Raw genomic sequence first — 88,420 nt, 5'->3', positions numbered from 1 at the left:
GCAAGATCATGCAGGAACTCGAAGCGTTCTTCCGCGGCGCGGGCTGGAACGTCATCAAGGTCGTCTGGGGCCGGGAATGGGATGACCTGCTCACCCAGGACACCGACGGCTCCCTGGTGAAAATCATGAACGAAACCCCCGACGGGGACTACCAGACCTACAAGGCCGAATCCGGCGGGTTCGTCCGCGAACACTTCTTCGGCAAGGACCCCCGCACCAAGGACCTCGTCGCGGACCTCACCGATGACCAGATCTGGAACCTCAAACGCGGCGGCCACGACTACCGCAAGGTCTACGCCGCGTACAAGGCAGCCACCGAATTCAAGGGCAAACCCACCGTCATCCTCGCCAAAACCGTCAAGGGCTACGGACTCGGACCCCACTTCGAAGGCCGCAACGCCACCCACCAGATGAAAAAACTCACCCTGGACGACCTCAAGAAGTTCAGGGATCATCTGCGGATTCCGGTCACTGACGAGCAGCTTGAGAAGGACCCGTACCAGCCGCCGTATTTCCACCCGGGTACGGACGCGCCGGAAATCAAGTACATGATGGAACGCCGCGCCGCCCTCGGCGGGTCTGTTCCGGAGCGCCGGTCCAAGCATCAGGACATTGCCCTTCCGGACGCGAAGACGTATGAAGTGGCCAAGCGCGGTTCGGGCAAGCAGCAGGCGGCCACCACCATGGCCTTCGTGCGTTTGCTCAAGGACCTCATGCGGGACAAGAACTTCGGCAAGCACATCGCCCCGATCATTCCCGATGAGGCCCGCACGTTCGGCATGGACGCGTTCTTCCCCACGGCCAAGATCTACAACCCCAAGGGCCAGAACTACCTGTCGGTGGACCGGGACCTCGTCCTGGCCTACAAGGAATCCGCCCAGGGCCAGCTGATCCACCCCGGCATCAACGAAGCCGGTGCCGTCGCAGCCTTCACCGCCGCCGGCACCGCCTACGCCACCCACGGCGTGCCGCTGATCCCGGTCTACGTGTTCTACTCCATGTTCGGCTTCCAGCGCACCGGCGACGCCTTCTGGGCAGCCGCGGACCAAATGACCCGCGGCTTCATCATCGGCGCCACCGCAGGACGGACCACCCTCACCGGCGAAGGACTCCAGCACGCCGACGGCCACTCCCCCATCCTCGCCGCCACCAACCCGGCAGTGGTCACCTACGACCCCGCCTACGGCTACGAAATGGGCCACATCATCCGCGACGGCATCGAGCGGATGTACGGACCCGACTCGGCCGACCGGAACCTGATGTACTACATCACCGTCTACAACGAGCCGATCACCCAGCCCGCCGAACCCGACGAGCTTGATGTTGAAGGCGTCCTCAAGGGCATCTACCTTCTGGCTCCGGCCAAGATCGACGGTCCCCGGACCCAGGTCCTGGCATCCGGTGTCTCAGTGCCCTGGGCGCTGGAAGCCCAGCGGCTGCTGGCCGAGGACTGGGGTGTCTCCGCGGACGTCTGGTCCGTCACGTCCTGGAACGAACTGCGCCGCGACGGCATGGCCGCCGAGGAAGAAGCGTTCCTGAACCCGGGCCAGCCCGCACGGGTTCCGTTTGTCACCCAGCAGCTTGCTGGTGCCACCGGACCGATCGTGGCGGTTTCGGACTACATGAAGGCCGTCCCGGACCAGATCCGCCAGTTCCTCCCGAACGAGTTCGCCTCGCTCGGCGCGGACGGCTTCGGCTTCTCCGACACCCGCGCAGCCGCACGCCGCTTCTTCAAGAACGACATCCACTCCATCGTGGTCCGTTCCCTGGAGATGCTTGCGCGCCGCGGCGAAGTGGACGCCCAGGCTCCTGCCAAGGCAATCGAGAAGTACCGCCTGCACAACGTCAATGCCGGTTCCACCGGCAACGCCGGCGGCGATTCCTGATCCACCCCCGCTGACTGTCAACGGCAGTTGGTCTGACGACGGCGGCCCCCACCTTTTGGTGGGGGCCGCCGTCGTTGTTCCTGGCTGGCCGTTGCGGCCGACAGCGAGGACTGTGACCCACAACCCCGGCCGTTGTAGCCTTCGCACAAATGGAGCTTGCGGGGCAGGCACCGTATGCTCAAAGGATGCCAGAGCCAAGTTCCCCGCCCGTGAAGCGCAAGCCGTCCTCGCGGAGCATGACTCCGGAGAAATCCGAAACCCTGAAAAAGCTCCGGGCGAGCGTGGGCCAGCTGTCCACCACAACCCTTCGGCAGCTCGAAAAATCACTGCCGTGGTACAGCCGGCTCAGCTCAGACGAACGGTCCGCGCTGGGCATGGTGGCGCAAAACGGCATCGCTGCCTTCGTCACCTGGTACGAACGTCCCAGCTCGCCGTCGTGGATCCTGTCCGACGTCTTTGGCACTGCCCCGACGGAACTCACACGTTCCATCAGCCTCCAGAAAGCGCTCCAGCTCATCAGGATCGTGGTTGAAGTGGTGGAAGACCAGGTTCCTGTCATCGCGCCCGAGGCCGACCAGCCCTCGCTCCGCGAAGCTGTTTTGCGCTATTCGCGCGAGGTTGCCTTCGCCGCCGCCGACGTCTACGCCAGGGCGGCTGAGTCCCGCGGCTCCTGGGACACCCGGCTTGAAGCGCTGATCGTGGACGCCATCCTCCGCGGCGAAAACACGGACGCGCTGCGCTCACGCATTGCAGCCCTGGGCTGGAAGGCCCAGGAGCGGTTCACTGTGATGGTGGGCAATTCGCCGTCGGAACCCAGCGCCAGCTACGTCAGCGAACTGCGGCGACTCGCCGGCCGTTATGCCGAGGACGCCCTGGTAGGGATCCAGGGAGACCGGCTGATCCTGATCCTGGGCGGCGTGCACGACAGGGAAACGGCCTACCTCAAGCTCAGCGAAATGTTTGCCCCGGGGCCCGTGGTTTACGGGCCTGAGGCAAGTTCGCTCCTGGAGGCCAGCGGATCCGCGCAGTCAGCCTTTGCCGGCCTGACGGCTGCCCGGGCGTGGCCCTCGGCTCCGCGGCCCGTAGCCGCCGACGACCTGCTCCCTGAGCGGGTAATTTCCGGCGACGACGCGGCCCGCCGGTCACTCGTCAAGAACATCTACCGTCCCCTCGTGGCTGCTTCCAACGGGCTCGTGGAGACGCTCGGAACGTACCTGGAGCTGGGCCATTCGCTGGAGGCGACCGCCCGGGAGCTCTTTGTCCATGCGAACACCGTCAGGTACCGGTTGAAGCGCGTGTGTGACGTCACGGGCTGGGATCCGCTGCTCCCCCGGGAGGCGTTTGTGCTGCAGGCCGCGCTGGTGGTGGGCCGCCTCGCGGCGCCCCCGAAAGCACCGGCCGAGCGTCATCCGGCGCGGAATCAGACCTGAGGCGTTGTAGACTTCCTACAACCTGACCCCGTGAGCTTGGTGCAGAGAAACACCGCTGGATCACACAGTAATTTGGAAAGCTGGATACGTGCTTGCAATAGTCTGCCCTGGACAGGGCTCACAGACCCCGGGTTTTCTGGCCCCTTGGCTGGAACTGCCTTCGGTAGCAGGCCAGCTGGCCTCCCTGAGCGAAATCGCAGGCATCGACCTGACAGCCCATGGGACCACCTCGGACGAGGAAACCATCAAGGACACCGCCGTGGCGCAGCCGCTCATTGTGGCGGCCGGCCTCGTGGCTGCGAAGTCCCTCTTCGACGTCGAACTCAGCTCACTCCCGGTGATCCTCGCCGGCCACTCGGTCGGTGAAATCACCGCTTCCGCCCTGGCCGGAGTCCTCACCGAGCAGGAAGCCATGGCATTTGTCCGGGAGCGCGCCAACAGCATGGCCGCTGCCGCCGCAGTCACCCCCACCGGCATGAGCGCCGTAGTGGGCGGCGACCCGGCCGAGGTGCTGGCCGCGATCGAAGCGTCCGGCGCCACCCCGGCCAACGTCAACGGCGCAGGCCAGACTGTGGCCGCAGGGACTTTTGACCAGCTCAAGGCGCTGGCCGAGAACCCGCCTGCCAAGGCCCGCGTTATTCCGCTCAAGGTTGCCGGAGCGTTCCACACCTCCCATATGGCGCCCGCGGTCAGTGCCCTTGAAGTGCTCAAGCCGACGCTGAACCCGCAGAATCCGCAGGTGCCGCTGCTCTCCAACTTTGACGGCAAGGAAGTTACCGGCGGAACCGCCGGCGTCGAAAGCCTGATCGCCCAGGTCTCCCGTCCTGTCCGTTGGGACCTCTGCATGGATACCATGGTGCAGCGGGGCGTCACTGGCGTCATCGAACTGGCACCCGCCGGCACGCTTGCAGGGCTCGCAAAGCGCGGCATGCCCGGAGTCAAGACGGTTGCCGTCAAGACACCGGACGACCTCTCGGCCGCCCTGGCACTCTTCGCAGAATTGGAGGGCAACGCATGAGCGTTCCCACACTGAAACAGGCCCCGGTCCAGGAGAACACCCGCATCCTGGGAATCGGTGCTTACCGCCCGGAAATCATCGTCACCAACGACGACGTCTGCCAATGGATTGATTCCTCGGACGAATGGATCCGGCAGCGTACCGGCATCGTGACGCGCCACCGCGCCCCGGCAGACGTCAGCGTCATCGACATGGCAGAAGGGGCCGCACGGGAAGCTCTGGCGAAGGCTGGCATCGAGGCCTCCGAGCTCGGCGCGGTCATCGTCTCCACGGTCACCCACCCCTACGCCACGCCGTCTGCCGCTGCCAGCCTGGCTGACCGGCTGGGTGCAACGCCTGCCCCGGCCTTTGACATCTCGGCTGCCTGCGCCGGCTACTGCTACGGCATCGCCCAGGGTGACGCCCTGGTCCGGTCCGGCGCTGCCAAGTATGTCCTCGTCGTCGGGGCGGAAAAGCTCTCCGACGTCATCGACAACCACGAGCGCACCATCTCCTTCCTGCTGGGCGACGGCGCCGGCGCCGTCATTATCGGCCCGTCGGACACGCCGGGCATCGGCCCGTCGGTATGGGGTTCAGACGGCAGCAAGTGGGACGCCATTGGCATGACCCGGTCCATGCTCGACGTCCGCGCCCTGAGCCAGGCGGCCCGCCAGTCGGACGAGTCCGGTGACTTCGCACTGCTGGAAGAAGCCCAGGACCTGTGGCCGACGCTGCGCCAGGACGGCCAGACCGTCTTCCGCTGGGCAGTCTGGGAAATGGCGAAGGTGGCACAGCAGGCCCTGGAGGCCGCCGGTGTGCAGGCCGAAGACCTGGTGGCGTTCATCCCGCACCAGGCGAACATGCGGATCATCGACGAAATGGTGAAGAAGCTCAAGCTTCCCGAAACCGTCACCGTGGCCCGGGACATTGCCGACGCCGGCAACACCTCGGCCGCCTCCATCCCCCTGGCCACGCACAGGCTGCTCCAGGAGAATCCGGGCCTAAGCGGCGGTCTTGCGCTGCAGATCGGCTTCGGAGCCGGCCTGGTTTTCGGTGCCCAGGTAATCGTCCTTCCTTAGGAACACCCAATACGGACAGCATCCGCTGTCTGAACCATTTCCGGCAGCCCCTGCCGGCAATAACAAGAAAAGGAGCCATCAATGGCTAGCAACGAAGAGATCCTGGCCGGCTTGGCTGAAATCGTCAACGAAGAGACCGGCCTCGCCCCCGAGGCTGTGGAGCTGGACAAGTCCTTCACCGAGGACCTGGACATCGACTCCATCTCCATGATGACCATCGTGGTCAACGCTGAAGAGAAGTTCGGCGTGCGCATCCCGGACGAAGAGGTCAAGAACCTCAAGACCGTTGGCGACGCAGTCAGCTTCATCGCCGGCGCACAGGCCTAGCCAAAGCTCCAGCCGCTTAAGGCTTGGCTGGGCTGCCGGCCCGGATTCCCGGACCGGCAGCCCAGCCGCATTCACCCGGCAGCCACCTGCCCATACCCCCACACGCGGGACCCCGCCGGAGAACACCGGCGCCGGGCTGCCCACCGACAGAGAGTGATCCCATGACACGCAAAGTAGTCATTACCGGTCTGGGTGCCACCACGCCCATCGGCGGCGACGTACCCACTATGTGGAAGAACGCGCTTAAGGGGGTCTCCGGTGCCCGCACCCTGGAAGACGACTGGGTTGCCAAGTACGAACTTCCCGTCCATTTTGCTGCGCGCTGCAGCACGCCCGCCCTTGAGGTCCTGAGCCGCGTCGAAGCGAAGCGAATGGACCCCTCCACGCAGTTCGGCGTCATCGCCGCGCGGGAGGCCTGGGCCGACTCCGGCATTACCGAGATCGACCACGACCGCCTTGCAGTTGCCTTCGCAACCGGCATCGGCGGCGTCTGGACCCTGCTGGACGCGTGGGACACGTTGAAGGAAAAAGGGCCGCGCCGTGTTCTGCCGATGACGGTTCCCATGCTGATGCCCAATGGCGTCGCCGCGGCCGTCAGCCTCGACCTTGGCGCCCGTGCCGGCGCCCACACCCCGGTGTCCGCCTGCGCATCCGGCACCGAGGCCCTCCACCTTGGCCTGGACCTGATCCGCTCCGGTAAGGCCGACGTGGTCATGTGCGGCGGCGCCGAAGCTGCCATCCACCCGATGCCTCTCGCGGCGTTCGCCTCCATGCAGGCACTCTCCCGCCGGAATGACGACCCGCAGGGCGCTTCCCGCCCCTACGACCTGGGCCGCGACGGCTTTGTGATGGGCGAAGGCGCCGGCGCGCTGGTCCTCGAAGCCGAAGAGCACGCACTGGCCCGTGGCGCCCGGATCTATGGCGAACTCGCCGGCACATCGGTGACCGCCGACGCCTACCACATCACTGCACCTGACCCCGAAGGACTGGGCGCCACCCGCGCCCTGAAGGCAGCCATGTTCGACGGCCGCATCCAGGCCGAGGACGTGGTGCACGTCAACGCACACGCTACGTCGACGCCCGTTGGTGACAAGCCCGAGTACACGGCACTGCGTGCCGCCCTGGGGAACCACCTCGACAGCGTGGCCGTGTCAGCCACCAAGTCGCAGATGGGCCACCTCCTGGGGGCGTCCGGTGCCGTGGAGGCCGTCCTCACGGTGCTCGCCGTCTACGAACGCAAAGCCCCGGTGACCATCAACCTGGAAAACCAGGACCCGGAAATCCCGCTCGACGTCGTCACCTCCGCGCGTGACCTCCCGGCCGGCAACATTGTGGCGCTGAGCAACTCCTTCGGCTTCGGCGGCCACAACGCCGTGATCGCGGTACGCAGCGTCTAGCACCACCGTAGTGAAAAAGCAGGGGCCCCGCCAGTCGGCGGGGCCCCTGCTTTGCTATGGAGAGAACCGGTGCTGCCCGGCCGCGGACAGTCCATGATGGCGGCGGTCAGCCCACCTGGTGGAGCCAGCGCACCGGGGCGCCTTCGGCTGCGTGCCGGAAGGGCTCGAGTTCCTCGTCCCACGCCTCACCAAGGGCCAGGGACAGCTCGTGATAGACCGCGGAGGGATCACCTGCACCGGATTCGTAGGCATACCGGATCCTGTCTTCTGACACCATGATGTTGCCGTGCACGTCGGTGGTTGCATGGAAGATCCCCAGTTCGGGGGTATGTGACCAGCGACCGCCGTCGACGCCCTGGCTTGGTTCCTCGGTGACCTCATAGCGGAGATGGGCCCAACCGCGCAGCGAAGAGGCCAACGACGCTCCGGTCCCGGGCGTGCCGGTCCAGGAGAGCTCCGCCCGGAACATTCCGGGCGCGGCAGGCTGAGGGGTCCACTCAAGATCCGTCCGCTTGTCCACGACGGATCCAATGGCCCACTCCACGTGCGGGCACAGTGCGGTAGGGGCCGAGTGTACGAACAACACACCGCGGGTCATTGCAACAGACATTCCATCCTCCATAGCTGTAGGTACGTCTTCCCCAACGACCTCTGCCCGGATGAAATGCGCTGTGCCGTGTTCCTGACGGCTGCGGTTATCCCTGCCTGAATATGTAACTGTGTCCGGACTTGCTGGTACGCGCGAAGCAGTGAGCTTCAAGCGAAACTTGAAAGTTGCCGGACTTGACTCTTATTGTGCCGCACGCCGCCTAATTACGCCACTGCAATTCCCTGATCCCGTCCCCCAGGTCTCTTGTTGTTCGAAAGTTACAGGGGCCGCCGGCGCGAGGGGGCTCAAGCCCTTGGATGTGCCTGCTGGTAGCTGTTCCGAAGCCTGTCCACGGAGACGTGGGTGTAGATCTGGGTCGTGGCCAGGCTGCTGTGCCCCAGGATCTCCTGGACCGCCCGAAGGTCCGCACCGCCGTCCAGCAGATGCGTAGCTGCCGAGTGCCGGAGCGCATGCGGCCCCGTGGCCGACGTGTCCCCCAGGGCTTCGAAGAGGTCCTTGACCACGGTGCGTACCTGCCGCTGGTCCACCCGGTTTCCCCGTGATCCCAGGAACAGTGCAGGACCGCTTCCTTCGTGGGCCAGCCGCGGCCGTCCCCTGCGGAGCCAGTCATCGACCGCAACGGCTGCGGGGACGCCGTAAGGCACGGTTCGTTCCTTGTTGCCTTTGCCGATAACGCGGAGTGTACGGCGGTCCGGGTTGAGGTCGTCGATGTCCATCCCGGCCAGTTCACCCACACGAAGGCCGGTGGCATAGAGGAGTTCCACCATGGCCCGGTTGCGAACTGCCAGCGGCGCACCGTCCGCGGCCGCTTCCTCAAGCGTGTCCAGCAGCCTTGTCAGCTGCTGGGCCTGCAGGACGCCCGGCAGGGACTTGTCCTTTTTCGGGGCCTTCAGCCGCAGCGAGGGATCCGTGCTGACGAGTTCTTCCCGGAGCGCCCAGGCGGTGAACGAACGAGCTGTTGCCGATCTCCGGGCGAGGGTTGACCGGGAGGCCCCTGCCTCGCTCTGGGCGCCCAGCCAGCGCCGCAGCGTGCCGAGTTCCAGGCCGGGCAGGTCAGTGACTCCTTCAGATGAGCAGTATGCCAGCAGGCTCCGGACGTCCGAGAGGTAGGCACGCACCGTGTGCTCCGACCTGGCCCGCTCACCTGCCAGATATTTGCCGAATGCTGCGGCAGCCCGGTCAAGGGCCGGGGGCAATTCTTGGTTCTCCACATCCCTACTCTCCCAGCATTTGTGCGCAGACAGGGCCCGGACACAGCGGCCTATCCGGCCCCTTTAGCCCGCTTCCACCCGCCCCGTTCCGAAACGGCCAGGCCAAGGAGCCCCAGCCTGCCCAGTCCCGCACGCACCGATTCCTGGCTAAGCCCGGCAACGGCACACAGTTTATCGACAGAACTTGTGGACCTGAGCGGGAGGGCGTCGAGCAGGATCAGGTCCTCGAGGGTCAGGCCGTCGTGCTCTGCTGCGCGCACTGTCCGGGCTTCGGGAAGGGCTTCTCCGCTCGGTGAAGCCAGCTCAGCGATCTCGCCAGCATCTGTCACGCAGACTGCGCCGCCGTCCCGGAGCAGTCGGTGGCAGCCCGCCGAATTGGCACTGTGAACCGAACCGGGGACCGCGCCGACAGCCCGGCCCAGGGTTTCCGCGTGATGGGCTGTGTTCAGGGCACCTGACCGCCAGCGTGCTTCAACCACCACCGTCACGGCGGATAGCGCTGCAATGAGGCGGTTGCGCTGCAGGAACCTGTACCGGGTTGGGGCCGACCCGGGCGGGACCTCGGCCAGCACGGCTCCCTGGTTGCACACCGCCCGGAGCAGGTCTTCGTTTCCGGATGGATAAAACCGGTCCACACCACCGGCCATGACCGCGATGGTGGGCACTGCTCCGGATCCCCCGGCCAAGGCCGCACGATGGGCGTGCGCATCTATGCCGTAGGCGCCGCCGGATACGACCGTAAAGCCGCGCTGCGCCAGCGAGTAGGCAAGGTCGCCGGTGACGGATGCACCGTAGCTGGTGCTGTCCCTCGACCCCACCAGAGCCACACACCGGGAAACGTCCGGGAGCTGCTGCTCCAGGCCGCGCCACCACAGGCAGATCGGCTCCTGGATTCCGAGGTCGGCAAGTTGCGCGGGCCACAGGTCGTCCGAGGGGACAATCAGCCGGCCACCGAGGCGCGCCATGGTGGCGAGGTCGCGTTCGGGTGCGAGGTCCGGGATTCTCGGGGCCCAGCGTTTGAGCGCGGCCCCGATCCCTGCCCAGCTGGTGCCTGCTCCGTTGTCCGCCAGGAGCGCCGTGATCTCCTGCTCCAGTACCGGTCCGGCGTTCAGTTGGCCGGTTGCAATCCGCAGGGCGTCGCTCGCTCCTGCGGCTTTGACCAGCGCGAGACCTGCCGCGTCCTGCGGCTCCATCAGCCGCGACAATGAGGCGCGGGCTATCCGTTCGTTGTCCATGAGTGTGGTTCCTTATGCCGCGGCCGACGCGGCCTGCCGGAGGCCGAGGGCCTGTCCAATGTCGTTGGGGTCAGGCCTGTCCCGGTGTGCAAGGTCGGCGAGGGTCCAGGCGAGCCGCAATACCCTGTCGTAGCCCCTGGCAGTCAGGACTCCGCGCTCCAGGGAGTGGTCAAGGATGCGCGTCGAGGACGCCGGGAGCCGGAGGTCGCCACGCAGGATCCGGCCCGGAACCTGCGAATTGGTTTCAAGCCCCAAGGGGTGCAGCCGCTCCGACTGCCGGCGGCGGGCCGCACGCACTCGCTGCGCTACCGCGGCGGTGTCCTCTTCCAGACCTGCCTGGCCGAAGTCCGCCAGGGACACACGTTCCACCTGCAGCTGGATGTCCACGCGGTCCAGGAGGGGCCCGGACATCCTGGCGAGGTAACGGCGGCGCATCATGGGAGTGCAGGTACAGTCCAGGCCCTTGCCGGATGCCTTGCCGCAGGGGCACGGGTTCGCGGCAAGGACCAGCTGGAACCGGGCCGGATAGGCTGCCGTGCCGGCCGAGCGGTGGATCACCAGTTCGCCGCTCTCCAGCGGCTGGCGGAGGGCGTCCAGGACCCGGCGTTCGTATTCGGGGGCCTCGTCCAGGAACAGCACACCGCGGTGGGCCCGCGAGGCGGCTCCCGGGCGGGGCAGGCCTGAGCCGCCTCCGATGATTGCGGCCGCGGTGGCGGAATGATGCGGGTTTTCAAAGGGCGGCCTGCGCAGGAGCTGAACTGCCGTGGAGGGAAGGCCGCAGAGCGAATGGATTGCGGTGACTTCCATGGCCTCATTGTCCGCAAGGTCCGGCAGCAGGCCGGGCAGCCGTTCGGCCAGCATCGTCTTCCCGGCCCCCGGAGGTCCGGTGAGCAACAGATGGTGCGCGCCGGCGGCCGCCACTTCAAGGGCCCTCCGCGCGTCACCCTGGCCTGAGACGTCGGCCATGTCGGGTACGGTTTCGTGGCCTGTCTCTGCTGCGTCCGCGCCAGACTCGTCCTCGGGTTCGAAGTCCAGGGCCAGTTCCTGCGGATCGGCGCCAAAGTCCAGGGCGAGCCTGGCAAGTGTCCGGTAGCCCCTGACGTTGGCGCCGGGCACGAGTGCCGCCTCGGCCAGGTTTGCCTGTGCCACAACGAGGTCCGGGTATCCTGCCTGCACGGCAGCCATCACTGCCGGGAGGATGCCCCGCACCGGCCGCAGCCGGCCATCCAGCCCCAACTCGGCGATGAAGACCGTGCGCCCGGTGGGTTTGATGTCATTCGCGGCCCGCAGGACGGCCATGGTGACGGCGAGGTCGAAGCCGGAGCCGCGCTTGGGAAGCGAGGCAGGAATCAGGTTGGCAGTGATCTTCCTCCGGCTCAGCGGAATTCCGGAGTTCTTGGCTGCCGAACGTATGCGCTCCTTCGCTTCGTTGAGGGCAGCATCCGGCAAGCCCAGGAGGACGAATGCGGGAAGGGTCTGGCCGATATCCGCCTCGACCTCAACGATGTACCCGTTCAGCCCCACGAGGGCAACCGAGTAGGTCCGGCCCAAGGCCATCTACCCCACCCCCTTGAGGTGCTCCACCAAAGGGTCGCCGCCGCCGTCGTCCACTACCGCGATGACGTCGACGCGCCGCAGCGGCATCCGCAGTTCACGGTCCCGGCACCAGGCCGAACCCAGCCGGTGGAGCCGCGCCAGCTTGGCGGTGCCCACGGCCTCAAAGGGATGCCCGTAGTCGAGGGTGCGGCGGGTTTTCACCTCGGCAATCACAAGGGCGTCTCCGTCGAGGGCCACAATATCGATTTCGCCTTCGGTGCAGCGCCAGTTCCGCTCCACCACCAGCATGCCCAGCGATTCCAGGTACAAGGCGGCGAGCTCCTCGCCGCGCCTTCCCAGCAGGTCTTTGGATTTCATTTCTACCTCCGCAACCAGCCTGCAGGTGCAGGACAGCGGAGGACAGGGAACGATTGGCCTATGTGGGCAACCCGGCCGGATTACGGGGGGTGTTGGGGACTAGTGGCGCTCAGGGCCCTCAGTTACCGAGGTCAACATCCTTGGGCAGCGCCAGTTCCTCGTTGCGGGGAAGCTCCTCGACGTTGACGTCTTTGAACGTGAGCACGCGGACGCTTTTGACGAAGCGGGCGGAGCGATAGACGTCCCATACCCAGGCGTCCTGCAGGGTCAGGTCAAAGTAGACTTCACCGTCTGCGCTGCGTGCCTGGAGATCCACATGGTTAGCGAGGTAGAAACGCCGTTCGGTCTCGACAACGTAGCTGAACAAACCGACGACATCGCGGTATTCACGGTAGAGCTGGAGCTCCATGTCGGTTTCATAGTTTTCAAGATCCTCGGCACTCATGCTTCCATCTTGCACCATTGAGTGCGGCACTGGCGCCACGGCGGACGGCAGGAGTCAGAGTTCGCCGCCCAGCAGCCGCCAGCTCACGCGGTGGTACGGGGTCGGGCCGGCCGCCCGGAGCACGTCACGGTGCAGCGACGTGGCGTAACCCTTGTTGATGTCCCAGCCAAAATCAGGGAACTCGGCGTGCAGCTCGCGCATTTGCTGATCCCGTTCGACCTTGGCAATCACGCTGGCCGCCGCAACGCTCAGGCACTGCATGTCCGCCTTCACCCGGGTGTGGACGGGCGCGTCGCAGCCTGGGCCACTGGGCGCGTCATCAAACAGGGACAGCTGCCCCTCCGGCGAGAGCCAGTTGTGGCTGCCGTCGAGGAGGACGATGTCAGGGGTGATCCCGGCGGCCAGGACGTCAGTCCACGCCCGGGTGCCGGCCAGCCGCAGGGCGGCGATGATGCCCAGCGCGTCGATCTCCGCAGCCGAGGCATGCCCCACCGCCGAAGCGACGCTCCATTTGCGCACCAACGGTTCCAGCCGCTCCCGTTCGGCCGGGCTGAGCAGTTTGCTGTCGCGCACCCCCGTGAGCGGCTTTTGGGTCAACAGGTCCACGACGGCGATTCCCACGCTCACCGGGCCGGCCAGCGCACCGCGCCCCACTTCGTCGACGCCGGCAAGATACCGGGCGCCGAGCGCCTTGAACGTGCGTTCGTGGCGCAGGGTGGGGGCTTTGGAACGCGGGCCCGTAGCAGGCCGCGCGGCAGCCTTGGCTGGCGCGACGGGCGAGGCTGCGGACACCGTCATTTCCCGGCGGGCACGTTCTTGAAAACGTCCGGGTAGTTGTCGAGGACCGTGAGCCGGTTCAGCGGCCACGCGATCACCGCAGCCTTGCCCTCGATGTCGGCCAGGTTGACGAAGCCTCCGTTGGCCTCCATGTGGGCGCGGGAATCAGCGGAATGGTTGCGGTTGTCACCCATGACCCACACCTTTCCCTCCGGCACAACAACATCGAAGTTGCGGATCTGCGGGACTTCGGCGCCGTTGACGTAGCCTTCGTCGATCGGGGATCCGTTGATGGTCAGTTTACCGCCGGCATCGCAGCAGATCACGTGGTCCCCGGGCAGGCCAATGACGCGCTTGACGAGATGCTGCTCCGAATTGTCCGGCAGCAGGCCCACGAACGTCAGGCCGTCCTGGACCCATGTGAACGGTCCCTGGGTCTTTTCCGGCGCCGCCGACAGCCAGCCCTGGGTGTCACGGAAGACCACCACATCCCCGTGGGACAGGGCGAACGGTTCGGGCACGAGCAGGTTCACGAAGATGCGGTCGTTGACGTCCAGGGTGCTGACCATGGATTCGGACGGAATATAGAACGCCCGGAACAGGAACGTCTTGATCAGGAATGACAACACCACGGCGATGACCACCACGGTGGCGATTTCCTTCAGCCAGATGAGTACGGGACCGGGAGCGGAAGGCTCAGCGCGGGGAGCGGCTGAATGCTTTCCGGCGCCCGGACTGGCGGGAGCCCTGTCCTGGCCTGCAGCCGGAGCGGGTTCCGAAGCGGCGCCGGCCTCGTCCGTGTCGGCAGCAGCGTGGGCGGTCGGTGCATCCGGGCCGCCCTCATGGCCCGAATCAGGGATCCTGGCGTGGTTCTCGGGCATCTACTGTCCGTCCTCTGTTGTTGGTCCTGCCTGCTGCGGCCGTGATACTGCAGCAAATCTATCAAGCGGCCAGACAATCTGGACCGGCCGGCCGATCACCCTGTCCAGCGGCACCATGCCGCCGCCGGGAGCGCCGAGCAGGCTGCGGGAATCAGCGGACAGGGACCGGTGGTCCCCGAGCAGCCACAGCCGCCCGTCCGGCACTACTGCGGTAAACGCCTGCCGGCTGGCGGTGTCCCCCGGGAAGACGTACGGTTCGTCCAGCGGCGCCCCGTTTACTGTGATCTTTCCATCCTGGTCACAGCAGATCACAGTATCGCCGGGAAGGCCGATGACCCTCTTGACGTAGGTGGTGTCGCTCCCGGCCAGGCCAAGCCACTGGGCGGCGGCCGCCGCCGCATCGGCCAGCGGACCCTTGCCGCTGTTCAGCGGCGCGAAGGTGCCCCGCCCGTCAAAGACCACAACGTCACCCCGGCCGACGGGTTCTGCGTTGAAGTCCGTCCTTGACACGAGGATGCGGTCTCCGCCCTGCAGGAGCGGTTCCATGGACTCCGAGGGAATGTAGTAGACGTCCAGCCACAGTGAGCGGACGAGTCCGCTGATGGCTAGGGCGAGCAGGAGCGCCAGGAACGCAAAACGCCAGCCCATTCTTCTGGGCTGGCGTTTTGTCTGGTCCATGAATCCATATCCTGGGGCGCTGTTGCGAATGGCTCCGGCGCCGGCCTGGTACGGCTGTGGCCCTGCCTTGTAGGTCCGGGGACTTACTTCTTGGGCTGGAAGTCGCGCTTTTCCTTGATCTTCGCAGCCTTGCCGCGCAGGTCGCGCATGTAGTACAGCTTCGCGCGGCGTACGTCACCCTTGGAGACGACCTCGATCTTTTCAATGATCGGGGAGTGCACCGGGAAGGTACGCTCCACACCGACGCCGAAGGAGACCTTGCGAACGGTGAAGGTTTCGCGAAGACCGTCGCCGTGGCGGCCCAGGACGAAGCCCTGGAATACCTGGACACGGGAGTTCTTGCCTTCGATGATGTTCACGTGGACCTTGAGGGTGTCACCCGCGCGGAAGACAGGAACATCGGTGCGCAGCGAGGCTGCATCTACGGAATCGAGAATATGCATGATTGCACTCCTGGTGAACGCCACAGGTCATTCACTTTGGGTCACGGCGGGCAAGCCCGGAAGCACCGGGAATTACCGCCGAAAGTTAAGTGGATCCGGTTCCTTCACTGATTGAAGGTCCCGGGGTGTCCGGCTGTTGGTTGCGCTCCCCCTGTAGCAGGTGCGGACCCAGCAGACACAAGGACTAATTTTGCCACATCCGGCGGCTTACAGCCAATCCCGGCCGATGGCGTGCACCCGTCAGTTGGGCGCGTCGGGCCGGGGACGGAGACGGCCGCCGACGACGTCGTACCCCAGGTCCGCGAATGCCGTGCGGTCCGCGCGGGGCAGCTTCCCGGCGTCGAACGTATCCAGCAGGTCGGGACGGCGCTCGGCCGTCCTGCGGAACTGCTCATGGCGGCGCCATTGCGCGATCTTCCCATGGTTGCCGCTCAGGAGTACGGCCGGCACTTCGCGGTCCCGCCAGACGGAGGGTTTGGTGTAGACGGGGTATTCAAGCAGCCCGTCCGAGTGTGACTCCTCCACCAGGGAATCGGGGTTGCCGACAACACCGGGCAGCAGCCGGCCAATGGCCTCCACCATGGCCAGCACGGCCACTTCGCCGCCGTTCAGGACGTAGTCCCCCAGGCTCATGGGCCGCACGGTAAAGTGATCCTCCGCCCATTCGATAACCCGCTCGTCGATGCCCTCGTAGCGTCCGCAGGCGAAGACGAGCTGATCCTCCTCGGCCAGCTCGTACGCAAGGGCCTGGCTGAAGCGCTCCCCCGCAGGCGACGGGACGATCAGCACGGGCTTGGCCGCCTTGCCTTCGCTGGCCTCGGCCACGGACGCCAGGGCCTGTGCCCACGGTTCAGCCTTCATCACCATCCCGGCGCCACCGCCGTAGGGGGTGTCGTCCACGGAACGGTGCTTGTCCGTGGTGAACTCGCGCAGGTCATGGACCTGCAGGTCCAGCAGGCCATCCTGGCGGGCCTTGCCGATAAGGGACAGCTCCAGGGGCGCCAGGTATTCCGGGAAGATGCTGACGACGTCGATTCTCATCTACGCGTCGTCCCCCGGTCCGGCGGCACCGGCGTCGTCGGCGTTGACGTCAAACAGGCCGTCCGGCGGAGTCAACAGGACAAACCCTTCGGCGACGTTGACCTCGGGGACGATCTGTTCCACGAACGGAATCAGGATTTCCTTGCCGTCCGGGGCTTCGACCACCAGCAGGTCCTGGACGGGCATGGTGTGCAGGGCCGCGATCTTGCCTACCACCTGTGAGCCGACCCGGGCCTCGAGGCCCACCAGCTCGTGCTCGTACCAGCCTTCGTCGTCATCTTCGTCCAGCTCTTCGGTTTCGATGAACAGTTTGGCCCCGCGGAGGGTCTCCGCTTCGTTCCTGGTCTCGATCGCGTCGAAGGCGAGGAGCAGGATGTCCTTGTTCCAGCGGGCACTGACCACGGTCAGGGGACCAACCGAAGCGGGTTCCACCACGAACTCGGTGCCCGGAACGAACCGGTCCGCCGGCGCGTCAGTCAGCACCTGGACCGTCACTTCCCCGCGGATTCCATGCGGTTTGCCGATTCGTGCCACCTGAAGCTGCATCTGTTCCTCTGTTCATGGTTGTGCCGGATTAGGCGTGATGGTGAAAGCACTCCGGCCCCTCCACCGTTGGTGGAAGGGCCGGAGCAAAAGACTGATAGTGCCGAGCGCTTTAGCGGCGGCGGTCGGTGTCGACGACGTCGACCCTTACCGGTTCGCCGTCGGCCAGTGCCGCCACAACCGTGCGCAATGCGCGTGCCGTGCGGCCCTGACGGCCGATCACCCGTCCGAGATCGTCCTGATGAACGCGTACCTCGAGGGTGTCCCCACGGCGGTTGTTCTTCGAGGTGACCTTGACGTCTTCCGGGGAATCAACGATTCCGCGGACCAGGTGTTCGAGCGCTTCAGCCAGCAATCTACTCAGCCTCGGTGGTCTCTGCTTCGGCCTCGGCCGGGGCGTCGGACTGCTTGGACTTCTTGGTGATCGCTTCCGGGATGATCACGGAACCCTTCTCCGGAGCAACGAAGGCAACCTTCGGAGCTTTGGTCTTCAGGGTGCCTTCCTGGCCCGGGAGGCCCTTGAACTTCTGCCAGTCACCGGTGATCTTGAGGATCGCGGCAACCTGCTCGGACGGCTGTGCGCCCACGCCGAGCCAGTACTGGGCACGCTCGGAGTCAACCTCGATGTATGAGGGCTCTTCGGTGGGGTGGTACTTGCCGATTTCTTCGATTGCACGGCCATCACGCTTGGTGCGTGAGTCTGCAACGACGATGCGGTAATACGGTGCGCGCATCTTGCCAAAGCGCTTAAGGCGAATCTTTACGGCCACTTTTGTGGTCACTCCTGTTTCAGAAAAGGGGTGAACCCGACGTTCTGCACCCGTGGGGCGGGCCATACTTGAGGGTTCGAAGGACAGGATCCGGACGCGGAGAGAGGGGCCACGCAGATCGAGTACCTGTTTATTGTGCCAGATCAGGGCCCGGATTTCGACTTGGCGCGGATCCGCCGGCCCTGCGGCAGGGCAGCAGGAGCCTCAGGAGGACCAGACGTACAGCCCGGTGCGGTCGGCGTCGTCAACTGCACCCGCCAGCTCCGCGAGCTGCTGCACGTATTTCCTGGCCTCTGACGCACCAAACGGCATGTCGTCCTGGGCCGCCCATTGTTCGGCGACATCGTCCAGAACATTGCCTTCGCCTTCAGTTTCGTAGCTGAGCAGTTCCGCCAGCGCACGCACCATGGCAGGCGGAACCCCGAGCAGCGAATCGCTGGCCACGTCAACCATGGCCAGCTCGTAGTCTGCTCCCCCGGCGTGCACGGCAGCGCCGGCGAGATCCCCGAGCTGTTCAATCTCGAAGTCGCTGATCCCGGGGATCCGAAGACCGGCAGTGTCGGGGGAACCGCCGTCATCCAGGATCCCGGCACGCTTCAGCGCGGCGTCGTGGGTTGAAACAAAGATTTCGGTGAAGCCCATGGGAATCGCCCTCATTCCGTCGACGGTGCGGCCCTGGCGGGCAGCTTCACGGGCTGCCCCGGCCGTTCGGACTCAGCCTAGTACACCGCCTGGCGCACATCCGGCCGCCGCACCCGGCTAGCGGACGGCGACCCGGATGCGGTTGCGCCAGGGATCTTCGAAGCGCAATTCAGCTCCGGTGTGGTGGCTGGCCACCCCGGCGACTTTCAGCCGGTCGGCAAGTGCTCCGACGTCGTCTCCCGACGGCACTTCGATGAGCACCTCACCCAGGCCGAGGGTGTCCTTCCGGGGACCGGCGCCGCGGCTGTTCCAGACATTCATGGCCATGTGGTGGTGGTAGCGGCCGGCTGAGACAAATAGCGCCTGCCCGTGCCAGCCTGCGGTTTTTTCGAACCCCAGCGTTCCCACATAGAAGTCCTGGGCGGTATGGACGTCGCCGACCTGGAGGTGGACGTGCCCCACTCCCGCGGCTGTCCGCTGCTGGCCCTCGACCGACTCCTGGGTGAGGTGCTGCTCCAGGTAGCGCTGGGGAGGCAGGGCCAGGCTGTCCATGACCACCTCAGTCCCGTTCCACGACCAGTTTTTGCGCGGCCGGTCCCAGTAGAGTTCGATTCCGTTGCCCTCCGGATCGTTGAAGTAGAAGGCTTCACTGACCAGGTGGTCCGCGCTGCCGGTGAAGGAGCGCGGCTCGTATTGGGCCGCGGATGCGACGGTGGCCGCCAAGGCTGCCTGGTCCTCAAAGAGCAGGGCCGTGTGGAACAGGCCGGCTTCTCCCCTGCCGGGAAGGTTCAGCCCGGGACCGGCGGCGAGATGGACCAGGGGCTTTCCGAGGCGGCCCAGATAGAGGCCGCCGTCCTGTTCGGCCACCACGTCGAGGCCCAGCGCGCGCTGGTAGTAGTCGGTCATGAGCTTCACGTTGCCCACCTTCAGCATCACCGTGCCCATGGTGAGCTCGGCAGGTAGAAGGTCCTGGCTGGTGGATTCTGCGGTCATCGAAAACTCCCGGTCCGGTGGCCGCCGGGTTTCGGTGGCCTCTACTCTTCTAAATTACTTGAAGCTTCAATTTATTCCCAGTGGCGCCGGTGTGATCTTCAACCGTCAGCGGATCAGTTCTCCGCGCAACACAACGTTCGTGAGCGAGGCGACCGTGGCAGGCACCTGCCGCGGGTCTTCCCGGCAGACCACCACGTCCGCGCCGGCTGCCTCCGAAATCCCGTCAGCACCCAACCAGCGCCGCGCGCCCCAGCAGCCTGCGTCCAGCGCCGCCGCCGGCGGAAGGCCCGCCCGGTGCAGCGCCAGGATTTCGTCGGCGATCCGCCCGTGCCGGATCACGCTTCCCGCGTCCGTCCCGGCATAAATCTTCACGCCGGCCTCAAATGCTTCCAGTATGCGTTCGGCCCGGCGCTCCCATAATGCCCGCATGTGGGCGGCGTACCGCGGGAATTTGGCTTCGGCCTGGCGGGCGATGTCCGGGAAGGTGTCGATGTTGATCAGGGTCGGCACAATGGGCACGCCCTGCCCGGCGAGCCGCGGAAGGTGGCGGGGCAGCAGTCCGGTGGCGTGCTCGATGCAGTCGATGCCGGCGTCGAGCATCTGGTCCAGGGTGTCTTCGGCGAAGCAGTGGGCGGTCACGCGGGCGCCCTCGTCGTGCGCCGCCTGCACGGCGTCGCGGACGACGGCGTCGGGAAACGACGGCGCGAGGTCGCCGGCGTCGCGGTCGATCCAGTCCCCCACCAGTTTGACCCAGCCGTCGCCGGCCCGTGCCTGCTTGCGCACCGCCTCGACCAGGCCCCCAGGCTCAACTTCGACGGCGAAGTCCCGCAGGTAGCGCCGGGAGCGGGCAATGTGCCGCCCGGCACGGATGAGCCTGGGCATGTCATGCCGCTGCTGCAGCCAGCGGGTGTCACTCGCCGCGCCGGCGTCTCGGACCAGGAGGGTGCCGGCGTCGCGGTCGGTGCGGGCCTGTTCTTCGGCCACCTCATCCGGCACGGCGCCGCCGGGTCCCAGGCCGATGTGGCAGTGGGCATCAACGAACCCGGGGAGGACCCAGCCGTCGAGCACAACATCCGGTGCGGTGGCGGGCCGGTGGAACGTGAGGCGGCCGTCGACGGACCACAGCCCCTGCCGTTCCTGGAACGGTCCGGTGAGCACAGTTCCGCTGAATTCGATGATTCCGGCCATGGCACCAGCCTAATCCGCGGAAGACGGTGCGGTGGTCACGGCAAGGACGCCCCGCCCGGACCTGTGGTAGCTTCTTCTAGACCACACGGGAGCCCTTGCAGGGGCTGAGATCGGGCTGACGCAGCCTGCGACCGTTGAACCTGTCCGGGTAATGCCGGCGAAGGAAGTGAGTATTCATTGAGTACACAAGAAACACAGCTGATCCCTGCCCAAAATGAGGCCGGGGCATCTGAAACCCAGTCGCTGAAGTCGCACTCGCTGGCATTCATCAACGACGAAGCCACCGGAATCCGCGTGCCGGTGACCGAGATCGCGCTGGAGCCCTCGCCCAACGGCGAGGCCAACGGTCCTTTCCGGACCTACCGCACCGCCGGCCCGGGCAGCGATCCGGTGGTGGGCCTCAACCCGTTCCGCTCAGAGTGGATCGCGGCCCGCGGCGATACGGAGCCTTACAGCGGCCGGGAACGGAACCTGCTCGACGACGGCAAGTCGGCCGTGCGCCGCGGCGCTGCGTCCGCGGAGTGGAAAGGGGCTCAGCCGGTGCCCCGCCGCGCCGTCGAAGGCCGGACAGTCACCCAGATGCACTACGCGAAGGAGGGCCTCATCACTCCGGAGATGCAGTTCGTCGCCCTCCGCGAAAACTGTGACGTGGAGCTGGTCCGCAGCGAAGTGGCCGCGGGACGTGCGATCATCCCCAACAACATCAACCACCCTGAATCCGAGCCGATGATCATCGGCAAGGCCTTCCTGGTGAAGATCAACGCCAATATCGGCAACTCGGCTGTGACCAGCTCCATCGCCGAGGAAGTGGACAAACTCCAGTGGGCCACCCAGTGGGGCGCCGATACTGTCATGGACCTTTCCACGGGGGATGACATCCACACCACCCGTGAATGGATCATCCGCAACTCCCCCGTGCCCATCGGCACCGTGCCCATTTACCAGGCGCTGGAGAAGGTCAACGGCGAGGCCAACAAGCTGACGTGGGAGGTCTTCCGCGACACCGTGATTGAGCAGTGCGAGCAGGGCGTGGACTACATGACCATCCACGCCGGCGTGCTGCTGCGTTATGTGCCGCTGACGGCCAACCGCGTCACCGGCATCGTCTCGCGGGGCGGCTCCATCATGGCCGGCTGGTGCCTGGCCCACCACCAGGAGAACTTCCTGTACACGCACTTCGACGAGCTGTGTGAAATTTTCGCCAAGTACGACGTCGCGTTCTCGCTTGGCGACGGACTGCGGCCGGGTGCCACGGCAGACGCGAACGATGCCGCCCAGTTCGCCGAACTGGACACCCTCGCTGAACTGACCCAGCGGGCCTGGGAATTCGATGTGCAGGTGATGGTGGAAGGCCCGGGCCACGTGCCGTTCCACCTGGTCCGGGAGAACGTGGAACGCCAGCAGGAGCTGTGCAAGGGAGCCCCTTTCTACACGCTCGGGCCGCTGGTGACGGACATAGCACCTGGCTACGACCACATCACCTCGGCCATCGGCGCCACGGAAATCGCCCGCTATGGCACGGCGATGCTCTGCTACGTCACGCCCAAGGAACACCTCGGCCTGCCGAACAAGGACGATGTAAAGACCGGCGTGATCACCTACAAGATCGCCGCCCACGCCGCCGACCTCGCCAAAGGACACCCCGGCGCGCATGAACGCGACGACGCCCTCTCCAAGGCCCGGTTCGAGTTCCGTTGGCGGGACCAGTTCGCTCTGTCCCTGGACCCGGTGACCGCGGAAGCCTTCCACGACGAGACGCTGCCGGCCGAGCCGGCGAAAACGGCCCACTTCTGCTCCATGTGCGGCCCGAAGTTCTGCTCCATGCGGATCAGCCAGGACATCCGGGATGAGTACGGTTCAGCGGAATCACAGGCCGCGCTGGCGGAAATGGCGGCCGGGATGCGCGAAAAGAGCGAGGAGTTCCTCGCGGCAGGCGGAAAGGTCTACCTGCCTGACCTGGAGGTACCCCAAGCCGCCCGCCGCTAGCGGGCTTGAGGCTCCGTCCGGCTGGCATTTGGGGGCTGGCCGGACGGGGTGCACCTCAACAAAGTACGCGGGTCAGGACGCCCTGGGCTGCCGCCGCCGGCTGACATCGGCTATGAAGGAACGGACGTAGCGGTCGCCTTCGGGGGAATCCTGCGGGCGGTGACCTCCCGCAGCATGGCGGTGCAGGGCGCCTGTTTCCCTGAGGTACCCGGCGATCTCTTCGTAAAGGGGTTCCCAGCCGCCCGTCAGGACCAGGGTGGGGACTCCGGGAACGATCTGCAGCGGCGCTTCCCAGGAGGGAGCCTGAAGCCGGAGCCGCCGCGCGGCCCGTTTTTCCTCCTGCGTGGCCGGCTCCTCGAGGTCCGCCGCGTAGACGCGGCGGATGAACTCCCGCTGGAAATCCTCATCAGCCAGTTGGTGGCGGACATCAAAGAGCGGCTGCATGAGTTCCCGGTGCGCCGCCGTCGCCGGCAGTTCCGCCGTCAGGGACAGGCACGCCGGCTCCACCAGCGTCAGCGAATACACCAGGTCCGGACGTTCGACGGCTGCCATCATCGCCGAGATCGCCCCTTGGGAATGCGCCACAATGTGGCCGCCGGCGGCGCCCCGGCCGTCGTCGGCGAGGGACCTCAGGATGATCGCGGTGTCCTCGGCGAAGGACGATTCCATCGGTTCAGCCACAGGATCGAAGCCGTGACGCCGCAGGAACAGGGCGTCGTAGGCCAGGGCCATGCCGTGCTGCCGGGGCCAGGCAGCCGAGCCGAAGCTTCCGGCGCCGTGCACGAACACTACCCTCTGCTTGAACATGACCCAACCCTATTCCACGGCCCCCGCATCCAGCCGGACTGACCCAACTGACTCGCAGTTGACGCACCGAAACGCGCGTTTGGGAGCATTAACTGCGAGCCAGTTGGGGGACGTGGTTATTTGCCGAGGAACTTGTCGAAGCCCTTGGGCAGGTTGAGCTGCGAAGGATCGAAGTCGCCGGACTGCTGGCCAAAGGCCGCCCCCGTGGGGAGGGCCTTCGCCGCTCCGGCGCGCCGGGCCTCGGCGTCCCTGAGTTCCTGCGCTGCCTTGGCCGGGTTGCCGGACCGGGCCTTCTTCTTCGGGGCGTTCTTGGCGCCCTTGCGTGCGCCGCCGCCGGGGCCACCCATGCCGGGCATGCCCGGCATACCGGGCATGCCGCCGCCCTGGGCCATCTTCTTCATCATCTTCTGGGCCTGGGCGAAGCGTTCCAGCAGCCCGTTGACTTCGGAGACGTGCACGCCCGAGCCGCGGGCAATGCGTGCCCGGCGGGAGCCGTTGATGATCTTGGGGGCGACACGCTCGTGCGGCGTCATGGACCGGACGATTGCCTCGACGCGGTCGATCTCCCGCTCATCAAACTGCTCCAGCTGCTGGCGGATGTTCTGCGCTCCGGGCATCATCATCAGCATCTTCTTCATGGAGCCCATGTTGCGGATCTGCTGCATCTGCGCCAGGAAGTCATCCAGCGTGAAGTCTTCCTGGTCGGCGAATTTCTTCGCCATCCGGGCCGCTTCATCCTTGTCCCAGTTCTTTTCAGCCTGCTCGATCAGGGTGAGGACGTCACCCATGTCCAGGATGCGGGATGCCATCCGGTCCGGGTGGAACAGCTCAAAGTCGTCCACGCCTTCGCCCGTCGAGGCGAACATGACCGGCTTGCCGGTGACCGACGCGACGGAGAGGGCGGCACCGCCGCGGGCGTCGCCGTCGAGCTTGGAGAGCACGATGCCGGTGAAGTTGACACCTTCATCGAAGGCGACCGCCGTGTTCACGGCGTCCTGGCCGATCATGGAGTCGATGACAAACAGCACTTCGTTGGGAACGATGGCCCGGCGGATCTGCCGTGCCTGTTCCATCATGTCGGCGTCGACGCCCAGGCGTCCGGCGGTGTCAACGATCACCACATCGTGGAGCTTCTGGCGGGCTTCCTCGACACCGGCGCGGGCCACCGCCACGGGATCACCCGCGGGGTGCTCGAGCTCGTGCGTGGCGCCGGGGTGGGGTGCGAAGACCGGTACGCCGGCACGCTTGCCCACCACCTGGAGCTGGGTGACGGCGTTGGGCCGCTGAAGGTCGCAGGCGACCAGGATGGGGCTGTGGCCCTGCGCCTTAAGCCATTTGGCGAGCTTGCCGGCAAGGGTGGTCTTACCGGCACCCTGGAGGCCGGCGAGCATGATGACGGTGGGGCCGGTCTTGGCCAGGCGGATCCGGCGGGTCTCGCCGCCGAGGATCTCCACCAGTTCGTCGTTGACGATCTTGACGATCTGCTGGCTGGGATTCAGCGCGCCGGAGACCTCTTCGCCAAGGGCCCGCTCGCGGACGCGGGCAGTGAATTCGCGCACCACCGGAACGGCAACGTCGGCATCCAGCAGGGCGCGGCGGATCTCCCGGACTGTGGCATCGACATCGGCCTCGGTGAGGCGGCCCTTGCCACGGAGATTCTTGAAGGTTGCTGTCAACCGGTCAGAGAGTGAATTGAACACGCGCCGTGCACTTCTTTCAGTGGATGGACGGATGGCGGCCCTGCGGCACACCAGCGCCTCGGCTGTTGTTTCCAACTGCTTCGGCGACGGGACTCGACTATCTAGGGTACCAAGACGGACCTTCAAGATGGCATGCTGGCTTAGGTGACGAGCCTAACGACTGTAAAAACCCTGCTCATTCTTGGTGCTTCCGGCGATCTCACGGGCCGGCTGCTGCTTCCCGGGCTCGCCCGGCTTGTGGCGAAGGGACGGGCTGAGGGCCTCAAACTGGTGGGGGCCGGCTCCGATGCGTGGACTCCGGAACAGTGGCAGGCGCGGGTCCACGACGCCTTCGCCGCCGCCTCCGAGTCCGCCGACGCCGCCGGACGGAAGGCTTTGGCGGCCATGGCGGCCGGCACCTCCTACCATCAGCTGGACGTCACAGCGGACGGGCCGCTCGCCTCCTTGCTGGCTTCCCTGGACGCGCCGGCCGCCGTCTATTTCGCCCTTCCCCCGCAGGTCAGCCAACGGGCCTGTGAAACCCTTAAGCCCGGCCAGGTACCGGCCGGGACGCGCCTGGTCATGGAGAAGCCGTTCGGATCGGGCGAGGCATCCGCCCGCTCCCTCAACCGGACACTCACGGCTTTGGTCCCCGAAGACCACATCCACCGGGTGGACCATTTCCTCGGCAAGGCAACGGTGCTGAACATCCTGGGCCTGCGATTTGCCAACAACTTCCTGGAACCGGTCTGGAACCGTGAGCATGTGGAGAAGGTGGAGATCATCTTCGACGAGGACCTCGCACTGGAGGGGCGGGCGCGCTACTACGACAATGCGGGCGCCCTGCGGGACATGGTCCAGAGCCACCTCCTGCACATCATGGCGCTTCTGGCCATCGAACCGCCGGCCACGATCGGCGAACGCGACCTGCGCGACGCCGTCTCGACCCTGCTCCGCGCCAGCAGCATCAAGGCACCGTACGCGCAGTCCACCCGGCGGGCGCGATATTCCGCCGGGGAACTTTCAGGCAAGCAGGTTCCGGACTACGCCAAGGAGGACGGCGTCGACCCGTCCCGCGGAACCGAGACGCTCGCGGAAGTCACCGTGGCGATCGACAATTGGCGCTGGCGGGGCGTCCCGTTCATCCTGCGCTCCGGCAAGGCCCTGGGCGCGAAACGCAAGGAAGCGGTGGTGACGTTCCGCCCCGTCCCCCATCTGCCTGTCGGTTTCACGGGCGTGGACGCCCCCAACCGGCTGCGGATCGGCTTTGGACCGGACACTCTGGACCTCGACGTCGATGTGAACGGCCCCGGCGACATTTTCAGCCTCGACCGTGCAACCCTCCACGCGGGGCTGAATGCCTCCGAGCTGCTCCCCTACGGCGAAGTGCTGGAGGGCGTCCTGAACGGCGACCCGCTGCTGTCCGTCCGCGGGGACACTGCCGAGGACTGCTGGCGGATTGTGGAACCGGTCTTCAAGGCCTGGTCGCGGGGCACGGCGCCCCTGCAGGAGTACGACGCCGGGTCGTCAGGTCCTGCGGACTGGCCCGGATCGGAGCCGGAAAAGTAAGAGGGCAAACAACAAGAGCGGGCAGGTAACCTTTCCAGGTTCCTGCCCGCTCTTTGCGTCTGGCGCCCTGCCGGCGGCTAGATTGCTGCTACGCCGCGCTCCCCGGTGCGGACCCGGACTGCTTCGAAAACATCCATGGTCCAGACCTTGCCGTCACCTGCGCGCCCCGTGTTGGAACTTGCGATGATGACATCGAGGATGTCGTCGGCCTGCTCGTCGGTGGCCAGCACCTCAACCCTGATCTTCGGCAGGAGGTCCACGTTGTATTCGGCTCCCCGGTACACCTCCGTGTATCCGCGTTGCCGGCCGTAGCCGCTCGCCGCGCTGACCGTCAGACCCTGGACACCATAGGCTTCCAGGCCTTCCCGGATGGATTCGAGCTTCTCCGGCCTGACGATTGCTGTGATCAGTTTCATGCCCCCACGCTTTCCTTACCTGTTGCTGATTCTGTCTTCTTGGAGCCGGCGGTCGCGCCCTCTTCCGGAGCTCCCTTGCCGGTGATCAGTTCGTGAAGGGGCTGGAAGCTGCCGCCGTGGCCGCCGACGCCGAACTCGTAAGCAGTTTCGGCGTGCAGGCTCAGGTCAACACCCACCACTTCCTGCTCATCCGAGACTCGGAAGCCCATGGTCTTGTGGATGGCGAGGGCAATGATGGCGGTCAGGATGGCCGAGTAGGCGATGGCGATGCCGGCTGCTGCCAGCTGGGCCCAAAGCTGGGTGGCTCCGCCGCCGTAGAAGAGGCCGCCGCCCACGCCGTCGGTGGGGAGGGCGATGAAGCCCAGTGCGACGGTGCCGATGATGCCAGACACGAGGTGGACACCCACAACATCGAGGGAGTCATCGAAGCCCCAGCGGAACTTGAGGCCGACGGCAAGGGCGGACGCGACACCGGCGACCACGCCGAGGCCGAGCGCGCCGACCGGGCTGACGTTGGCGCAGGCCGGGGTGATGGCAACCAGGCCGGCAACCACACCGGAGGCGGCACCGAGGGAGGTGGGGTGGCCGTCGCGGATACGTTCGGTGATGAGCCAGCCGAGCATTGCCGCTGCCGGGGCTGCGAGCGTGTTGATCCAGATCAGGCCGCCCTGCTCAGCAGTGGTGGCGGCGCCGCCGTTGAAGCCGAACCAGCCGAACCACAGGATGGCTGCGCCGAGCATCACGAACGGGATGTTGTGCGGGCGGTGGTTCGGGTCCTTGCCGAAGCCGCGGCGGTTGCCGATGATGAGCACCAGTACAAGTGCTGCCACGCCGGCGTTGATGTGCACCACGGTGCCGCCGGCGAAGTCAATGGCCGGGCCGAGCGCCTGGCCCACTGCACCTTCGGGGCCGAAGAGTCCGCCGCCCCACACCATGTAGGCAAGCGGGCAGTACACAAGCGTGACCCAGACGGGGACGAACACGGTCCAGGCGCCGAACTTGGCGCGGTCAGCGATCGCGCCGCTGATCAGGGCAACCGTGATGATGGCGAAGGTCGCGGCGTAGCCGACCTTGATGAGGCCGTCAGGGGTGGTGATCCCCTCGAGCCCGAATGTTGCGAACGGGTTCCCGACAATCTGCAGGAATCCTTCGCCGGAGCTCATCGATGCACCCCAGAGAACCCAGACAACACCGACCATGCCGATGGAGATGAAGCTCATCATCATCATGTTCAGTGCGGCCTTGGCGCGCGTCATGCCGCCGTAGAAAAATGCCAGACCCGGTGTCATAAACAGCACGAGTGCTGCCGCCACCATGAGCCATACGTGACCTGCGGTAAGTTCCATGGTGCACGTCCTCTCTCAGATCGATACTGCGGATCTCTCCGCCTGCCAACGCCTTTTGCGTCCTATGAAGAGTCTGGTCGCGCTGTGTTTCGCCCACGGAGGATTTAGATTGCGCGTTTGTTACAACAACCTCTAGGAAGTAAATGGTGCATATCTGGCTTGTTACGGTTATGTTTCATCACTCTTGCAAGCCACCCGTAACCGAAAGCGCAGGATCGCCGGCCCCATGACGTCTACACCCCCTGTGAGCGGCGCCACGTCGCGGATTCCGGGCCTGAGGCGGCCAAGGCAGGACAAACTTCCGCGCGACATCAAGGTGATGCTGGCCGCGGCGTTCCTTATTGCACTCGGATTCGGGCTTGTTGCGCCCGTGTTGCCACAATTCGCCACAACCTTCGGAGTCGGCAATACCGAGGCCGCTGTCATCGTGGCCATCTTCGCGCTGATGCGCCTGGTCTTCGCCCCGGCCGGAGGGGCCCTGATCGCACGGTGGGGTGAACGCCCGGTCTATGTTGCGGGACTCCTGATCGTGGCGGCGTCCACTGCAGCCTGCGCCTTCGCGCAGGGCTACTGGCAACTGCTGCTGTTCCGCGGCCTGGGCGGAATCGGTTCGGTCATGTTTACCGTGGCCTCCATGGCACTGGTGATCCGTCTGGCGCCGCCGGAGAGCCGGGGCCGGGTGTCCGGCGCCTACGCCTCGGCGTTCCTGGTCGGGAATGTCTGCGGCCCGATCGTCGGCGGCCTGCTCGCAGGCTTTGGCCTTCGGGTGCCTTTCCTCGCGTACGCCGCGGCGCTGGTCGTCGCCGCCGCCGTCGTCCAGACACAGCTGAGCCATGAGCGCAGGGAGGCCGGCCACGGGCAGGGGCGGAATCCCGACATGCGGCTGGCAGATGCCCTCGGCGTCGGCGCCTACCGGTCGGCGCTGTTTTCCAGCTTTGCGAACGGCTGGGCAACGTTCGGCGTCAGGATGGCCACGGTTCCGCTGTTTGCCGTGGCGGCCCTCGGTGCGGGGCCGGAGGCGGCGGGACTTGCGCTGGCAGTGTTCGCCGCGGGCAACGCTGCGGCTCTGACTTTCTCCGGCCGTCTCGCCGATTCGCTGGGCCGCAAGCCCATGATGGTCACGGGCCTGCTCGTCACCGGCGTGGCCACTGCCGCCATTGGCTTCACGCACGAACTGGGCTGGTTCCTGCTGGCCTCCGCGCTGGCCGGCATCGGTTCCGGCCTGCTGGGGCCGGCGCAGCAGGCCGCGGTCGCGGACGTGATCGGCTCCGGCCGCTCCGGCGGCAAGGTCCTGGCCGTCTACCAGATGACAGCGGACATCGGCGCCATTGCGGGGCCCATCCTGGCCGGTGTGCTTGCGGACCGGCTGGGCTACGGCTGGGCGTTCGGCGTCACGGGCGCCATCCTGGTCGTGGCAGCGGCCAGCTGGTCCATCACCCGTGAACCGCTTAAACGCAACGAGGGGTGAGATCCCGCCGCCATAGCCTCGGCTGTGCGCCAGTGGCTATGCGGCAGGACCCCACCCCTCGATGGAGCGTCAGTTCAGCAGCGCGTCGACGAAGCCCTCGGCCTCGAAGGGGGCGAGGTCGTCGGCGCCCTCGCCAAGGCCGATGAGCTTGACGGGCACACCGAGCGATTTCTGGATGGCGACGACGATCCCGCCCTTGGCGGTGCCGTCCAGCTTGGTCAGCACGATGCCGGTGATGTTGACCACCTCGGAGAAGACCCGTGCCTGGTTGAGTCCGTTCTGGCCGGTGGTGGCATCCAGGACGAGCAGCACCTCATCAACCTCGGCGAGCTTTTCGATGACACGCTTGACCTTGCCAAGCTCGTCCATCAGCCCCACTTTGTTCTGGAGCCGCCCGGCGGTGTCAATCATTACAACGTCGACTTCCTGGTCGATGCCGGCCTTGACCGCCTCATAGGCGACGGACGCAGGATCGGCGCCGTCGACGTCGGACTTCACGGTGGGGACTCCCACCCGCTGGCCCCACGTGGCCAGCTGCTCCGCGGCCGCGGCGCGGAACGTATCCGCCGCACCGAGCAGCACGTCTTTGTCTTCCGCGACGAGCACGCGCGCGAGCTTGCCCACCGTGGTGGTTTTGCCGACGCCGTTGACCCCAACCACCATGACGACGGCCGGCTTGTCCGCGTGGCGGGTGGTGTTCAGGCTGCGGTCCATGGTGGGATCCACCAGTTTGATGAGTTCTTCCCGCAGCAGCGCCTTGACCTGCTCCGGGGTCCGCGTGCCGAGGACTTTGACGCGTTCGCGCAGGGCATCCACCAGCTGCATGGTGGGTTCGGTTCCGAGGTCTGCCAGGAGGAGGGTTTCCTCGACTTCGTCCCAGACGTTCTCGTCAATCTTGTCGCTGGAGAGGAGGGCCAGCAGGCCCTTGCCCAGGATGTTGTTGGACCGGACCAGGCGTTCGCGCAGGCGGGTCAGCCGGCCCGCAACGGGAAGCGGGGTCTCCACCTGGATGGTTTCCAGGCCTGCCGCGTTGTCAGGGACATCGGCAGTTTCCAGCCCGTCGAGGTCGACGCCGGCAGGGGCGGTCCGTTCCGCCGGCGCCACGGGGGCGTCCTCCAGCAGTGTCCCCCCGCCTTGCGGAGTGACCGGATCGTTGGCATCGCGGGTGCCCGGGTACTGGGTGATGTTCTTCCGCGTCTTCAGCAGGACCGGGATCAACCCACCAATAACCGCCAGGGCAGCAACTATGGACAGAATAATGGGGAGGATGTCATTCACTCCCCTAGCTTCTCACAACGTTTCCCCCTGATGTTCAGCGCATCCGGCTCCCACGTGCGGGAACGTTACACCTCGGCACCGAGTCGCTGGCTGATGACGGTGGAGACGCCGTCGCCGCGCATGGTGACGCCGTACAGCGCATCAGCCACTTCCATGGTCCGCTTTTGGTGCGTGATCACGATCAGCTGGCTGGACTCGCGCAGTTCCTCGAAGATGGTGATGAGCCTGCCCAGGTTGGTGTCATCAAGGGCCGCTTCAACCTCGTCCATCACGTAGAACGGCGAGGGCCGGGCTTTGAAGATGGCTACCAGCAGGGCGACCGCTGTCAGGGAGCGTTCGCCGCCGGAGAGCAGCGAGAGCCGCTTGATCTTCTTGCCGGCCGGACGCGCCTCCACCTCGATGCCGGTGGTGAGCATGTCTGCCGGGTCTGTCAGGACCAGGCGGCCCTCGCCGCCGGGGAAGAGGCGGGCGAAGACGCGGACGAACTGGGCCTGGGTGTCTTCAAAGGCTTCGGCGAAGACCCGCTGGACACGGTCGTCCACTTCCTTGATGATGTCCAGCAGGTCCTTGCGGCTGGATTTGAGGTCCTCCAGCTGGGTGCTGAGGAACTGGTGCCGTTCTTCCAGAGCGGCGAATTCCTCCAGGGCAAGCGGGTTGACCTTTCCCAGGGCAGACAGGTCCCTTTCGGCCTTCCGGAGGCGTTTCTCCTGCTCCTCCCGGACAAAGGGTTTGCCTTCCACCACCGGAGCGCCGGTGTCGTCAACGGGTGCCCGGAGGGCTGCCCATTTGTCCTCGGTTTCATCTGCAGGGACAGGCACGGGAACGTCGGGGCCGAAGTCAGCCACCAGGAGGTCCGGGGTGATGCCGAGTTCCTCGATGGAGCGGGTTTCGAGGGCTTCGATCCGCGCCCGCTGCTGTGCCCGCGCAAGCTCGTCCCGGTGGACCGAATCCGTCAGTTCTGCCAGCTCGCGGGCGAACGCGTCGTTGGCGGTCCTGATCTCCTGCAGGGCGCGGTCGCGCTGTTCGCGGTTCTCTTCGGCGAGGTCGCGTTCATGCCTGGCCAGTTCCACGGACACATCGATGAAACGCAGGGCCAGCTCCGCGCCCGCCTGCACCGCGGCGGCCCGCCTCGCTTGGATCCGGCGGCGGCGGGCCCGTTCGGCGGCTTCTTCCCGCGCCCTGCGTTCGGTGGCGGCGGCCCGTTCCAGCGACAGTGCCCGGTTCCGGGTGGCCGTCAGCTGCTCCTCCGTACTGCGCAGCGACAGCCTGGCTTCCATCTCCGCTGAACGCGCCTGCGAGGCTGCCAGGGCCAGGGCATCCCGGTGTTCCGTGGAGGGTTCCTCTTCGGCCGGGGCCTGCTGCGCCGCGGCCAGCCGTTCCGTGATGGCGGCGAGCGCTTCTTCCTCGTTGGCCACGTTGGTTTCGGCTTTGGCGAGTGAGGCGGCAATCCTGTCGCTCTCCCCCACGGCGCTGCGCAGGATGGAGTTCAAGTGGCCCAGCCGCTCGGCGACCGCGGCGAGCCGGGCGTCCGATTCGTGCAGGCGGTCCAGGGCGGCCTCGGCCCTCGCCTGTGCTGCCGTGCGCCGGGCTTCGGCGCCGGCCAGCGCGAACCTGTTCCGTTCCAGGTCGGCGGTGACAGCGGCGAGCCGGGTCCCGGCGTCGTCGACGGCGGCCTGCACCTCCAGCAGGGACGGCGCCTTCGCCGACCCGCCGGTGACCGTCAGCGCGGTAAACACGTCCCCCGCCCGGGTCACGGCCGTCAGGTCCGGCCTTTGGGCAACGAGCTGACCGGCGCCGCCCAGGTCCTCCACTACGGCCACACCCGCCAGGAGCGCCGCCACGGCGGGGCTGGTGCCCTCCACCGCGGAGGTAAGGTCAACGGCCCAGCGCGCACCCGGAGGCAACGCTTCCGTCACCGGGGCCGGCTGCTGCACGGCAGCTGACGCCAGCAGCAGGGAGGCGCGCCCGCCGTCGTCGTCCTTCAGGAACTGCATAACCTCCGCCGCCACAGCCGGGTCCCTGACCACTATCGCTTCGGAGGCGTCGCCGAGGGCGGCGGCAATCGCCGTTTCATACCCGGGGCTGATGGTGAGGTCCGATGCCAGCGTGCCAACGACGCCGTCCAGTCCGGCGTTGAGCGCATGCGCTGTGCCGTCCTTGCGGTTGAGTCCGAGCTCGAGCGCATCCCGCCTGGCCACCAGGGCGTCGCGTTCGCGGACCGCCTCCGCGCCGGCGGCGGTCAGGGCGGAGATCTCCTCGCGGACGGCGTCGAGTTCGGCGCTGGCGTCCTCATAGTCGGCGTCGAGGCTCTCCTCGCCTTCCTCGACCCCCGCAACCTGTGTCTCCAAAGCGGTGAACTCCGACTGGGCCTTCCGGCGGCGTTCCTGCCCCGCGGCGAGCGACTCACGGAGCCTGCCCAGCTCCGCCTGGGCGGATTCCACCCGCGACCGCGCAGCGCCGACCTGGCCGGCGAGCCGGGCCAGGCCTTCGCGCCGGTCCGCAGCGGCACGGAGGACAGCGGTCAGCCGTTTGTCCTCGATTGCCGCGTCCTGTTCCGCCCCGGTCTTGGCGGCGGTCGCTGATTCCAGGGCGCTGCGCCTGTTCAGGATGTGGCGGTCAAGTTCCGTCAGTTCGTCCCGGACCCGGGCAGCCTGCCGTTCGAGCTGTTCAGGATCCCGCCCGGAGTACGGCTCAGCGTCCACCGCTCCAAGCAGGCGGCCGCGTTCCTGGGCCAGCGAGCCAAGGGAACGCAGCCGTTCGCGCGCTGCGGACAGCCTGTACCAGGTGTCCTGCGCCGCGTTGAGCAGCGGGGTGGCCTCTGCTGCAAGCTGTTCCATCGCGGCCTGTTTCCTGCGCCCGGATTCAAGTTCCTGCTCGACGACGCTGCGGCGGGCCTTCAGCGCCTCCTCGTCGGCCACGTCCTTGTCGAGTGCCACCTGGTGCCGGACCAGGTCATCGGCGAGCAGCCGCGCACGTGCGTCGCGGACGTCGAACTGGACCCGCTGGGCGCGGCGGGCCACGTCGGCCTGCTTGCCCAGCGGGGTGAGCTGCCGCCGGATCTCGCCGGTCAGGTCGCTCAGGCGCTGGAGGTTGGCCTGCATCGCCTCCAGCTTGCGGACGGTCTTTTCCTTGCGGCGGCGGTGCTTCAGGATCCCTGCCGCCTCCTCGATGAAGCCGCGGCGGTCCTCAGGAGTGGCGTGCAGGACCTTGTCCAGCTGGCCCTGGCCGACGATTACGTGCATTTCCCGGCCCAGGCCGGAATCGGACAGCAGCTCCTGGATATCGAGCAGCCGGCAGCTGGCACCATTAATGGCGTATTCGGAACCCCCGGTGCGGAAGAGGGTCCGCGAGATGGTGACCTCGCTGTATTCGATCGGGAGTGCCCCGTCAGCGTTGTCGATGGTCAGGGAGACGTGGGCCCGCCCGAGCGGGGGCCGTCCGGAGGTCCCGGCGAAAATGACATCTTCCATTTTGCCGCCGCGCAGCGTTTTGGCTCCCTGTTCTCCCATGACCCAGGAGAGCGCGTCCACCACGTTGGACTTTCCGGAACCGTTCGGCCCCACCACAGCGGTGACCCCGGGTTCAAAGTCGAAGGTGGTGGCTGACGCGAACGACTTGAACCCCCGGACGGTAAGGCTTTTGAGGTGCAAGGTGGTTCTGGTCTCCTGAGTGGCTGAAGCGGCTGCTCTGCTGCCCCAAATCTACTGCGTCACTGCGGGTTTCCACGGATTTGCGCCAGTTCCCGGCCGTGATGGCTACTGCCGCACCACCGCCGGGGACCAGGCATGTTCGATGAAGAGCGAGGGCTGCGCCGCCGGATCGGTGGCCAGGGACCAAACGTCGCTGTCCTGGCCGGACTCATCCCGCGGAACGCCGTAGACCACTGTATCGGCGTCGAGCCACTCCAGCTGGTCGTCAATATCCCGTTGTTCGGCGAGGACGGTTTCCGTTCCCGAGGCGATGTCCAGCACCGCGATGTTGCGATGGCCGACGAGCGTTCCGGAAACACTCTTTTTGTAGGCGATTCGGGTTCCGTCCGGCGAGACCGATGGACACTCGATCCCAGTAGCGGTCACCGTCAGGGTCCTGTCCTGCAGGCTTCCCCGCACGAGCCAGATCTTTCCTTGGGAAGAGGCTGTGGCATAGAACGCGTCCGGCTGGCCCGGGACGAAGGTCACGCCCCAGATGTTGCGGTCCGACGCCTTGATCTGGGTTCCGCCGGAAATGAGGGCGAACTCCTCAAGGTTCCCGTGCACGGTGGCGTCACGGCCGCGGATGACGGTCTCCGTGGAAAACCCTGCTGCGGCGTACGAGTGCCCGGACACAAACACAGTGCTTGCCAGCAGGGACCCGTCGGCGCTGATACGGGTACGGCTGGGAATGCCTCCCAGGGCCCACGATTCGACGGGGTCCAGTGAGCGGTCGTAAACGGTGGCCTCAAATTTGGTGGGGATCTCATTCCTTGTACTCAGGCAGCTCACCAGGTTCATCACCGCATACACACGGTCACAGCTGTGGCCGCTGAGCGCGCGCTGGCCTGTTGGGTCGGCCAGCAGGACGGTTGCCGCCTGCCCGAAGCCCTGTCCGGGAGCCGTGTTCCGGAACATCACAAAGGGGGCGGCCGGCAGCCCTTCCGCCGCAACGGTGGCTACGGGCGAGCCCGCCTGCTGGCTGGTTTTAGCCGCCTGGAACGCTGAAACGGTGAACACGGACGCGCCCGCAGCCACCAGCACGACAATTGCCAGGAGGATGAGCCACCGCCGCCGCATGCCGGATTCCGGCAAGGCTGCGGCTGCCGGAGCGTCAGCAGGAACCGCCCCGCGCGCGGGGAGGGTGGCAACGGATCCGTGGTCTGCAGGCTTCAGTGGTCGCTGAGCGGGCTGTGGCCCCTTTCCCCGGCTCACGGTGCGGCCGCCCCTCGGCGGGCCCCGCCAAGCATGACCGTGCCCGCTGCGAGAGCCGCCGCCAGCAGGCCGGCCACGCACAGCACGGCAGTTACAGGCCCGACCAAGTACCACAAAACCCCGAACCCGGCGGCTGCCGCCATCCGGCTCAGGGCCACGACGGTCTGCGCGGTGCCAAGCGCCGTCGCCAGGTTCTCAGCCCTGCTCAATTGGCTGACCATGGCGGCAAGGACGCCATCGGTTGCCGCGTAGAAAACGCCGAGCAGGAGCAGGCAGCCAACGGTTGCACCCAGGCCGCCGAAAGGCAGGGCTGCGAGGACGTAGCAGGCCAGCAGAGCCAGGTGGCCGCCCAGGAAAACGGGGATCCGTCCCCACCGGTCCGCCAGCTTGCCCAGCGGAATGGCGAACAGGAGGAAAACAACATTGGTTCCCACATAGAGCAGCGGGAACCATTGGGCTGCAAAGGAGCCCCGGTCATGGAGGAGCAGGTAGATGAACCCGTCGCCAATGGTCAGGAGGCCCAGGAGCCCGGCCGTCAGCACGAGCCGGGCCAGGCCCTGCTCCTTCAGCGTGCCCCAGCGCAAACGGGACCACTGGAAACGCGGACGGCCCGCTGCACTGGCCGGGCCGGCGGGACTGCGCCTGCGGCCGGGGACGATCAGGACCAGCACGGCGACGCCGATGACCGAGAAGGCCAATGAAACGATGAATACCGTGCTGAAGCCGTTGGGGATCAGCACCAGGACGAGGAACGCCAGCAGTGGCCCGGTAGCGGCACCCACGCTGTCCAGCATGCGGTGGACCCCGAACGACCTCGCCAGGTGCTCCGGCTGCGCCGCTTCGGAGATCAGTGCATCGCGCGGAGCCGTACGGATGCCTTTTCCGATCCTGTCGCCGGTGACGATGCCGGCTATGGTCCAGAAGCCACCCGCGAACAGGAACCCGATCCTGGCCACCATGGAGAGGCCGTACCCGGCCACCGCTATGCGCTTGGGCTGCCCCGTGCGGTCCGAGACCCAGCCTGCGGCTATCCGCACGATGGCGCTGGCGCCCTGGTTGATGCCGTCGATGATTCCGAAAGCGATGGTGGACAGTCCCAGGAATCCGGTCACGTACAGCGGCAGGATGGCTGCCACCGATTCTGAGGAGATATCCGTCATCATGCTGACGATCCCCAGCCAGATGATCACCGGGGACAGCCGGAACGCCGTGGCGGCGGCGGCCGGCAGCTCGGCCTGGGAGTCCTTCTGGCCGCCGGTGCGGTCCGACATCGAAAGGTACAAGGGCTGCCTGGTTCCTGCTGATGGGCTGGGGCGTGGCAGCCGCCGCAAGGCGGTCTGCCGGTTCTTATGGCCCCAGTCTGTCAACGGAATCCACATTGCGGAACCGCAGAATCCGCAGACTTTGCGTACCCGCTACCAGCGCCCGTTCCGGGGACGCGGCTGGCAAACAGGGCAGGTGTAGGAGGAGCGGTTCATGAACTGTTCCCTGCGGATCGGGGAATTAATTCCGACGGCGGCACAGCGGCCGCAGTGCTGACCTTCCCGCCCGTAGGCGTTAAGGGAGCGGTCGAAGTAGCCCGAGGCGCCGTTGACGTTGACGTACAGCGAATCGAAGCTGGTCCCGCCGGCCGCCAGGGCGTCCAGCATGACGTCACGGGCGCTGCTCACGAGCTGCGCCGCGTCGGCCCGCCGCAGCTTGTCGGTGGGCCGGGCGTAGTGCAGTTTTGCCCGCCACAGGGCTTCGTCCGCGTAGATGTTGCCGATCCCCGACACCAGCCCCTGGTCCAGCAGGGCGCGCTTGAGGCCCGTCCTGCGCTTCCTGAGCCGGCGATAGAAATTGTCGAAGGAAAAGGCCGGATCGAGGGGGTCGCGGGCGATGTGGGATGCCTCTTCCGCAATCAGCGGAAGGGGTGATTCAGCGAGGCCGCCCGGCCCGCCGTCGTCCGTGGGAACCAGGGCGGTGACGAACAACCCGCCAAAGATGCGCTGGTCTACAAACCGGAGCTGTTCGGGCATGCCGTCGCGCGGACTCAGGCGGAGCCTGACTTTGAGGTGTTTTTCGTCCGGGGCCGCGGCATCCTGCATCAGCAACTGGCCGCTCATGCCGAGGTGGGCCATGAGGGCGACGGCGGGAGCAGCGGGTGCGGGGGAAGCGTCCGTTGCGTCCATCAGCGGCATCCAGAGGAACTTCCCGCGGCGAACGACATCCGCCACGGTGGCCCCTTCCAGGTTTCCGGCGAAGTCTTCCGTACCCAGGGCGTGGCGGCGGATGGACCGGGGGTCCAGTACGTCAACCGCTGTGATCGTGCGTCCGCGGACCCAGCTCACCAGTCCACGGCGGACCACTTCCACTTCCGGGAGTTCCGGCACAGGTCAGCCTAGTAGGCGGCGGCGGAGTCGTCCGCGGCCGCTGCACGGGGAGCCCCCGAGAGCACGCGCCAGGCGTCCGCTGCGGCTTCCTGCTCCGCTTCCTTCTTGGAGTGGCCGGAGCCTTTGCCGTAGGCGCTGCCGCCGATCTCCAGGACGGCCGTAAACGTGCGGGCGTGGTCCGGCCCGGATCCTTCCACCACGTAGTGGATGCTGCCGAGCTGCCTGCTGGCCGCCAGTTCCTGGATGCTGGTCTTCCAGTCCGTCCCGGCGCCGAGGGCGGCTGCGTCCTTCAGGAGCGGTCCAATCAGCCGCATGACCAGCTGGCGGGCGGTTTCGATGTCGTTGGAGACGTAGGTGGCACCGATCAGTGCTTCCATGGTGTCCGCGAGGATGGAGGCCTTGTTCTTGCCCTCCGTGAGCTTTTCGCCCTGGCCCAGGTAAATGTAGTCGCCAATGCCAAGGCTTCGGCCGATGCCGGCAAGGGCACGGGTGCTGACTACGGCGGACCGCCGCTTCGCGAGGTCACCTTCGGGCAGGGAGGGATTGTCCCGGTACAGGGCATCCGTCACGGAGAAGCCCAGGATGGAGTCACCCAGGAATTCGAGCCGCTCGTTGGTGGGGATTCCGCCGTTTTCGTAGGCGTAGGAACGGTGTGTGAGAGCAAGACGAAGCGTCCCGGCGTCAATTGAGACACCGAGACGCTTCAGAAGCTCTTCAGTTGAAGACATCATCTCAGCCTGAATGGCCAATTAGACGTCTGCGACCTTGCGGCCCTTGTACTCAAGGAACAGCGCAGTGCCAGCCGAGTCGGTAACGACCTTTGCCTGGTGCGGCAGGCTGTAAGTAACCTGGCCGTTCTCTACGGTCTTCACCAGGTGGGGGGCAGTTGCCTTCCACTGGGAGCGGCGGGCGCGGGTATTCGAGCGAGACATTTTCCGCTTGGGAACAGCCACGGCTAACTCATTTCTCTCTAGACAAACACGTACAAATCAATTTTGCCGGTCAGGCTTAGCCATTTCAGCTAGGGCAGCCCAGCGAGGATCCAAGACCTCGTGGTGGTGCCCCGGCTCGTCTTCCAGGCGAGCTCCGCATTCGGAACAAAGGCCCTGGCAGTCTTCCCGGCACACCGGCTGGAACGGCAGCATAGTGACAACTGCGTCCCGCAACACCGGTTCAAGATCGATCAGATCGTGCTCGACTCGACGTTGCTCTTCATCGTCTTCCTCATCCGAAAGCAGGACGCCTTCATAGAAGAAAAGTTCTTGCACATTGACCTCAAGGTCATACGCAAGGGGATCCAGGCATCGGCCGCACTCACCCGTTACTGCAGCGATTGCGGTTCCTGATACCAGAATTCCTTCGTGTACGGCCTCAAGCCTCAGATCCAGCTCGATATCCGAGCCTTCCTGAACGCCAATGAGCGCCACACCAAGATCACCTGGTGCGGGTACATGTTCCGTCAGTGTCCGCATGCTTCCCGGGCTGCGCCCGAGGTCCTTGACGTCGAACGCCAAGGGCGAACTAGCATCTCGCTTAATGAGAACTCCTGTTGAACATATGACCGACGTACCATCTTAGCCTGAAGTCCGGTTTGGACTCAAACCAGGCCACCGAAGGCCGCCGAGTACCGGACTAGCCTACCCTCTCGGCGGCTATTCGGACGAAGACTCGCCAGCCAGCAGTCTTTTTTGCACTGAACGGGGCACGTAGTCCGAGACACTGCCGCCCAAACCGGCAACTTCCTTGATGAGGGTGGAGGAAAGGTGCAGGTAATGCGCCTCGGCGGGCAGGAAGACGGTTTCCACACCGCTGAGCTGGCGGTTCATGGTGGCCATGGGCAGTTCGTAGTCGAAATCGGATGAGGACCGGAGTCCTTTGACAATCGCGGAGACTCCGCGCTGGCGGCAATACTCTGCCAGCAGGCCCTCCCCAACGGGTTCCACCACGATCCCTTTCAGGGATGCGAGGGTCTCCCTGGCCATGTCGATCCGGTCACCCAGGCTGAACCTGTACTTCTTCGCATAGTTGGTGGACACGGCCACGATCACCTCGTCGAAGAGGCCGGCCGCCCGTGCGATGACCTCGAGATGGCCGTTGTGGATGGGGTCAAAGGATCCTGGGCAGACAGCGCGTCTCATGCTCCGAACCTACCGCATCCGGACGCCGGGATACCATGACTGCATGCATCCACCACGGGACCTTTTTACGCCCACCGCACCTGCTCCGTGGCAGCGCGCAGCCCTCGGAGCCAACCTGCTCGGGCAGGACGGCGGACTGGGGGTCACCATTTTTGAAGAGATGACCACTCTGGCGCTGCAGACCGACGCCATCAACCTTGGCCAGGGTTTCCCGGATGAAGACGGACCGGCGGAGGTCAGGGCGGCCGCCCAGGCAGCCATCGCCGCAGGCGCCAACCAGTACGCACCCGGCAAGGGCATCCTGGAACTCCGCGAGGCCGTCGCGGCCCACCAGGAACGGTTCTATGGGCTGGCCCCGGACCCGCAGGCTGAGGTCATCATCACGACGGGAGCCACGGAGGGCATCGCCGCTTCGCTGCTGGCCCTGACCGGTCCCGGCGACGAAGTCCTGACGTTTGAACCCTTCTATGACTCCTACGGCGCCATCATCGGGCTCTCAGGAGCCACCCACGTCACGGCCCCGCTGCTTGCCCCGGACTTCCTTCCCGACATGGAAGCGCTTGAATCCGCCTTCAGCGGCCGCACCAAGGTGGTGCTGCTCAACAACCCGCACAATCCCACGGGCGCTGTCTTCCCGCGGGAAGTACTTCAGCGCGTCGTTGACCTTGCCGGGAAGCACGACTGCCTCATCATCACCGACGAGGTGTACGAGCACCTGACCTTTGGCGTAAGCCACATTCCGGTGGCCACGCTGCCGGGGGCCGCGGAGCGGACCGTGACCATTTCGTCGGCAGGCAAGACCTTTTCCTTCACGGGGTGGAAAATCGGCTGGCTGACCGGACCGGAGCACCTGGTGTCGGCCATCCGCACCGTGAAGCAGTTCCTGACGTACAGTTCGGGGACACCGTTCCAGTCCGCCATCGCCACCGCCCTCGCCCTCCCCGATGACTTCTACGCCGGAGTTGCCGCCACCCTGCGGCACAAGCGCGACATCCTCAGCGAAGGGCTCCGCGCGGCAGGTTTCGACGTCTTCACGCCGCAGGGCACGTACTTCGTGAACGTGGACACCGCCCCGCTGGGGATCAGCGACTCCGTGGACCTGGCCCGCCGGCTTCCCGCCCTCGTAGGGGTGGCCGCGATCCCCGTTCCCGTGTTCTGCCATCCCCACGGCGCCGAGCGGACGCGCAGTTTGCTCCGGTTCGCGTTCTGCAAAAAGGTGGAAGTCCTGGAAGAGGCTGCCGGCCGCCTTGCCGGCCTCCGCGGGAAACTGTGATGCCGGCAGACGGCAGGAACGCGGCAAGCAGGTTCCTGCGGACCAGCGGCCAGCATGCCGCCATTGAGACCGACGACCTCATTGACGGCGCGTACATCCTTAGCATCGGCGGCGCCGAACAGTCCCACGTCAACGTGGCGCACCCCGAGGAGATCTTCTACGAATACCTGCGCCGCATCGGCCACTTGGTGGACCTCGCGGCTCCGGAAGGGCAGCCGATCAGGGCGCTCCACCTCGGGGCTGGCGCCCTCACCCTGGCCCGCTACATCCAGGCGACGAGACCAGGATCGGTCCAGTACGCCGTCGAGCTGGAGCGCGAACTGCTGGACTTCGTGCTTCAACAGCTGCCTTTGCCTGAGGGGACGGACCTGCATCCGGTGATCGGAGACGCCCGTGACGCCCTCGCCGGCCTGGCTCCGGAACTGCGGTTCGACGTCGTGATCCTGGACATCTTCTCTGGTCCCGACGCTCCAGGCCACATCGCGTGCACGGAGTTCTACCAGGAGGCCCGCGCCCGTCTCACGGCGAACGGGATACTGATCGTGAATGTCGGGGACGAGCCTGGACTCACCCTGGTGCGCAGCCAGGCCGCTGCGTTGCGCCGGGCAATGGCGGACGTCGCCGCCTTCGCGGAAGCGGGGATGTTCGACGGGCGCTATCCGGGCAACATCATCCTCACGGGAACACAGGTCCCGTGGCCGGGCAGCTGGTCAGTTGAACTGACAGCACGGGGACCGCATCCGGCCAGGGTGCTGGCAGGCGTCGACCTGGACGCACTGGCGGGCTGACGTCGGCCGACGCCGTTAGTTGCTGCCCGCCGCTTCAGCCTGTTCGTCAACGGCCTCGTCGGCCTGGACAGCGTCCGGAACGGACGGCTCGGCGAACCAAAGCCGCGTCTCGCCGTACTTCTTCTCCGCGAACCGTTCCAAGGCCTCGGGCCACGCCGGTTCCGGCGAACGCGACGACCGCTCAACCACCACGACGGCGGCCGGTGCAAGATGTGCGTTGAGTTTGGCCAGCACGGCGGACAGGGCGGGCTCATCCAGCGGATACGGGGGATCCATGAAGACAAGGTCCCAGCTGGCATCCAGTGAGGCCCGTTCCAGGAACGACTCCACCTTGGAGCGGTGCACCGTGACGACCTTCCGCCCCACCACGCCGTTGACCAGGTCCGCGTTGCGCTGGCACACGCCGCTGGCCTTGGCATCGAATTCGACGAGGTCAACGGTGCCCGCGCCCCTGCTGCCGCTCTCCACACCGAGCGACCCCGACCCCGCGTACAGGTCCAGGACCCGCGCGCCGGAGATGACGTCGAAGGCGTCCAGCCGCGAAAACAGTGCTTCCTTGACCCGGTCCGTGGTGGGCCGCGTCAGCGATCCCGGCACACTGGCCAACGGGGTGCCGCCGGCGGCTCCCGCGATGATCCTGCTCATGCCGGGCACCTCCCGTACCGTGCCGCTGTGCCGGCTCGCGCCACGTTATCCGCGTTCAAGGAACGCCTCCTTTTCGGGATTGAGGTATCCATCGATGGCTTGTGCCAGCTGCGGATGCTGCTGCAGGGTGGGGTCCGAACCCACGATCTTCTGGGCGTCTTCCCGTGCCCTGGCGATGATGTCCTCGTGCTCCAGCACCCTGAGGAGTTTCAGGGTGGAACGGCCGCCTGACTGTGAGGCGCCCAGGATGTCCCCTTCACGCCTCAGCTTCAGGTCTTCCTGCGAGAGTTCAAACCCGTCGGTGGTGGAGGCCACGGCGTCCAGCCGGCGGCGGCTCGGATGGCCGGGCTCCAGGGTGGTCACCAGCAGGCAGGTACCGGGATGGCCGCCGCGGCCGACGCGCCCACGGAGCTGGTGGAGCTGGGAAATACCAAAACGGTCGGCGTCGAGGATGACCATAAGGGTTGCGTTGTGGACATCAACGCCCACCTCGATGACTGTGGTGGAGACCAGGAGTTTGGTGCGGTTGGCCGTGAAGTCCGCCATGGCCGCGGACTTGACCGCGGGGTCCTGGCGGCCGTGTAGCGGAGCCAACGGCACACCGGCCAGGGCCGGCTCCTGCTGGAGCTGCTCGACGACGGCCGTCACCGACGCGAGTTCGCGGGCCGCGCCGTTCTCCTCCAGGTCCGCCGCGGTTGGTTCCGTTTCGCCAGGGCTGAAGTCGCCGTCGTCGTCGGTTCCGATCTTTGGGCAGACGATATAAACCTGGTGTCCGGCCTCGATCTCCTCCCGCGAACGGGACCAGATGCGGCCGGCCCAGCCAGGGTTCTCGGCGAGACCCACCACATGCGTGGAAATCGGGGCCCTGCCCGCAGGCAGCTCATCAAGCACGGACGTTTCAAGGTCTCCGAAAACCGTCATTGCCACGGTCCGGGGAATCGGTGTGGCAGTCATGACCAGCAGGTGCGGGGGTTTGCTTGCCTTCGCCCGCAGGGCATCCCGCTGTTCAACGCCGAACCTGTGCTGCTCGTCCACCACGATCAGGCCGAGGTCGTAGAAGGACACGTTGCCACTGAGCAGGGCGTGCGTGCCGATCACGATCCCGGCCGTTCCCGAGGCGGCATCCAGCAGGGCCTGCTTGCGGGCGGCCGTGGACATGGATCCGGTCAGGAGGGTCACCTGGACGGCCTCGTTGCCGAATCCGCCCAGCAGCCCGTCGCGGGACAGCGGGCCCAGGGTGCGCCGGATGGATTCGAAGTGCTGGGCGGCGAGGACTTCCGTGGGCGCCAACAGGGCCGCCTGGCCCCCGGCGTCCACTACCTGCAGCATGGCCCGGAGCGCCACGACCGTCTTCCCCGAGCCCACCTCGCCCTGCAGCAGCCTGTTCATGGGGCCGTCCTGCGCGAGCTCGGCGGAGAGCGTCTTGCCAATGGCGGCCTGGCCGGCGGTCAGGGTGAACGGCAGTTGCCGGTCGAAGGCAGCCAGCAGGCCGTCCGCCACCGGGCGCCGCGCGGTGGCTTCCTCAGCGGCCAGCTGGGCCCGGCGCCGGGCGAGCGCCGCCTGCAGGACCAGGGCTTCCTGGTAACGGAAGCGGTCCCGGGCACGCTGCCAGTCCGCCGTCGACTCCGGGGCGTGGATCAGCCGGTAAGCCTCAGCGACCGGCAGGAAGTTTTCGCGTGCGGCGACAGCGGGAGGCACCGGGTCCGGCAGCGCGTCGAGGTCGGCCGTTTGGAGCAGCGCCTCGACGACCTTCTGGATGGCCCAGCTGGTGAGCTTGCCCGTGGCCGGGTACACCGGGATGGGCATCAGGGCGAGGGACTCCGGATCCTTGCCCTGGACGAAGGGGTCCTCGTCCAGCAACAGGAAATCCGGGTTCGTGAGTCCAAGCATGCCCCCATAGCGTGTGACCTTGCCGGAGAACAGCGCGCGCCGCCCCTGCAGGAGCTCAGCCTTGGCGCGGTAGCCGTTGAAGAAGCTGACTTTGAGCGTCCCGGGGACTTTGCCGCGGTAGTCGCTGCCGCCGACCATCCGGAGCCCCGGCGTCCCGTCGTCGTCGGAAATCACGACATCGGTGATGGTGCCGCGGCGTGCCTTCATGGTACGGGTGCTGTTGGACACGACCCTGGCTATCAGGGTGACGTCCTCATCCAGCGGGACCTCGCTGATGGGCGTCAGTTCACCCCGGTCCAGGTATCGGCGCGGAAAGTAGTTCAGCAGGGCACCGACGGTGGTCAGGCCAAGGTGTTTCGCGATGACGCCGGCGGAGCGTTTGCCGACCAGGCGTCCGAGGTCCAGGTCGAGTTCAGCGCTCATGCCCACTGGAGTTCACCGGGTCGGCTTGGGGGTCGCGGGGCAGGGCGAGTTCACTGACCGTGATCTGCATGGGTTCGCCCAAAGATCGGATGAGCCTGACGGCGGGCTCGGCGTCCGGAACATGGACGTGGACCCGCCAGCGGTAGTTGCCGTCAGCCTCAGCGGCGGTGCCCACCTGGCTCATGATGACGGACTCGCCGATTTCGTCCAGCCGCTGCCGCAGGGTGGCAGCGTTGAGGGGCGAGAGGCTGATGGTGCACATGACTTCAACGCCGTCGTCGTCAGGCATGCTGGTGTGGATGTGCGGGTCCTGGACATCGTAGCCGTGCAGCCCGTCCAGGAGTTCGCTTTGGAGTTCCTCACCCAGGACGGCGGAGCGGAGGCAGTCCAGGATGAGCAGCATCCCCACGCCGCCGGCGTCCACGACGTGCGCTGCCTGCAGCGCGTCCAGTTGGCCCTCGGTGCGGATGACTGCGGCCAGGGCACCCTCAACCGCGGCGTCCAGCGACAGGCCCAGGGCATGGTTGCTGTCGTCACCGTTCTGCCCGGCATCAACCGCGGCAACGGCACGGGCAGCAGCTTCCATGACGGAGAGCATGGTGCCCGGGACGGGGTCGCTCAACGCGGACCAGGCCCTGATCTGGGCCCGGTTGAGCGCCGCGGCGAGCAGGGTGGACGTCAGCCGGGTATGGCCTGCCAGTGGCTCCGCGGCGGCGCACAGGAAGACGGCGAAAAGTGTGCCGGAGTTGCCCCTGGCCTGTTCCATGGCTGCCTGGCCGGCTGCCGCCAAAACTGCTCCGACGTCTGTTTGCGCGGCGTCAGGCTGGCGCGGGTCCCCACTGTGGCTGGCGCCGCCTGGTCCGTGGCCGTGGAGCGCCTGGGTTGCCGCGCGGACGGTGAGGTAAAGGTTGGTGCCGGTATCGCCGTCTGCCACGGGGAAGATATTGATTGCGTTGAGGCGGTCGCTGTGGTTGCCGAGGGCCGTTTCAGCTTTGCCCAACCATCGCTTCATCGCTTGCGCGTTGGCGGCAACCTTAGTCTGCAAAGTGATCCCATCCCCCGGTGTCCGCGGCGTGGCCCGCAATTGTGATGCCCGGGCTTTCGCTATCTCCCGTGGCCTGTACTGAGCCTATCGCAGTGAATCCGGGAGGCAGCTGAATGCCGGGAGGGAATGTGGCAAGAAGCCCGTGGTCCTCTCCCCCGGCCAGCACCCAGCCCAGGGGGTCGGTGTTGAGCAGGTCCGACGCCGGTTCCAGCCCTTCGGCCAGCCGCTTGAGCGTCTGCGGATCCAGGTCAAGGGTGATGCTGCTGGAACGTGCGAGCCGGGTGCCGTCGCGGAGCAGTCCGTCCGAGATGTCCAGCATTGCCGTTGCACCGCCAGCCCGGGCCAGCGGACCGGCGGCAAGCGGCGGCCACGGCCTGCACTGCAGGGCTACAAGTTTCCGCTGTTCCGGGCTAAGCGAGTCATCCGCTGAGTCCGATTCCAGAAGGGCGAGCCCCGCTGCTGCACGTCCCACGGTTCCCGCGAGCGCCAGCACGTCTCCCGGGCGGGCTCCGGACCTGAGCACGGGCGTTCCGCCGCTGAGCGTTCCCAGCACCGCGACGCTGACAGATATTTCCCGGCCCCGGCCAAGATCGCCGCCGGCCACGGAACAGTCCTTGGCGCCCAGGCCCCGGATGCCGGCCGTCAGGCCGTCAGCAAGGTCCTCCACCCAGCTGACCGGTGTGTCCGGCGGGAGGGTGAGGCTGACCACCATGGACGTGGCCGTGGCTCCCATGGCATTGATGTCACTGAGGTTCTGCGCAGCAGCTTTCCAGCCCACGTCAAAGCCGGTGGAGCGGTACCCGCTGGGCCACTGGAGCCGGAAGTCCTGGTCCTGCACCTGGGTGTCGATGCTGATGACCGTCCGTCCGTCCGGCGCGGCAATGATCGCGGCGTCGTCCCCCGGCCCCAGCAACGTGGCTGCGGAATGGCGGCTGTCCAGCTCCAGCCGGGGAAAGATCCGGGCCAGCAGATCGGATTCGGACAGCCCGGCGACCGTCAGCGTTTTTTCTGGCAAGGGAATTTCAGGCACCCCCCTACGCTACCGCCCGGATCTGACAATGCACGGCCCCCGGCACTGGCTCAATGAGTCGTGACGCTCCGGGCCTGACCGGAAGGGCGCAGGGAACATCCGGATCCCAGCCCGGCGAAATATAACCACTCAACGGTGTGTGGTTGGCCTAGCCGTTATTTTGAATCTCCGCGTAAGTCCTGGCAGGGAATCTGAACCTGGGCAAACTTCCAGATCTCAGGTGCAACCACCACTGCTGCGCTGGGCAGGGCCGGATCACTTTGACATGCGAGCCGGGCCGAATCCACACCTGTCGCCCAGGCAGGGCCCTCTTGGCGAAACGTCGTCGCCGGGAAGTAACTGGCCATGAGGAAGATCAGGAAAAAACCAGCCACCAGTGCCGAAGCGCTGCGGGATATCCGCTGCCGTTCAAGTGCGGCCGCCGCAGCGAGCGGGAACAGCAGGAGAAGGAACATCGCGGGTGCGGCCGCATAGCGCATGTAGCCGAACCCGGCCCAATCGGCCTGCACGAACCTGGCATAGGTAAACATGATGTTGCCGCTCAGCACGACGGACGCGATCCAACAGATCCAGGAGGCTACGAAGGCGCCTACGGCGGCGATCTTCAGGTCGCGTCGACCTGCAATAACGGTGTAGGCAAGCAGCCCGAGGACCAGGAGTACGGGGATGAGCAGGGACCATGCCCCGAACGTGACGATGTTCGAAGTCAGGGTCCGGCTGTCGGGGTACCAGATTGAGCCGATCGGCAATAATCCAAAACCCAAAAAGACGGACCAGCCGTCCGCAACATCGGAGGGTGCCGGTCCGGTGAAGCGAGGGTTGTTCATCGTTGTCAGAACCTGCAGGAAGATGCCCAGAAGCAGTCCCGCCGGTGCTGCGAAATTGCGACGCCGGATCGCCGCCAAGATGGCCAGGGGCAGGAACATGCCAGTGATGATCTCACTGGCAGCAGTAACGAAGGCCACTATAAACATCGTCCCGCCCACGAGCGGCGACTTGGGTTTATACAGCAGCAGCCACGGTGCGAGCCACAGGAGGTACCAGTGCAGGTTTGCGGCATTGCCAAGTACTTCCTCCGGACCTATAGGCAGCAGCACTGGGATAGCTGCGATCATCAGCCGTACCGGCACGGACTCGGAGACGCTGCGGGAAAGGTGGAAGACAGCGACAGAAATGAGCGCCACCACGAGGCAGCTCATCAGCGACATTGCCACCGCGTATCCCTGGAGTGGCACCACTGCGTGCGCCACGCTGGCCAACGCACGCGGCAAAACGTGGAGGCATCCATCGTAGGGCAGCGCAATGCTGCGCAGGGGGCCGTTGCTGAGCACATCCCGAAGGAACACACCGCCGTCCTCAGCCCATACCGTCCGGCGTGTCATGGCAGGGAGGCGTTCCCAGGTCAACAGGGCAAGGACCACCACTGCACCAGCCCAAGCGACGGGTTTTAGCCCTTGAGCCGCCGCAGTCACCCAAACGGAGTTCACCCCCTTCGAGACGGTTCGGCGTGCGACGTCAGCGTCGATTATTTTCGTCATTTGGTCAGCATTTTATAGCCCGGCAGCCCTGCTGACTGACACCGGCGGAAGGCGAAGACGCCGCCAGTCACCGTGGGCGCCCCGGCAGCCACCGGGGTGGGCTCCGCAGGGAAGGAGCAAGTGCTTCATGCCCGCGGATTGGCGCCGGCATCGCCAAATAGAGATGATGGGTGGCATGCGCCATGCTCCCTCAGCTGTTATTTCCCTGCCAATCCGGGCAGCGGGACTGTCAAAGGTAGCTGCCTCCGCCGCCGGCCTGCTGGCGGCGCTGGCCCTGACCGCGTGTTCGCCCGTGGTGGACGTCTCGGCGGCTCAGGATGCGGCCAACCCCGCCTGCGCGCCGATGATGGTGGCCCTGCCCGATGCGATCGGGGACGCGGGCCTGCGGAAAACCAACAGCCAGGCCACGGCTGCGTGGGGCGACCCGTCCAAGGTCATCCTGCGCTGCGGCGTCAACGTCCCGGGACCCACCACAGACCGCTGCGTCAGTGTGAACGGCATCGACTGGGTCATCAAGGAAGGCAACCCGGTCTACACCCTGACCACCTTTGGCCGGGAACCGGCCACCGAAATCCTGATGGACCCCGAGAACATCAGCTCAGCGACGGTCCTTGCCGACCTGTCGGCGGCTGCCGCGAAGATCCCCGCCACGGGGAACTGCGTCGGCCAGGAAGAGCTGCAGAACCTGCCGTCCACCCAGTAGGTCCCGACAGGTTCCACCACCCCAACCGTCAGCGCAGCCCGGTCTTCCGGTTCAGCGCCAGGTAGATGAGTTCGTCAATGAGGTCTGCGTAGTCCAGCCCGGATGCCGCCCACATCTGGGGGTACATGCTCTTCGGGGTGAAGCCTGGCATGGTGTTGATCTCGTTGATGATCAGCTCACCCTCAGGGGTGTAGAAGAAGTCGACGCGGCTCAGTCCCTCCGCCCCCACAGCATCGAACGCCGCGGCGGCCAGCTCACGGACACGGGCGATCGCTTCTTCGGGGATGTCAGCCGGGCAGCTCAGCGCGGCGGCGTCGTCCTCAACATATTTCGCGTTGAAGTCGTAGAACTCATGGCCGCCACCGGCCACGGAAATCTCACCGGGCATGGAGGTCCGGGGCGCTGCCGTCCCGCGCCCTTCCAGGACGGCGCATTCGATTTCCCGTCCCACGATGCCGGCTTCGATGACCAGCTTGAGGTCATGGAGGCGGGCTTCCTCGACGGCGGCGTCCAGGCCCTCCAGCGAGTCCACCTTGGAGATTCCCATGGACGATCCTGCGCGTGCGGGCTTCACGAACACGGGGAAGCCGAGGCGGTCCACCTGCTTCCGGACCGATTCAGCGTCTGTGAGCCATTGCCGGTCGGTGACCGCAATGTACGGTCCCACGTGGAGTCCTGCCGCCTCAAAGACCACTTTCATGAAGTGCTTGTCCATGCCTACCGCAGAGGCCAGGACCCCGGCGCCAACGTAGCGGGTGTCGGAAAGTTCCAGCAGGCCCTGGATGGTGCCGTCCTCACCAAACGGACCATGCAGGAGCGGGAATACGACGTCGACGGTTCCCAGCTCCTGGGGCACTTCGTTGGGCGCGGCAACGATGAGCTGGTGCTCGCCGCCGATCTCCGCGAGCGTCACAGTTTCGGACGACGGCGGGACCTCCGGCAGCGCCGACGCGGACAGTGACCACTGGGCGGTGTCCCCCGACGCCAGAACCCACTGGCCCGACTTGGCGATGCCGATGGGGATGACCTCGTATTTGTCCTTGTTGATGGCGCCAAGCACGCCGGCGGCGGTCACGCAGCTCACCGCATGTTCGCTGGACCGGCCGCCGAACAGCACGGCCACCCGCGGCTTTGGTGCGGTGGACGGGGCCGCTGCGGTTAGGTTGTCTTCGGACATCGTCAGTAATCGCCTTCAGGTTTCAGTTCCCGGGCCAGCAACAGCGGCCCGAGTTGGTCAACGGACAGTTTGCCGGCCAGGACGGCCACAACTGCTGCGGTAATGGGCATTTCGACGCCGAGCTTGCCTGCCAGTTCGTGCACGGCCTGGCCGGACTTGATCCCTTCGGCGGTCTGGGTCATTTTCTGGGCCACTTCGTCGAGTGTCAGCCCCTGCCCCAGCAGCCGGCCCGCGGTGTGGTTGCGGGACAGCGGCGAGGAGCAAGTCGCCACCAGGTCGCCGAGGCCGGCGAGGCCGGCCATGGTCTGCGCCTCGCCGCCGAGGGCAAGTGCCAGCCGAGAGGTTTCAGCCAGGCCCCTGGTGATCACGGAGGCCTTGGTGTTGTCGCCCATCTGCTTGCCCTCGCAGATACCCACGGCGAGGGCGATGACGTTCTTGACGATGCCGCCGATCTCCACCCCCACGACATCGGCCGTGGTGTAGGGACGGAAATAGGGCGCAGTGCAGGTCCGCGCGATCCAGCCGGCAGCCTCCGGATCGGTACAGGCCACCACTGACGCCGTCGGCTCCTCGCGCGCAATTTCCATGGCCAGGTTGGGACCCGACACCACCGCAATGCGGTCGGCGGGGATCCCGAGCTCCTGGCTGATGACCTCGCTCATCCGGGCGTCGGTATCGAGCTCCAGCCCCTTCATCAGGGACACCACCGTGGCCTGCGGGTCGATCAGCGGCTTCCACTCGCGGAGCTGGAGCCGCAGCGACTGGGCCGGTACGGCCAAAACCACGAGGTCTGCCCCTGCCAGCACCTCTTCCACATCCGTGGACGCGGTGATGCTCTCCGGCAGGGCAATGTCTTTCAGGTACTGGATGTTCCGGTGGATGGTGTTGATCTGCTCCACCACTTCGGGGCGCCGGCCCCACACGCGGATCTGCCGTTCGTCGCCTGCGGCGATGGCGGCGTCGGCCAGGATCTTGGCGAAGGTGGTCCCCCAGGAACCGGCCCCAAGGACAGCAACGGAGCGGGCCGAACCGGGGCGGAGTCCTGCAACCGTCACGTGGCGTCCGCCTCGTCGCCGGGCTGGCTGTCGGCCGCACCTGCGGTTCCGGCAGCAGCATCGGGAGCTGCTGCCTGCTGCCCCCGTTCAACAAAACGGCCGTGCTTTGCTTGGTTGTGTTTGGCGGGATCCCAGCGCTCGGCGGGTGGCTCTTCGTTCCGGATGCCTGCCAACAAGGCGGTGACGGCGTCCATGATCGCGTCGGTGGCCGCCGTCAGGGTCGCCTTGTCCAGTGGGCGGCCCATGTAGGGGCTGAGGTCCACCGGATCGCCAACCACAACCCGGGACGTCTTGCGCGGAAAGATGTGGAACCGCTTGGCGTAGCGCGGGAAGACCTCGTGGGCGCCCCAGTGCGCAATCGGCACGACGGGAATGCCGCCCTCGAGCGCGAGCCTGGCTGCACCGGTGTGGCCTTTCATCGGCCACAGGTCCGGGTCCCTTGTCAGGGTGCCTTCCGGGTAGATGATGATGGCCCCGCCCTCAGCGACAATCTCCTGGGCGACCTGCAGCGAGCGGTTGGCTCCCGCCGTCGACCGTTCCACGGGGACCTGCTTCGTAGCCCGCAGGACCCAGCCCAGCACGGGCACTTTAAAGAGTCCGGCCTTCGCCAGGAAGTGGGGAGCACGCTTGTGGTTATAGAGCAGGTGGCCCACGATGAGCGGGTCGATCTCGGTGCAGTGGTTGGGTGCTGCGATGAAGCCGCCCGCGGGCAGCCGGTCCGTGCCCTCCCACTTCTTGTTCATCAGCAGGTTCATCACCGGCCGCACAATGCCGGCAACAACCACAAACGTGGCCTGGCTCTTGGCCGATTCCTTCACGTGGCCCCCGCTACTTTGCCGTGGTGATGTCGAAATCGGCGCCGAGGCCTGCCAGCTTTTCCGTGAACCGTTCGTAGCCGCGGTTGATGATATCGATCCCGGTCACGCGGGACGTGCCGGTGGCCGCGAGGGCCGCGATGAGGTGGCTGAAGCCGCCGCGGAGGTCCGGGACGTCAATGTCGGTGCCCTTGAGCTGGGTGGGTCCGGAGATGACGGCGGAATGGAGGAAGTTGCGCTGGCCGAAACGGCACGGCACGCTGCCCAGGCATTCGCGGTGCACCTGGATGCTGGCTCCCATCCGGATCAGCGCGTCGGTGAAGCCGAAGCGGTTCTCGTAGACGGTCTCGTGCACAATCGACACGCCTTCAGCCTGGGTGAGGGCCACCACGAGCGGCTGCTGCCAGTCGGTCATGAAGCCGGGGTGCACGTCGGTTTCAAGTACCAGCGGGTTGAGCTTGCCGCCCCGGTGGTAGAAGCGGATGCCGTCCTCGCCGATGTCCATGCCACCGCCCACCTTCCGGTAGGTGTTGAGGAAGGTCATCATGTCGCGCTGCGAGGCACCTTCAACAAAGATGTCACCGCGGGTTACGAGCGCCGCCGATGCCCACGACGCCGATTCGTTGCGGTCCGAGAGCGCGCGGTGGTTGTAGCCGCCGAGGTCGCGGACACCTTCGATGCGGATGGTGCGGTCCGTCTGGACGCTGATGATGGCGCCCATCTTCTGCAGCACGGCGATGAGGTCGATGATTTCCGGTTCCGTGGCAGCACCTGAGAGCTCGGTGATGCCTTCGGCCCGGGTAGCACTCAGCAGGACCTGCTCGGTGGCTCCCACGGAGGGATAGGGCAGGGAGATCTTGGCCCCGTGCAGTCCCTTGGGCGCGGAGATGTGGATACCGCCGGGGCGTTTTTCCACGACCGCACCGAACTGGCGCAGCACGTTGAGGTGGTAGTCGATGGGCCGGTCGCCGATTTTGCAGCCGCCGAGGTCAGGAATGAAGGCCTCGCCGATGGCGTGGATCAGCGGTCCGCAGAGCAGGATCGGAATCCTGGAGTCGCCGGCGTGGGCGTCGATGGCGGTGCTGGGGGCGGTCTTGGCCGCCTTGGGATCGAGCGTCAGGTCACCGTTGACGGGATCCTTCGCCACGGTCACCCCGTGCAGCTGCAGGAGGGAGGTGACGACCTCCACGTCCTTGATCTCCGGAACGTTCCGCAACACCGAGGGTTCGTTGCCCAGCAACGCCGCCACCATGGCCTTGGGGACAAGATTCTTGGCCCCGCGGACGGTGACGCGGCCTGTAAGCGGGACTCCGCCGCGGATTGTCAGAACACTACTCATATACCGGTTTCCTTACGATTACTCGCCCCCAAGTCCTTGCAAAGGCTCCAGCTAAGCATAGGAGGTCGCGTTACCGAACCGAAATACGGCGTGCCCGGCGCCGTTCTTTGCTTGGTCCGTCCTGCCCGTCACGACAGAAGCAACGCGGGGTCATTTAAAGCCCCTCCCAGGGCTTGGGATGGGCAGTAAATGACCCCGCGTTGCCTTAGCTGGCCTTAGGAAAGCCGGGCCGGGAGAGTCTTCGGCTTGAAGGCGGGGCGGGTGGCCTCGTAGGCGGTGATGTCCTCTTCGTGCTGGAGCGTCAGGCCGATGTCGTCGAGGCCTTCGAGCAGGCGCCAGCGGGTGTAATCGTCGATCTCGAACGGTGCCACGATGTTGCCGCAGACCACTGTCTTGGACAGCAGGTCAACGGTGACTTCGGTGCCGGGGGCGTTCTCGAGCTCTTTCCAGATCAGCTCGATGTCGTCCTGGGCCAGTTCGGCTGCCAGCAGGCCCTGCTTGCCGGAGTTGCCGCGGAAGATGTCGGCGAACCGGGAGGACAGGACGGTTTTGAAGCCGTAGTCCTTCAGCGCCCAGACGGCGTGCTCGCGGGACGATCCGGTGCCGAAGTCCGGCCCGGCGACCAGGACGGAACCGGCGTTGAACGGCGCCTGGTTCAGGATGAAGGAGGGGTCCTTGCGCCAGGCGGAGAAGAGCGCGTCCTCAAAGCCGGTCCGGGTGATCCGCTTGAGGTAGACGGCCGGAATGATCTGGTCCGTGTCAACGTTGCTCTGGCGCAGCGGGACGCCGATGCCCGTGTGGGTGGTGAATTTTTCCATGGCGGTCTCCTAGGCTGCGTCGATGCGGATGGCGGCGGATTCTGGGGCCGGGTCAAGGTCCGACGGCGAGCTCAGGGTGCCGCGGATGGCCGTGGCTGCTGCCACCACCGGCGAGACGAGGTGAGTGCGGCCGCCCTTGCCCTGGCGGCCCTCGAAGTTCCGGTTCGAGGTTGAGGCGCAGCGCTCCCCCACCTCCAGCTGGTCCGGGTTCATGCCGAGGCACATGGAGCAGCCGGCGAAGCGCCACTCGGCGCCGAAGTCCTTAAAGACCTTGTCGAGGCCCTCGGCCTCGGCCTCCAGCCGGACGCGCGCCGAACCGGGAACCACCAGCATGCGGATGTTCGGGTCTTTCTGGCGGCCGCGGACGATGTCGGCGGCGGCGCGCAGGTCCTCCATCCGCGAATTCGTGCAGGAGCCCAGGAAGACGGTGTCCACCCGGATGTCCTTCATCGGCGTACCGGCGGTCAGGCCCATGTACTGCAGGGCGCGCTCTGCGGCAGCCTTGGCGTTCTCGTCACCGAAGTCCTCCGGGGACGGAACCGAGGACGAAAGCGAAACGCCCTGGCCCGGGTTGGTCCCCCAGGTGACGAACGGCTCGAGGGTGTCGGCGTCCAGGTCCACTTCGACGTCGAAGGCCGCGTCGTCGTCGGTGCGCAGGGTGTTCCAGTACTCGACGGCGGCGTCCCACTCTGCGCCCTGCGGGGCGTGCGGGCGGCCATGCATGTAGTCGTAGGTGGTCTGGTCCGGCGCGACGAGGCCGGCACGGGCCCCGGCTTCGATGGACATGTTGCAGATGGTCATCCGCGCATCCATGGACAGTGCCCTGATGGCTGAGCCGCGGTATTCCAGGACGTAGCCCTGGCCGCCGCCGGTGCCGATCTTGGCGATTACGGCAAGGATGATGTCCTTGGCTGTCACGCCCGGACGCAGTGTGCCCTCGACGTTGATGGCCATGGTCTTGAACGGCTTCAGCGACAGGGTCTGCGTGGCCATGACATGCTCCACCTCGGACGTGCCGATGCCCATTGCGAGGGCGCCGAACGCCCCGTGCGTGGAGGTGTGCGAGTCGCCGCAGACCACGGTCATGCCGGGCTGGGTCAGGCCCAGCTGCGGACCGACGACGTGGACGATGCCCTGTTCGGCGTCTCCGAGCGAATGCAGCCGGACGCCGAATTCCGCGCAGTTGTTCCGCAGCGTCTGGATCTGGGTGCGGCTGGTCAGGTCGGCGATGGGCTTGTCGATGTCCAGCGTGGGAGTGTTATGGTCCTCGGTGGCAATAGTGAGGTCCGGACGCCGCAGCTTCCGCCCCGCCAGCCGCAGGCCCTCAAATGCCTGCGGTGAGGTCACCTCATGGACCAGATGCAGGTCGATGAAGAGAAGGTCGGGCTGGGCGTTGGCTCCTTCGCCGTCGCCTTTGCGCACCACGTGCGCGTCCCAGACTTTCTCGGCCAGTGTCTTTGCCACGGCCATCTCCCTTCACTGCTGTTTGGCTGTTAAGCTCCACTGAATCAGGGCGGCCGGGCAAATCGCCAGCCGAAACATTTGCATCTCAGATAATGAGACGGCAATATCATTACATGGACAATTCTAGTGGAGTCGGTGTCATTGATAAAGCGGCCCATGTGCTTGACGCACTTGAGGCCGGACCCACCACCCTGGCGCAGCTTGTAGCTGCCACAGGGCTCGCCCGGCCCACTGTCCACAGGCTTGCCCTGGCACTGGTCCACCACAGGCTGGTCAGCCGCGATATCCAAGGCCGGTTCGTGCTGGGCAGCAGGCTCGTTGAGCTGGCCTCCGCCGCAGGCGAGGACCGCCTGATCGCCTCCGCAGGACCCGTCCTGATGCAGCTTCGCGACGCCACGGGCGAGAGCGCCCAGATCTTCCGCCGGCAGGGCGACTGGCGTGTCTGCGTTGCCTCCGCTGAGCGCCCCATCGGTCTCCGGGACACCATCCCGGTGGGTACCCAGCTTTCCATGAAGGCCGGCTCCGCCGCCCAGGTCCTGCTCGCATGGGAAGACCATGACCGCCTCCTCGAGGGCCTCCAGTCCGCGCGGTTTACGCCCACCGTGCTGGCAGGAGTCCGACGGCGGGGCTGGGGACAGAGCCTCGGTGAACGTGAACCGGGGGTCGCGTCCGTGTCCGCGCCGGTCCGCGGGCCGTCCGGCCGCGTCATTGCGGCAGTCTCCATTTCTGGCCCCATCGAGCGCCTGACCCGCCAGCCGGGCCGGCTGCACGCCGAAGTGGTCTGCAATGCAGGGCGGATCCTCACCGAAGCGCTGCGCAAGAACAACGACTAGGACCTCCGTCCGCTCCCCGCAGTCCCGCCCCGGCTAGGCTGTCGGCATGAACAGCTATGCAGTCTTCCTCCGCGGCATCAACGTGGGCGGGATCAACATCAAAATGGCGGACCTTAAGGCGGCGCTGGAATCCACGGGCTTCGACGGCGTCAAGACCCTGCTGGCCAGCGGCAACGTGGTGCTGGCCAGCGGGCTGGCCCCGGCCGCGGTGAAAAAGTCGTTCGAGGACTGCCTCCGGAAATCCTTCGGCTATGACGCCTGGGTGGTTGTCCTGACCGCACGGCGCGTGTCCGAGCTCGTGGACGCGTGCCCTTATCCGGACGACGACAAGTCGACCCACACCTACATCACCCTGGCGTCGGACACCGCCGCCCTGGATGAGCTGGACGCGGCCGGGGCGGCGCTCGAAGGATCGGAACAGAAACGGCTCGGTCCCGAGGCGCTGGCCTGGCTTGCGCCCGCCGGCGGCACCCTGGACAGCCCCTTCAGCAAGATCTCGTCCAAGGCAAAATACAAGGCGACGACCACCACGCGGAACCTCCGGACCATGATCAAAGTGCGCGACTCGGCGGCCTCCCTTTCGTAGCCGGCTGGTTGGCGAAGCGGCGGACCTGGCGCCTCAGGGCTCCTCCGGCAGGGTCCCTACTTTGCACCTGCCTTATCCAGTGCGGCATTAAAGGACCTGAGCCGGGCTACCTCCACTTCAACGGGTTCAACCACCAGCTCCGTGGCCACCGTCGCGACGGCGGCCCTGAGCCGCCTCCTGGCCCCAGCGGCCCGCGCACGGGCGGCCGCCGCCCCGATGAACTTCCCCGTCAGCGCCAGGAAAATTCCGAGCACCACTCCCCCGGCGATCATCAGGGTGGGGACCGGCCAGCCTTCAACCCGTGGCACGTCCGGGACGGGCAACTGCAGGTATCCCAGGCCGGCCAGCACTCCGAGCCAACCGAGGCCGCCGAGGACTGTCAGCAGCGCAAGCCACTGGACCAGGTTGAAGAGCGGCCACCACCAGGACTTCCTGGCCGCCGACAGGTCCGTACCGGCTATCGCCTGGTCCAGGGCGTCAGGGAGGCGTTCCCTGCCTTCGCGGGCAGCCCCGCGGATCGCGGCCCGCCACGGTCCCGGCGCGCCGTCGCTGGCGTCGTCGGCGAACTGACGGACGGCCGCATCCGTCCGGGCGCGTTCGGGAGCTCCGGCCGGGGGCAGTGATGTGCGGCTGAGCTCGGACGGAGACGAGCTGCGAAGATTCAGCCGCCGGAGCGGATCGGGCCTGAACTTCAGGAGCCAGCGCGTCACCGGCCATCCGGTGCGGCGGGCAGACTCCAGCCGGTAGGAGCGGTCCACGGCCCCTACGACCAGGGGCACGTTGGCGGCTGTGGCCAGCTCATCCGCAAGCCGTGCCTTTGAACCGGCCCTGACGCCGGCGGCGTCCCCGTCGCCCGAGACCTCCCGCAGCTGCCGGGATGCGCGCGCCACGTCGGCGGTGAGCCGCTGTGCGGAAGCCTGGCGCTGCAGGACCACGTGCCTGATGGCGGCCCTGACCCGGTCCACTCCCGAGCCGGTCACCGCCGAGGCGCCGATGACCTGGACGGTGCCCAGTCCGTCCCTGGCGAGGATTCCCTTCAGCGATTCCAGGACCGGCGGGATGTCCCGTTCGGGCAGCCTGTCGGTCTGGTTGAGCACCACAAGGGTGACGGCGCCGTGCGCTGCCAGCGGAGACAGGTAGTCGTTGTGCACGGCGGCATCGGCGTATTTCTGCGGGTCGAGTACCCAAACCAGGACATCCACCAGGCCGACCATCCGCTGGACGATGTCACGGTTGGCAGCCCTGGTGGAGTCGAAGTCAGGCAGGTCGAGAAGTATCAGCCCGGTTTCCTCGTCCGCGAAGCCGTCCACCGGCCCGGCGTGGTGCCGGCTGCGAACGTCGAGCCAGTCCAGCAACGGATCGCTGCCGTCCGCTCCCCAGACTCCCGCAAGGGGTTCCGTGGTGGTGGGCCGGCGGACAGCCGCCGTCGCGATCTCCGCGCCGCTGACGGCATTGAACAGGGATGATTTGCCGCTGCCGGTGGCGCCGAAAAAACCGACCACCGTGTGGTCCGCCGACAGGGAACGCCGGGACGTGGCGCGTTCCAGAAGCTGGAGCACCTCCTCCAGCACGTCCTCGGGCAGGACGCCGTCGGCGAGTTCGCGTGCATCGTTGAGTGCTTCAAGCCTGGCGTCCAGCTGCGACGACATCCGGGCGCCGCCGTGCCGGCTCATGCAGCGTCCGCAAGTCGCGCCAGGGCGGCCGCCTGGCCTGCCAGCACGCCAGGGTCCGTGGGCCCTTCAGGCAGCCTGTCAAGGAACTTGCGCTGCTCGGCCTGCAGCAGCCGCAGGCACCGCTGGTGGAGGTCCTCACGCGCCGTTTTGGCCAGCCGTCGGACCGCGTCCTCACCGAAGACCGCTTCCAGCAGTTTCTGGCCCACAACGGCGGTGCCGCCGGCCACGCCAACTTCCAGGCCGGTGAGGCCGGCGGTCATCGAAAACACCACAATCATCAGTGCCGCCCCCAGGCCATTGATCCCGAAGGACAACCACCTGGCCTGCGTCCGCTTCCCTTGGCCTTCGGTGCGGATCAGTTCCATCAGGCCTGCCTGCCACGCCCGGATCTCCGAGGCAACCGTGGCAGCAAAATCCGGGGCTGTCCCGGAAAGGTCCGCGGTTCCCAGCAATTGCCTGCCAGCGGGGTCCGCACGCCACCTCCGGTCGACGTCCTCGGCAGCGTTGGCGGCTTCATCGAGGATGACTGCCTGCAGCCCGGTTTCGATGGCAGCCTCAACCCTGACGGCGGGCGGAGGTTCGCCGCGGAAGAACGCGCCCGCCCGGTCGCGGAACCGTCCGATGCCCTGTTCAAGGTTGCGGAAGAACTCACCGGTGCCCACAAAGTCCTGCCAGCGGGCGAGCACCTCCCCGCGAAGCAGGGCCCCGTCCTTGGTTGCATCGAGGATGCGGCCCGCCGCTTGTTCGTAGGCAGCAACGGCGCTGGCCTGGAGCATTGCCCCGGCCTCCCGCTGCTCACCCTGTGCCCGCGCCATGCTGCCGATCCGGCCCGCCAGTGCTTTGATGCTTCCGTTCAGGGTCCGGCGGGCAATTTGTGACCGCCCCGGAGCGTCCGCGGCCAGGTTCTTCAGCCACGTCCGCAGCGGCTCCACTGCGGCCAACGGCAGCATGCCCAGGGGGTCAAGCTCAGCCTCCGCCACGAGGAACAGGCGGGCTGAACCCAGGCCCTCCCTGCTCAGCAGCGCCTGCAGGTCCGCGCTGACTTCCGCCTCCGCCCCCGCCGGTACCCGGTCCAGCACCACAGCCACCAGGATGTCGCGGGACGCGGCATCCAGGAGCAGCTTCCAGGGAACGGCGTCCGCATAACGGTTCGCCGTGGTGACGAACACCCACAGGTCCGCGGCGGCAAGCAACTGCCCGGCCAGCCTGCGGTTGTCATCGGCGATGGAGTCGACGTCGGGTGCATCGAGCAGTGCGATGCCCTGCGGAACGGCCCCGTCCGCGACCAGCACCAAGGACGAGATCGCGGCTGCGTCCGGCGTTGCGCCGGCGCTGCCGGCCGGGAGGGCTTCGGCGGACACGGCGCCCCTGATACGGCTGAGGCTGGGCAGGACGCGCTGCCCTTCGAACCAGCCGGCGTCCGCCGGATGGTGCAGCAGGATGGGCTGCCGCGTGGTGGGCCTGATGGCGCCCGTCCGGGTGACGGGGTGCCCTGCGAGGCCGTTCACGAGGGTCGACTTGCCTGCGCCGGTGGAACCCCCGACGACGGCAAGCAGGGGTGCGTCCAGGCTGCGGTACCGGGGCAGGATGTAGTCATCCAGCTGTGCGATGGCGTTCCGGACTTCGAGCCGGGTCTGTTCAACCCCCGGCGTGGACAACGGAAGGGTGACTCGGGACAGCTCCATGCGCACGGCCTCCAGCAGGTCAATCGCAGCTGGCGCGGCCGCTGGCGGGTCGTGCTGGCGCCGTGTTGGCTGCCCGGGCTCGTTATCGGTGGTCACAGCATCATCATGCCAGTTCAAGGGCGGGGCAGAGCCGGGAAGTGCCGGAAACGAAAAACGGCCCCGGGCTGATGCCCGGGACCGTTTCATCTGTGACCCCAGCGGGATTCGAACCCGCGTTACCGCCGTGAGAGGGCAGCGTACTAGGCCGCTATACGATGGGGCCATGTACTCTCCAGAACAGCATCTCTGCCGTTCAGGCTAAGTGAGTATTTCACACACTCAGCCAGTGTTTCAAATCGGCCGAACCGGTTTGAAACCCCCGATTTTCCGCGGAAATCCGTGGACTTATCAGAGCTGGGATACCAGGACTCGAACCTAGAATGACGGTACCAGAAACCGTAGTGTTGCCAATTACACCATATCCCAATGGAACTTTCGGGCCGGATCCGCAGGTCTAAACCAGCGCTCCCGGCGCCTCAGCACGAGTAATTACTTTACCCGAGACTTTTCCAGCGCACAAATCTGTCGGCCGTTAGGTGGGTCACACCGGCCTGCGGCGCCTTCCAATGGCTCCCACGTCAGGCCAATATCCCCGCCAGGGAGCTGACCTCGTAGCCGGCAAAGCCGTCCCGCGGCTCCCCTGCCCTGTTGAGCCAGACGCCCAACAGGCCGGCCGCCGTCGAACCTTCCGCATCCAGCATCCGGTTGTCGCCGACATACAGGGTGTCCGCGGGGCGGGTGCCCAGGAGGCGCACGCCCTCGAGGTAGATCGCCGGCTCCGGCTTGGCCACCCCAACGGTGTCGGTGCCGACCAGTCGCTTGATCCGGTCCAGCCCGGCGCCGTCAAGTTTGGCCCGCTGGTAATCATGGACGTTGTTGCTTACCGCGCCATAGGGAACACCGGCAGCATCCAGGGCGTCAAGCAGCGGTACAACGTCCTCGAACGCCCTGACGTAGCCCGGCTGGATACGCCCGTAGTTGGAGAGCCACTGGTGGGCCTCCTCGCCGTCGGCAAGCTCCACGCCGAAGTGCCCAAGGGCTGCGCGGCCGCGCAGCAGACGCTGGTCGTTGAAGGTGAGCTCACCGGCCAGGTAGCGGTCGTAATAGTGCGTGGTTTCGTGGGTGAAGATCCTGCCGAACCTCTCCCACCCGGTCTGGTCCAGGCCGGGCAGGAGGTGTTCGCTGACCTCGCGCAGGGCGGTGGTCATGGCGTATTCGAGATCCACCAGGGTGTCGTCTATGTCAAAGAGAATCCCCCTGATGGTCCCGAACGGAGTCTTCAGGGAACCGTCAGCCGGCTGGCCGGAATCCGTCATCAGCCGCGGAAGGTGCGGAGGCGGGCAAGGGAGGAGTCCTTGCCAAGGATGACCATCGACTCGAACAGCGGCGGCGAGATCCGGCGCCCGGAGATCGCCGTGCGGACGGGACCGAAGGCCAGCCGCGGCTTGATGCCGAGGTCCTCCACGAGGGCCTGCTTCAGGGCCGCCTGGATGTTCTCCGGGTTCCAGTCCTGGACGGGTTCCAGCGCCGCCATGGCAGCGTCGAGGACCTCGGTGAGGTTCCCGGGCAGGCCCTTCCGGGCGTCATCGGCAACATCGATGGCGTCGTCGGACTTGAAGAGGAAGCCCAGCATTTCGGGCGCCTCTCCGAGCAGCGTGATGCGCTCCTGGATCAGCGGCGCGGCTTCTGTGAGGATTTCCTCCTGGCGGGCCGTGAGGGTCTCCCCCACGAATCCGGCTGACTGCAGGTACGGGACGAGCCGGTTCCGGAAGTCTTCCGGGTTGAGCAGGCGGATGTGCGTGCCGTTGATGGCCTCCGCCTTCTTGATGTCGAACCGCGCCGGGTTCGCCAGGACGTCCTTGACGTCGAAGAATTCGATCAGCTGGTCCACGGTGAAGATGTCCTCATCGGCGGACAGGCTCCAGCCCAGCAGCGAGAGGTAGTTCAGCAGGCCTTCGGGGATGAACCCGCGGTCGCGCAGCAGGAACAGGTTGGACTGCGGGTCACGCTTGGACAGCTTTTTGTTGCCCTCCCCCATCACGTACGGGAGGTGGCCAAAGAGCGGCAGGTAGCTGGCGACGCCGATCTCCATGAGGTAGCGGATCAGCACAACCTGGCGGGGGGTGGAGGAGAGGAGGTCCTCGCCGCGCAGCACGTGGGTGATCCCCATCAGGGCGTCGTCCACGGGGTTTACCAGCGTGTACAGCGGCGAGCCGTCGGCACGGACGATCACGTAGTCCGGGATGCTGCCGGCTTTGAAGGTGATGTCGCCGCGGACCAGGTCCGTGAAGACGACGTCCTCGTCGGGCATGCGGACGCGCAGCACGGGCTTGCGGCCCTCGGCCTTGAACGCGGCGAGCTGCTCGTCCGTGAGTTCGCGGTCAAAGTTGTCATAGCCGAGCTTCGGGTCCCGGCCGGCAGCCCGGTGGCGGGCCTCGACCTCCTCCGGCGACGAGTAGCACTCGTAGGCGAAACCGGCCTCGAGGAGCTTGGCGACAACGTCCTTGTAAAGGTCCAGCCGCTGCGACTGCCGGTACGGCTCGTGCGGACCACCGACCTCCACGCCCTCTTCCCAGGTGATCCCCAGCCACTTCAGGGCTTCCAGCAACTGCTGGTAGCTCTCTTCCGAGTCGCGCGCCGCGTCCGTATCCTCAATGCGGAACACAAACGTGCCCTTGGTGTGCTTGGCATGGGCCCAGTTGAACAGGGCGGTCCGGATCAGGCCCACGTGGGGTGTCCCGGTCGGTGACGGGCAGAACCGGACGCGTACCGGAGTATCGGCAGTGACGGTCGGGATGGAGGCAGCAGAGGACGCAGAAGCAGTAGTCATAGTGGCTCCAACTTTACCGCTTGCCGGAGGGTGCACCCGCCCGGATCGTGCGGGCCGTCAGCGGCGCACGATGGGGTTGGACAGGCGCCCGATCCCTTCGATCTCCACTTCAAAGCGGTCGCCGGCCTGCACCAGGCCCACGCCGGCAGGCGTTCCGGTCATGATGACGTCGCCGGGCAGCAGAGTAAATGCCTGCGACACGATGGACACGAGTTCGCGGACGCCGCGGATCATCTGGCTGGTGCTGCCGTCCTGCCGCAGCTCGCCGTTGAGCCGGCCCTGGATCTGGAGATCCTCGGTGTCGAGTTCCGTCTCGATCCACGGTCCCAGGGGCGCTGAGGTGTCGAAGCCCTTGGCCCGGGCCCACTGGAGGTCCGTTTTCTGGACGTCGCGGGCGGTGAGGTCGTTGCCGCAGGTGTAGCCGAAGATGACGTCGTCGACGCGTTCTTCCGGAACGTCCTTGCAGATCCGGCCGATGACCACGCACAGCTCGGCCTCGAAGGAGACTTCTTCGGAGAATTCGGGCAGCACGATGGGGTCGTTCGGGCCCACCACGGAGGTGTTGGGCTTCAGGAACAGCAGGGGCTGGGCGGGTACTTCGTTGCCGAGTTCGTGGGCGTGCTCCACGAAGTTGCGGCCGACGCCGATTACCTTGCTGCGGGGAATGATCGGCGCGAGCAAGCGGACGTCTTCGAGCTTGTGGTGGACCGCCGTGCGCTCCACGCCGTTGAAGAACGGGTCACCGTGGATGACAGTGATTTCCTCACTGCCCGGCTGGCCCTCCACAATGCCGTAGAGGGGATCAGAATCGACTACAAACCTGGCAATACGCATGGTTCCCAGCCTACAGTCTCCTGCCGCCACGCCTGGCGCCATCAGTCGTGCCCGGCGGCTCCACGAAGGTAGTTCAGCTGTGCTGCCACCGACATTTCGGCAGCGCGCCGGACGGAATGCCCGACGTCGGCATACACGGCGTCAGTGACGTCACCAACGGCGGCGTCCCGGCCCAGCCGGTCCAGTGCCGCCCGGATCTGGTCGAGCCGTTCGAGGCGGTGGTCACGGTAGGCACGGACGATCGCTTCCAGGGAAGGCAGCACCGGGCCGTGGGCGGGGAGGACCGTGGCGGCTCCAAGCGCCTCGAGCTTGTCCAGCGAAGCCAGGTAATCCCCGAGCGTCCCGTCCGGGAAGTCCAGCATGGTGGTGCCGCGGCCCAGGATGGTATCGCCGGTCAGCACTGAGCCGTCCCCGCCGTCGTCGGGGAGGTGGAAGCAGACCGAATCGGAGGTGTGCCCCGGCGTGGCCAGGACCCGGACTTCCAGTCCGGCCGCCCGGATCACCTCGCCGTCCTGCAAAGGCGCCCCGCCGCCATGGCAGTGGACCGGGTCGGCACCGCGGACAGGCGCACCGGTCAGCCGGTGCAGCCGGGCCGAACCGGCCGTGTGGTCCGCGTGCCGGTGCGTGACGAGGATCAGTTCCACGGGTCCGGCCCCGGCAAGGGACTGTAGATGGGTTTCGTCCAGCGGGCCGGGGTCCACCACCACCGCGGACGGGTTGCCGGCCGCCTGCAATACGTAGGAGTTGGTGCCGTCCAGGCTCATGGGTCCCGGGTTGGGGGCCAGGACGAACCGGGTCAGGGCTGAGCTGCGCTGCAGGAGGGGGCCGGGAGCTGAAGTCACCGTCCCATCTTTGCATCCTCCCCGCCACAGCCGCCGTCATGCCGGAATAGAACGCCACACGGGCGGGGTTGACCACCAGTGAAGCCCACTATCTCCTTCAGGAAGCCGGACCAGACATCATGAGCACCACAACCACCCTTGCCGATCTCCTCGCCGAAGCTGATTCTGCCGGCCACGACCACACTGCAACGGAGAGGGACAGCGGACTCCTGCACATCCACAACCACGCAACGGGCGGGATTGTCTGGTTCCCCACGTGGAAGAAGTTCCGCGAGACCGCCGATTGGCGCGAGGCGGTGGACGGCGTCGCCGAGGATTTCCGGGCGGCTTCAGCACCCGTCGAAGAGTGGGCGGCCACGTTCCTGGCCGACGACCTGGCCATACTCCTGAAACGCGCGGCTGCCTCCAGCGATGCAAACATTTTTGTCCAGGAGAACCTCGTCCACCACCTGACCCGGACCTGGGCTGTTGCCGACGCCGTCGCCACGGCGGCAGGAGCAGATCTGCCCACCGGAAGCACCCCGCCGCCCGTCTTCGCCGGCTACCCCTATGACGTGTATGCGCAGGACGGCGGCGTGTTCGCCACGACGCTGTGGAACGACGTCATCGATGCCCGCCGCAACCAGGCAATTGCGGACGAAGCCGCCCGCAAGGCGCTGAAACCGGTGTCCCGCAAGGCGCTCAAGAATGCTGCCCGCAAGGCCGCCCGGCGCTGATGCCCGGGGCCCGGTCCGCATCCTCCGGGGTTAAGGAACGACGGCGGCTGCCCGGCACCGTGCTCAAGCTTGGAGCAGGTGCCGGCCGGCCGCCGTCGTAATTCCTGTGCGTGTGATGCCTGCTTACGCCAGGCGGGTCAGCCAGCCGTGGGTATCCGGGACCGTGCCGGTCTGGATGCCCAGCAGCTGCTCGCGGATGGCCATGGTGGTCTCCCCCGCTTTGGCGTCCTCGGAGCCGATGAATTCCGTGGCGTCCTTGAGCACGCCGATGGGGGTGATCACGGCTGCCGTGCCGCAGGCGAACACCTCGGTGATGTCGCCGGAGGCAACGCCGTCGCGCCATTCGTCCAGGGTGATCTTGCGTTCGGTGACTTCGCGGCCCATGTCCTTGGCCACCTGGATGACGGACATCCGGGTGATGCCTTCCAGGATGGTCCCCGTCAGCGCGGGTGTGACCAGCGAACCGTCCTTCATCACGAAGAAGACGTTCATGCCGCCGAGCTCTTCAATGGCGTTGTCGTTGAACTGGTCCAGGAAGAGAACCTGCTTGCAGCCGTTGGCTTCGGCCTCCTGCTGGGCGATCAGCGAGGCCGCGTAGTTGCCGCCGCACTTGGCGGCACCGGTTCCGCCGCGGCCTGCGCGGGCGTATTCACGCGAGATCCAGATGGAGACGGGCTTCAGCTCGCCGCCGAAGTAGTTGCCGGCCGGCGAGGCGATGACCCGGAAGGACACCTCGCGTGCTGCGCGGACACCCAGGAATGCCTCGGTGGCGATCATGAAGGGGCGCAGGTAAAGCGCTTCGCCGTCGCCGCCGGGAACCCATTCCTTGTCCGCGGCCACGAGTTCACGGATGGCGCCGAGGAAGTAGTCCGCCGGAAGCTCCGGCAGGGCCAGCCGGCGGGCGGAACTGTTCAGCCGGGCAGCGTTGGCTTCCGGACGGAACGTCCAGACGGAACCATCGGCGTGGCGGTAGGCCTTGAGTCCTTCGAAGATCTCCTGGCCGTAGTGCAGCACGGCCGCCGACGGGTCGAGGCTGATGGGTCCGTAGGCTTCAACGCGTGCGTTGCGCCAGCCGCCGTTGCCGCTCTCGTCGACGCTGTAGTCGACGACGGCGGTGTGGTCGGTGAAGTAGTTGCCGAAACCCGGGTTGGCCAGGATGGCTGCACGCTCTTCAGCTGACTTCGGGGTTGCCGAGGGCTGCTGGTTGAATTCGACGCCATGGGCAGTCTGAGTCATGGTTCCTCCACGATCGGCTGCCCGTGGACGTGGTTCATCCTTGAACCTCAGGGCAGCATTTGGTGATTCGAAACTAGCTTACGCCGGTTAACCGAGTCTCAAGAGCACGGCCTAGAGCGCTGCGGCGATGGCATCCCCGATGGCACTGGTGGTGCGGGAGCCGCCGTCGCGGTTTTCAACGTCGGTGATGACCGCCGCTTCGATCTTCCGGGCCGCTTCGGTGTAGCCGAGGTGGTCCAGCAGGAGGGCAGCCGACAGGATGGCGGCAGTGGGATCCGCCTTCTGCTGGCCTGCGATGTCCGGGGCAGAGCCGTGGACGGGCTCGAACATGGACGGAGCGGTGCGGTCCATGTTGATGTTGCCCGAGGCGGCCAGCCCGATGCCGCCGGTGATGGCCGCGGCAAGGTCGGTCAGGATGTCGCCGAACAGGTTGTCTGTGACAATGACGTCAAAGCGTGAGGGGTCGGTGACCATGAAGATCGTGGCGGCGTCGACGTGGAGGTAGTCGTGGGTGACCTCCGGGAACTCCTTGGCCACGGCCTCGACGGTCCGCTTCCACAGGTGGCCGGCGAAGACCAGGACGTTGTGCTTGTGGACGAGGGTGACATGCTTGCGTTCCCGTGCGCTTGCGCGGCGGAAAGCATCCCTGACCACGCGCTCTACGCCGTGTGCGGTGTTCAGTGAGACCTCGGTGGCCACTTCGTGCGGCGTGCCGCCCCGCAGCGTGCCGCCGTTGCCGACGTAGGGTCCTTCGGTCCCTTCACGGACGACGATGAAATCGATCGTTCCGGGGTTGGCCAGCGGGCTGCCTACTGTGCCAAAGAGCCGGGACGGCCGCAGGTTGACGTAGTGGTCCAGGCTGAAGCGGAGCTTGAGCAGCATCTCCCGTTCGATGATGCCGGACGGGATTCTGGTGTCGCCCGGGGCAGCACCCACAGCGCCGAAGAGGATCGCGTCGCGCGTCCGCAGGTCCTCGAGGACTTCGTCCGGAAGGGTCTCGCCGGTGGCCAGCCAGTGCTCGGCGCCGAGCTTGTAGTGGTGCTGCTCGAGGTCAACGCCTTCGGCAGCGACGGCCTTTTCGAGGACCTTCAGTGCCTCGGCAATGACCTCGGGGCCAATGCCGTCACCGGGAATGACAGCGAGATTAATGGTGGATGCGCTCATGGTCCAAGAATATTTAGGGGATCCGCATGCCGGACAATCAGTCTCAGCTATTGAGACGCAGCGTCTGGTGAGGCGACCACCACCACGTTGGTTCCCCAGAAGTCATCGGTATAGCAGGAAATAAGGACCAGCCTGTTAGGTACTACCTGCCAGATGGGGCTGTCCTTCAGGCCCGACTTAGCGTAAGTAGTGACCGAATCCACGCGGTAGGCGACTACCCCTGTGGAGGTTGTGACGGTCAGCCGGTCACCGGGCGCCGCCCTGGTGCTCAGCCCGTTAAACGGCGCGTCCTGGTCCACCCAGCTGTGGCCGGCCACGTACGTGGTGTTGACCGAGCCGGCTCCCGGCACCCCGAAAGGTGTCAGCCAGTAGCCGTCCATGGTGGGCGGCGGCACGATCGTCTGGGAAGCCTGGTCGGCGCCTGTGGGTTCGAGCGGATGGATGACCACGTCGATCCCAGCAGCCGGGTATACGAGCCTTTGGGGCGGCGCCGCCGGCGGTCCGGCGGGAAGCGGCGGCAGGAAACCGGAGGCCTGCGGTTCCGTGGCGGTTGCGGACGGTTCCGCTGTAACAGCCGGAGCGTCAACCGGCGGACTTGCTGCCGTCTGGACCGGGCCTCCTCCGGGTCCTGCCAGCACCGGCAGCAACACCAGGATGACGCATCCCGCCACGATGCACATCGCCACGGCGAGCGTGATGCGGCTCAGGCCGGACAGGCGCCGCACGGGGCCGTCCGCGGGCAGCCCCGTGTCACTCCTGCCGGCTGCCGGCGGGGCGTTGTTCTCCATTGGCACCTCAGGCTTCTCCCACAAGGAGGATTGGGCGAACGGGCAAGCCGCCGTGCACTTTGCAGGCACGGCGCCTTGCCCGTGGTTCAGGCCGCAGCCCCGGGAGGGCGGCGCGGGCCTTACTCGCGGTGCTGGCCGGCGTGGCTTCCGCCGGCAGCCAGCTTCCTCCTCGCCGCGATGGCGGCACCAGCGATCAGCACGGCTGCCACACCACCAATCCAGGGAGCCAAAGCCTGCTCCCACGAATCAGCAACTGCCGTCTGGACATTAAAGCCCTGGTTTGCGGCTACGGCGCCTGCTCCCCCGCCCGCGGCGGCACCACTTGGTGTGGGCACAACAGCACCGGAAGGCGGTGTTGTCGGCGGAACTGTTGGCGGCACCGCTGCCGGGACGCAGCCGTTGTTGAACGTGGCCTGGCCTTCAGCCGTCCAGTTCTGGCCGTCCGGCACGATGCTTCCACTGTTCGGCGGGATGATGTCCTCGCTGAGCTGGTGGTTGGCGTTGGCGTGGCCGTTCAGGCCCTGCAGGGCGATGGTGATCACCTCAAACGGGTTCGTTTCCGAGCCTGTCGCGTGGCAGATGGTGATCTTCTTGTCGTTGTCCCCCGGCTGCGTGGGTGAGGGCGATGCAAAGGGTGTCACGCAGCCGGCATTCCAGATGCCGACCTTGTCCAAATTGGCGCCGCCGGGCAGCACGTCCCCGCCATTCTCAGGGATGATGTCTTCCTCGAGCTGGTGGTTGGAGTTTGCATGGCCGTGAAGACCGCTGAGGCTTATGGTGATCTGCTCATAGGGGTTGGTGCTTGAGCCCGTGGCGTGGCAAATGGTGATCATGTCGCCGCCGCCCGGTGATTCCGTTGGCGACGCGATAGCTGTCACCGAGGCACCCAGGACTGCGAGGCCTGTGACACCCAATGCGGCAAGGATCCGTTTCATTTCCGTCTCCATCAATTGTCTGGTCGAAACTGATCAGACTCAAGGGAAAACGGCGACCGCCCCAATATGACGGGTACAACGGCAAACAGACGGCATCAGGGCGACGGTTCTCCCAGATGTGAATCATCAGTTCGCTTACGGAAACAGGCTATGTGGCGGGGTACTTGTACGTCTCCAGTACTTGGTACGCGCATTCGCGAACGGGCACTACTTGTTTTGGCCGTGCCGGTACACATTCCGGGCCGGAGCAAGTGGTCCGGCCCGGAATGTACCCTACGCCTCGGCCGGTTCCTCGTACTTGGGGAAAACGGGTGCGGGCGCCGGCAGCGGCGTTCCCGCGGCGATCGGTGTGGTGAGCGCGGAGAACTGCCGGGACGCGCCGTCGGGCTGTCCCAAGGTGTCCAACAGCGCGGCCGTGGCCGTGGGCATCACGGGCTGGGCCAGGATGGCCACGATGCGCAGCACTTCCAGAGTCACGTACAGCACCGTGTTCATGCGTTCGACGTCGGTCTTCCGCAGCACCCAGGGGGCCTGCTCGGCGAAGTAGGCGTTGGTGTCCCCCAGGACACCCCAGATGGCTTCGAGGGCGCGGCTGAACTCCTGCTTTTCGAAGGCGGCCCTGGCGGCCTCATGCAGCCCGTTCGCCTGCTGAAGGATGGCGGTGTCCGCGGCGGTGAAGGCTCCGGGTACCGGCACTTTGCCTTCGCAGTTCTTGGCCACCATGGAAAGTGACCGCTGCGCCAGGTTTCCGAAGTTGTTGGCCAGGTCCGAGTTCATGCGGCCAACGATGGCTTCGTGGTTGTAGCTTCCGTCAGCGCCGAAGGGGACCTCGCGGAGGAAGAAGAACCGTACCTGGTCCAGGCCGTACTGCGCCACGAAGTCTGCAGGTGCCACCACGTTGCCGAGGGACTTGGACATCTTCACGCCGTTGTTGTGCAGGAAGCCGTGGATCATCACACGCTTGGGCAGTTCGAGGCCGGCGCTCATCAGGAACGCGGGCCAGTAGATCGCGTGGAACCGGGAGATGTCCTTGCCGATGACGTGGACGTCAGCGGGCCAGAACTTCCTGAACGATTCCGAGTCGACGTCCGGATAGCCGACGCCCGTCAGGTAGTTGGTCAGCGCATCAACCCACACGTACATCACGTGTTTGTCGTTGCCGGGGACGGGGACGCCCCAGTCAAACGTCGTGCGGCTGATGGACAGGTCCTCAAGGCCGCGCTTAACGAAGCTGATGACCTCGTTGAAACGGGACTGCGGTGCGCCGAATTCGGGCTGCGCCTCATACAGCGCCAGGAGCCGGTCCTGGTAGGCCGACAGCCGGAAGAAGTAGCTCTCCTCGGCTGTCCAGGTCACCTCGGTGTCTGTCTCTTTCGAGTAGCGCACGCCGTCGTCCTTGACCACGGTGTCGTCCTCGACGTAGAAGGCTTCGTCGCGGACGGAGTACCAGCCCTCGTATTTGGACAGGTAGATGTCGCCGTTGGCTTCCATCTTCTTCCAGATAGCCTGCGATGCGGCATAGTGGTCCTCATCCGTGGTGCGGATGAACCGGTCGTAGCTGATCCCCAGCGCGGCGTGCGCCGCCTTGTAGACCTCCGCGTTCCGGTCCACCAGCTCCTTCGGCGTGATGCCTTCCTTTTCGGCCGTCTGGGCGATCTTCATGCCGTGCTCGTCCGTCCCCGTCAGGAACATCACGTCATGGCCGTCCAGCCGCTTGAAGCGCGCCATGGCATCGGTGGCGATGTACTCGTAGGCATGGCCGATGTGGGGCACCCCGTTGGGGTACGTGATGGCCGTGGTGATGTAGAACGGGTTTTTCTCTGGAGCTGTCACGTTCGGACGGTACCTTTGGTGCGGAGGGACGGGCTAGATAAGTTCAGTCAGCGTATCGCTCAGGCGGACCAGTTCGTGGTCGTGTGAAGCGACCAGCACTGCGATTCCGTCATTGGTGGTGTCTTTGAGGATGCTGATGATGCGGTTGGCGGATGCCCTGTCGAGGCTGGCCGTCGGCTCGTCAACCACCAGGACACGGGTGCCCAGGATCAGTGCCCGGGCAATGGCCACCCGCTGGCGTTCGCCGCCGGAGAGCTGCGCGGGACGGTGCCGCATGCGGCGCCCCAGCCCCACGAGGTCCAGGAGGTCCTTGGCCATGTCGCGGCGCTGCTCCACCTCGCCGTCGGGAACGGCGGGCAGCAGGACGTTCTCCAGCGCGCTCATGCCGTCGATCAGCGCCCCGCCCTGGTCCACGTAGCCGATAAGGGCACGGCGGCGGTCGGCGATTTCGTCGTCGCCCATGCTTTCAAGGGAGTCGCCTTCCCAGAAGACACGGCCCGACGTCGGCAACGTCAGTCCCGCGCCCACGGTCAGGATGCTGGTCTTGCCGGAGCCGCTTCGGCCGGCGACGCAGTGCATCTCGCCGGCATGCAGCGTCAGGTCAAACCCCTCGACGACGCTTACCGCTTCGGCACCGCCCTTGCCGCCGCCGTAGCGGATGGTGATGTCGCTCAGTTCCAGCGGGGTGCCGTGGTCCGAGGCCTTGACGATGGTGTTGGCACGGGTCTGCAGGGGCGCCTCAACCGAGCCGGACCTCCGGCTCCGGTGAACATTCGTCTCGTTTGTCATTGGACCACTTTCGTTGCAATCGGTATCCAGCAAAGTACAGCCACGAGGCCGGCGACTCCGGCCCACAGGGCGGCATACGGGGCAAGGAGAAGCCCGATGCCCAGCGCGCCCAGGACGCCCAGCGGCAGGGCCACCGTGCCCACCAGCGCGTTTTCGAACAGTCGGACCTGGCGGAGCATGTCCGGGTTCCAGCCCATGGCCTCAAGGATGCCAAGGTACTGGCGTTTCGCATTGAGCTCAAAACGTCCGGTCACCAGCGTCAGCACGAGTCCCACGATCACGCCTGAAAGTGCCAGGAGGATGCTCGGGAACGCGACGCTGGCAGCGGCGAGCCCGCTGAGGGCGCTGGCGCCGGCGGCCCGCGGGATGTCGATCAGCAGTGCGATCAGCCCGCCAACGGCGGCCCCGAAGACACCCACTGCCACCGCCAGCGACAGGGTGTTGAACTTGTTTGTGCTGAGCTGCCGGTTGGCGAACGTCAGCGGGGAATCCACCGGGATCAGGCGCTCGTCATGCTGCGGTTCCTGGTCCACCTCGTCGCGGTGGCGCAGCTGCTGCGCCGCGAAGAAGGCCGCTGCCGCATACAGGACGAGGACCGACGCCGACACGATGACCGTCGTCAGGCTCCAGCTCACAATGCTCAGTGCGATTCCCGCCACGGCGAGCAGCGCCGCTCCCACCCCGAATTCCTCCAGCACCCAGCTTCGGATCCTCCGCTGGGTCCAGCCCATGGCGCGCAGGGTTCCGGCCTCGGTCTTGCGTTTTCGGATGTAGCTGACGGTCGAGGCCCCGGTCAGCAGAGCGGCGCCGCAGAGCGTCAGGAAGAGCAGGGTGACGTTGGTGCCGGTGAGGGACCCGGAAACGGCGTCGGCGGCGTTCTGCCGGACCCAGGACTGCTGGACAGTGCCCAGCGCGGATTCCTTGCCTGCGCCGTCCTTGGAGTAGCCGGGAACAAAGATGCTTGCGTCCTCGCGGGCCGATCCGGCGACGACGGTGGCTTCCAGGCCCATCTCACGGATTTCGCCGGCCAGCTTTTCGACGTCGGGCTGTGCCTGCTTCCAGCTTCCGGGCGCCTTGGCACGGACCCGGACGGCGTCAATGACAGAGGCGTTGTCCTTGTAGCCGCGGGCGGCAGCGAGGCCGTAGTAGTCGGTGATGGCACCGGCGGACTGGCTCGCCAGTCCGGTGGCACTCAGGGACGGCTCAAGCTGGGTGGCTGTGACTTCCTTGCCCTCGGCGTCCTTGGTCAACGTGAAGGGGGTGGGATCGTAGCCGCCCAGCGGGAGGCGGTTCACGTCGCCTGCGGCCTCGGCGACAGCGGACTGGTCAAAGGTTCCGTAGACCATGGCGAGCGGTGCGGCCAGCTTCTCACCGGTGTCCAGGTCTTCGCGGTAGGAGCGCTCGTCCACGGGTTCGCGCTGGGTCTGGTCCACCGGTCCGCCGGAAGGAGTCTTCTCGGGCAGCCGGTTGACTGTTACCCATTCCCCGGGCACAGCTGACTTTTCAACGGCGCCATTGGCAGCTGTGTCGCCGTCGGTGTATTTCGGGGCGGCCGCAAAGTCCGTGCTCCAGGTGGCCGGCGTGTAGAGCCCCTGGTTGAAATTGCCCTGGCTGCCAAGGAGCGACGAGTGGTCGGTTGAGCCGGGCCAGGACAGCGCGAAGGGATCCTTCGAAACGAACGGCAGGTAGTCCTTGTCCAGCGACCGCGAGGCGGTGCCGACTTCCTTGACCACCTTGCCGGAAGCGTCGATCTCTTCGATCTTGACGTTGTACTTCAGGTCCAGTGAGGTGCCGGAACGGACAATCAGCGGGATGGCCTGCGAGTCCGCGGTGAGCTGTCCGTTGCGCTTTGCCTGCTGGTACTGGGTCATCAGGGGCGCCCAGTATTTGAGCTTGACACCCAGGAAGTCGGGGCCTTCTGCCAGTTCTTTCATGCCGATGCCGTTGGTGAACAGGCTCTCGAAGTGCCGGCCGATTGCACCGGCGTTCCGGGCGTCCGCAGGCGGCGCCTTCTCCAGCGGGGCCAGGAAGTCACCTGCCGGGCCCAGCAGCGCGCGTTCCGCCACGGGGTCGACGGCGACGACGGACTCGGTCACTTCGGGCGACAACGGCAGCGAGACGGAAAGGTTAAACAGGTTGTGTTCGGAGCCACCGGCCGGGTCCGGGAACTTGATGCCGGTTTCGCCGGCGGGCGGAGCGATGCGGATGCTGCTTCCACCGGCGGCCTTCTCCTCCACCAGTTTGGCCTTGCCGAGGCTGCCTTCTGCGGTCGATTTGAAGAGGGTCTGCTCGGAGACGCCGTCGGAGCTCACTGCGCTGGCCGTGAGCCGGTACTTCTTCGCGGTGTCGCTGAGGACCGACTCGGCGGCCGGCCACTGGGCGGGGGCCGTGGCACCTGCTGCCTGGTCCGCCGTGGCGGTGCCAGCGAGGCCTGCGTTGTAGCCGAGGTAGTCCATGGCGTCGAGCCGTGGGGCTTCCAGGTTCTGGGTCACGCGCGAGACCAGGCTGATGGGAGCCGCCACCGACGTGCCGGTCAGGTCCCGGATGGATTCGAGCTGCTCAAAGCTGATACCGCCGCTGCCGCTGGCAATTTCCGGCTGCATCAGCGCGCCGGACCCTGCCTTGGCCTGGACCAGGACATCGTAGAGTCCGCGTGAATTTTCATCCACCGTCCGGTTGAGTGCTGCCTGCGACTGGCCTTGGACGAGGACCGACAAGCACATGGCTGCGATCAAGATGGCCGCGGTCAGCAGCAGCACTTTGCTTCTGATGAACCTCTGGACGGCGTTCATTGGGCTCCCTGAAACCTGGATTGCGTGCGCACACCATCATCCGCGTTTGACGGACGTGAGGGTTGGTTTCCTGCCTGGTGTGCAAAAAGTATTGGCCGGCCTGCCGACCCGGTCCTGAAACAGGACCTAGCCATTGTAAGCAGACCGGCCAATCATACGTGGCCGACGTTAAGTCGCGGTCACGCGTAGTTCACGATGCTGGGATGCTAGTCCTCAAGGTCCACTTCGCGGACCATTTCCGCGCCGATGCCTGCCTTGATTGCATCCAGGACCTGCTGCGGCACGGAACTGTCGATGGTCAGCAGGGCCAGGACCTGGCCACCCTCAGCCTGCCGGGCAACCTGCATGCCGGCAATGTTGATGTTGTTCATGCCCAGGATGTGTCCGATAGTGCCGATCACGCCGGGCCGGTCCGCGTAGGCCACAACCACGAGGTGCTCGCTGATGGGGATCTCGACGTCGTAGCCGTTGACGCCCACGAGCTTCTGGATCTGCTTCGGGCCCGTGAGCGTACCTGCCACGGAGATCTGGCTGCCGTCGCTCAAGGCACCCCGGATAGTCAGGACGTTCCGGTAGTCCTCCGCTTCCGCCGTCGTGATGAGGCGGACGTTGATGCCGCGCTGTTCGGCGATGACCGGGGCGTTGACGTAGGAGACCTGCTCGGTCACGACGTCGGCGAAGATGCCCTTCAGTGCGGCGAGTTCGAGGACCTTGACGTCCAGTGCGGCTATTTCGCCGGCCACCTCGACGTCGATCTGGGTCAGCGAGGCGTGCGTCAGGGCGGTGAAGATCCGGCCAAGCTTTTCGATCAGCGGGATGCCCGGGCGGACGTCGGGGGCAATCACACCGCCGGCGACGTTGACGGCGTCCGGAACAAGCTCGCCGGCCAGCGCGAGGCGCACTGACTTGGCAACCGAAACGCCGGCCTTCTCCTGGGCTTCATCCGTTGAGGCGCCCAGGTGCGGGGTTACGATCACGTTATCGAGCGTGAAGAACGGCAGGTCCGTGCTGGGTTCCTTGACGAAAACATCCACGGCTGCGCCGGCGATCTGGCGGTCCTGCAGGGCTGCGAACAGGGCTTCTTCATCGACGAGGCCGCCGCGGGCAACATTAATAACGTAGGCGGTGGACTTCATCTTCGTGAAGGCGTCTGCGCCGAGCATGCCGACGGTCTCAGGCGTCTTCGGCATGTGGATGGTGACAAAGTCGGACTGGCTCAGCAGTTCGTCCAGGCTGACCAGCCTGACGCCAAGCTGCGCGGCACGGGCCGAGGTGATGTAGGGGTCGTAGGCGAGGATCTCGGTGTCGAAGCCCTGCAGGCGGGCGGCGACCAGTGCGCCGATACGGCCGAGGCCGATGATGCCGATCTTCTTTTCGAAGAGTTCGATGCCGGTGTACTTGGAGCGCTTCCATTCACCGTTTTTCAGGGCAGAGCTTGCCTGCGGGATGTGCCGCGCCAGGCTGAGGATGTGGCCCACCGTGAGTTCTGCGGCGGAGACGATGTTCGAGGTGGGCGCGTTGACCACCATCACGCCTGCCTGCGTAGCGGCCTTGATGTCCACGTTGTCCAGGCCCACGCCGGCACGGGCGATGACCTTGAGGTTCTTCGCGGCGGCGATGGCTTCGGCGTCCACCTGGGTGGCGGAGCGGACCAGGATGGCGTCCACGTCCGCGATGGCCGAAAGCAGCTGGGACCGGTCGGCGCCATCCGTCTGGCGGATCTCGAAGTCCGGGCCCAGGGCCTCGATCGTGGCGGGCGAAAGTTCTTCGGCGAGCAGTACTACGGGTTTTGACACGGCTGATCCTCTGCGTTGCAGTCCTGGGGATAAATCAAGTCTAGGCTGACGGAAAGGCCGGGCTCACATTGTTAAGTGTGAACCCGGCCTCACTGGCGCACCGTGAAGGGCGCCTGGGGAGCAGCCTTAGCGGGCTGCGGAGCCCTCTACGTAGTCCTCGTCCTGCTGCTGCCAGGAGAACAATCCGCGCAGTTCACGGCCGACAGCTTCGATCGGGTGCTGTTCTGCCTTGGCACGCAGGGCCTTGAACTCAACGCCGCCGTTGTCCTGGTCCTCGATGAAGCGCTTGGCGAAGGCACCGCTCTGGATGTCCGCGAGGACAGCCTGCATGTTTTCCTTGACCTCGGGGGTGATGACGCGCGGGCCGGAGACGTAGTCGCCGTACTCCGCGGTGTCGGAAACGCTCCAGCGCTGCTTGGCGATGCCGCCTTCCCACATGAGGTCAACGATGAGCTTGAGCTCGTGCAGGACCTCGAAGTAGGCGATCTGCGGCTGGTAGCCGGCTTCGGTCAGGGTTTCGAAGCCGTACTGGACCAGCTGGGAGACGCCGCCGCAGAGGACAGACTGCTCGCCGAACAGGTCGGTTTCGGTCTCTTCGGTGAAGGTGGTCTTGATGACGCCCGCACGGGTGCCGCCAATGGCCTTGGCGTAGGACTTCGCCAGGTCCCAGGCAGCGCCGGAAGCGTCCTGCTCGACGGCGATGATGTCGGGGATGCCACGGCCGGCTTCGAATTCGCGGCGCACGGTGTGGCCGGGAGCCTTCGGGGCGATCAGGATGACGTCGACGCCCTCGGGTGCCTCGATGTAGCCGAAGCGGATGTTGAAGCCGTGCGCGAAGGCCAGGGCCTTGCCCGGGGTCAGCTTGTCCTTGATGGAGTCGTTGAAGATCGAGCGCTGGTGCTGGTCCGGCGCCAGGATCATGATGACGTCGGCCCATTCGGCGGCGTCGGCCACGTTCTTGACGGTGAAGCCGGCGTCCTCGGCCTTGGCGATCGAGGAAGAGCCTTCCTTGAGGGCGATGGTAACTTCGACGCCGGAGTCGCGCAGGTTCAGCGCGTGGGCGTGGCCCTGGGAGCCATAGCCGACGATCGCAACCTTGCGACCCTGGATGATCGACAGGTCGGCGTCGTCGTCGTAGAACATTTCAGTCACTTTTGTAACTCCTCTTGAGTGGATTCTCGGGGTAATTAGTCTGGGTGTTGCGGTACTGCACGGGCATTGCGCTGCTGGTGGGGCGGTGCCCCGCGGTCCTAAGCGCTGCGCAAGGCCCTGTCACTCATGGAGCGGGATCCCCGTCCAACGGCCAGGGTGCCGGACTGCACAATTTCGCGGATGCCGAAGGGCTCCAGCACTGAGAGCAGTGCCGTGAGCTTTTCGGGGTGGCCGGTTGCTTCAATGACTACGGAGTCTGTGGAGACGTCAACCACTGAAGCTCGGAACAGGTCTGCAGCCTGGGTCACCTGCAGACGAGTCGCGGCATCCGCACGTACCTTGACCAGGATGTGGTCTCGCTGTACGGAAGATTCGGAGGTCAGCTCAACGATCTTGATCACGTTGACCAGTTTGTTGAGCTGCTTGGTGACCTGTTCAATGAGGTCACCGTCGGCGTCGACGACGACGGTCATCCGGGACATGCCCGGGACCTCCGTCGGGCCGACGGCCAGGGAGTTGATGTTAAAGGCGCGGCGGGCAAAGAGGCTCGCGACGCGGGTCAGTACACCGGGCTTGTCTTCAACCAGAACGGACAGTGTGTGGCGGGTCATGTTCAGTCCTCCTCTTCCCATTCCGGGGTCATGTTGCGGGCAACCTGGATCTGGTCGTTGCTCACGCCGGCGGGCACCATTGGCCACACCATGGAGTCGGGGCTCACTACGAAGTCGATGACCACGGGGCGGTCGTTGATCTCGAGGGCCTTCTGGATGGTGGCATCAATGTCCTCGTCACGTTCGCAGCGGAACGACGCACAGCCGTACGCCTCCCCCAGCTTGACGAAGTCCGGGATGCGGACGGTCTCGTGGCCGGTGTTCAGGTCGGTGTTGGAGTAGCGGCCCTCGTAGAAGAGGGTCTGCCATTGGCGCACCATGCCCAGCGAGGAGTTGTTGATGACGGCAACCTTGATGGGGATCTTGTTGATGGCGCAGGTGGCCAGTTCCTGGTTGGTCATCTGGAAGCAGCCGTCGCCGTCGATGGCCCAGACCACGCGGTCCGGTTCGCCGACTTTGGCGCCCATGGCAGCCGGAACCGCGTAGCCCATGGTTCCGGCACCGCCGGAGTTGAGCCAGGCGTGCGGACGTTCGTACTTGATGAACTGCGCTGCCCACATCTGGTGCTGGCCCACGCCGGCGACGTAGATGCCTTCGGGACCGGTGAGCGCGCCGATGCGTTCGATGACGCGCTGCGGGGCCGAGAGTCCGTCCTCCGGTTCGGTCCAGCCCAGCGGGTAGGTTTCCTTGAGGTTGTTAAGGAAAGCCCACCACGTGGTCAGGTCCGGGGTGCCGGCGGCTTCGAACTGTGAACGTACCGCCTCGGTGAGCTCGGGGATGATTTCCTTGACGGATCCCACGATCGGCACATCCGCTGTGCGGTTCTTGGAGATTTCGGCGGGATCAATATCCGCGTGGATCACCTTGGCGTGCGGCGCGAAGGACTTCAGGATGCCCGTCACGCGGTCATCGAAGCGTGCTCCGAGGGTGATGAGCAGATCGGACTGCTGCAGCGCCGTGACCGCGGACACCGTGCCGTGCATGCCGGGCATGCCCACGTGCTGCGGGTGGGAATCCGGGAACACACCGCGCGCCATCAGGGTGGTGACGACGGGCGCGCCTGTCAGCTCCGCCAGCTCGCGGAGTTCCGCGGAGGCATGCGCCTTGACCACACCGCCGCCGACATAGAGCACCGGCTTGGTGGCCGCGGCGATGAGCTTGGCTGCTTCGCGGACCTGCTTGTTGTGGCCGCGCGTCACCGGGCGGTAGCCGGGGAGGTCGATCTTCGGCGGCCAGGAGAAAGTCATCTGCCCCTGCTGGGCGTCCTTGGCAACGTCCACGAGGACAGGGCCGGGACGGCCGGACGAGGCCAGGTGGAACGCCTCCGCCATCACGTGCGGGATGTCGTTGGGGTCGGTCACCAGGAACGAGTGCTTGGTGATCGGCATGGTGATGCCAACAATGTCGGCTTCCTGGAATGCGTCGGTGCCGATCACACCGCTGGACACCTGGCCGGTGATGGCCACCAACGGCACGGAGTCCATGTGGGCATCCATGATGGCGGTAACGAGGTTGGTGGCACCCGGGCCGGAGGTGGCGATACAAACGCCCACCCGGCCGGTGACCATGGCATAGCCTTGCGCGGCGTGGCCGGCTCCCTGTTCGTGACGGACCAGGACGTGATTCATCCTGGAGGCCATCAAGGGGTCATAGGTAGGCAGGATCGCGCCACCGGGCAAACCAAAAATATCGTCCACGCCGAGTTCTTCGAGCGAGCGGACAATAGCTTGCGAGCCGGTCATCACCGTTGGGGGTACAACGTTGTTCGGCCCAAGGACAGGAGAGACAGCAGCAAGATCAGCGACGACACCGGCGTGGTCAGCCGTTCGGTCGGCGCGTTCCGGAGCCTTGGGGGCTCCAGCGGACTTAGTAGCCATCAGCGAGGGGCTGATCGGCGATCCTTTGCTCATCGGACTCTTCCTTGTGGATCATCTGTATTTTTGGAAACTGCGGGAAATAAAAAAACCCCTCAGCCTGGTGGCTCTTTGAGGGGTTTGCGCGTGACGGTTCGTTACCAGTCGGGCTATTGAGCCACGCGCCTGGTAAGGACGACGACGGCGCCGGCGGTAACGAATGAGATCATGCGTTCAGTTTTCCCTCTGCGTGAGATGCATGTCAACGACGGCGGCGCGCATCTCACAGTGTGGACCCCCTTGTCCACGAAACAAGCAGTGCCTGCGGCTTTGCCCTGAGCCCGACCGCACAAGGCGGCAAGGCTTAATAAGGGTAGCGCCGAGGGCCCCGGATCGTTTGGCGCTCAGCGCCAAACGATCCGGGTAGGCGCTGCCTACCCGCAGTATGCGCCGGTTGACGCGCTGTGCACCAGCTTGGCGTACTTGGCGAGCACACCCTTGGTGAATTTGGCCGGGAGCGGCTCCCAGCCGACCTTGCGGGATTCGAGCTCTGCTTCGTCAACGAGCAGGTCGAAGGAGCGGGCGGCGATGTCCACGCGGATCCGGTCGCCGTCCTTGACGAAGGCGATGGGGCCGCCGTCGACAGCTTCCGGCGCAACGTGGCCGATGCACAGGCCGGTGGTTCCGCCGGAGAAGCGGCCGTCGGTCAGCAGGAGCACGTCCTTGCCGAGGCCGGCACCCTTGATGGCGCCGGTGATGGCGAGCATCTCGCGCATGCCCGGGCCGCCCTTGGGTCCTTCGTAGCGGATGACCACAACGTCGCCCTTGTTGATCTGTCCGTTGTCCAGTGCGTCCAGGGCGCCCTGTTCACGCTCGAACACCCGTGCGGTGCCTTCGAAGACATCGGCGTCGAAGCCGGCGCTCTTGACGACGGCGCCTTCCGGGGCCATTGAACCGTGCAGGATGGTGATGCCGCCGGTCTTGTGGATCGGATTGTCCAGGGCGCGCAGGATCTTGCCGTCGAGGTCCGGCGGGTTGATGGACGCCAGGTTCTCGGCAAGGGTCTTGCCGGTAACGGTGAGGCAGTCACCGTGCAGCAGGCCGGCGTCGAGCAGTGCCTTCATGATGACCGGCACGCCGCCGATCTTGTCGACGTCCGTCATGACGTAGCGGCCGAACGGCTTCAGGTCACCGAGGTGCGGGATCTTGTCGCCGATGCGGTTGAAGTCGTCCAGGGTCAGCTCAACCTCGGCTTCGCGGGCGATGGCCAGCAGGTGCAGCACGGCGTTGGTGGAGCCGCCAAAGGCCATGGTCACGGCGATGGCGTTCTCGAAGGCCTTCTTGGTCATGATGTCCCGGGCAGTGATGCCGAGGCGCAGGAGGTTGACCACTGCTTCGCCGGACTTGCGGGCGAACTCATCACGACGGCGGTCTGCCGAGGGCGGAGCGGCGGAGCCCGGCAGGGACATGCCCAGGGCCTCGCCGATGCAGGCCATGGTGTTGGCCGTGTACATGCCGCCGCAGGCGCCTTCGCCCGGGCAGATGGCCTTTTCGATGCGCTCGAGGTCGCCGAGGCTCATCTTGCCTGCGGCACAGGCGCCGACGGCTTCGAAGGCGTCGATGAGGGTGACTTCCTTTTCGGAGCCGTCCTCGAGCTTGACCCAGCCGGGCATGATGGAGCCGGCGTAGAGGAAGACGCTGGCAAGGTCCAGGCGTGCGGCAGCCATGAGCATGCCCGGGAGGGACTTGTCACAGCCGGCCAGCAGGACAGAGCCGTCGATGCGCTCGGCCTGCATGACGGTTTCCACGGAGTCGGCGATGACTTCGCGGGACACCAGGGAGAAGTGCATCCCTTCGTGGCCCATGGAGATGCCGTCCGAGACGGAGATGGTTCCGAACTGCATGGGGAATCCGCCGCCTGCGTGGACGCCTTCCTTGGCGCCCTGGGCGAGCCGGTTCAGGGAAAGGTTGCAGGGAGTGATTTCGTTCCAGGAGCTCGCGACGCCGATCTGCGGCTTGGCGAAGTCGTCGTCGCCCATGCCGACTGCGCGGAACATGCCGCGCGCGGGGGCGGCGTGGATGCCGTCGGTGACTACCCGGCTGCGGGGCTTGATGTCAGGCTTGTTTTCGGTTGCGATCTGGGTGTCCTCACTCATGCGTCAAAGTCTATGACTCAGATGAGGGGGCCAACGACACTGACGGGTCCGTGAAGCCCAAATCCGTGAATATTTCGATCAAATAGTGGACTCTCGTCTCATATATTGAGATCACCACTCGCCGCAACGGCGAAAAACGTGTCAGAAATCACCGGGACCCCGCCCGGCCGCAACCGACTCCGCCTCCTGCCGGAGCATCTCCAGCACCTTCCGGATGGTGGTCCGGGCCGCAACGTCGGGCCGGGCCAGGGCCACGATGCTGCGGCGGGCGGTCACGCCCACCAGGGGCCTGAGCACAAACCCGCGGCCCTGGTTGGCCGCAGCGGTGTACCGGGGCAGCAGAGCGAGGCCGTGTCCGGCGCTGACCAGTGCCTCCAGCACCCTCAGGTCCGGGAACAGCTGCGCCCGGACCGCCGTGGAGCCGGCCTGTTTCTCGATCTGCCGCAATACGGCGTCGAACGGAAAGCCTTCCGGAACCCCCATCCACGGGTAGCCCACCACGTCCCGGGCGGTCAGCCGGGATTTCGACGCCAACGCATGGCCTGCCTGCATCGCAACATCGAGCGGCTCGTTGAGCAGGGGGACCACGACCAGTCCGGGGGAGGCGAACACCTCCGGGCCATCCACGCTGTGGGCCAGGACAATGTCGTAGTCCGCCGCAAGGCCGGCGAACCCGGCCACACCCGGGTCCTCGAAGTGGGCTTCAAGGTGCAGGCCGTCGACGGCCCCGACCCGGTGCAGGAGTCCCGGCAGGAACATCTCCGCCGCACTGGGGAAGAAGGCGGCCCGCACATGGGCCTGCCAGCCGTGCCGGTAGGTGTCGATGGTCGCCTCTGCACGGGCCATTGCCGTTGACACATCCGCAGCAGCAGAAGCCATCGCCAGGCCGGCTTCGGTGAGGCGGACGCCCCGGCCGGCCTTCTCGATGAGGACAACCCCAAGCTCGTCCTGAAGCGTTTTGAGCTGCTGGGACACAGCCGACGGCGTGACGTGCATGGCTTCGGCAGTGGCACCCACCGTGCCCCGGTCGGCAAGTTCGCGCAGAATCCGCAGCCGCTTGAAGTCCATGTAGAGAGGCTACTGGACGGCCCCGGCGTTGTTCGGGCCTTCTTCAGGGTCCGCGGGGCACCCGGACCTATCGCTGGGACCTAGACAGCCCCGTTTGCCCCGACGTACCGTCAGGGAACGGCAACCCTGCCATCCGGACTGAAGGGCCCTGATATGGATTTTGTCTTCTGGATCATTCTCATCGTGCTGATTGTCGGTGTTGTCTGGTGGCTGCTGAACCGCAGCAATTCCAGCAAGGCCACCGGCGACGACGGCAGGACCGGGGCCGCTCCGTCGGAAGGAATCCGGGCGGACGGCGCCCTGTCAGGCGGGAGTGCGGCCGCTTCCGCCGCGGCAGCGGGCACCACCGGGATCGCCACGGCAGCAGGCTTCGGACGGCCGTCGGAACCGGCTCCCCCCACGACCGCCGATGACGACATTTCCGAGCCGGCGGTTCCATCAGATGCCGGACAGGTTGCGGAACGGGATTCGGCCGTGCCTGAGCGGACGGAAGCAGAACCTGCACTTTCATCGGCTCCGGCCCCGGTTCCGGCGGAGCCAACGGAAGCACCGGCACCACCCGCCCCGGCGGAGCCAATGGCAGCCCGGGAATTGCCGCCTGCCGGAAACGACGGCGCAGCAGCGCCTGCTGCCGGCCCGGCTCCGGACAACGGGGTCGAGTGGGAGACACAGTGGTCAGAGGCCGGCGGATCGCCCGCTGCCCATACAGCCGCCGCAACCGGGGCCTCTGCAGCAGGAACCGGCACAGCGGGTACTGCTGACGCAGCCTCCACCGCGGCCGCTCCGGTCCATCATCCCGAGTACACCGGGCCACACTCCCCCACCCTGCCCGGGGCTGAATCAGCCGCCGCCGAGGCGGGAAGTGACGAGCCCTCCACCGCTGAGCCCGTCGAGCCCACGGCGGTGGACTCCCAGCCGGTTCCCGAACCTGCAGGCCATCTGGCGGCGGACCGCCCGTACGGCGACGGGTCGGCATCGCCGTCTGCGGACGGGAGCGGTCCTGCCGACTACACGGTGAAGGGTGACGCCGGCTCCATGGTCTACTACGAAGAGGGGCATCCGGAGTATGAGCAGACCCGTGCGGGAGTCTGGTTTGAATCACCGGCCCATGCCGAAGCAGCCGGTTTCCGGGCCCCCCGGCGGACCCGGCTCCAATAGCTTCCGGCTCCGGCACACCGCCGCGGCCTGGACTGCCGCCTTTTCCCTGATCCTTACGGGATGCACGGGCGACGGCGCCGGGCCCCCTTCCGGTGGCAGCACGAGTATGGGTTCGGGCACCACCGGAACGCCTGCCTTGGTGGAACGGCTGGACCTCGGACTTCAGATTCCGTGGGCCGCCGTGTTCCTGCCGGATGGAACCGCGGTCATCTCCGAGCGTGACTCCGGGTTGCTCAAGGCAGTCCGCGGTGGCCGGTCCGCCACCATCGGAGAGCTCCCCGGAGTGGTTCCTGCCGGGGAGGGCGGGCTGCTCGGACTCGCGCTCTCCCCTGCTTTCGCTTCGGACAACTTGCTCTACTTCTATTTCACGGAGGAGCACGACAACCGGATCGCCCGGGCGGTCCTCACGGACGACGGTGACGGGACGTACACCATCGGCCCTCCGGACGTCATCTTCACGGGCATCCCGAAGGCATCCACGCATAACGGCGGCCGGATCCGCTTTGGACCCGACGGCATGCTCTACGTGGGGACGGGCGATTCACAGCGCCGGGAGCAGCCTCAGGACCCGAACGCACTGGGCGGGAAGATCCTGAGGCTGACACCGGAGGGCCACCCGGCGCCCGGTAACCCTTTCGGCAATGCCGTCTACAGCCTTGGCCACCGCAACGTCCAGGGCCTGGCCTGGGACAGTGCGGGCCGGCTGTGGGCGAGCGAGTTCGGGCCCGACGTCAACGACGAGCTCAACCTCATTCTTCCGGGCGCCAACTATGGTTGGCCCTCGGTCACCGGGGCGCCGCACCGGGAAGGGTTCCGGGATGCGAAGGCGGTCTGGCCGTCAACCGCTGAATCCTCTCCCAGCGGGCTGGAGATTGTTGGCTCTACCGCGTACCTGGGTGCACTCCGTGGCCAGAGATTATGGACGGTTCCCCTGGACGGTGAGGAAGCCGGAAATCCTGTGGCCTATTTCACACGCGAGTTCGGCCGGATCCGCGACGTCATCCGGGCGCCGGACGGCCGATTTTGGCTGCTGACAAACAACCAAAACCCTGATTCTGTGCTGATTTTGGCCCCTCAGGGCTGATGCGGCTTCCCGCCTTCTCCGCCGATTTCACATGGACCAAAAGTTCGTGTAGAGTTTCATGTCGTTGCGGAGATCAACCGGGAAATAAAAAGCCCCGGGAGATCAAAACACAAGATGCACCTCTAGCTCAATTGGCAGAGCAATTGACTCTTAATCAATGGGTTCCGGGTTCAAGTCCCGGGGGGTGCACCAACCGAAACCCCGTCTTCATGGCCACAAGCCAGGAAGGCGGGGTTTTGCTTTGCCCGTCGATATCATCTGGGCATATTTGCGCGCTATTTCCCCGCCCCTCCGTGGACACCGCAGAGGCACGCCGGGCTTCCGTCCACCGGCCACCCGTGACGGTACCCCGCCAAGGAAGCCCTGGCCCTGGCGGGCACCAGGTTCATGGCCGAGGCCCGGCAGGCTGGGAATCCGGGGACACCTGGCAGCGGACGTGCGGGGCCTAGCTGCAGGCGCCCAGGATTCCAGCTATCGCATCGTGCTCGGCCGGAGTGACCCACAGCCGGTACTTGGCCTTCACGGCCGTCTGGCGCGCCACGTATTCGCAGCGGAACGTCCTGTTCGGCGGGAGCCACGTGGCTGCGTCCTTATCTCCCTTGGCACTGTTCGTGGGGCCATCTGCTGCCATAAGGTTCAGCGGGTCGTTGGCCAGCTGCTTGCGCTGGTCTGTGGTGAGCTGCTGGGCGCCTTTCTGCCACGCGTCCGACAGGGCAACGAGGTGGTCGATCTGGACGGCAGAACTGGTGGTGTTGCCACGGACGAAGTTGATGGTCGTGCCTGTGTACCTGTCCGCCAGGGTGCCAGTCAGGACCACACAGTCCTGCGTCCCGGGCTTGAACGTTTCGCCTTCGAGGTCCCTGGCAAGGATGTCGTTGCGCGTGTCACAGCCGTTGCGGTCGACGTCGGCCCATGCGGGGCCGAAATCATCGCGGCTGTAGCCGGTCTTCGGCGCCCTGCCCTTCACCGGGACGGTGTCCAGCTGGGCGAGGGCAGCCGCGGCTTCGGTGTCGAACGTCCTTGGTCCGGCATGGGCTGCGGTGTCGCAGCCGGCGAGGGAACCTGCAAGGAGCAGTCCTGTGAGGAGGGCAGCGGTCTTGGTGCTGGCGGCGCGGTTGATCAACAAATTCCTTCATGGGCACGGACCGGGGCTTCGCCGCCGCGCGACGGGACACGGTCACAAGCGACCTGTTGGCGATTAAATAAAAGCGCGCAACCACCGTCGAGCCAGTGATTGCGCCTGCCGGGCGGTGGTGCAGTCAGCCTACCGGGGAACCGTCCGCCAAAGCCTTGGACTCAGGGGAAGCGAATTGGCTTGCCAGTTCCCGGACCACGGCCTGGAGCTCCTGGCGCAAGACATCAGGGTCAATCGAAGCGGCCGCCAGGACCGAACGTTCCATCTCAACTGCGGCAGTCACCGCCTCGCGTCCACGGTCCGTCAGGGAGACGACGTGGCTACGGCGGTCCGATGTGCTGCGGACACGGGCGATGTGTCCGTGTGTTTCCAGCCTGCT

79 protein-coding genes, 3 tRNA genes and 1 riboswitch (1 of these 83 cut by a window edge) are annotated in these 88,420 nt (G+C 66.1%); of the genes, 18 read left to right on the top strand and 64 right to left on the bottom strand.

Annotated elements, in window-relative coordinates:
* The 6 genes from aceE to J2X42_RS03300 all read left to right on the top strand — a co-directional run.
* The coding region (gene aceE / locus J2X42_RS03325; RefSeq protein ID WP_310162100.1) for a pyruvate dehydrogenase (acetyl-transferring), homodimeric type at nucleotides 1-1,886 on the top strand (1,886 nt) is incomplete at its 5' end.
* A gap of 185 nt (nucleotides 1,887-2,071) precedes the next feature.
* Nucleotides 2,072-3,316, top strand: a complete 1,245-nt coding sequence (locus J2X42_RS03320) for a CdaR family transcriptional regulator (protein ID WP_131131849.1) — start codon at nucleotides 2,072-2,074, stop codon at nucleotides 3,314-3,316.
* 88 nt (nucleotides 3,317-3,404) lie between these two features.
* Nucleotides 3,405-4,334, top strand: a complete 930-nt coding sequence (locus J2X42_RS03315) for an ACP S-malonyltransferase (RefSeq protein ID WP_310162095.1) — start codon at nucleotides 3,405-3,407, stop codon at nucleotides 4,332-4,334.
* Nucleotides 4,331-5,392 (top strand): beta-ketoacyl-ACP synthase III, encoded by a 1,062-nt coding sequence (locus J2X42_RS03310; RefSeq protein ID WP_310162091.1) that lies wholly within the window; start codon nucleotides 4,331-4,333, stop codon nucleotides 5,390-5,392. Before J2X42_RS03315 ends, J2X42_RS03310 begins: the two co-directional genes overlap by 4 nt.
* A gap of 81 nt (nucleotides 5,393-5,473) precedes the next feature.
* A complete protein-coding gene (locus tag J2X42_RS03305; RefSeq protein ID WP_009359314.1) occupies nucleotides 5,474-5,719 on the top strand; it encodes an acyl carrier protein in 246 nt (81 codons plus the stop codon).
* Between the two features lie 161 nt (nucleotides 5,720-5,880).
* Nucleotides 5,881-7,116 (top strand): beta-ketoacyl synthase, encoded by a 1,236-nt coding sequence (locus J2X42_RS03300; RefSeq protein WP_131131846.1) that lies wholly within the window; start codon nucleotides 5,881-5,883, stop codon nucleotides 7,114-7,116.
* Nucleotides 7,117-7,222: 106 nt separating this feature from the next.
* On the opposite strand, the gene J2X42_RS03295 is transcribed toward J2X42_RS03300, so the two are convergent.
* The 17 genes from J2X42_RS03295 to J2X42_RS03215 form a co-directional block, all read right to left on the bottom strand.
* Nucleotides 7,223-7,726 carry a DUF3145 domain-containing protein gene (locus J2X42_RS03295; protein WP_131131845.1) on the bottom strand — a complete coding sequence of 168 codons (504 nt, stop codon included), beginning with the start codon at nucleotides 7,724-7,726 and terminating at the stop codon, nucleotides 7,223-7,225.
* A 284-nt stretch (nucleotides 7,727-8,010) separates the two neighbouring features.
* The gene (locus J2X42_RS03290) at nucleotides 8,011-8,937 is read right to left on the bottom strand and encodes a tyrosine recombinase XerC (RefSeq protein ID WP_310162084.1); all 927 of its coding nucleotides are present in this window, start codon (nucleotides 8,935-8,937) and stop codon (nucleotides 8,011-8,013) included.
* A 50-nt stretch (nucleotides 8,938-8,987) separates the two neighbouring features.
* A complete protein-coding gene (gene dprA, locus J2X42_RS03285; RefSeq protein ID WP_310162079.1) occupies nucleotides 8,988-10,172 on the bottom strand; it encodes a DNA-processing protein DprA in 1,185 nt (394 codons plus the stop codon).
* A gap of 12 nt (nucleotides 10,173-10,184) precedes the next feature.
* Nucleotides 10,185-11,729 carry a YifB family Mg chelatase-like AAA ATPase gene (locus tag J2X42_RS03280; RefSeq protein WP_310162076.1) on the bottom strand — a complete coding sequence of 515 codons (1,545 nt, stop codon included), beginning with the start codon at nucleotides 11,727-11,729 and terminating at the stop codon, nucleotides 10,185-10,187.
* A complete protein-coding gene (locus J2X42_RS03275) occupies nucleotides 11,730-12,086 on the bottom strand; it encodes a YraN family protein (protein ID WP_131131801.1) in 357 nt (118 codons plus the stop codon). It abuts the gene before it with no gap.
* Nucleotides 12,087-12,204: 118 nt separating this feature from the next.
* Nucleotides 12,205-12,531 carry a DUF2469 domain-containing protein gene (locus tag J2X42_RS03270; RefSeq protein ID WP_056335405.1) on the bottom strand — a complete coding sequence of 109 codons (327 nt, stop codon included), beginning with the start codon at nucleotides 12,529-12,531 and terminating at the stop codon, nucleotides 12,205-12,207.
* A gap of 54 nt (nucleotides 12,532-12,585) precedes the next feature.
* Complete coding sequence (locus tag J2X42_RS03265; protein WP_310162070.1) at nucleotides 12,586-13,329, bottom strand: ribonuclease HII; 744 nt, start codon at nucleotides 13,327-13,329, stop codon at nucleotides 12,586-12,588.
* Nucleotides 13,326-14,189 (bottom strand): signal peptidase I, encoded by an 864-nt coding sequence (lepB, locus tag J2X42_RS03260; RefSeq protein WP_310162068.1) that lies wholly within the window; start codon nucleotides 14,187-14,189, stop codon nucleotides 13,326-13,328. The genes J2X42_RS03265 and lepB (J2X42_RS03260) overlap by 4 nt, the downstream gene beginning before the upstream one ends.
* Nucleotides 14,190-14,867, bottom strand: a complete 678-nt coding sequence (gene lepB, locus J2X42_RS03255; protein ID WP_310162067.1) for a signal peptidase I — start codon at nucleotides 14,865-14,867, stop codon at nucleotides 14,190-14,192. It lies immediately after the preceding gene.
* A gap of 83 nt (nucleotides 14,868-14,950) precedes the next feature.
* Nucleotides 14,951-15,310: a 50S ribosomal protein L19 gene (rplS, locus tag J2X42_RS03250; protein ID WP_131131797.1), complete on the bottom strand. Its 360-nt coding sequence runs from the start codon at nucleotides 15,308-15,310 to the stop codon at nucleotides 14,951-14,953.
* A gap of 240 nt (nucleotides 15,311-15,550) precedes the next feature.
* Complete coding sequence (trmD, locus tag J2X42_RS03245) at nucleotides 15,551-16,351, bottom strand: tRNA (guanosine(37)-N1)-methyltransferase TrmD (protein ID WP_310162065.1); 801 nt, start codon at nucleotides 16,349-16,351, stop codon at nucleotides 15,551-15,553.
* On the bottom strand, nucleotides 16,352-16,897 hold the full coding sequence (gene rimM, locus J2X42_RS03240; protein WP_310162063.1) for a ribosome maturation factor RimM: 546 nt from the start codon (nucleotides 16,895-16,897) through the stop codon (nucleotides 16,352-16,354). It abuts the gene before it with no gap.
* A gap of 109 nt (nucleotides 16,898-17,006) precedes the next feature.
* Nucleotides 17,007-17,249 (bottom strand): RNA-binding protein, encoded by a 243-nt coding sequence (locus tag J2X42_RS03235; protein WP_066292169.1) that lies wholly within the window; start codon nucleotides 17,247-17,249, stop codon nucleotides 17,007-17,009.
* A 1-nt stretch (nucleotide 17,250) separates the two neighbouring features.
* A complete protein-coding gene (gene rpsP, locus J2X42_RS03230; protein ID WP_131131794.1) occupies nucleotides 17,251-17,664 on the bottom strand; it encodes a 30S ribosomal protein S16 in 414 nt (137 codons plus the stop codon).
* A 204-nt stretch (nucleotides 17,665-17,868) separates the two neighbouring features.
* Nucleotides 17,869-18,306, bottom strand: a complete 438-nt coding sequence (locus J2X42_RS03225) for a hypothetical protein (RefSeq protein ID WP_310162193.1) — start codon at nucleotides 18,304-18,306, stop codon at nucleotides 17,869-17,871.
* A 117-nt stretch (nucleotides 18,307-18,423) separates the two neighbouring features.
* Nucleotides 18,424-19,299, bottom strand: a complete 876-nt coding sequence (locus J2X42_RS03220; protein WP_310162054.1) for a VOC family protein — start codon at nucleotides 19,297-19,299, stop codon at nucleotides 18,424-18,426.
* Nucleotides 19,300-19,404: 105 nt separating this feature from the next.
* Nucleotides 19,405-20,487: an amidohydrolase family protein gene (locus J2X42_RS03215; RefSeq protein ID WP_310162050.1), complete on the bottom strand. Its 1,083-nt coding sequence runs from the start codon at nucleotides 20,485-20,487 to the stop codon at nucleotides 19,405-19,407.
* 75 nt (nucleotides 20,488-20,562) lie between these two features.
* Nucleotides 20,563-20,670, top strand: a riboswitch (TPP riboswitch).
* On the opposite strand from J2X42_RS03215, the gene thiC reads away from it, so the two are divergent.
* Entirely contained in the window at nucleotides 20,665-22,473 is a 1,809-nt protein-coding gene (gene thiC / locus J2X42_RS03210) for a phosphomethylpyrimidine synthase ThiC (protein WP_310162047.1), read from the top strand. (Overlaps the previous riboswitch by 6 nt.)
* A 72-nt stretch (nucleotides 22,474-22,545) precedes the next feature.
* On the opposite strand, the gene J2X42_RS03205 is transcribed toward thiC, so the two are convergent.
* Both J2X42_RS03205 and ffh read right to left on the bottom strand, forming a co-directional pair.
* Nucleotides 22,546-23,280: an alpha/beta hydrolase gene (locus J2X42_RS03205; protein WP_310162045.1), complete on the bottom strand. Its 735-nt coding sequence runs from the start codon at nucleotides 23,278-23,280 to the stop codon at nucleotides 22,546-22,548.
* A 116-nt stretch (nucleotides 23,281-23,396) separates the two neighbouring features.
* Complete coding sequence (gene ffh / locus J2X42_RS03200; RefSeq protein ID WP_310162043.1) at nucleotides 23,397-24,980, bottom strand: signal recognition particle protein; 1,584 nt, start codon at nucleotides 24,978-24,980, stop codon at nucleotides 23,397-23,399.
* A 144-nt stretch (nucleotides 24,981-25,124) separates the two neighbouring features.
* Between ffh and J2X42_RS03195 the strand changes: the two genes are divergently transcribed.
* Nucleotides 25,125-26,528, top strand: a complete 1,404-nt coding sequence (locus J2X42_RS03195) for a glucose-6-phosphate dehydrogenase (protein WP_310162042.1) — start codon at nucleotides 25,125-25,127, stop codon at nucleotides 26,526-26,528.
* Between the two features lie 77 nt (nucleotides 26,529-26,605).
* On the opposite strand, the gene J2X42_RS03190 is transcribed toward J2X42_RS03195, so the two are convergent.
* Together J2X42_RS03190 and J2X42_RS03185 are read right to left on the bottom strand one after the other, a co-directional pair.
* Nucleotides 26,606-26,944 (bottom strand): P-II family nitrogen regulator, encoded by a 339-nt coding sequence (locus J2X42_RS03190; RefSeq protein WP_131131786.1) that lies wholly within the window; start codon nucleotides 26,942-26,944, stop codon nucleotides 26,606-26,608.
* The gene (locus J2X42_RS03185) at nucleotides 26,941-28,290 is read right to left on the bottom strand and encodes an ammonium transporter (protein ID WP_310162038.1); all 1,350 of its coding nucleotides are present in this window, start codon (nucleotides 28,288-28,290) and stop codon (nucleotides 26,941-26,943) included. The genes J2X42_RS03190 and J2X42_RS03185 overlap by 4 nt, the downstream gene beginning before the upstream one ends.
* A 226-nt stretch (nucleotides 28,291-28,516) precedes the next feature.
* Here J2X42_RS03185 and J2X42_RS03180 point away from each other — a divergent pair, with 226 nt between their 5' ends.
* Nucleotides 28,517-29,758, top strand: a complete 1,242-nt coding sequence (locus J2X42_RS03180) for an MFS transporter (RefSeq protein ID WP_310162036.1) — start codon at nucleotides 28,517-28,519, stop codon at nucleotides 29,756-29,758.
* Nucleotides 29,759-29,827: 69 nt separating this feature from the next.
* Here J2X42_RS03180 and ftsY read toward each other — a convergent pair whose 3' ends face one another.
* The 9 genes from ftsY to coaD form a co-directional block, all read right to left on the bottom strand.
* Entirely contained in the window at nucleotides 29,828-31,036 is a 1,209-nt protein-coding gene (gene ftsY / locus J2X42_RS03175) for a signal recognition particle-docking protein FtsY (RefSeq protein WP_310162034.1), read from the bottom strand.
* Between the two features lie 65 nt (nucleotides 31,037-31,101).
* Nucleotides 31,102-34,686 (bottom strand): chromosome segregation protein SMC, encoded by a 3,585-nt coding sequence (gene smc, locus J2X42_RS03170; RefSeq protein WP_310162032.1) that lies wholly within the window; start codon nucleotides 34,684-34,686, stop codon nucleotides 31,102-31,104.
* Nucleotides 34,687-34,791: 105 nt separating this feature from the next.
* Complete coding sequence (locus J2X42_RS03165; protein ID WP_310162031.1) at nucleotides 34,792-35,805, bottom strand: hypothetical protein; 1,014 nt, start codon at nucleotides 35,803-35,805, stop codon at nucleotides 34,792-34,794.
* 131 nt (nucleotides 35,806-35,936) lie between these two features.
* Nucleotides 35,937-37,223 (bottom strand): MFS transporter, encoded by a 1,287-nt coding sequence (locus J2X42_RS03160; protein WP_310162029.1) that lies wholly within the window; start codon nucleotides 37,221-37,223, stop codon nucleotides 35,937-35,939.
* Nucleotides 37,224-37,355: 132 nt separating this feature from the next.
* Nucleotides 37,356-38,312, bottom strand: coding sequence for a bifunctional DNA-formamidopyrimidine glycosylase/DNA-(apurinic or apyrimidinic site) lyase (gene mutM / locus J2X42_RS03155; RefSeq protein WP_310162027.1), 957 nt, complete (start codon nucleotides 38,310-38,312; stop codon nucleotides 37,356-37,358).
* 8 nt (nucleotides 38,313-38,320) lie between these two features.
* Entirely contained in the window at nucleotides 38,321-39,040 is a 720-nt protein-coding gene (gene rnc / locus J2X42_RS03150) for a ribonuclease III (protein WP_310162026.1), read from the bottom strand.
* A 21-nt stretch (nucleotides 39,041-39,061) separates the two neighbouring features.
* A complete protein-coding gene (gene rpmF, locus J2X42_RS03145; RefSeq protein ID WP_009356569.1) occupies nucleotides 39,062-39,265 on the bottom strand; it encodes a 50S ribosomal protein L32 in 204 nt (67 codons plus the stop codon).
* A gap of 36 nt (nucleotides 39,266-39,301) precedes the next feature.
* Entirely contained in the window at nucleotides 39,302-39,826 is a 525-nt protein-coding gene (locus J2X42_RS03140; protein WP_310162023.1) for a YceD family protein, read from the bottom strand.
* Between the two features lie 138 nt (nucleotides 39,827-39,964).
* Nucleotides 39,965-40,450 (bottom strand): pantetheine-phosphate adenylyltransferase, encoded by a 486-nt coding sequence (gene coaD, locus J2X42_RS03135; RefSeq protein ID WP_131131778.1) that lies wholly within the window; start codon nucleotides 40,448-40,450, stop codon nucleotides 39,965-39,967.
* A gap of 43 nt (nucleotides 40,451-40,493) precedes the next feature.
* Here coaD and J2X42_RS03130 point away from each other — a divergent pair, with 43 nt between their 5' ends.
* Together J2X42_RS03130 and J2X42_RS03125 are read left to right on the top strand one after the other, a co-directional pair.
* Complete coding sequence (locus J2X42_RS03130; protein ID WP_310162021.1) at nucleotides 40,494-41,723, top strand: aminotransferase class I/II-fold pyridoxal phosphate-dependent enzyme; 1,230 nt, start codon at nucleotides 40,494-40,496, stop codon at nucleotides 41,721-41,723.
* Nucleotides 41,723-42,511, top strand: a complete 789-nt coding sequence (locus J2X42_RS03125; RefSeq protein WP_310162018.1) for a fused MFS/spermidine synthase — start codon at nucleotides 41,723-41,725, stop codon at nucleotides 42,509-42,511. Before J2X42_RS03130 ends, J2X42_RS03125 begins: the two co-directional genes overlap by 1 nt.
* Before the next feature lie 15 nt (nucleotides 42,512-42,526).
* Here J2X42_RS03125 and rsmD read toward each other — a convergent pair whose 3' ends face one another.
* From rsmD to J2X42_RS03100, 5 genes are all read right to left on the bottom strand, one after another.
* On the bottom strand, nucleotides 42,527-43,156 hold the full coding sequence (rsmD, locus tag J2X42_RS03120) for a 16S rRNA (guanine(966)-N(2))-methyltransferase RsmD (RefSeq protein WP_310162016.1): 630 nt from the start codon (nucleotides 43,154-43,156) through the stop codon (nucleotides 42,527-42,529).
* 45 nt (nucleotides 43,157-43,201) lie between these two features.
* A complete protein-coding gene (locus J2X42_RS03115) occupies nucleotides 43,202-45,469 on the bottom strand; it encodes an ATP-dependent DNA helicase RecG (RefSeq protein ID WP_310162013.1) in 2,268 nt (755 codons plus the stop codon).
* A complete protein-coding gene (locus J2X42_RS03110) occupies nucleotides 45,459-46,481 on the bottom strand; it encodes a DAK2 domain-containing protein (protein WP_310162012.1) in 1,023 nt (340 codons plus the stop codon). The genes J2X42_RS03115 and J2X42_RS03110 overlap by 11 nt, the downstream gene beginning before the upstream one ends.
* A gap of 22 nt (nucleotides 46,482-46,503) precedes the next feature.
* Nucleotides 46,504-47,544: a thiamine-phosphate kinase gene (locus tag J2X42_RS03105; RefSeq protein ID WP_310162011.1), complete on the bottom strand. Its 1,041-nt coding sequence runs from the start codon at nucleotides 47,542-47,544 to the stop codon at nucleotides 46,504-46,506.
* Nucleotides 47,545-47,699: 155 nt separating this feature from the next.
* On the bottom strand, nucleotides 47,700-49,082 hold the full coding sequence (locus tag J2X42_RS03100; protein WP_310162010.1) for a hypothetical protein: 1,383 nt from the start codon (nucleotides 49,080-49,082) through the stop codon (nucleotides 47,700-47,702).
* A gap of 175 nt (nucleotides 49,083-49,257) precedes the next feature.
* Here J2X42_RS03100 and J2X42_RS03095 point away from each other — a divergent pair, with 175 nt between their 5' ends.
* Nucleotides 49,258-49,785 (top strand): DUF3515 domain-containing protein, encoded by a 528-nt coding sequence (locus tag J2X42_RS03095; RefSeq protein WP_310162007.1) that lies wholly within the window; start codon nucleotides 49,258-49,260, stop codon nucleotides 49,783-49,785.
* Between the two features lie 28 nt (nucleotides 49,786-49,813).
* Here the strand turns inward: J2X42_RS03095 and J2X42_RS03090 are convergent, their stop codons facing one another.
* The 6 genes from J2X42_RS03090 to leuC all read right to left on the bottom strand — a co-directional run bounded on the left by J2X42_RS03090 (nucleotide 49,814) and on the right by leuC (nucleotide 56,453).
* The gene (locus J2X42_RS03090; protein ID WP_310162005.1) at nucleotides 49,814-50,962 is read right to left on the bottom strand and encodes a D-alanine--D-alanine ligase family protein; all 1,149 of its coding nucleotides are present in this window, start codon (nucleotides 50,960-50,962) and stop codon (nucleotides 49,814-49,816) included.
* Nucleotides 50,963-50,964: 2 nt separating this feature from the next.
* The gene (locus J2X42_RS03085) at nucleotides 50,965-52,017 is read right to left on the bottom strand and encodes an NAD(P)H-dependent glycerol-3-phosphate dehydrogenase (protein WP_310162004.1); all 1,053 of its coding nucleotides are present in this window, start codon (nucleotides 52,015-52,017) and stop codon (nucleotides 50,965-50,967) included.
* Nucleotides 52,014-52,835, bottom strand: a complete 822-nt coding sequence (locus J2X42_RS03080; RefSeq protein WP_310162002.1) for a lysophospholipid acyltransferase family protein — start codon at nucleotides 52,833-52,835, stop codon at nucleotides 52,014-52,016. Before J2X42_RS03080 ends, J2X42_RS03085 begins: the two co-directional genes overlap by 4 nt.
* Before the next feature lie 10 nt (nucleotides 52,836-52,845).
* The gene (gene murA, locus J2X42_RS03075; RefSeq protein WP_131131769.1) at nucleotides 52,846-54,171 is read right to left on the bottom strand and encodes a UDP-N-acetylglucosamine 1-carboxyvinyltransferase; all 1,326 of its coding nucleotides are present in this window, start codon (nucleotides 54,169-54,171) and stop codon (nucleotides 52,846-52,848) included.
* A gap of 215 nt (nucleotides 54,172-54,386) precedes the next feature.
* Nucleotides 54,387-54,989: a 3-isopropylmalate dehydratase small subunit gene (gene leuD / locus J2X42_RS03070; RefSeq protein ID WP_310161999.1), complete on the bottom strand. Its 603-nt coding sequence runs from the start codon at nucleotides 54,987-54,989 to the stop codon at nucleotides 54,387-54,389.
* Nucleotides 54,990-54,998: 9 nt separating this feature from the next.
* The gene (gene leuC / locus J2X42_RS03065) at nucleotides 54,999-56,453 is read right to left on the bottom strand and encodes a 3-isopropylmalate dehydratase large subunit (RefSeq protein ID WP_310161998.1); all 1,455 of its coding nucleotides are present in this window, start codon (nucleotides 56,451-56,453) and stop codon (nucleotides 54,999-55,001) included.
* A 113-nt stretch (nucleotides 56,454-56,566) separates the two neighbouring features.
* Here leuC and J2X42_RS03060 point away from each other — a divergent pair, with 113 nt between their 5' ends.
* A complete protein-coding gene (locus tag J2X42_RS03060) occupies nucleotides 56,567-57,286 on the top strand; it encodes an IclR family transcriptional regulator (RefSeq protein WP_066292257.1) in 720 nt (239 codons plus the stop codon).
* Nucleotides 57,287-57,332: 46 nt separating this feature from the next.
* Nucleotides 57,333-57,872: a DUF1697 domain-containing protein gene (locus J2X42_RS03055; RefSeq protein ID WP_310161995.1), complete on the top strand. Its 540-nt coding sequence runs from the start codon at nucleotides 57,333-57,335 to the stop codon at nucleotides 57,870-57,872.
* Between the two features lie 56 nt (nucleotides 57,873-57,928).
* Here J2X42_RS03055 and J2X42_RS03050 read toward each other — a convergent pair whose 3' ends face one another.
* The 8 genes from J2X42_RS03050 to J2X42_RS03015 all read right to left on the bottom strand — a co-directional run bounded on the left by J2X42_RS03050 (nucleotide 57,929) and on the right by J2X42_RS03015 (nucleotide 65,775).
* Nucleotides 57,929-59,545 (bottom strand): GTPase, encoded by a 1,617-nt coding sequence (locus tag J2X42_RS03050; protein ID WP_310161993.1) that lies wholly within the window; start codon nucleotides 59,543-59,545, stop codon nucleotides 57,929-57,931.
* Nucleotides 59,542-61,326 carry a dynamin family protein gene (locus J2X42_RS03045; RefSeq protein ID WP_396134007.1) on the bottom strand — a complete coding sequence of 595 codons (1,785 nt, stop codon included), beginning with the start codon at nucleotides 61,324-61,326 and terminating at the stop codon, nucleotides 59,542-59,544. Before J2X42_RS03045 ends, J2X42_RS03050 begins: the two co-directional genes overlap by 4 nt.
* A 93-nt stretch (nucleotides 61,327-61,419) precedes the next feature.
* Nucleotides 61,420-61,492 (bottom strand) — tRNA-Glu (locus J2X42_RS03040).
* 131 nt (nucleotides 61,493-61,623) lie between these two features.
* Nucleotides 61,624-61,695: transfer RNA gene (locus J2X42_RS03035), tRNA-Gln, on the bottom strand.
* A 152-nt stretch (nucleotides 61,696-61,847) separates the two neighbouring features.
* A complete protein-coding gene (locus tag J2X42_RS03030) occupies nucleotides 61,848-62,585 on the bottom strand; it encodes an HAD family hydrolase (protein ID WP_310161992.1) in 738 nt (245 codons plus the stop codon).
* Nucleotides 62,585-64,099 carry a glutamate--tRNA ligase gene (gltX, locus tag J2X42_RS03025; protein ID WP_310161990.1) on the bottom strand — a complete coding sequence of 505 codons (1,515 nt, stop codon included), beginning with the start codon at nucleotides 64,097-64,099 and terminating at the stop codon, nucleotides 62,585-62,587. Before gltX ends, J2X42_RS03030 begins: the two co-directional genes overlap by 1 nt.
* 57 nt (nucleotides 64,100-64,156) lie before the next feature.
* Nucleotides 64,157-64,933, bottom strand: coding sequence for a fumarylacetoacetate hydrolase family protein (locus tag J2X42_RS03020; RefSeq protein WP_131131761.1), 777 nt, complete (start codon nucleotides 64,931-64,933; stop codon nucleotides 64,157-64,159).
* A gap of 41 nt (nucleotides 64,934-64,974) precedes the next feature.
* Nucleotides 64,975-65,775, bottom strand: coding sequence for an MBL fold metallo-hydrolase (locus J2X42_RS03015; protein WP_310161988.1), 801 nt, complete (start codon nucleotides 65,773-65,775; stop codon nucleotides 64,975-64,977).
* A gap of 119 nt (nucleotides 65,776-65,894) precedes the next feature.
* Between J2X42_RS03015 and J2X42_RS03010 the strand changes: the two genes are divergently transcribed.
* Nucleotides 65,895-66,491, top strand: a complete 597-nt coding sequence (locus tag J2X42_RS03010) for a hypothetical protein (protein WP_310161986.1) — start codon at nucleotides 65,895-65,897, stop codon at nucleotides 66,489-66,491.
* 123 nt (nucleotides 66,492-66,614) lie between these two features.
* On the opposite strand, the gene J2X42_RS03005 is transcribed toward J2X42_RS03010, so the two are convergent.
* The 13 genes from J2X42_RS03005 to J2X42_RS02945 form a co-directional block, all read right to left on the bottom strand.
* Entirely contained in the window at nucleotides 66,615-67,727 is a 1,113-nt protein-coding gene (locus tag J2X42_RS03005; protein ID WP_310161983.1) for a branched-chain amino acid aminotransferase, read from the bottom strand.
* A gap of 111 nt (nucleotides 67,728-67,838) precedes the next feature.
* Nucleotides 67,839-68,891, bottom strand: a complete 1,053-nt coding sequence (locus tag J2X42_RS03000) for a 3-isopropylmalate dehydrogenase (protein WP_310161981.1) — start codon at nucleotides 68,889-68,891, stop codon at nucleotides 67,839-67,841.
* Nucleotides 68,892-68,938: 47 nt separating this feature from the next.
* Nucleotides 68,939-69,679, bottom strand: coding sequence for a class F sortase (locus J2X42_RS02995; RefSeq protein WP_310161980.1), 741 nt, complete (start codon nucleotides 69,677-69,679; stop codon nucleotides 68,939-68,941).
* Nucleotides 69,680-69,798: 119 nt separating this feature from the next.
* Nucleotides 69,799-70,614: a hypothetical protein gene (locus tag J2X42_RS02990; RefSeq protein ID WP_310161978.1), complete on the bottom strand. Its 816-nt coding sequence runs from the start codon at nucleotides 70,612-70,614 to the stop codon at nucleotides 69,799-69,801.
* A 273-nt stretch (nucleotides 70,615-70,887) separates the two neighbouring features.
* Nucleotides 70,888-72,447: a methionine--tRNA ligase gene (gene metG, locus J2X42_RS02985; protein ID WP_310161977.1), complete on the bottom strand. Its 1,560-nt coding sequence runs from the start codon at nucleotides 72,445-72,447 to the stop codon at nucleotides 70,888-70,890.
* A 33-nt stretch (nucleotides 72,448-72,480) separates the two neighbouring features.
* The gene (locus J2X42_RS02980) at nucleotides 72,481-73,236 is read right to left on the bottom strand and encodes an ABC transporter ATP-binding protein (protein ID WP_131131755.1); all 756 of its coding nucleotides are present in this window, start codon (nucleotides 73,234-73,236) and stop codon (nucleotides 72,481-72,483) included.
* Complete coding sequence (locus tag J2X42_RS02975) at nucleotides 73,233-76,028, bottom strand: FtsX-like permease family protein (RefSeq protein ID WP_310161974.1); 2,796 nt, start codon at nucleotides 76,026-76,028, stop codon at nucleotides 73,233-73,235. The genes J2X42_RS02980 and J2X42_RS02975 overlap by 4 nt, the downstream gene beginning before the upstream one ends.
* Before the next feature lie 206 nt (nucleotides 76,029-76,234).
* Nucleotides 76,235-77,824 (bottom strand): phosphoglycerate dehydrogenase, encoded by a 1,590-nt coding sequence (gene serA, locus J2X42_RS02970; RefSeq protein WP_310161973.1) that lies wholly within the window; start codon nucleotides 77,822-77,824, stop codon nucleotides 76,235-76,237.
* Between the two features lie 126 nt (nucleotides 77,825-77,950).
* Nucleotides 77,951-78,976, bottom strand: coding sequence for a ketol-acid reductoisomerase (gene ilvC, locus J2X42_RS02965; protein WP_131131752.1), 1,026 nt, complete (start codon nucleotides 78,974-78,976; stop codon nucleotides 77,951-77,953).
* 98 nt (nucleotides 78,977-79,074) lie between these two features.
* Nucleotides 79,075-79,587, bottom strand: a complete 513-nt coding sequence (gene ilvN / locus J2X42_RS02960; protein ID WP_028271611.1) for an acetolactate synthase small subunit — start codon at nucleotides 79,585-79,587, stop codon at nucleotides 79,075-79,077.
* Nucleotides 79,588-79,589: 2 nt separating this feature from the next.
* Nucleotides 79,590-81,497 carry an acetolactate synthase large subunit gene (locus tag J2X42_RS02955; RefSeq protein ID WP_310161970.1) on the bottom strand — a complete coding sequence of 636 codons (1,908 nt, stop codon included), beginning with the start codon at nucleotides 81,495-81,497 and terminating at the stop codon, nucleotides 79,590-79,592.
* Nucleotides 81,498-81,874: 377 nt separating this feature from the next.
* Nucleotides 81,875-83,596 (bottom strand): dihydroxy-acid dehydratase, encoded by a 1,722-nt coding sequence (gene ilvD / locus J2X42_RS02950; protein ID WP_310161968.1) that lies wholly within the window; start codon nucleotides 83,594-83,596, stop codon nucleotides 81,875-81,877.
* 141 nt (nucleotides 83,597-83,737) lie between these two features.
* Nucleotides 83,738-84,664, bottom strand: a complete 927-nt coding sequence (locus tag J2X42_RS02945; protein WP_310161966.1) for a LysR family transcriptional regulator — start codon at nucleotides 84,662-84,664, stop codon at nucleotides 83,738-83,740.
* Nucleotides 84,665-84,817: 153 nt separating this feature from the next.
* Between J2X42_RS02945 and J2X42_RS02940 the strand changes: the two genes are divergently transcribed.
* The 3 genes from J2X42_RS02940 to J2X42_RS02930 all read left to right on the top strand — a co-directional run bounded on the left by J2X42_RS02940 (nucleotide 84,818) and on the right by J2X42_RS02930 (nucleotide 87,098).
* The gene (locus J2X42_RS02940) at nucleotides 84,818-85,822 is read left to right on the top strand and encodes a hypothetical protein (protein ID WP_310161963.1); all 1,005 of its coding nucleotides are present in this window, start codon (nucleotides 84,818-84,820) and stop codon (nucleotides 85,820-85,822) included.
* Nucleotides 85,773-86,906: a PQQ-dependent sugar dehydrogenase gene (locus J2X42_RS02935; RefSeq protein WP_396134006.1), complete on the top strand. Its 1,134-nt coding sequence runs from the start codon at nucleotides 85,773-85,775 to the stop codon at nucleotides 86,904-86,906. Before J2X42_RS02940 ends, J2X42_RS02935 begins: the two co-directional genes overlap by 50 nt.
* 116 nt (nucleotides 86,907-87,022) lie before the next feature.
* A tRNA-Lys gene (locus tag J2X42_RS02930) sits at nucleotides 87,023-87,098 on the top strand.
* Nucleotides 87,099-87,351: 253 nt separating this feature from the next.
* Here J2X42_RS02930 and J2X42_RS02925 read toward each other — a convergent pair.
* Nucleotides 87,352-88,032: an HNH endonuclease family protein gene (locus J2X42_RS02925; protein ID WP_310161960.1), complete on the bottom strand. Its 681-nt coding sequence runs from the start codon at nucleotides 88,030-88,032 to the stop codon at nucleotides 87,352-87,354.
* Nucleotides 88,033-88,165: 133 nt separating this feature from the next.
* On the bottom strand, nucleotides 88,166-88,420 hold the 3' portion of the coding sequence (locus J2X42_RS02920) for a MarR family transcriptional regulator (protein WP_310162184.1). 201 nt of this gene lie beyond the right edge of the window; only the last 255 of its 456 coding nucleotides appear in the window; the start codon falls outside the window, past its right edge; the stop codon is at nucleotides 88,166-88,168.

Source organism: Arthrobacter sp. BE255 (genome assembly GCF_031457335.1).
GTDB lineage: Bacteria > Actinomycetota > Actinomycetes > Actinomycetales > Micrococcaceae > Arthrobacter.
The sequence above is the reverse complement of the archived record's forward strand: the minus strand, read 5'-3'. Positions and strand labels throughout refer to the sequence as shown.

Coding starts and splice junctions, on each gene's coding strand:
- J2X42_RS03320 (WP_131131849.1), top strand. CDS start 2,072: ATGCCAGAGCCAAGTTCCCCGCCCGTGAAGCGCAAGCCGTCCTCGCGG.
- J2X42_RS03310 (WP_310162091.1), top strand. CDS start 4,331: ATGAGCGTTCCCACACTGAAACAGGCCCCGGTCCAGGAGAACACCCGC.
- J2X42_RS03305 (WP_009359314.1), top strand. CDS start 5,474: ATGGCTAGCAACGAAGAGATCCTGGCCGGCTTGGCTGAAATCGTCAAC.
- J2X42_RS03300 (WP_131131846.1), top strand. CDS start 5,881: ATGACACGCAAAGTAGTCATTACCGGTCTGGGTGCCACCACGCCCATC.
- J2X42_RS03295 (WP_131131845.1), bottom strand. CDS start 7,726: ATGTCTGTTGCAATGACCCGCGGTGTGTTGTTCGTACACTCGGCCCCT.
- dprA (WP_310162079.1), bottom strand. CDS start 10,172: ATGGACAACGAACGGATAGCCCGCGCCTCATTGTCGCGGCTGATGGAG.
- J2X42_RS03280 (WP_310162076.1), bottom strand. CDS start 11,729: ATGGCCTTGGGCCGGACCTACTCGGTTGCCCTCGTGGGGCTGAACGGG.
- J2X42_RS03275 (WP_131131801.1), bottom strand. CDS start 12,086: ATGAAATCCAAAGACCTGCTGGGAAGGCGCGGCGAGGAGCTCGCCGCC.
- J2X42_RS03270 (WP_056335405.1), bottom strand. CDS start 12,531: ATGAGTGCCGAGGATCTTGAAAACTATGAAACCGACATGGAGCTCCAG.
- J2X42_RS03265 (WP_310162070.1), bottom strand. CDS start 13,329: ATGACGGTGTCCGCAGCCTCGCCCGTCGCGCCAGCCAAGGCTGCCGCG.
- lepB (WP_310162068.1), bottom strand. CDS start 14,189: ATGCCCGAGAACCACGCCAGGATCCCTGATTCGGGCCATGAGGGCGGC.
- lepB (WP_310162067.1), bottom strand. CDS start 14,867: ATGGACCAGACAAAACGCCAGCCCAGAAGAATGGGCTGGCGTTTTGCG.
- rplS (WP_131131797.1), bottom strand. CDS start 15,310: ATGCATATTCTCGATTCCGTAGATGCAGCCTCGCTGCGCACCGATGTT.
- trmD (WP_310162065.1), bottom strand. CDS start 16,351: ATGAGAATCGACGTCGTCAGCATCTTCCCGGAATACCTGGCGCCCCTG.
- rimM (WP_310162063.1), bottom strand. CDS start 16,897: ATGCAGCTTCAGGTGGCACGAATCGGCAAACCGCATGGAATCCGCGGG.
- J2X42_RS03225 (WP_310162193.1), bottom strand. CDS start 18,306: ATGGGCTTCACCGAAATCTTTGTTTCAACCCACGACGCCGCGCTGAAG.
- J2X42_RS03220 (WP_310162054.1), bottom strand. CDS start 19,299: ATGACCGCAGAATCCACCAGCCAGGACCTTCTACCTGCCGAGCTCACC.
- J2X42_RS03215 (WP_310162050.1), bottom strand. CDS start 20,487: ATGGCCGGAATCATCGAATTCAGCGGAACTGTGCTCACCGGACCGTTC.
- J2X42_RS03205 (WP_310162045.1), bottom strand. CDS start 23,280: ATGTTCAAGCAGAGGGTAGTGTTCGTGCACGGCGCCGGAAGCTTCGGC.
- J2X42_RS03190 (WP_131131786.1), bottom strand. CDS start 26,944: ATGAAACTGATCACAGCAATCGTCAGGCCGGAGAAGCTCGAATCCATC.
- J2X42_RS03185 (WP_310162038.1), bottom strand. CDS start 28,290: ATGGAACTTACCGCAGGTCACGTATGGCTCATGGTGGCGGCAGCACTC.
- J2X42_RS03180 (WP_310162036.1), top strand. CDS start 28,517: ATGACGTCTACACCCCCTGTGAGCGGCGCCACGTCGCGGATTCCGGGC.
- J2X42_RS03165 (WP_310162031.1), bottom strand. CDS start 35,805: ATGCGGCGGCGGTGGCTCATCCTCCTGGCAATTGTCGTGCTGGTGGCT.
- rnc (WP_310162026.1), bottom strand. CDS start 39,040: ATGTCTTCAACTGAAGAGCTTCTGAAGCGTCTCGGTGTCTCAATTGAC.
- coaD (WP_131131778.1), bottom strand. CDS start 40,450: ATGAGACGCGCTGTCTGCCCAGGATCCTTTGACCCCATCCACAACGGC.
- J2X42_RS03130 (WP_310162021.1), top strand. CDS start 40,494: ATGCATCCACCACGGGACCTTTTTACGCCCACCGCACCTGCTCCGTGG.
- J2X42_RS03125 (WP_310162018.1), top strand. CDS start 41,723: ATGCCGGCAGACGGCAGGAACGCGGCAAGCAGGTTCCTGCGGACCAGC.
- rsmD (WP_310162016.1), bottom strand. CDS start 43,156: ATGAGCAGGATCATCGCGGGAGCCGCCGGCGGCACCCCGTTGGCCAGT.
- J2X42_RS03115 (WP_310162013.1), bottom strand. CDS start 45,469: ATGAGCGCTGAACTCGACCTGGACCTCGGACGCCTGGTCGGCAAACGC.
- J2X42_RS03110 (WP_310162012.1), bottom strand. CDS start 46,481: ATGAAGCGATGGTTGGGCAAAGCTGAAACGGCCCTCGGCAACCACAGC.
- J2X42_RS03100 (WP_310162010.1), bottom strand. CDS start 49,082: ATGACGAAAATAATCGACGCTGACGTCGCACGCCGAACCGTCTCGAAG.
- J2X42_RS03095 (WP_310162007.1), top strand. CDS start 49,258: ATGCGCCATGCTCCCTCAGCTGTTATTTCCCTGCCAATCCGGGCAGCG.
- J2X42_RS03090 (WP_310162005.1), bottom strand. CDS start 50,962: ATGTCCGAAGACAACCTAACCGCAGCGGCCCCGTCCACCGCACCAAAG.
- murA (WP_131131769.1), bottom strand. CDS start 54,171: ATGAGTAGTGTTCTGACAATCCGCGGCGGAGTCCCGCTTACAGGCCGC.
- leuD (WP_310161999.1), bottom strand. CDS start 54,989: ATGGAAAAATTCACCACCCACACGGGCATCGGCGTCCCGCTGCGCCAG.
- J2X42_RS03060 (WP_066292257.1), top strand. CDS start 56,567: ATGGACAATTCTAGTGGAGTCGGTGTCATTGATAAAGCGGCCCATGTG.
- J2X42_RS03055 (WP_310161995.1), top strand. CDS start 57,333: ATGAACAGCTATGCAGTCTTCCTCCGCGGCATCAACGTGGGCGGGATC.
- J2X42_RS03050 (WP_310161993.1), bottom strand. CDS start 59,545: ATGAGCCGGCACGGCGGCGCCCGGATGTCGTCGCAGCTGGACGCCAGG.
- J2X42_RS03030 (WP_310161992.1), bottom strand. CDS start 62,585: ATGACGGATTCCGGCCAGCCGGCTGACGGTTCCCTGAAGACTCCGTTC.
- gltX (WP_310161990.1), bottom strand. CDS start 64,099: ATGACTACTGCTTCTGCGTCCTCTGCTGCCTCCATCCCGACCGTCACT.
- J2X42_RS03020 (WP_131131761.1), bottom strand. CDS start 64,933: ATGCGTATTGCCAGGTTTGTAGTCGATTCTGATCCCCTCTACGGCATT.
- J2X42_RS03010 (WP_310161986.1), top strand. CDS start 65,895: ATGAGCACCACAACCACCCTTGCCGATCTCCTCGCCGAAGCTGATTCT.
- J2X42_RS03005 (WP_310161983.1), bottom strand. CDS start 67,727: ATGACTCAGACTGCCCATGGCGTCGAATTCAACCAGCAGCCCTCGGCA.
- J2X42_RS03000 (WP_310161981.1), bottom strand. CDS start 68,891: ATGAGCGCATCCACCATTAATCTCGCTGTCATTCCCGGTGACGGCATT.
- J2X42_RS02995 (WP_310161980.1), bottom strand. CDS start 69,679: ATGGAGAACAACGCCCCGCCGGCAGCCGGCAGGAGTGACACGGGGCTG.
- J2X42_RS02990 (WP_310161978.1), bottom strand. CDS start 70,614: ATGAAACGGATCCTTGCCGCATTGGGTGTCACAGGCCTCGCAGTCCTG.
- J2X42_RS02980 (WP_131131755.1), bottom strand. CDS start 73,236: ATGACAAACGAGACGAATGTTCACCGGAGCCGGAGGTCCGGCTCGGTT.
- J2X42_RS02975 (WP_310161974.1), bottom strand. CDS start 76,028: ATGAACGCCGTCCAGAGGTTCATCAGAAGCAAAGTGCTGCTGCTGACC.
- ilvN (WP_028271611.1), bottom strand. CDS start 79,587: ATGACCCGCCACACACTGTCCGTTCTGGTTGAAGACAAGCCCGGTGTA.
- J2X42_RS02955 (WP_310161970.1), bottom strand. CDS start 81,497: ATGAGCAAAGGATCGCCGATCAGCCCCTCGCTGATGGCTACTAAGTCC.
- ilvD (WP_310161968.1), bottom strand. CDS start 83,596: ATGAGTGAGGACACCCAGATCGCAACCGAAAACAAGCCTGACATCAAG.
- J2X42_RS02945 (WP_310161966.1), bottom strand. CDS start 84,664: ATGGACTTCAAGCGGCTGCGGATTCTGCGCGAACTTGCCGACCGGGGC.
- J2X42_RS02940 (WP_310161963.1), top strand. CDS start 84,818: ATGGATTTTGTCTTCTGGATCATTCTCATCGTGCTGATTGTCGGTGTT.
- J2X42_RS02935 (WP_396134006.1), top strand. CDS start 85,773: ATGCCGAAGCAGCCGGTTTCCGGGCCCCCCGGCGGACCCGGCTCCAAT.